Raw genomic sequence first — 112,791 nt, forward strand, 5'->3', positions numbered from 1 at the left:
TGCCGGGTCTCGCCCCGGCGGGCGAGTCACTTTCATTTGGGGCTCAAATGAAAGTAACCAAAGCAAAGAGCCTGAATGCAACACCATACGGTTCGTTCTGTCCCGCTGCGGACAACACGGCCACGTCGCTGCACATCGTCCCTTGATTGGGATTGTTGCTCTCCCTCTCCACTCGACTCGCTCGCTTTGCGTCGCATCGTCTCGCACCGGCCGCCACCACGCTTCATCCAGGCGATGCGCAGCGAGCTGGGTGGAGAAGAACGGCCAACAATCCCAATCAAGGTGGAACTTCAGCCCAAGCGGCCGTGTTGTCCGCAGCGGGCCAGAACGAACCGCATGGTGTTGTATTGAAGCCCTTTGCTTTGGTTACTTTCATTTGGGCTCAAATGAAAGTGACTCGCCCGCCGGGGCGAGACCCGGCAGCAGCCTCACGCAGTGAACCGAAGCCGAACCCTCAAGCAGTGAGCGAAAGCCCATTCGCCCGAATGTCGAACTGCAGCTTCTGATAGACCCTGCGGATCCCGCAAGCAACCGTATGCACACTCGCATGCCACTGCTGCGCGATCTCGTCGATCAGGTAGCCCTGCGCCAGCCACTGCAGGATCTGCCGCTCCATGCCCGTCAGCACCAGCGGGTTCAGCGCTTCGGTCATCGTGTCGGCCAGCAGGTAGCGCGGCGGCGCCTCGAAATGCGACAGCACCTGGCGCGCAATGTTCGGTGTCATCGGCGATTCGCCGCGCGCCACCTCCTGCAAGCCGCTGATCAGCGCCTCGGGCGAATTGGCGTGCACCCAGTAGCCGTCGGCACCAGCCCTTAGCGCCTGCAGCAGCACCGTGTCGTCATGTGACATCAGCGTCACCAGCACCTGCGGGCGCGTCGCCCGGCCGCCCTGCCGCAAGTCGCCCAGCAAGCCGTCGACCGGGCCGTCCTGCACCCGCAGGTCGGTCACCAGGATGTCGGGGTCGGTGCGGGCGATCAGCGGACGCGCCTCGTCGACCGTGTGAACCGTGCCAACCACCCGGAAACCCGGGGTGGCGGCAATCAGCGCAGCCAGGTGAGGGCTGGCCTCGTGATCGCGCTGGAGAAGAACGAGGGACTGCATGGAAAATGGTCGGGCACGAAGATCGTCCATTCTTCGATGCGCCACTTTTCGGTGCATCCCCATGACCCCGGGGCACTACCCCCCTCAACCCAGGGGGTCACTCAGGGTGTCATCGCAAAACTGTGCGCCTGCGCCATCGGCCAGTACAGCCTGAACACGTTGTGCGCCGGCTCGCTGCCGTCGAGCAGCGACCCCGGCTTCAGGAACGGCAGCAGGTTCGCGAGCAGCTTCACTTCATGGTCTGCCGAGCGCCGCACGATGTGCGACGCGGTGATCCCGCCCGGGTGCGTCAGCCCCGCCGCCTGCACCAGCTCCTTCAGCGCGCGCAGCGTGTTCTGGTGGTAGTGGAAGACGCGTTCGGACTTGGTCGGCACCACCAGCGCGCGCTGGCGCTGCGGATCCTGCGTGCTGACCCCCGTCGGGCAGTTGCCGGTGTGGCAGGCCTGCGCCTGGATGCAGCCGAGCGCGAACATGAAGCCGCGCGCCGCGTTGCACCAGTCGGCCCCCAAGGCCATCATCCGCGCGATGTCGAATGCGCTGACCACCTTGCCGGCACAGCCGAGCTTCACCTGGTCGCGCAGGTTCAGCCCGACCAGCGTGTTGTGCACCAGCAGCAGCCCCTCCTGCAACGGCGCGCCGACGTGGTCGGTGAACTCCAGCGGCGCCGCACCGGTGCCGCCCTCGGCCCCGTCGACGACGATGAAGTCCGGCGTGATGCCGGTGATGAGCATCGCCTTCGCGAGCGCGAACCACTCCCACGGGTGGCCGATGCACAGCTTGAAGCCGGTCGGCTTGCCGCCCGACAAGGTGCGCAGGCGCTCGATGAAATGCATCATCTCGACCGGCGTGTCGAAGGCGCTGTGGCGCGCCGGCGAGATGCAGTCGACCCAGGTCGCGACGCCGCGCGCCTCGGCGATCTCGGGCGTCACCTTCGGGCCGGGCAGCACGCCACCATGGCCGGGCTTCGCGCCCTGGCTCAGCTTCAGCTCGATCATCCGCACCTGCGGCTGGGTCGCGTTGTCGGCGAAGCGCTGCTCGTTGAAGCTGCCGTCGTCGTTGCGGCAACCGAAGTAGCCGGAGCCGATCTCCCAGATCAGGTCGCCGCCGTTCTCGCGGTGGTGGCGGCTGATGCTGCCCTCGCCGGTGTCGTGCGCGAAACCGCCTCGCTTCGCGCCGGCGTTCAGCGCCAGGATGGCATTCGCCGACAGCGCGCCGAAGCTCATCGCCGAGATGTTGAAGACGCTGGCCGAATAGGGCTGCGCACGGGTCGCGCCGATCATCACGCGGAAGTCGTGCGTCGGCAGCTCGGTCGGCACCAGCGAATGGTTGATCCATTCGTAGCCCAGCGCGCCGACGTCCATCTGCGTGCCGAAGGGGCGCTTGTCGGAGTCGTTCTTCGCCCGCTGGTAGACCAGCGAGCGCTGCTGGCGCGAGAACGGCGCGGCCTCGTTGTCGCCCTCGATGAAGTACTGCCGCATCTCGGGCCGGATGAATTCCAGCAGGAAACGCAGGTGCCCGATCACCGGGTAGTTGCGCAGCACCGAATGCCGGGTCTGCATCACGTCGCGCGCGCCCACCGCGAGCAGCAGCGTGAAGAGCAGCACGTACACCAGCCCGACATGGAAGGCCACCAGCGTGAAGGCGCTGAGCAGCAGCCCGACCGCGCACGCCAGCCAGACGCTGTAGCGGATCGGGAAATAGCGGTTCAGCCGGAGCAGCCAGTCTTGCATCGGGAAGCCTCCTCGTGGTCGCGCGATGGTAGTCGCTCGCCTTGGGGCGGTGACTGTATGCTTGCCCGATGACCCCATCCCTGTTTCGCCGCGCGCTGTGCGGCACCGTGCTGTGCAGCGTCGTCGCCATCGCAGCGGCCGCCGACGCGCTACCCGACCTGAACGCCACGCTCGCGGGCACCCGCTGGACGCTGCAGACGCTGGGCGGCGAGACGCAGGCCCAGGTGGCGGGCGGCACGCCGGTGCAACTGACGCTCGACGCCGCGTCGCAGCACCTGAGCGGCCACACCGGCTGCAACCGCCTGATGGGCCGCTTCGTGCAACGCGGCACGCTGCTGACGCTGTCGCCGCTGGGCACGACGCGCGCGGCCTGCGCCGAACCGGCGATGAAGCAGGAACAGGCGGTGCTGAAGATGCTGCGCGAGATCGACGGCTACCGCGTCGAGAACCGCACGCTCAGCCTGTTGCAGGGCGAGGTGGTGCGGGCGACGTGGAGTGCGCCGGCACCGAAAGAGGCCTCCAGGGAGGCCCCGAAGAAGACGGGCAAGCCGAAGCCGGCAGCACCCTGAAGCGCCACCGGCCTGCTCACTGGCACATGCGTCGCGGGCTTACTTCTTCGGCTTGCCCGATTCTTCGCTGCGCTCGATCTCGCCGTTCTTCATCGCGCGCTTCGTTTCGGCCTTGACGTCGGCCCGGTCGGCCGGCGGGGGCGACCCGGCAGCCGGCGGCGGCATCTTGTTCAGGTCGCCTTCCGAGGTCTTCATCTCGCCCATGGCCTTCGCGGCCTTGGTGTCCGCCTTGACCTGCTCGCGGGTCGTTTCCGACGTGACGGGCTTGCGCTTGTTGTTGTGCTGCTCGCCGATCGGCACCTTCTTGCCGGTGGCGGCGGCATCCCTCGTTTCGGCCTTGACCTGCTCACGTGTCTTCGGCGCGGACGGGTCCTCGGTGGTGGTCTGGGCCAGCACGGTCTGCGAACCGAAAGCGCCGGCCAGCAGCGCGGAGAGCAAAAGCATCTTGTGGGTCATGGTGATCCCTTTCCGGTGGATGGAGTGATCCCATCAGACCCGGTTGTGCCTCCGCGGCCCATCAGCCAGGGCCGGGAGCTGCGGTAGGAAATGCCCGACCCTGGTGTGGGCCCCGTCGCGTCAGCCGAGCAGCTTCGCGACCGGATGCCCGCGCAGCCGGTGCGCCTGCGGCATGTCGCTGCCGAGCAGCGGGCGCAGGTACTGGCGGAACGCGTCGGTGACGGCATTTCCGCTGTCGGCGATGAACACGTCCTCCATCACCCGCGTCTTGCCGGCCACCGCCTCCAGCGGCAGCAGCTCGTAGCGCACCGCGTAGTCGCCGCAGCGCTGGATCGCCACCGAGCCGTCGCGGTCGCCGCGCAGCGCGAACTGCAGCGCGGTCTCGCCAACCTCGCGCGCCTCGCGCTGGTCGACATCCGACACGCAGCCGAGGAACGAGCGCTGCAGGTAGCCGAAGGTGTCGCCGCGCACGCGCTTGATCTTCAGCTGGTCCTTGATCAGGTCGCACAGCAGGTCGGCCAGCGCGCCGGTGCCCGACAGCTGCAGGTTGCCGTGGGCGTCGCGCTCGACCCCGCCCCCGGCCTGTTGCACCAACTGCGCCGCGATCGGCTCGCCCGACGCGTCGTGGATACCCTCGGAGACGGCGATCACGCAGCGCCCGAGGCGCTGGTGCGTGGCGCGCACGTCGGCCAGGAAGCGCTCGCGCTCGAACACCCGCTCGGGCAGGTAGACGAGGTGCGGGCCGTCGTCCGGGTAGCGGGCGCCGAGCGCCGCGGCGGCCGTCAGGAAACCGGCATGCCGGCCCATCACGACGCCGAGGTAGACGCCCGGCAGCGCGGCGTTGTCGAGGTTCGCCCCGGCGAAGGCCTGCGCGACGAAGCGCGCCGCCGACGCATAGCCCGGCGTGTGGTCGTTGCCCACCAGGTCGTTGTCGATGGTCTTCGGCACGTGGATGCAGCGCAGCGCGTGGCCGGCCTGGCGGGCTTCGTCGCTGACGATGCGCACGGTGTCCGACGAATCGTTGCCGCCGATGTACAGGAAATGGCTGATGCCGTGCGCCTGCAGCACCTTCAGGATCGCGCGGCAGTAGGCCAGGTCGGGCTTGTCGCGGGTGCTGCCGAGGGCCGACGCGGGCGTCGCGGCCACCGCCTCGAGCTGCTGCGGGGTCTCGCGCGCGAGGTCGACGAAATCCTCGTCGACGATGCCGCGCACGCCGTGGCGGGCGCCGTAGACCGCCGTCACCTCGGGGAAGCGCTGCGCCGCGAGCACCGCGCCGACCAGCGACTGGTTGATCACGGCGGTCGGGCCACCGCCCTGGGCGATCAGGATCCTGGCTTCGGGCATCGTCGGCATGGCGGCTCCGGTGTCGTGGCGGGAGGCGCCAAGGGTAGCCGTTCTATTTCGTCGAGAACAGCTTGGCGGCGCGACCCTTCAGTTCGAGCAATTCGCTCGGCGTCACCGAGTAGGCGCCGGACATGATGTCCACCTCGATGCGGAACTCGACGTCCCGCTTGCCGTTGGTCAGCAAGCCGGAGGTGAATTCGTAGGTTTCGTCCTCGACTGGCATGCCCTCGGCCTTCACGTCGTACTCCTCGTACTGCACGTTGCGGATCTCGCCGCTGGCCAGGTCGAGCATGCCGGTGGAGCGGATGACGGACTCGGTGAGTTCGTCGAAGATGACAATCGGCAGTTTCAGGTCCACAGCAGGCTCCAGGGAGAATCGGTGCGCCATCGTCTTCGATGCGCGGGCCGACATTCTAGGGACCTGCCCGAGGTCCCCATCCATCAACCCGTTACACGCCCACCCGGAACCCCATCTTGAACATCCACCTGAGCCTCACCCCCCTGATTTCGCTGCTCGCCGGCATCCTGGTGCTGGTCATGCCCAAGCTGCTGAACTTCATCGTCGCGATCTACCTGATCGCGATCGGGCTGATCGGCCTGTTCGGCATGTCGTCGCTGCGGCTGCACTGAGCCGCCCGCGGGCCTCAGCCGTCGAGCTCCTCGTCGGCGGTGATCTTCAGGCTGACCCGCCGCACGCCCTGTACCTCGGTGCGGGCCGTCAGCCGCAGCGGCTCGCCGACCGGCACCGTCTTGCGCAGCCGCACGTCCAGCGAATCGCTGCCGGCGTGCGTCGCGACCCGGCGCGTCCATTCCTGGGCGCCGTTGACCAGCACGCGCAGCCCGTGGTGCGCCTGGTCGTCGCCGGCCGGGTTGGCGACCTCGAAGCTGCAGAAGATCTCGAAGCGGCGGTCTCGCGTCGCGTGCGGCGGGACGTCCAGCTGGGCGGCGTCGCTGTCGCCCGCGTCCTCGATCCAGTGTTCGGCAACATCTGACACGGAAGGCTTCATCGGCTGTCTCGCATGCGCAAAGGTGGGGATGCTAACGAGCAAGCAAAGTCGAGCCGAATGTCAGAGAATTCGCCGATCCACCGGAGAGCGCCATGGGCACCCGTTTCGCACGCACCGCTTTCGCGCTGATCAGCATCGTCGCCATCGCCGGCGCGGTGTTCCGGGTCGCCACCGCCCCCGACCGCATCCGCGAACGCCACCAGACCGCGCGTGCGGTCTGCCTGCAAAAGGGCGGCGAGTGGGTCACCGTCGACAACAACGAGATCTGCCGCACGGCCGAGCTGGCCAAGCAGATGTGATCGGCCTCAGTGGCTGATCATCCAGGGCCGCTTCCCCGCGAATGACCGCGGCGCCGTCGCCGCCTCCCCGCTGCGCTTCGGCCCCGCGCAGCACCCGCACCCCGCCGGATGCCGGTAGCGCGCCGATTCCTTCGGCTCATGCTGCGCCCGCTCGTTGGTCGCTAGCGCCAGCCGCCGCTCGGCCGGCATGTCGGCCAGCCGGGGTGCCGCCAGCCAGGCGCGCGCCGACGGCCTCTCGCAGCGCGGGCAATCGGCCGGCACATCGCGCTCGGCCATGCGCCGCAACGCATCGAACGGCCCGCACTGCGGGCACTGGTAGTCGTAGGTCGGCATGGTCTGCGCCCCGGCTCAGAGGTCCGGCGACAGCGGCATCTCCGGCCCGCCCTGGATGTACTTCACCGGCCCGCTGGCGTTCGGCCGGATGTCGAAATCGAAGATCTGCGTCGGCAGCCACAGCGTCGCGCAGGAGTTCGGGATGTCGACCACGCCGCTGATGTGCCCCTGCACCGGCGCGGTGCCGAGGATCGAGTAGGCCTGCGCCTTCGAGTAGCCGAACTTCGTCAGGTACTCGATCGCGTTCAGGCAGGCCTGGCGGTACGCGACGTTCACATCGAGGTAGTGCTGCTTGCCCTGCTCGTCGACCGAGATGCCCTCGAAGATCAGGTAGTCGTTGTAGTGCGGCGTGATCGGGCTCGGCCGGAAGATCGGGTTCTTGATGCCGTACATCGCCATCCCGCCCTTGATCACCTCGACCTTCATGTGCACCCAGCCGGCCATCTCGATCGCGCCGCAGAAGGTGATCTCGCCGTCGCCCTGGCTGAAGTGCAGGTCGCCGACCGACAGGCCCGCGCCCTTCACGTAGACCGGGAAGTAGATCTTCGAGCCGCGCGACAGGTCCTTGATGTCGCAGTTGCCGCCGTGCTCGCGCGGCGGCACGGTCCGCGCGCCCTCGGCCGCTGCCTTGGCCTTCGCGTCGCCGCCCAGCTTGCCCAGGTGGGCGGTGGCCGCGAACGGCGGGTTCGCCAGCGGCGGCACGCGGTCGGGCTCGGTCGCGATCAGGCCGAGCTCGCGCTCGTTCCACTTCTCGAGCAGCGACGGGTCCGGCAGGCAGCCGATCAGCCCGGGGTGGATCAGCCCGGCGTAGTTGACGCCCGGCACGTGGCGCGACCTCGTGAACATGCCCTGGATGTCCCAGATCGACTTCTGCGCGAACGGGAAGTGGTCGGTCAGGAAGCCGCCGCCATTCTTCTTCGAGAAGAAGCCGTTGAAGCCCCACAGGCTGTCGGCCTTGGCGCCGATGTCCAGCAGGTCGACCACCAGCAGGTCGCCCGGCTCGGCGCCGTGCACGCCGACCGGGCCCGACAGGAAGTGCACGATCGACAGGTCGATGTCGCGCACGTCGTCGGCGCTGTCGTTGTTCTGGATGAAGCCGCCGGTCCAGTCGTAGGTCTCCAGCACGAAGTCCTCGCCCGGCTTGACCCAGCAGGCCATCGGGATGTCCGGGTGCCAGCGGTTGTGGATCTGCTCGTTCTCGTACGGCGATTGCTTCAGGTCGACCTTGATCAGGGTGTCGGGCATGGTGGGGCTCCTGTGACGAACATTCAGACGGAAAGGAATTGCTTGATGCGCTGCACGTCGGTGCTCGCGCGCGGGCTCTCGTGCACCAGCCGCCCGCCTTCGATGACGAACAGCCGGTCGGCCACGTCCAGCGCGAAGCTCAGCACCTGCTCCGAGACGACGATCGTGATCTCGCGCCGCTTGCGGATCTCGTTCAGCGCGCGGGCGATGTCCTTGATGATCGACGGCTGGATGCCTTCGGTGGGCTCGTCGAGCAGCAGCACCTTCGGGTTGGTGACCAGCGCACGCGCGATCGCCAGCTGCTGCTGCTGGCCGCCCGACAGGTTGCCGCCCTTGCGCGAGCGCATCTCGAACAGCACCGGGAACAGCGCGTAGATCTCGTCGGGGATGCGCCGGCTCGCGGCGTTCTCCAGGCCGGTCTGGATGTTCTCCTCGACCGTCAGCGTCGGGAAGATCATGCGGCCCTGCGGCACGTAGGCCAGGCCCTTGCGCACACGCTGGAAGCTCTCGTCCTTCGTGACCTCACGGCCGTCGACCTCGATGCTGCCGGATTTGACCGGCAGCACGCCCATCAGGCTCTTGAACAGCGTGGTCTTGCCCATGCCGTTGCGGCCCATGATCGCGACGGTCTCGTTCTTGTTCGCGTCGAAGTCGATGCCGTGCAGCGCCTCGCTCTGGCCGTAGGCGACGTGCAGGTTCCTGACGGTGAGCATCGTGGTGTCCTCAGTGGCCAAGGTAGACATCGATCACCTTCGGGTCGGCCTGCACCTGCTCCATCGAGCCTTCGGCAAGGATCTTTCCCTGGTGCATCACTGTCACCTTGTGGGCGATCTGCTTGACGAATTCCATGTCGTGCTCGATCACGATCATCGAGCGGCCCTTGCAGATGCGCTTCAGCAGCTCGGCCGTCAGCTCGCGCTCGCGCACGCTCATGCCGGCGATCGGCTCGTCGAGCATCAGCAGCTCCGGGTCCTGCATCAGCAGCATGCCGATCTCGAGCCACTGCTTCTGCCCGTGCGACAGCAGGCCGGCCTCCAGCGCGAGCTGCTCGGCCAGGCCGATCTCGGCGGCCACCGACTGCACCGCGTCGCGCACCTCGGCATCGCGCTGGAACGCCAGCGCCCCAAACACGCCACGCCCGCGCGGGAACGAGACCTCCAGGTTCTGGAACACGCTGAGGTTCTCGTAGATCGACGGCGTCTGGAACTTGCGGCCGATGCCGGCGCGCACGATCTGGTACTCCGGCAGCCGGCTCATCTCGGTGTTCTTGAACTTGATGCTGCCGCCGCTCGCGCGCGTCTTGCCGCAGATCAGGTCGAGCAGCGTGGTCTTGCCGGCGCCGTTCGGCCCGATGATCACGCGCAGCTCGTTCTTGTCGACGTACAGCGTCAGCGCGTCGATCGCCTTGAAGCCGTCGAACGAAACGGTCAGGTCTTCCACGGCCAGCACGAAGTCGGTGTTGCTCATGACGCCCTCCAGGCCGTTTCGGTTCGCGGCGCACCCTTGCGCAGGCTCATGCGCCGGATCCACCACGGCTTCAGCTTGTCGGCATACAACCCGGCCAGCCCGTCGGGGAACGCGAGCACCACGCCGAGGAACATCGCCGCCATCAGGAACAGCCACAGGTCGGGCAGGCTCTCGGAGAAGTAGGTCTTGCCGAAGTTGACGAGCAGCGCGCCGTACACCGCACCCACCAGCGACATGCGCCCGCCGACCGCCGCGAAGATCACCATCTCGATGCTCGGAACGATCCCCACCAGCGACGGCGACATGAAGCCCACCTGCAGCGTGAACAGCGCCCCGCCGATGGCCGACAGCAGCGCCGCGAGGCAGAACGCGAACACGCGGAACATCGCGACGTCGTAGCCCGAGAAGCGCACGCGGTCTTCCTTGTCGCGCATCGCGAGCAGCAGCGTGCCGAGCTTGCTCTGCTGGATCCAGCGGCACACGACGATGGCCCCGATCAGCAGCGCCACCGTCAGGAAGTACAGGATGTACTTCGCGCTGTTGGTGCGGGTGTCCCAGCCGAGCAGCGTCTTCAGGTCGGTCATGCCGTTGATGCCGCCGGTGTAGCCCTGCTGGCCGATGATCAGCACCGTGAGGATCAGCGCCACTGCCTGCGTGATGATCGCGAAGTACACGCCGCCGACGCGCCGCTTGAACATCGCGAAGCCGATCACGAAGGCCAACAGCGTCGGCACCACCAGGATCGCGAGCAGCGCGAACGGGAAGTGGCGGAACGGCTCCCACCACAGCGGCAGCGCGGTGATCTGGTTCCAGTCCATGAAGTCGGGGATGCCCGGCGTCGACTGGATCTTGGTGGTGATGGGGTCGCTCGCCTCGAGCTTCAGGAACATCGCCATGCCGTAGCCGCCGAGGCCGAAGAACACGCCCTGCCCCAGGCTCAGCACGCCGCCGTAGCCCCACAGCATCACCAGCCCGAGGGCCACGAACGCGTAGCTCAGGTACTTGCCGACCAGGTTGAGCCGGAACAGGTCGAAGGCCAGCGGGAACACCACCGCCAGCACCACGGCCAGCAGCAGCACGCTGCCCATGCCGCTGCGGTCCAGCCACTGCCTGATGCGATTCATCGGATTGCCTCTGGGGGAAGGGAGAACAGCAGTCAACGCCGCACCTTGGCCGCGAACAGCCCCTGCGGCCGCAGCATCAGGATCAGCACGATCATCGACAGCGTCAGCACCTTGGCCATCGAGCCGGTGATGAAGAACTCGGCGATCGACTGCGTCTGCGCGATGCCGAACGCCGACACCACGGTGCCCAGCAGGCTGGCCGCGCCGCCGAAGGTGACGACCAGGAAGGCGTCGACGATGTAGAGCGAGCCGCTGGTCGGGCCGGTGGAGCCGATGGTGGTGAAGGCCGCGCCCGCGACGCCGGCGATGCCGCAGCCGATCGCGAAGGTGAGGCGGTCGGTCTGGCGGGTGTTGATGCCGGTCGCGTTGGCCATCACGCGGTTGGCCACCGTGGCGCGCACCCGCAGGCCCCAGCGCGAGCGGTACAGCGCGAGCAGCACGCCGCCGGTGACGACCGCCGTCAGCGCCATCACGAACAGGCCGTTGATCGGGATGTCGAGGCCGGGCGATGGGGCCCACGAGCCCATCAGCCAGTCGGGCAGCGTGGGGCTCACCTCCTTCGCGCCGAAGGTCGAGCGGAAGATCTGCTGCATGCCCAGCGACAAGCCCCAGGTGGCGAGCAGCGTGTCGAGCGGGCGGCGGTACAGGTGGCGGATGAACAGCCACTCGACCGCCCAGCCGGCGGCGAACGCGAAGCCGAATGCCGCGACGATCGCGACCGGGAAGTACGCGCCGATCAGCTTCGGCGCGTAGCTCTCGGCCAGGTGCGAGAACAGGTAGATCGTGTAGGCGCCGATCGTCATGAACTCGCCGTGCGCCATGTTGATGACGCCCATCTGGCCGAAGATGATCGCGAGGCCCAGGCCCATCAGCAGCAGCACCGAGAACAGGCTCAGGCCGGCGAAGCCTTGCATCAGCGAGATGTTCAGGATTTCGGAGAAGGTCATGGCGTGTCCCGGGTGGCGCTCGTGAGTGGGCCCTTCGACAGGCTCAGGGGATCCTTCGACAGGCTCAGGACGAACGGAATCTCCCCTCACACCGTTCGGGCTGAGCCTGTCGAAGACCTTTGTCTGACTATTGATAGCCCTTCGGGAACGGGTTCGGCTCAATGAGTTCCGGCGACTCCGCGACCACCTTGAACTGCCCGTCCGCCTGCGCCATGCCGATGCGCGTCTTGCTCCACAGGTGGTGGTTCTCGTGCACCTTCACGTAGCCCTCGGGCGCGGTCTTCAGCTCGATGCCGGCCGACGCCGCGGCGATCTTGTCGACGTCGAAGCTGCCGGCCTTCTCGACCGCGGCCTTCCACAGCCACGGGCCCAGGTAGCCGGCCTGCGTCACGTCGCCGATCACCGAGCTCGGGCCGTACTTGGCGCGGAACGCCGACACGAAGGCCTTGTTGTTCGCGTTGTCCAGCGACTGGAAGTACTTCATCGACGCATAGAAGCCGGCCATGTTCTCGCCGCCGATGCCCAGCACCTCGTCCTCGGTCACCGAGATCGTCAGCAGGAACTGCTTGTCGGCGGTGACGCCGGCGGCCTTCAGCTGCTTGTAGAACGCGACGTTCGAGCCGCCGACCACCGCGACGAAGATGCAGTCGGGCTTGGCGACCTTGATCTTGTTGATCAGCGAGTTGAAATTGGTGTGGCCCAGCGGGTAGTACTCCTCGCCGACCACCTTGCTGCCGCTCAGGTGCCCCTCGATGTGCTTGCGGCCGATCTTCATCGAGGTGCGCGGCCAGATGTAGTCGGAGCCGACCAGGAAGTAGGTCTTGGCCTTCTTCTCCTTGGCCGCCCAGTCGAGGCCCCACAGGATCTGCTGCGTCGCCTCCTGACCGGTGTAGATCACGTTCTTGCTCTGCTCCAGGCCTTCGTAGAAGGTCGGGTAATAGAGCATGCCGTTCTCCTTCTCGAAGATCGGCAGCACCGCCTTGCGCGAGGCCGAGGTCCAGCAGCCGAACACGCAGGCCACGCGGTCGTTGACCAGCAGCTTCTTCGACTTCTCGGCGAAGGTCGGCCAGTCGGACGCACCGTCTTCCTTGATCACCTTGATCTTGCGGCCCAGCACGCCGCCCATCGCGTTGATCTGGTCGATCGCGAGCTGCTCGGCCTGGATCGAGCCGGTCTCCGAGATCGCCATCGTGCCGGTGCCCGAATGCAGCTGCCCGACCGTCACCTCGGTGTCGGTGACCGCCAGCTTCGTCGTGTTGACCTTGGCGGTGGGCGCGGCCTGCGCAAGCGCCAGGCCCGAGAGACCGGCCAGCGGCAGCGCGGCGGCGCCTTGCAGCAGCCGGCGGCGCTGCATCGAATCGGGCTGGAGATCGTCATTGCGGTCGTGGGACATGGAAAGGCTCCGGACAGTTGAGGGCATCGTCATGACGCACGGCACCAAGCCTGTGCGGTGCCGCGTTGTTCACGCTGGTGCCGACTGTCCCGGATGGCGCGCGCAACCCGAATACGTCAATCAACGTAGCTGCCTGCGCACGCCGCACGGCGACACTCGCGCGGCAAGCAGCGGGAGCGCTTCTTGCGTGCAGGAGCCGACACTGCCGTCGTTGTCGGAGAAACCGGTGTCCGTGGCCACGCAAAAGATCTTTCGCATCCGCCGGGACTACAACACCTGGGTCGGCAACGAGACGCTCGAGGACTACGCGCTGCGCTACACGCCGCGCAGCTTCCGCAAGTGGAGCGAGTTCCGCGTCGCGAACACCGCGTTCGGCGCCACCTCGTTCCTCGCGCTCGAGGCCATCGGCGGTTCGATCGCGATCGGCTACGGCTTCTCGAACGCGCTGTGGGCGATCCTCGTCGTCGGGCTGATCACCTTCCTGACCGGGCTGCCGATCAGCTACTACGCCGCGAAGTACGGCGTCGACATGGACCTGCTGACGCGCGGCGCCGGCTTCGGCTACCTCGGCTCGACGCTGACCTCGCTGGTCTACGCGAGCTTCACCTTCATCTTCCTCGCGCTCGAGGCGGCGATCCTCGCGCTCGCGCTGCAGATGTACTTCGACTGGCCGCTGTCGCTGTGCTACCTGCTGTCGTCGCTCGGCATCGTGCCGCTGGTGATGCACGGCATCACGCTGATCTCGCGGCTGCAGCTGTGGACGCAGCCGCTGTGGTTGATCCTGCTGGTCTGCCCCTACGCCTTCGTGCTCGCGAAGAACCCGCAGGTGTTCGTCGATTTCACCGGGCTGGTCGGCCGCGCCTCGGGCAGCAACGGCTTCAGCTGGCTGATGTTCGGCACCGCCGCCACGGTCGCGTTCTCGCTGGTGGTGCAGATCGGCGAGCAGGTCGACTACCTGCGCTTCCTGCCCGAGAAGACCAAGGCCAACCGGCGCCGCTGGTGGGCCGCGGTGCTGGTGGCCGGGCCCGGCTGGATCGTGCCGGGCATGGTGAAGATGCTGGGCGGCGCCTTCCTCGCCTTCCTCGCGCTGCAGCACCAGATCCCGACCGAGAAGGCGGTCGAGCCGACGCAGATGTACCTGGCCGGCTTCGGCTACGTGTTCGACAACCCGGCCTGGGTCCTCGGCGCGACCACGCTGTTCGTGCTGGTGTCGCAGCTGAAGATCAACCTGACCAATGCCTACGCCGGCTCGCTCGCGTGGTCGAACTTCTTCGCGCGGCTGACGCACAGCCACCCGGGCCGCGTGGTGTGGCTGGTGTTCAACGTGCTGATCGCGGTGCTGCTGATGACGCTGGGCGTGTTCGAGGCGCTGGAGCGCGTGCTCGGGCTGTACAGCAACGTCGCGATCGCCTGGGTGGGCGCGCTCGTCGCCGACCTGGTGATCAACAAGCCGCTCGGCTGGAGCCCGCGCCACATCGAGTTCAAGCGCGCCCACCTGTACGACATCAACCCGGTCGGGCTGGGCGCGATGCTGAGCGCGGCAGTGCTCGCGATCGTCGCGTACGCCGGCGCGCTCGGGGCCGCGGCGCAGGCCTTCGCGCCGTTCATCGCGCTGGCCACCGCGATGCTGGTGTCGCCGCTGCTCGCCTGGGCGACGCGCGGCCGCTGGTACCTGGCGCGGCAGGACACCACCCGCTGGGCGCCCGGCCAGAGCGTGACCTGCGCGGTGTGCGACACCGCGTTCGAGTCGGAGGACATGGCGCACTGCCCGGCCTACGGCGCGCCGATCTGCTCGCTGTGCTGCACGCTGGAGTCGCGTTGCCACGACCGCTGCAAGACCGATTCGCGCGCGGCCGAGCAGGTCAGCGCGGTGCTGGCCGCGGTGCTGCCGCGGCGGCTCGCGTCGCGGGTGAACTTCCGCGTCGCGCACTACCTGGTGGTGGCGGCGTCGTTGATCGGCCTGCTGGCGGTGATCCTCGGCGTGGTCTACGACCAGGAGGGCGTGCTGCGCGCGACCGCGCAGGCAGCGTTGAAGGCGCCGCTGCTGAAGGTGTTCGCGCTGCTGTCGCTGGCCGCGGCGGTCGGCGCCTGGTGGGTGGTGCTGGGCAGCGAGAGCCGGCACATGGCGCAGGACGAATCGAACCGACAGAACCAGCTGCTGACGAAGGAGATCGACGCGCACCGCCGCACCGACGCCGCGCTGCAGGCCGCGAAGGACCTGGCCGAGGCCGCCAACCAGGCGAAGACGCGCTACGTGGCCGGCATGACGCACGAGCTGCGCACACCGCTGAACAGCATCCTCGGCTATGCGCAGATCCTGCTGAAGGACGAGCAGGTGCAAGGCGTGCGGCGCGCGTCGGTCGACACCATCCACCGCAGCGGCGAGCACCTGCACGGGCTGGTCGACGGGCTGCTCGACCTGGCGCGCATCGAGGCCGGCCGGCTGCGGCTGGACCGGGCGCCGCTCCCGATGCACGAGTTCCTCGACGACCTGGTGCGCATGGTGGCGCCGCAGGCGGAAGCGAAGGGGCTGGTCTTCACGCTGCAGACCAGCGGCCGCGTGCCCGACCATGTGAACGCCGACGCGAAGCGGCTGCGCCAGATCCTGATCAACCTGCTGAGCAACGCGGTGCGCTTCACCGACCGCGGCAGCGTGACGCTGAAGCTGGACTACCGGCTGGAGCTGGCGCGCTTCGAGGTGGTCGACACCGGCATCGGCATCGCGGCGCAGGACCAGGAGCGCATCTTCCTGCCGTTCGAGCGCGGCAGCGCCGGGCGGCGCACCGGCGAGCCGGGCACCGGCCTCGGGCTGACCATCACTCATCTGCTGACCCAGCTGATGGGCGGCGAGCTGTCGCTGAAGAGCGCGCCCGGCCAGGGCAGCACCTTCACCGCGCGGCTGTACCTGCGCGAGATCAGCGCGCCGATGCTGCCGCGGCGCACGCACCGGCCGGTCACCGGCTACCTCGGACCGCGGCGCAGCCTGCTGGTGGTGGACGACCAGCCGACGCAGCGCCAGATGCTGGCCGGGCTGCTGATGCCGCTGGGCTTTCGCATCCGCGAGGCGGCAAGCGGGCGCGAGTGCCTGGAGAGCGTGCTCGACGATTGCCCGGATGCCGTGCTGCTCGACGTCTCGATGGACGACATGGACGGCTGGCAGACCGCGCGCCAGATCCGCGCGGCCGGGCTGCTGCACGTGCCGATCCTGATGGTGTCGGCGAACGCGTTCGAGAACCAGGCCGACAAGCTGGCCGCGGCCGGCTGCCAGGGTTTCGTCGACAAGCCGGTGATCGAATCGGAGCTGCTCGACATGCTGCAGCGGCACCTGCAGATCGAGTGGCTGGCCGAGCTGGCGCTGCCGAACTGGGCCACGGCCGGTGCACCCGGGCCGGTCGGCGCGACGGCGCTGCCGGCGGAGTTGATCGGCGACCTGATCCGGCTGGTGCGGCTCGGGCACCTGCAGGGCGTGCAGGCGGCGCTCGATGCGGCGACCGCGGAGCACCCGGCCGCGCAGGCCGAACTGCGCGCGATGCGGCTGCTGGCGGAGCGCTTCGAGCTCGATGCGCTGCTGGACCGGCTGACGCAGGCCCTGCGCGACGTGTCGACGGAGGCGCTGTGAGCGCGTCGCCGGTGGTGCTGGTGGTCGACGACGCGCCGCAGTCGCTGGGCGCGCTGTGCGCATCGCTCGAGGCCGAGGGCTACACGGTGCTGGTCGCGCGCGACGGCGAGTCGGCGCTGGCGCGGCTGGACCTCGCGACGCCCGACGCGATCCTGCTGGACGCGCTGATGCCGGGGCTGTCGGGCTTCGAGACCTGCCGGCGCATCAAGCAGGACCCGGCGCTGTCGCACATCCCGGTGATCTTCATGACCGGCCTGTCGGAGACGCCGCACATCGTCGAGGGCTTCGAGAGCGGTGGTGTCGACTACGTCGTGAAGCCGGTGCGCGCGCAGGAGGTGCTGGTGCGGCTGGCCACGCACGTGCGCAATGCGCGCGCGGTGCGGCTGGCGCGCGCGGCGGTGGACGTCGGCGGGCACGGCGTGCTGGTGCTCGACGCGCAGGGGCGCGTCGCGTGGCGCTCGCCGCAGGCGGCGGCGTGGCTGCGCGAGTTCCACCCGGAAGGCCTGCCGCCGGCGTGGGCGAGCGACGGCCCGCTGGAACACCACAGCGCCGCGGCCGACGGCCGGGTGCTGACGGTGCGACACGCCGGCGCGGTCGGGCTGGGCGAACGCATGCTGCTGCTGCGGGTGCAGGCCGCGAGCGATGCGGCGCCGACGCGCCTCAGCACCGCGTCGCTGACGCCGCGCGAGACCGAGGTGCTGTCGTGGATCGCGAAGGGCAAGACCAACCGCGACGTCGGCGAGATCCTCGGCATGAGCCCGCGCACCGTGAACAAGCACCTGGAGCATGTGTTCGAGAAACTCGGCGTGGAGACGCGCGCCGCGGCGGCGGCGCTGGCGAGCCGGGAGCTCGGCTGAGACGGGCCGTTCTCGCGCGCTTCACGCGGACTTCGCGTTCGCGTCGCGACCGACCGGCACATTCGCCGGCATGCACGACATCTCGCCCCTCCCCGCCCCCTCGGTGCCGGCCGCGTCAGGCTGGTGGACCTCGCGCCTTCAGGCCCTCGACTTCGCGTGGCGTGCCGAGGGCCTGCGCTGGATGCGCCGCGGTCGCGACCTGGTCGACCGATGGAACGGCACCCGCTTCGCGACCACCCGATCGACATCGCAGGACCCGGTGCGTGCCGAGTGCATCACGCCGTTGTGGACGCAACACGCGCCGCACGAATGGCCGCTGACCGCCGGCAAGGTCCACAACCTGCGCACGGCCGCCTCTCGGCTCGACGGGCTCGTCGTGGCACCCGGTGAGGTCTTCAGCTTCTGGCATGCGATCGGCGCCCCGACCCGTCGCCGCGGCTTCGTCCCCGGCCGGGAGTTGCGCGAGGGGTGCCTGATCGCGAGCATCGGCGGCGGCCTGTGCCAGCTGTCGAATGCGCTGTATGCCGTGGCGGTGGATGCCGGGGCGCGGATCGTCGAGCGCCATCCGCATTCGCGTGCCGTGCCGGGCTCGCAGGCCGAGGCAGGGCGCGACGCGACGGTGTTCTGGAACTACCTCGACCTGCGCTTCGCGCTGCCGCAGCGTGTCGTCGTCGAGGCGCGGCTCGACGGCGAGCGCTTGATCGTCCGGCTGCGCGGTGCATCGCCGCCGGCGCGCTCGGCACGGCCCGTTCCGATCGAGCTCGGCCGCCGGCCGCCGGCGCACGACTGCCTGGACTGCGCGCAAGCGGACTGCCTGCGCCGCGTGGGGTCGCGCCCCGTCGGCGAACGGGTCGCCGTGATGCCGGTGGCCGGCTGGCCGGAGTTCGACACCTGGATCGCCGCTCGCGGCATCCGCCTTCGCGCGACAGGGCCGAACTGGCCGACCGGCCTGACCGAGCGCTGGCATCGGCTCGCGGCGCGCGCCTGCCGCCATCGGCCGGCCCGGCGCCAGCGTCACCTGATCGCCGCCGACGATGCGCGTGCCTCGGCTTGGCTCGCGCGGGTGCCGATCGAGGCCGACGAACTGATCGTTCCGGTCGATGCGCTGGCCGAGCTGCAGCGCCGCGGCGCGCTCGGCGGGCGCCGCGTGACGGTGATGATGACCCGGTCGCCGCTGCGCATGCTGCATCAGCAGCTGGACGGCCAGGCCGGCGAACCGACCGCGGCCGGCCTGCGCGAGTACCGTGCGCCAGACTGGCGCGTCGATGCCGAGTGGAAGGCGCTGCGTGGCGCGGTTCGCGTGCTGACGCCGCACCATGCGGTCGCCCGCTGGTTGCGGACTCGCGGCCTCCATCAGGTGGGCCTTCTCGACTGGGACCGACCCGCGGCAGCGCCTTCGGCGTGCGGCGGAACGCTGCTGTTTCCGGCGTCGTCGCTGGCGCGCAAGGGCGCACCGGAACTGCGCGAGGCCTGCCGGGCGCTCGGGTTGCCGCTGGCGGTGCTCGGCCGCGCCAGCGAGTCGCCCGGCTTCTGGCGTGGCATCGAACAGGTGCCGCTCGATGCGGAGGACCCGTGGCGCGGCGTCGGTGCCGTGGTGCTGCCGGCGCATGTCGAGCATGCGCCGCGCTGGCTGCTTCAGGGCCTCGCGCGCGGCCTGCCGGTCATCGCAACGCCGGCGTGCGGGTTGGATCCCCGCACACCGGGCCTGCGCCTGGTGCCGGCCGGCGACACGCTCGCGCTGACGCTGGCCCTCTACGAGACGGCCGCCTCAGACCACCGGTGACACGAACGCGATCAGCCGCCCGAGGCGCCGGATCACGTCCGCCGTCACGATGAACTGCGGCTTGTCTCGCTTCACGTAGGGCGCGATTTCCGGCGGGTTGTCGGCCGGGTACGGCGAGGTGTCGTAGATGTCGCCCACGTGCTTGCTGCGGTAGGCCGTGCCGGTGTACGGCGTCGCCGGCCCGTCGCCGCGGTACGGGTTCACCACCTCGGGCACCGGCGCCGTCCAGTAGTTCTTCGTGCCGAGGTCGGCGACCAGCGTGTCGACTTCGGTCTGCAGCACAACCGGCGTGGTCATCTTCGCGCCGCTGAACAGGTCGGGGAAGTCGACCTCGCGGATGCCGAAGAACTTCGGCAGCGCCGTCGGCTGCGTCGCCTTCAGCGGCGAGCGCGCCACCAGCTCGGCCACCGCGGCATCGCTCATCCCGCTCAGATCGTCATACCGCTTCTGCAGCCCGGCGAGGTCGATCGAGCGGCCCGCCGAGTAGTGGCTCAGCGTGTTCGTCAGGTCCTTGTCGGCGAAGTAGGCGCCGTTGTGGATGTTCGAGCCGTAGCGGTGCACGTACAGCGACTCGTTGCTGTCGAGCTCGATGAAGGTGGCGTGCGTGCGGCCGTTGAGCAACGCGTTGCGCTGGATGGCGTCGGCCGGCAGCGGCACCGTCTTCAGCCACGCGATGGCTTCGGGGATGCGCGCGAGGAACTTGCGGTCGCCGGTCAGCGTGAAGTAGTGGAACAGCTGCTGGATGTTGGTCTGCGTGGTGTGCGTGGCCAGCGAGCGCGGCTCGTAGGTGCGCGCCCCCGCGGCGGCGCCGGCCGGGCGGCCGTTCGTCTCGCGCGACAGGTGCTGCAGGCTCCAGCCGGCCTGCGGCCCGGGCTGTTGCATCGCGCGCATGCACTCCATCGCGCGGGTGATGTTGTCCAGCAGGTCGGTGCGGCCCAGCGCCAGCACGCACATCGTCAGGAACTTGATGTTCTCGCCCATCACGTCGTCGTTGAAGGTGACGTGCAGCGTGTAGTCGCCGTCCTCCATGCCGGCATGCGCGCCGGCCGGGACCTGCTCGGGGTTCGGCTGCGGCATGCTCGCCTTCGAGCCGGCGTAGTGCGGGAAGCGCTGCGGCCAGCCGCCGTTGGCGATGCCGAGCTCGGCGCCGAATTGGGCCTGCCGTATGAAATCGATTGCACGATTCAACGGCGCTTCGAAGCGCGCGTCCTTCTTCTCGAGCCACATGCGCAGCATCAGCTGCGACGCGACCGCGGTGCCGGCATCGTCGAAGGTGGCGTTGCCGTAATAGTTCTGGAATTCCTCGAGGCGCCAGCCGTTCTTGCCGATGGTCTCGTACCAGTGCTTCAGCGATTCTTCGCCGGCGAAGTCGTGGATGTAGTTCCAGCCGCCCGAGGCGTGCTGGGCCGCGACGACCGCGAGCGCGGTGCGCTCGGCGGCCTGGTAGAAGCGCTCGTCGCCGGTCGCGTGGTAGGCGTCGAGGAAGACGTTGCCGACCGACGGCGTGCCGGGTGGCTGGATCCAGCACATCGTGCGCTTGGCCTCCATCTCGCCGAAGGTCTGCGTCAGGTCCGGCGAGTACGACCACACGTAGCCGCCGCGGTAGGAGACCTCTTCGTCCATGTAGGCCACCGCGCGCTTCATCGCGTCGATCGCGGTGCCTTGCGCGGTGGGCGGGGCCGGCGGCGCCGGGTTGTCGTCATCGCCGCCACCGCAGGCGGCCAGGGCGATGGGGCTCAGTGCGGCCCCGAGAAAGCTGCGTCGTTGCATGTTGTCTGCCTCCTGATGTTGTGAAATGACAAACGATTTCATCGTGTGTCATCAGTCATCGTACAACTCAGAAATCAACGACTTGCTGGGGCAATCCCTGTCAGATTGCACGCAAATTGACACAACCCGGCCGACTCGTCCTCAAGAGATACGACGACGTGGTCCAGTCCATCGCACCCGGGGCGAAACGCCCTGGCGTCCTATACTTGCCGCCAGCGCTGATTTGTTCCGGCTTGCGGGCGCTTTAAAAAACCAGCTAAAGAAAGGACGCACCCACCGGTGTCTCGATTCTTGGCGACGCCGGTTTTCTTTTCGGGGTGTGTGTCCACATGAGTTCCGTGGGTGATGTCAAACCGCAGGTGATGCAGTTCACCGAAGCGCTGCCGCTGCGCAGCGGCGCGAAACTGAGCGACTACACGCTCGTCTACGAGACCTACGGCACGCTGAACGCCGAGCGCAGCAACGCGGTGCTGGTGTGCCATGCGCTGAACGCGTCGCACCATGTGGCCGGCACGCTGGCGGGCGAGCCGCGCAGCGAAGGCTGGTGGGACAACCTGGTCGGGCCCGGCAAGCCGCTCGACACCGACCGCTTCTTCGTGATCGGCATCAACAACCTCGGCTCGTGCTTCGGCTCGACCGGGCCGATGCATGTCGACCCGGCGACCGGGCGCGTCTACGGCGCCGATTTCCCGGTCGTCACGGTGGAAGACTGGGTCGACGCGCAGGCCCGCCTGCTCGATCGCCTGGGCATCGCCCAGCTCGCCGCGGTGCTCGGCGGCAGCCTGGGCGGCATGCAGGCGCTGAGCTGGTCGCTGCGCCACCCGGATCGGCTGCGCCACTGCATCGCGGTGGCGACCGCGCCCAACCTGTCGGCGCAGAACATCGCGTTCAACGAAGTGGCGCGGCGCGCCATCGTCACCGACCCCGAGTTCCACGGCGGCCACTACTACGGCTACCACGTGGTGCCCAAGCGCGGGCTGCGGGTGGCGCGGATGATCGGCCACATCACCTACCTGAGCGACGACGCGATGGAGGCCAAGTTCGGCCGCGGCCTGAAGAGCGGCACGCCCGGCTACAGCACGCAGGACATCGAGTTCGAGATCGAGAGCTACCTGCGCCACCAGGGCGACAAGTTCAGCGAGTACTTCGACGCCAACACCTACCTGCTGATCACGCGCGCGCTCGACTACTTCGACCCGGCGCGCGAGCATGGCGGCGACCTGAGCGCGGCCTTTGCCGGCGCGCGCTGCAAGTTCCAGCTGGTCAGCTTCACGACCGACTGGCGCTTCGCGCCGGAGCGCTCGCGCGAGATCGTGCGGGCACTGCTCGACAACCGCTTCGACGTGAGCTACGCCGAGATCGACGCGCCGCACGGGCACGACGCCTTCCTGCTCGACGACGCGCGTTACCACGGGGTGCTGCGCGCGCGCTTCGACAACATCGCGAAAGAGTTCGCGGCCGTGGGAGCCCCGGCATGAGTGATCGCAAGGACATCGAACTGATCGCCGAGATGGTGCCGAAGGGCTCGCGCGTTCTCGACCTGGGCTGCGGCAACGGCGAGCTGCTCGCCCACCTGCGCGACCACCGCCAGTGCAGCGGCTACGGCATCGAGATCTCGGACGCCAACGTGCTGTCGTGCACGCAGCGCGGCGTCAACGTGATCCAGTTGAACCTCGAGGAAGGCCTCTCGATGTTCGAGGACCGCAGCTTCGACGTCGTGCTGCAGCTCGACACGCTGCAGCACCTGCGCAACACCGAGCGCATGCTGCTCGAGACGGCGCGGGTCGGCCGCGTGGGCATCGTCAGCTTCCCGAACTTCGCGCACTGGGCGAACCGGCTGCGCATCGCGAGCGGGCGCATGCCGGTCACGAAGGCGCTGCCCTACGAGTGGTACGACACGCCGAACATCCGCGTCGGCACGTATGCGGATTTCGAGGTGCTGGCGCGCAAGAGCGGCCTGCAGATCCTCGATTCGTTCGGCATCCAGAATGGTGCGGTGCGCCGGCGCCGGCCGAACCTGACCGCGAGCGTCGCGGTGTTCAAGTTCGAGAAGGTCTGACCTTCAATCGTTCTTCAGGCGCTTCAGCAGCGCGACGCCGGTCAGCAGTTCGAGCTGCGCTTCGAGCCGGATCACGCGGCCGGTCAGGTCTTCGATCTTCTGCTGCTGAGATTTCATCGCCTCGGACTGGCGGTTGACCTTGTCCTCGAGCTTGATGACGGAGGTGAACGCACTCCAGACCTTGTCCGTGATTCCCATCAGGCGGCTTTGCGCGCCGGGGTGCGGGCAGCCTTGGCTTCCATTGCGGCGATGCGCTTGTTGCTGGCGGCGATGAAGTCGAGCGCATCGTCGATCGATGCGGCCGCGCGGTCGGCAGCGTTTTTGGCCGCTTCGGCCAACGCCTGCAGATCGGCCTCGCCTTCGACGGATTCGTAGGCCGCGGCACCACGGCGCATCAGTTCAGAGATCGGCAGGCCGAGCCGCTCGGCCTTCGCGGCGATCGCCTTCTTTTCCTGGGAGGTGGCTTGCACCACGATGCGTTCAACGGCTCCGGACACGGTACGCTCCAGCGGGTTCAGGGGATGGACATGATATGTACATGATCCCGCCGCGGCTGGCAAGCGCGGAGCCGGATGCCCCCTGCGCTCGCCTTGTTCGCTACTCCTTGTCGCGCCCCAGCAGCGCCGCCTTCAGCAGGTGGTCGGCCGGTGCGTCGCCAACCCAGATCTTCAGCACCATCGCGAAGAACTCGGCGTCGCCCACCGGCTCGCCCTGCGGCTGGCCCATGATGTAGAAGGTGGTGCCCTTGCCCGGCATGAACTCCATCGCGAAGGTCTCGCCCGCGGCCATCTTCGAGCGGCCCGAGAAGATCTCGATCAGCCGGGTCGCCGACAACGTGTGCTTCTGCACCATCTCCTTCGGCGAGTTCTCCGACATTCCCTTGATGAAGAGCCGGCCCAGGTCGGTGCCCGGCAGGTCGCGCAGCGCGGTGAACTGCAGCCGCTTCGGGCCGCCCAGCGCCAGCAGTTCTTCCGGCGTGCCGACCTTCTTGCTGGTGTACAGCCCCAGGTCGTAGACCTTGAAGATGGCCTTGAAGCGCGTGCCCGCGCCGTTCAGCAGCAGCGGCGTGCCCTGCACCTGGAGCAGCGGCTCGAACTTGGTCGTCGTCGACGCAGCCTCGGCGGCCCCGGCGATCAAGGCCAGCCCGAGCATCAAGGCGGCGAAGGGGGTGCGAATCGGGGTCATGCGTCTCCTCGGGACCATCTGATTGTTGGATGGCGCCGATTATTCGGGCTTATGCCGGCCGCAACAAGCCGGCGAACCCGGGCTGGTCGATGGATCGCACGATCGTTCGTGAACCCTGGCGCGGTGATCTTTGGGGACTGCGCGCGTTTTCGATCAGCACCGAATCGCCGAACTCGTGCGTGCGGTAGCCGCGGGCGGCCAGCGCGGCGTCAGCACGGCGCAGCACCGACGCATCGACGAAGGCCTGCAACAGCGCATGGTGGCTGCTGCCCGGCTCGTGCGTGCCGCTGACGATCGCGTCGACCACCTGCAGCCGGCTGGACGGCCCGAGCCGCTGGGTCGCGAGGCCCTCGCCGGCGCGCAGCGGCCCGGCCTGCGCCGCATGCTCGAGCGCCCGCGTGACGGTGGTGCCGAGCGCGACGATGCGCCCGCCGCTGCGCCGGGTGTCGGCGATGGCCCGCAGCGTCGACGCCGGCAGGTGGTAGGGCTCGTCGAACGGCAGCCGCGCATCGAGGGCGGCATCGCCGGTCGACGACAGGCCGGCCGCATGCGTCAGCGTCGCGAAGCCGATCGCGCGCTCGCGCAGCGCATGCAGCATCTGCCAGTCGAGCACGAAACCGGCCGACGGTGGCTCGAACGCGACCGGCAGTGCCGCCACGCGCGTCCACACATCCCACAGCGCGAGCGGCTGCGGCACGTGGGCGTACTGGATCGGCCGGCCGTGGCGGGCGATGCCGGCCCAGATCGCGTCGGCATCGCCGTCGAAGCGCAGCTCGATCAGGCGCGGGTGGTCGAGCAGGCGCGCGACCGTGGCCTGCAGCGGGCCGAGCTGCAGCCGATCGCCCGCGCACAACGGCGGCGGCGCGGGGCGGTCTTCGGTGCGGGTGTGGAAATCGCCGGCACCGAAGACGATCGCGGTGAATGCGTGCACCGCATCGACCCGCAGCGAGGCCCGTCCGGCCAGCCGCACCTCGATCGGCTCGCCGGTGCGCAAGTGCGTGCCGTGCAGGCTGGCCGGCAGCGTCGCCGCGTCGTTGGCCACCAGCAGGTCGCCAGGGCGCAGCCAGTGGGCGAGGTGCGAGCGCTCGGCATGGTGCAGCTCGCCATGCCGGTCGATCACCAGCAGGCGGGCGTCGCGCGGGCGCTGGGTCGGCAGCGCGGCGGCCTTCATGCGGCCTCCGCGTGGGCGACGGTGTTGGCGATCAGCGCGACGATGGTGCGCGCCGCATCGGCCGGGCGCTTCAGCGTCGCCGGATCGGCATCGGGCACGGCCAGCGCATGCAGCGGCGTGTCCATGTCGCCCGGGTCGACCGAGAACACGCGCACGCCGTGCTCGCGCAGCTCGGCATCCCAGATGCGGCTCAGGTGGTGCAGCGCCGCCTTGCTGGCCCCGTAGGCGCCCCAGCCGGGGTAGGGCGTGACGGCGGCATCGCTGCTGATGTTGAGCACCAGTGCCTGCGCCCCGCCGCGCGCCGACGCGGCCAGCGCGCCGAGCAGCGCCTTGCCGAGGCGGAACGGCCCGAGCACATTCGTCGCGAGCGCGGCCTCCAGGTCCTCGCACTCGGTGTCCGCCAGCAGCGCGAGCGGCACCGGGCCCAGGCTCGACGCGTTGTTGACCAGCACGTCCAGCCCGCCGAGCGCGCTGTTGACCTGCAGCGCGATCAGGTGGATGTCGTCGCGGCGCGCGATGTCGCCGGCGATGCCGTGCGTGCCGGGCAGGTCCTGCGCGACCCGCCGCACGCGCGCCGCATCGCGGGCGATGAACGCGACGCGCGCGCCGCGGGCCGACAGCGCCTGCACCAGCGCGAGGCCGAGGCCCGAGGTGCCGCCGGTGATGGCCACGCGCAGTCCGGCCAGTGGATCGTCTCGAAGGGTGTTCATGAGGAGACTCCGTAAAGTGATGGCCTCACGATAGGCAGCCTCACGCACACCGCCCAGCGCGCGGACCGATCCGTTGGCGAAGCGTCCGTTCCGTCGTCAAGGCCGCGCCATGTGGTCACAATGCGGCCCTCATGAGCGAGCCTGAAGCCCCGTCCAGCGCCACCGCCAGCCACCTGGCCCGCAACCTCGTCAGCCTGCGCCACGCGCGCGGGTTGACGCAGGACGGCCTCGCGAAATCGGCCGCGCTGCCGCGCTCGACGATCGCAACGCTGGAATCCGGCGACGGCAACCCGTCGCTGTCGGTGCTGGTGAAGGTGGCCGGCGCGCTCGGCGTGCCGATCGACGAGCTGCTGGCGTCGCCGCGTGCGATGGTGCGCCACTGGGCAGCTGACGAGGTCGCGCTGCGCAGCCGCCCGGCCGGCAAGGGCCGCGGCGTCATGCTGCGCGTGCTGGTGCCCGAATCGGTGCCGGACGAGATGATGGAGGTGATGGACTTCGAGCCCGGCGCGGTGATGGGCGGCACGCCGCACCTGCCGGGCACGCGCGAGTTCTTCACCTGCCTGGACGGCCGCGTGAACCTGATGGTGGCCGGCGAGCGCTACACGCTGGCCGAGGGCGAGGTGCTGGCCTTCCCGGGCAACCTGCCGCACTCGTACCAGAACGCCGATGCGTTGCAGCCGGCGCGCGGCATTTCTCTGGTCGTGCTCGCGAAGGCCGGCGTGTGAATGACGGCCCCTCGGTCGACGGGTACGTCGACCGATCCCCCGAGGGGATGCGGGCCGGCTTGGGGCGGCCCGGCGCTCGGCCCGCTGCCCCTGCCAAGCACAGGGAATCGATGCGCCCCTATGCTGGCGCCCGCACTTCCGCACCCGAGGAGAAATTCGAATGACATTCACGCCCTGGATTCGCAACGGCATCGCCGCGCTGGTCGGCTCGCTGGTCCTCGCCACCGCCGCGCAGGCCGGCGCGCCGCAGCTCAAGACGCAGGCGCCCGGCTTCTACCGGATGATGCTCGGCGACATCGAGGTGACCGCGCTGTTCGACGGCACGCTCGACCTGCAGCCCAAGCAGCTGCTGACCAACACGACACAGAAGGACGTCGGCAAGCTGCTCGACAAGGGTTTCCAGAAGGACACCGTGCAGACCTCGGTCAACGGCTACCTGATCAACACCGGCAGCAAGCTGGTGCTGGTCGACACTGGCGCCGCCGGCCTGTTCGGCCCGACGGCCGGCAACCTGCTGGCCAACCTGAAGGCCTCCGGCTACCAGCCCGAGCAGGTCGATGAGGTCTACATCACCCACATGCACCCCGACCACGTCGGCGGGCTGCTGGCCGATGGCAAGCCGGCGTTCCCGAACGCCATCGTGCGGGCCGACCAGCATGACGCCGACTTCTGGCTGAGCCAGGCCACGATGGAGAAAGCCCCGAAGGAGGTGCAAGGCTTTTTCCAGGGCGCGATGGCCTCGCTGAACCCGTATGTCGCCGCCGGCAAGTTCAAGCCCTTCGACGGCGAGGCCGAGCTGGTGCCGGGCGTGCGCTCGTTCGCCGCGCGCGGCCACACGCCGGGCCACTCGATCTACGCGGTCGAGTCCAAAGGCCAGAAGCTGGTGCTGTGGGGCGACCTGATGCACGTCGCCGCGGTGCAGTTCGCGCAGCCGCAGGTCACGATCTCGTTCGACAGCGATTCGAAGTCGGCCGCGATCCAGCGCAAGAAGGCCTATGCCGATGCAGCCAAGGGCGGCTTCCTGGTGGCGGGCGCCCACCTGCCGTTCCCGGGCATCGGGCACATCCGCGCCGAAGGGCGCGGCTACATCTGGGTGCCGGTGGATTACCAGCAGATCCGTTGAAGGTCCGCTGAAGGGTCCTTGACTCAGTCGGGTGCGACCAGCACCCGGACCCCGAGCGCCTGGACTTCGGGCCAGGCGCGGTCGCTGACCAGCGTGTGCACCTCGGCCCACTGCCCGACGGCGAACGGCGACACGTTGTTCTGCTTCGAATGATCGGCCAGCACCATCGTGCGGGCCGCGGCGCCGATCATCGCGCGCTTGGTGGCCGCGTCGGCCTCGTCGGTGACGGTGATGCCCATGCGCAGGTCGACCGAGCACGCGCCCGGCACCGCCCAGTCGGCCCGGCACTGCTGCAGCATCTCGCGCGCCGCCGGCCCCCACAGCGCACGCGCCTGCGTGTGCCAGGTGCCGCCAGTCAGCACCAGCTGCACGCCGGGGTCGCGGTCGAACAGCGCCGCGACGTCGAGCGAGTTCGTGATCACCGTGACCGGCCGCGCCGTCAGCGCGCGCGCCAGGCTCAGCGAGGTCGAGCCGGCATCGATGATCACCGTCTGCCCCGGCTCGATCAGCGCCGCGCCGGCGCGGCCGATCGCCTGCTTCGCATCCGCCATCACGTCCGCGCGCCCCGCGAAATCGAGCCGCGCCGTATCGAGCGACACCGCGCCGCCATGCGTCTTGTGCAGCGCGCCCTGGGCCTGCAGGTCGAGCAGGTCGCGGCGGATCGTGTGCTCGGAGACGCCCATCATCCGAGCAAGATCGAGCACCTCGACACGCCCCTTCTCCTGCAGCAGCTTCAGCGTGCGCGCCCGGCGTTCTTCGCCGAACCAGGGAGGGGCAGGTGTCTTGCGGACCATCGTGGCGCGAATTCTAGCTTGCCCGGCTCGGTTGACTGCTCTAATATGCTCGAACTTGATCGATTTCGCTCAAGCACGTTCATGCTTTCGGAGCCGCCATGTCTTCCTCCCCCACCGCCTCGCGTGCAGAGCACCTCGCGATGGCCGCCGTGTTCTTCGCCAACGGCGCCGGCTTCGCGAGCTGGGTTTCGCGCATCCCCGCGGTGCGCGATGCGCTGAGCCTGAGCGAAGGCCAGCTCGGCATGGCGCTGCTGGCAATGGGCGCCGGCGCGCTGGTCTCGTTCCAGCTGGCCGGGCGCGGCATCGGCCAGCTCGGCGCGCGCGGGCTGACGCTCGCGACCGGCTTCGTCTACTGCTTCCTGCTGCCGCACCCGGTGCTGGTCGGCTCGCTGCTGCCGCTGGCGTTCACGCTGTTCCTGCTCGGCGCGGCCAACGGCGCGATGGACGTCGCGATGAACGCACTGGCGGTCGAGGTCGAGTCGCGCCGCGGCAAGCCGATCATGTCGGGCCTGCACGGGCTGTGGAGCGCCGGCGGCCTGTGTGGCGCGGCGCTCGGCGGCACGATGGCGCACCACGGCATCGCGCCGGGCCTGCACATCGGCGCGGTCGCGGCGGTGCTCGCGGTGGTGCTGCTGGTCGCGATGCGCTGGCTGCAGGCCACCCCGCCGAAGCCGGCCGAGCCGGCGCCGCATTTCGCGCTGCCCGAGCCGGGCATGGGCGGCCTCGGCGCGATCGTGTTCTGCGCGTTCCTGATCGAAGGCGGCATGGCCGACTGGAGCGCGGTCTACGTGAAGGACGGCCTGGGACTGAGCGCCGCGCTCGGCGCCTTCGGCTACGCCGCGTTCGCCTGCGCGATGATGGTCCTGCGCCTGGCCGGCGACCGGCTGATGGCGGTGTGGCGCGCCGCCACGCTGCTGCGGGCCGGCAATGCGGTGGCAGCGCTGCTGTTCGCCGCCGCGCTGCTGACGCAGAACGCGGGGCTGACGCTCGCGGCCTTCGTCGCCGTCGGGCTCGGCGTCGCCACCGTCGCACCGCTGGTCTTCGGCACCGCCGCACGGCGGGCCCGGCGCGGCCCGGGCCAGGGCATCGCGGCGATGGCGACGCTCGGCTACGGCGGCTTCCTGCTCGGGCCGCCGCTGATCGGCTGGCTCGCCCAACTGACGAGCCTGCGCTTCGCGCTGCTGGTGCTGGCCGGGCTGGCCGCTACGATCGCGCTGCTCGCCCACCACCTCGACGAACCCCGGCCGGCGCCGGCGACGAACCCGGCACGGGCGTGACCATCGGCACCGCGGGCGCCGGCGCCATGCCCACCAGGTAGCCCTCCAGCACCTGCCGGCCGACCCGCACCAGGTCGAACGACTCCGGCTCCAGCAGCCAGGTGCGGATCAGCCCGTCGATCAGCGCATGCAGGCCGATCGCCACCGTGCGCGCCGGCGTGCGCAGCACGATCTGGTGGCGCTGCACCGCCCGCTTCAGCGCGCTCTCGACGCGCGCCAGCATCTCGTTGTGCACCTGGCGATGCCGCTCCCACACCTTGTCGAGTTCGTCGACGTACTCGACCTTGTGGGAGGCGATGTCGAACACCCGGCGTACCTGCGGGTCGTGCACCGTCTTGCGCAGGGCATCGACAAAGCTTTCCAGAATGTGATCCACTGGCGCGTCCAACTGCGGGTCGTCGCTCGCGTGAACCATCTGCTCCATCGGCAAGGTCACGCGCAGCATCATCGCGTTGAAGAGGTCGCCCTTGTCCTTGAAGTGCCAGTAGATGGCACCCCGGGTCAGGCCGGCCGCCAGCGCGATGTCGTTGAGCGACGTTCGCGACACGCCACGCTCCTGGAACACCAGCTCGGCGGTGTCCAGGATGTGGCTGCGGGTGGCCAGGGCCTCTTCTTTCGTTCGTCGCGCCATCGCGTGGCGACTCCTCGGTGATCGGTGCCGGTAAGCACTCGGTAAGAGCGCTGCCACTACCGTGTAGGTAAGGTAAATGGGACGTTTACATTCAATCGTGTATGTATACTAACCCGCATCGTCGACAAGTCCAGCCGGGTCTTCCACCCGGCCTTTGGGCTTGTCGGCTTTCCCCCAGCTCATCAGGCGCCCGCGGCGGGCGCAGCATCCGGAAGGGATTTGCATGTCTGCGTTGAAGAACGTCGCGGCGGAAAGTGCTGCTGTTGGTTCCACGGCCCGAGGCGCGCAGCGCGCCCTCCAGGTGCTGCCGCTGGCGGTCGTCGTCGCGATGCTGGTGGCCTGCGGCGCCAAGGATGGCGCGGCCGGCGGTGCCGGTGCTGCCCCGGGTGGCGCCGGTGCCCCGCCACCGCCCGAGGTGGGGGTCGTGACGGTCGCGCCGCGCGAGGTCGGTCTGGTGACCGAGCTGCCGGGCCGGCTCGAGGCCTCGCGCGTCGCCCAGGTGCGGGCCCGCGCGGCCGGCATCCTGCAGAAGCGGCTGTTCCGCGAAGGCAGCGACGTGAAGGCCGGCCAGGCCTTGTTCCAGATCGATTCAGCGCCCTACGTCGCGAACCAGCAGAGCGCCCAGGCGGCGCTCGCGCGCGCCCAGGCCAACCTGACGCAGGCCACCGCGCAGGCCGAGCGCTACAAGCCGCTGATCGAGGCCAACGCGATCAGCAAGCAGGACTTCGTCAACGCGGTCGCGGCGCAGAAATCCGCCGAGGCCGATGTCGCGTCGGCCCGCGCCGCGCTGCAGACCTCGCAGATCAACCTCGGCTACGCGTCGGTCACGTCGCCGATCGCCGGCCGCATCGGCCGCGCGCTGGTCACCGAAGGCGCGCTGGTCGGCCAGGGCGAGGCGACCCAGCTGGCCGTGGTGCAGCAGATCAACCCGATGTACGTGAACTTCACGCAATCGACCACCGAGACGCTGAAGCTGCGCAAGGCCCTCGAGGCCGGCAAGCTGAAGCGCGCCGGCGCCGACGATGCCGCGATCGTGCGCATCGTGCTGGAAGACGGCACCGAGTACGCGAAGCCGGGCCGGCTGCTGTTCTCCGACCTGACGGTCGACGCCACCTCGGGCCAGATCACGCTGCGCGCCGAGGTGCCGAACGCCGACGGCCTGCTGCTGCCCGGCATGTACGTGCGCGTGCGGCTCGAGCAGGCGCAGGTCGACGGCGCGATCGCGCTGCCGCAGCAGGCGGTCACCCGCACCAACCAGGGCGACACCGTGATGGTGGTCGGTGCCGACGGCAAGGTTTCGCCGCGCCCGATCAAGATCGGCTCGGCCGCGCAGGACGGCCAGTGGCTCGTCACCGACGGCCTGAAACCCGGCGAGCAGGTGATGGTCGACGGCTTCCAGAAGCTGCGCGGCCCTGGCCCGGTGAAGCCGGTGCCGTGGCAGCCGCGTGCGGCGTCGGCCGCGGCGGCATCCGCTCCCGCTTCCGCTGCCTCGGGCAACTGAGCCCGACTACCCAAAAGACAGAACCAGCGAGCCTTCCTCCATGGCCAAGTTCTTCATCGATCGCCCCATCTTCGCGTGGGTGATCGCGCTGTTCATCATCGTGCTCGGCGGCGTGGCGATCACGCAGCTGCCGATCTCGCAATATCCGCCGGTCGCACCGCCCTCCATCGTCGTGTCGGCCACCTACCCCGGCGCCTCGGCGCAGACGCTCGAAGACAGCGTGATCAGCGTCATCGAGCAGGAAATGAACGGCTCGCCCGGCCTGCTCTACATGGAGTCGGTCAGCCAGGCCAACGGCACCGGCTCGATCACGATCAGCTTCGAGCCCGGCACCAACCCGGACCTGGCGCAGGTCGACGTGCAGAACCGGCTGAGCCGCGCTGCGCCGCGCCTGCCCTCGGCCGTCACGCAGCAGGGCGTGCGGGTCGACAAGGCGCGCTCGAACTTCCTGCTGTTCACGATCCTCTCGTCCGACAACCCGGCCTACGACCCGATCGCACTCGGCGACTACGCGTCGCGCACCGTGCTGCCCGAGATCCAGCGCATCCCCGGCGTCGGCCAGGCCCAGCTGTTCGGCACCGAGCGCGCGATGCGCGTCTGGATCGACCCGGCCAAGCTGGTCGGCTTCAACCTGTCGGCCACCGACGTCGCCACCGCGATCCGCACGCAGAACGCGCAGGTCTCGTCCGGCACCATCGGCGACCTGCCGAACCTGCCGGGGCAATCGATCTTCGCGACCGTGGTCGTCAACGGCCAGCTGAGCAATGTCGAGCAGTTCGGCAACATCGTGCTGCGCGCGAACGCCGACGGCTCCACCGTGCGCCTGAAGGATGTCGCCCGCATCGAACTGGGCGCGCAGACCTACGCCACCTCGGCGCGCCTGAACGGCAAGCCGTCGACCGGCATCGGCGTGCAGCTCTCGCCGAGCGGCAACGCGCTCGCCACCGCGACCGCCATCCGCAAGCGCATGGACGAGCTCGCGCGCTACTTCCCGCAGGGCGTCAAGTACAGCGTGCCGTACGACAGCTCGCGCTTCGTCAAGATCTCGATCTCGCAGGTGGTGGAGACGCTGCTCGAGGCGGTCGCGCTGGTGTTCGTCGTGATGTACCTGTTCCTGCAGAACTGGCGCTACACGGTGATCCCGACACTGGTCGTGCCGATCGCGCTGCTCGGCACCTTCGGCGCGCTGCTCGGGCTCGGCTTCTCGATCAACGTGCTGACGATGTTCGGCATGGTGCTGGTGATCGGCATCGTGGTCGACGATGCAATCGTCGTGGTCGAGAACGTCGAACGCATCATGAGCGAGGAGGGGCTGTCGCCACGCGAGGCCACCCGCAAGGCGATGGACCAGATCTCCGGCGCGATCGTCGGCGTGACGGTGGTGCTGATCTCGGTGTTCGTGCCGCTCGCGTTCTTCGCCGGCTCGATCGGCAACATCTACCGCCAGTTCTCGGCGGTGATGGTGGCGTCGATCGCGCTGTCGGCCTTCATGGCGCTGTCGCTGACGCCGGCGCTGTGCGCCACGCTGCTGAAGCCGGTCGAGGCCGGCCACCACCACGAGAAGACCGGCTTCTTCGGCTGGTTCAACCGCGGCTTCGCGCGCACCGCGAAGGGCTACGAGGGCTGGGTCGCGAAGATCCTGAAACGCGCCGGCCGCTTCCTGATCATCTATGCGGCGATCATCGCCGCGGTGGGCTGGACCTTCTCGCGCCTGCCGGCGTCGTTCCTGCCGGCCGAGGACCAGGGCTACATCATCGTCAACGTGCAGTTGCCGCCGGGCGCCACCGTGAACCGCACGGTCGAGGTGATGCAGCAGGTCGAGGGCTACATCCTGAAGCAGCCGGAAGTGCAGAGCATGGTCGGCGTGCTGGGCTTCAGCTTCTCGGGCCAGGGCCAGAATGCCGGCCTCGCGTTCGTGACGCTGAAAGACTGGGACGAGCGCAAGGGCGCCGAGCACAAGGCGCAAGCGGTGGCCGGCCGCGCGTTCGGCGCGCTGATGGGCGTGCGCGATGCGTTCATCTTCCCGCTCAGCCCGCCGCCGATCCCCGAGCTGGGCACTTCGTCGGGCTTCGCGTTCCGGCTGCAGGACCGCGGCGGCAACGGCCACGCGGCGTTGCTCGCGGCGCGCAACCAGCTGCTGGGTCTCACGGGCCAGAGCAAGATCGTCGCGGGCGTGCGCCCCGACGGCCTCGAAGACGCGTCGCAGCTGCAGATCGACATCGACCGCGACAAGGCGAACGCGCTGGGCGTCGGCTTCGATTCGATCAACGCGACCATCTCGACCGCGCTCGGCTCGGCCTACGTCAACGACTTCCCGAACGCCGGCCGCCTGCAGCGCGTGGTGGTGCAGGCCGATGCGCCGGCGCGGATGCAGCCGGAAGACCTGCTGCGCCTGAACGCGCTGAACACGAAGGGCCAGCCGGTGCCGCTGGCGGCCTTCGCGACGACGCGCTGGATCAGCGGCCCGGTGCAGACCATCCGCTACAACGGCTACCCGACGATGCGGCTGGCGGGCGATGCCGCGCCCGGCCGCAGCACCGGCGAGGCGATGGCCGAGATGGAGCGGCTCGCGGGCCAGCTGCCGCCGGGCTTCGCGTTCGAATGGACCGGCCAGTCGCGCGAGGAGAAGCTGTCGGGCTCGACCGCGTTCATCCTGCTCGGCTTCTCGCTGCTGGCGGTGTTCCTGTGCCTCGCGGCGCTGTACGAGAGCTGGTCGATCCCGCTGTCGGTGATCCTGGTGGTGCCGCTCGGCGTGCTGGGCGTCGTGCTGGCGGCCACCTTCCGCGGCCTCGAGAACGACATCTACTTCAAGGTCGGCCTGATCACGGTGATCGGGCTGAGCGCGAAGAACGCGGTGCTGATCATCGAGTTCGCGAAAGACCTGCACGCGCAGGGCAAGGGCGTCGTCGAATCGGTGCTGGAGGCGGCGCACCTGCGCTTCCGCCCGATCCTGATGACCTCGATGGCCTTCATCCTCGGCGTGCTGCCGTTGGTGGTGGCCTCGGGCGCGGGCTCGGCGAGCCAGCGCGCGATCGGCACCGGCGTGATGGGCGGCATGTTCACCGCGACGCTGCTGGCGGTGTTCTTCGTGCCGGTGTTCTTCGTCGTCGTGCGCCGCATCTTCAAGGGCAGCGAGCGGCAGCGCCGCATGTACGCCCACGAATTGAATGGCAGCCCGGCCCCTGCAGCGCCGGCGGCCGCCCCGGCGAAGGATGGTTCCCATGAGTGATTTCCGAAGCACCCGGCTGCTGCGCGGCCCGGCCCCTGCCCTGGCCCTGCTCGCGAGCGCACTGCTCGCGGCCGGCTGCACGATGATCCCGACCTATGAGCGCCCGCCGGCGCCGGTGCCCGGCTCGTTCGCCGGCGAGGCGACCACCGCGCGCCCCGGTCCGAAGGCGAGCGACATCGAATGGCAGAGCTACTTCGCCGACGAGCGCCTGAAGCGGCTGATCGACCTCTCGCTGAAGAACAACCGCGACCTGCGCGTCGCGGTGCTCAACATCGAGCAGGTGCGCGCGGCCTACCAGATCAAGCGCGCCGACGAATGGCCGACGATCAATGCGGCCGCGAGCGGCCTGCGCCAGACCGCCGGGCCCGACACGATCACCAGCACCTACAGCGTGGGCCTCGCGGTCTCGTCGTACGAACTCGACCTGTTCGGCCGGGTGCGCAGCCTGAGCCAGGCGGCACTCGCGCAGTACCTGGCGACCGAAGAGACGCGCAAGGCGGTGCAGATCAGCCTGATCGCGTCGGTCGCGAATGCGTACTTCAACCTGCTGGCCGACGACGAACTGCTCGACGTGACGAAGCAGACGCTGAAGACGCGCGAGGATTCGCAGAAGCTCACGCGGCTGAAGTTCGACAACGGCGCGAGTTCCGAACTCGACCTGCGGCAGGCCGAATCGCTGCTGGAGGCGGCCCGCGTGTCGCTCGCGCAGCTGACGCGCCAGCGCATGCTGGACGAGAACGCGCTGGTGCTGCTGCTCGGGCAGGCGGTGCCGGAAGACCTGCCGGCCGGCGTGTCGCTGGTGGCCGACCAGGTGCTGCCGGAGGTGCCGGCCGGGCTGCCGTCGGACCTGCTGAACCGCCGGCCCGACGTGCGCGCGGCCGAGCAGCAGTTGATCGCGGCCAACGCCAACATCGGCGCGGCGCGTGCGGCGTTCTTCCCGCGCATCACGCTGACCGGGCTGGTCGGCTCGGTGAGCAGCGACCTGTCGGGCCTGTTCAAGAGCGGCTCGTTCGGCTGGAGCTTCCAGCCGCAGGCCACGCTGCCGATCTTCGACGCCGGCCGCAACAAGGCCAACCTGGACAGCGTGAAGGTCGGTCGCGAGATCGCGCTGGCGCAGTACGAGAAGGCGATCCAGACCGCGTTCCGCGAGGTCTCGGATTCGCTGGCCGGTCGCGCGACGCTCGGCGAGCAGGCGCGTGCGCAACGCGCGCAGGCCGATGCCGAGCAGGCACGCTACCGGCTGGCCGACCTGCGCTACCGCAACGGCGCGGCCAGCTACCTCGACGTGCTGGATGCGCAGCGCTCGCTGTTCACCGCGCAGCAGGCGGTGGTGCAGGTGCAGGCGCAGCAGGCGCAGAACCTGGTGACGCTGTACAAGGCGCTGGGGGGTGGGTGGAAGGACGCGGCGGCGAATTGAGCAAAGGCGCGGGCGGGGAGGCTGTGGCTCGCCGCCCGCGCCTTTGTTCACCGCCCTGCCTTTGGGAAGGTGACAAGCGAACAAGTGAAGGTTGATCCATGGAGCTCTCAGCGCCATCGAGCAATGCCCTCACTGCCGTGCAGCCAGGGCATCCCGGTCGTGATCGCCATCCTTGATCGCCGTCGCCTGCGACCACACCACCTGCCAGCGACCGTCGATGCGTTCGTACGTATCGATGTGCCAGCACCGGAACGGCGCGTCTGCATCGAACGCCAGCGTGGCCTGGTAGCGCAGCACCGCGCTGTCGGCGTGCAGGCGGACATCGATCGCACCCGGCTCCCAGCGCAGGTAGCGAAGGTCGCCACGCTCGATCTTGCCGAGGTACTCGTCGCGGGTGAACGCGCGGCCGGCCGGCGTGACGAGCTGGAACTGCGGTGCATGCAGGCGCCGGGCGAGTGGCATGTCGCCGTCGACCAGCGCGCGCAGCCGCGAACGCTCGATCTCGCGGAGGTCTTCAGCGCGGCGCTCGTCGGCCAAGCAGACACCCTCGCTTCCGACCGGCGGATAGGCATGCAGACCATCGAAATCCGCCTTGCCGATCGGCACGCCCCGGCTGCGCAGGATCGCGTACGCGGTCGTCAGGTGGAAGAAGAAGTTCGGCAACGCGTAATGCTGCAGGAACTCGGTGGCCGGCAGGCGCACCAGCGCATCGCCGGCCCGGCTCTCGAGCGTGCGTTGCTCTGCATCCTCGAAAGCCGCAGGCGGCAGCTCGCGCAGCATCGCTGACACGCGGTCGATCACGGTACGCAGCCCGTCGAAGCCAGGCTCGGGCGCACCCGCCGACGGCACCGGCAACCCGGCAAGCGGATGGCAGGTCCGCAACGCGAAGTTCGCCGCGATGACGACCTGCGTCGCGAACGGGTTCATGTCGTCGGCGAGCCGCGCACCGAGCAGGGCTTCGGCGTCCGCCGCCGGCAGGCGGCTCTGCGTCAGATCGAGCCAGCCGCGCAGCCGCTCCAGGTAGCGCAGGAAGACAGGCACCGAGGCCTGCCACAGCATGGGTGGGTTCATCGCGCAAGCCTAGCAGCCGCAATGCACCCGCAGCCCTTGCATCGCGCCGCCCTCCCCGGCATGCTGCCGGCCATGACCCCCGCCTCCCACCGCGCCCAGCTCGTGGGCATGCTCGCCGAAGCCGCCGAGATCGAGCATTGCCTGATGTGCACCTACCTCTATGCGGCGTTCTCGCTGAAGCAGAACGCCGACGAGGGACTCGAACCCGACGAACTCGCCGCCGTGCAGCGCTGGCGGCGCGAGATCATCGCGATCGCCACCGACGAGATGCTGCACCTGGTGCTGGCCAACAACATCGCGGTGGCGATCGGCGCCCGGCCGCACTACCGGCGCTTCAACTTCCCGATCGCGCCGGGGCTGTTCCCGGCCGACATCGCGGTCGAACTCGCGCCCTTCGACGAGGCCACGCTCGACCACTTCGTCTACCTCGAGCGGCCGGCCGATGTCGCCGAGCGCGACGGCCGCCACTACGAGAAGACCAGCTACCACCGCCGGGCCGTCGCCGGCCGGCTGTCGATGTTGCCGGACGACTACACCACCGTCGGCGAGCTGTACGAATCGATCGCCGAGAGCTGCGAGCTGCTGGTGCAGCACAGCGGCGAGGCGAAGCTGTTCATCGGGCCCCGCGCGGCACAGCTGGCCCTGCAGGATTTCCGGCTGCCCGGGCTGATGACCGTCGGCACGCTGGCCGAGGCGCGCCAGGCCGTCGAGTTCATCGTGCAGCAGGGCGAGGGCTCGCGCGAGAACAAGAGCGGCTCGCACTACGCGCGCTTCTGCGCGATCCGCAGCGAATGGCAGGGCCTGAAGGCGCGCCGCCCGGCGTTCGAGCCGGCCCGGCCCGCGGCGCGCAACCCGGTGATGCGCAACCCGGTGGTCGCCGGGCTGCGGGTGCACGTCACCGCCGAGCCGGCCGCCGCGCTGCTGGACGTCGCCAACGTCTGCTACGAGCTGATGCTGCGCCTGCTGTCGGCGCTCGCCGACGTGACGCCGCGCTCCGAGACCGCCACCGCACGCCGCCGCGAGATGGCCGACCAGACCCTCGCGCTGATGCACATGCTGGGCGACATGGGCAGCGCGCTGTCGGCGATGCCGGCGAGCGACAAGCACCCGGGCGTCAACGCCGGGATGACCTTCACCGCGTCGCGCACCGTGCTGACCTACCTGTCGGTCGAGACCGCGACGCTGGTGCTCGCCGAGCGCTGCGGCTGCGTCGCCGACCGGCTGGAGACCCTGGCCGCCCAACCCGGCGCGCTGCCGTCGCTCGCGCGGCACGCGCAGGCGATGCGGCGCTTCTCGAACTACTGGTCGGCCGACCATGACCGGCATTGGCCGGTGATCACCGGCCAGGCCGCAGCGCCGGTCGCACCGGTACCGGTCGCGGCAGCACCGGTCGCGCCGGCCGCTGCCCGCCCCACCCCGAAGCCGCCCGACGAAGCCCGCGGCCGCGACGTGCTGCTGCGCTTCGACACGCAGCGCTGCATCCATTCGCGCCACTGCGTGCTCGGCGAGCCGGCGGTGTTCCTCGCCAACACGCCGGGCGACTGGCTGTACCCCGACCAGGCGACGCCCGAGCGCATCGCGATCGTCGCGCACAGCTGCCCGTCGGGCGCGATCACCTACCAGCGCCTCGATGGCGGCCCCGACGAGGCGCCGCCGCTGGTCAACGTCGCCCGCCTGCGCGAGAACGGGCCGTTGGCCTTCCATGCCGACCTGCAACTGTCGGCCGTGCAGCCCAATGGCGGTTCGCGCCTGCGCGCCACGCTGTGCCGCTGCGGGCAATCGGCCAACAAGCCCTACTGCGACGGTTCGCACAACGCGGCCGGCTTCAAGGCGTCCGGCGAGCCCGCGACGCGCGAATCGCAACCGCTCGCGCTGCGCGGCGGTGCGCTGCGCGTCGACCCGCTGCGCAACGGGCCGCTCGAAGTCAGCGGCAACCTGGAGCTGTGCGCCGGCACCGGCCGCACCGTCGACCGGCTGACCAGCACGCGGCTGTGCCGCTGCGGCCAGTCGCAGAACAAGCCGTTCTGCGACAACTCGCACGCGGTGGTCGGCTTCGTGGCCGACGGCGTCTGACGACCGCGGACGACCGCACAGTGGCGTTCCAGAACAACTACGCGGGCTTCGAACCGAAGAGCCTGGCCGACGTGCTGCGCTGGCGCTGGGCTGCCCACCGCAACGGCGTGCCGCGGCCACCGCGCGGGCCGATCCCGTGCCTGGCGCCGGACCTCGCGTTCCTGCAGGGCAATGCGCGCGCCGGTGCGGCGATGCAGCCCGCCGTCACCTGGATCGGCCATGCGACGGTGCTGGCCCAGCTGGGCGGGCTCAACGTCCTCACCGACCCGGTGTTCTCCGAGCGCGCGTCGCCGGTGTCGTTCGCCGGCCCGAAGCGGCACCTGCCGCCCGGCGTCGCGCTGAACGACCTGCCGCACATCGACCTCGTGCTGGCCTCGCACAACCACTACGACCACCTCGACGGCGCATCGGTCGACGCGCTGCAGCGCCAGCCGGGCGGCCCGCCGCTGTTCATCGTGCCGCTGGGCGTGAAGGCCTGGCTGGCCGAGCGCGGCATCGCGAACGCGGTCGAGCTCGACTGGTGGACCTCGCACACCGTGCCGTCGCCGTCCGGCCCGGTCGAGGTGATGCTGGTGCCGGCCCAGCACTGGTCGGGCCGCGGCCTCGCCGACCGCATGAAGACGCTGTGGGGCGGCTTCGCGGTGTTCGCGCCCGACTGCCACCTGTTCTACGCCGGCGACACCGCCTACTCGCGCGACTTCATCGACATCCAGGCGCGCTTCGCCGGGCGGCAGTCGGCGGCGAACGGCGGCGGCTTCGACATCGCGCTGCTGCCGATCGGCGCCTACGAGCCGCGCTGGTTCATGGCGCCGCAGCATGTCGACGTCGAGGAAGCGATCCGCATCCACCGCGACCTGCGCGCCAAGCGCTCGCTCGGCGTGCACTGGGGCACCTTCCAGCTGTCGGACGAAGCGCTCGACGACCCGCCGCACGCGCTCGTGGAGCAGCGCCGGCTGCAGGCGCTGCCCGACGGTGAATTCTTCGTGCTCGCGATCGGCGAGACGCGACAATTCCCGGCTCGCCGGCCCACGCCGGGTGGATCCGGCTGAACCTGCGGAGGACACGCCATGTGGATGACCATCGCCCTCGTCGTCGTGCTGTTGATCGCTGCAGTGCTGCTGTTCGCGACGACGCGGCCCGGCACCTTCCGCGTCGAGCGATCGCTCGCGATCAAGGCCCCGCCGGACCGGATCTTCCCGCTGCTCGATGATTTCCACCGCTGGCCCGAGTGGTCGCCGTGGGAGAAGCTCGACCCCGCGATGCTGCGCACGCACAGCGGCGCGGCACGTGGTGTCGGCGCGGTCTACGAATGGCGCGGCAACGCAAAGGTGGGCCAGGGCCGCATGGAGATCATGCAGAGCACGCCGGCCTCGGCGCTCGCGATCAAGCTCGATTTCATCAAGCCGTTCGAAGGCCACAACGTCGCCGAGTTCACGCTGAAGCCGCAGGACGACGCGACGCTGGTGCACTGGGCGATGCACGGCCCGACCCCATACGTGTCGAAGCTGATGGGGCTGTTCCTGAGCATGGACACGCTGATCGGGCGCGATTTCGAGGCCGGGCTCGCGAACCTGAAGGCGGCGGTGGAGAAGGCGTAACCATTGAATCAATTGGCGCCGGTGGATGACACGGCGTCGATACACGGGCCCCGCATCCTGACGCCTCCGATCCGCTGGAGAAGTCATGAAAGCGCCCCTCCCCCACCCCGGTCGCCTGGCCGCCCATTCACAGGGCGACGGCCCGGTCGTGCTGTGCCTGCATTCGTCGACCGGCACGCATGCGCAATGGAACGGCCTGGCCGACGCGCTGAGCGAGCGCTGGCAGGTCGTCGCGCCCGACCTGCACGGCCATGGCCGCAGCCCGGCCTGGCCGTCGGCGGCGCTGGACACGCTGCACGTCGATGCGAACGCGGTCACCCAGCTCATGCAGCCGGCCTGGGGGCTGGTGCGCCGCGGCATCCACCTGGTCGGCCATTCGTACGGCGCGGCGGTCGCGATGCAGATCGCGCTGCGCCACCCGCAGTGGGTGCGCTCGCTGACGCTGTACGAGCCGGTCGCGGTCGGCATCATCCATCGCATGGCGCCGCAGGACCCGTCGCTCGCCGAGGTGCGCGAGATCGCGTCGCGAGTCGCCCGGCTGCTCGAGCAGGGTGATGCACTGGCCGCGGCGTGCGCCTTCACGACCTACTGGGGCGGCGACGCGGCCTGGGACGGCCTGAGCCCGGCGCGCCGCGAGGCCATCGCGGCGCGCATGCCGGTGGTGCCCCATCACTTCGACGCGCTGTTCTCGGCCACCTGGGGCCCGCAGGTGCTGTCGCGCCTGGCGATGCCGCTGCTGCTGATCCACGGCGAGCGCACGCGCGCGCCGGCGCGGCGCATCGTCGAGCTGCTCGCGCAGGCCCTGCCGCGGGCGCAGCACTGCGAGCTGGCCGGTGCCGGCCACCTGGGGCCGATCACGCACGCGGCAACGGTCGTGCGCTGGATGGCGACCCACCTCGATCCGGTGGCTGCGTCGCGACTGGAGTTGCAGCCCGAAGCAGCCTGAACGGGCCATGCCACACTGGTGCGATGGACACCTCGCTGCACACCACCGACGGCCTGAAGCTGCACCTCTCGCACCACCCGGCCGGCACCGCCGCACACGGCGTCGTCGTGCTGGTGCATGGGCTGGGCGAGCACCTCGGCCGCTACACCCACGTGATCGCGCACCTGAACGGCTGGGGCTGGCATGTGCTGGCGTATGACCAGCGCGGCCACGGCCGCAGCGAGGGCGGGCGTGGGCAGCTCGCCACCGACCACGACCTGCTGGACGACCTGTCGCACGTGATCGATGCGGCCCGCACCGCGCACCGTGGCCCGCTGGTGCTGCTCGGCCACAGCATGGGCGGGCTGGTCGTCTCGCGCTTCGCCGCCGACACCAAGGCACCCTGGTGGCGCCCGGTCGACGGCCTGGTGATGTCGTCGCCCGCGCTCGACCCCGGCATGAACGGCGCGCAGAAGCTGCTGCTCGCGCTGCTCGGCCCGATCGCGCCGTCGCTCGCGGTCGGCAACGGGCTGAAGCCGGCCTGGATCTCGCGCAACCCGGCGGTCGTCGCGGCCTATGTCGCCGACCCGCTGGTGCACGACCGCGTGACGCCGCGGCTGGTGCGCTTCATCGTCGATGGCGGCGAGTGGGTGCGCGCCCGCGCGGCCGCCTGGGCCGTGCCGACGCTGCTGCTCTACGCCGGCAGCGACCGCTGCGTCGCGCCGGCCGGCAGCCGCGCATTCGCCGCGGCGGCGCCGCAGGCGGTGGTCACGGTGCAGGAATTCCCGCCGCTGTTCCATGAGATCTTCAACGAACCCGAGCAGGCCGAGGTGTTCGCCGCGCTGCAGACCGGGCTGCGCCGCCTCACCGTGACTTGAACACCATGCGTCCTGTGTGACGCATTCGCGCATCTCCGTTTCATCGTGTGCCCTTGTGGGTCGGATCTGCATCGCCTGGTGCGGTCGGTTTTACACTCTGCGATTCCCCACAAGGGACCTCGCACCAGGAGAACCGGCATGAACGCTCGCGACCCCAACCTTCCGCTGCAACCCGACGAAGCCACCGCCATCGCCGAGTTTGCGAACCGCACCTGGGATGAAGAGATCGTTCCGGCGCTGACCGATTACATCGCGATCCCCGCGAAAAGCCCGATGTTCGATGCCGACTGGCAGAAGAACGGCCACATCGAGCGGGTGATCCGCGACGCCGCGAGCTGGGTCGAGGGCCGCAAGGTGGCAGGGCTGAAGCTGGAAGTGGTGCGGCTCGAAGGCCGCACGCCGGTGATCTTCTTCGAGGTGCCGGCCACGAAGGCTGGCAGCACCGACACCATCTGCCTGTACGGCCACCTCGACAAGCAACCCGAATTCAACGGCTGGCGCAACGACCTGGGGCCCTGGACGCCGAAGTACGAGAACGGCCTGCTGTACGGCCGCGGCGGTGCCGACGACGGCTACGCGGTCTACGCATCGCTGACCGCGATCATGGCGCTCGACCGGCAGGGCATTCCGCGCCCGCGCTGCGTCGGCATCATCGAGGCCTGCGAGGAAAGCGGCTCGTTCGACCTGCCGGCCTACCTCGACGTGCTGCGCGAGCGGCTGGGCAACGTGAGCCTGGTCGTCTGCCTCGACAGCGGCGCCGGCAACTACGACCAGCTGTGGCTCACGACCAGCCTGCGCGGCATGGTCAGCGGCGTGCTGAAGGTCGAGATCCTGACCGAGGGCATCCACTCCGGCGATTCGAGCGGCCTGGTGCCGTCGAGCTTCCGCATCCTGCGCCAGGTGCTGGACCGGCTCGAGGACAGCAAGACCGGCCGGTTGCTGCCGGAGAGCTTTCACTGCGAGGTGCCCGGCGACCGCCTCGCGCAGGCCCGCACCACGGCGCAGATCCTCGGCGACGAGGTCTGGAAACGCTTCCCGTGGGCCTGCGGCGCCGACGGCGGCCCGACGCTGCCGACCACCACCGACCCGACCGAGGCGCTGTTGAACCGCACCTGGCGCCCGACGCTGAGCGTCACCGGCGCCGACGGTTTCCCCGAGCTGAAGAACGCCGGCAACGTGCTGCGGCCGTACACCGCGTTCAAGCTGAGCCTGCGCCTGCCGCCGCTGATCGACGGCAACGAGGCGGCGGAGCGCCTGAAGACGCTGCTCGAGGACAACGCGCCGTACAACGCCCGCGTGACCTTCGCGGCCGACGGCCGCGCCGGCGCGCATGGCGCGAGCGGCTGGAACGCGCCGAGCCTCGCGCCGTGGCTGGAAGATGCGCTCAACGGCGCATCGCAGGCGCAGTTCGGCGCACCGTGCGGCTACGTCGGCCAGGGCGGCACGATCCCGCTGATGAGCCTGCTGCAGAAGGGCTTCCCGAAGGCCCAGATGATGGTCTGCGGCGTGCTCGGCCCGAAGAGCAACGCGCACGGGCCGAACGAGTTCCTGCATGTGCCGTATGGGAAGAAGCTGACGGCGGCGGTGGCGCAGGTGATGGCTGCTTGTCCTTGACCCGGTGAGCGCCAACGCCCGCATGGCGGCCTGGTTGTTTGCCGCGTGCTGGGCGGTGTGCTGCGCCGGCGCCGCCGCGCAGCCTCAAGGCACCGACCTCGCAGCGCTCGACGCGCGCCTTGCACCGATCGCCCCGCGGGTCATCGCGTGGCGGCGCGACCTGCACGCCCACCCCGAGTTGTCGGGCCAGGAGCTGCGCACGGCCGCGCTGGTGGCCGAGCACCTGCGCCGGCTCGGCCTGGAGGTGAAGACCGGCGTCGGCGGCCTCGGCGTGGTCGGCCTGCTGCGCGGCGGGCTGCCGGGCTCCAAGGTGGTGGCGCTGCGCGCCGACATGGACGCGCTGCCGGTGACCGAGGCGACCAACCTGCCGTTCGCGTCGCAACAGACCGGCCGCTACCAGGGCGTGCAGACGCCGGTGATGCACGCCTGCGGGCACGACGGCCACACCGCGATGCTGATGGGCGTGGCCGAGCTGCTGGCCGGGCTGCGCGCGCAGGTCCCGGGCACGGTGAAGTTCATCTTCCAGCCGGCCGAAGAGGGCCTCGCCGATCTGCCGTCGACTGCCGCCGAAAGCTGGGGCGCGCGCGCGATGGTCGAGGAAGGCGTGCTCGAGCATCCGAAGGTCGATGCGGTGTTCGGCCTGCACCTCTCGCCGAACCTGGCCTCGGGCATGCTCGGCGTGCGCGGCGGTCCGATGCTGGCCGGCGCCGATTCGCTGCGCATCACGGTGCGGGGCCGCGGCACGCACGGCGGCGCGCCGTGGGCGGGGGTCGATCCCATCGTCGTCGCGGCGCAGATCGTCACCGGGCTGCAGACCATCGTGAGCCGCCAGCTCAACATCAGCCACGAGCCGGCGGTGCTGAGCATCTCGTCGATCCACGGCGGCAACCGCGAGAACGTGCTGCCCGACAGCGTCGAGATGCGCGGCACGCTGCGCAGCTTCGACGAGGACATGCGCGAAGACGCGAAGCGCCGCATCGTGACGACCGCCGAATCGATCGCCGCGGCCAGCGGGGCGCAGGCGAGCGTCAGTTTCGGGCCGGCCACCTATGCCGTCACCGACAACCCGCGCGAGCTGCTGGCGCGGATGATGCCGTCGCTGCAGCGCGCGAGCGGCGACAAGGTCGTCGAGCTGCCGAAGATCAGCGCGTCGGAAGATTTCTCGGAGTACCAGAAGCAGGTGCCGGGGCTGTTCTTCATCCTGGGCGCGACGCCGCCCGGCAAGACGCCGCAGAGCGCGCCGCCGAACCACGCGCCGGATTTCGATTTCGACGAAGGGGCGATGCGGCTGGGCGTGAAGGCGCTCGCGACGCTGGCGCTGGACTACCTGGTCAGCCCGTAGACAGGAGCGACGCGCCGAGCGCCTCGGCGACCTCGATCCCGTCGACGCCGGCCGACATGATCCCGCCGGCATAGCCCGCGCCCTCGCCGGCCGGGTACAGGCCCTTCACGTTCAGGCTCTGGAAATCCTTGCCGCGCGTGATGCGCAGCGGCGACGAGGTGCGCGTCTCGACGCCCGTCAGCACCGCATCCGGCATCGAGAAGCCCTTGATCTGCCGCTCGAACGCCGGCAGCGCCTCGCGGATCGCCTCGATCGCGTAGTCGGGCAGGCTGGGGTGCAGGTCGCCGAGCAGCACGCCCGGCTTGTACGACGGCTGCACGTTGCCGAGCTCTCGCGAACGCTGGCCCTTCACGAAATCGCCGACCAGTTGGCCGGGCGCTTCATAGTTGCCACCACCGAGTTCGAAGGCCCGCGACTCGATGCGCCGCTGGAACTCGATGCCATCCAGCGGCGAGACCGGCCCCGGGGCGTTCGGGTCCTGCGCGTAGTCCTGCGGCGTGATGCCGACCACGATGCCGGCGTTCGCGTTGCGCTCGTTGCGCGAGTACTGGCTCATGCCGTTGGTGACGACGCGGCCGAGCTCGGAGGTCGCGGCGACCACCGTGCCGCCGGGGCACATGCAGAAGCTGTAGACCGAGCGACCGTTCGCCGCGTGGTGCACCAGCTTGTAGTCGGCGGCGCCGAGGATCGTGTTGCCGGCGTTCGGGCCGAAGCGCGCCCTGTCGATGATCGACTGCGGGTGCTCGATGCGGAAGCCCACCGAGAACGGTTTGGCTTCCATGTGAACGCCGCGCTCGTGCAGCATCGCGAAGGTGTCGCGCGCGCTGTGGCCGAGCGCGAGCACGACGTGGTCGGCACGCAGTTGCTCGCCGGACGCGAGTGTCACGCCGCGAATGTGGTTGCCTTCGATCAGCACGTCGGTCACGCGCTGTTCGAAGCGGATCTCGCCGCCCAGCGCCTCGATGTCGGCCCGCATCTTCTCGATCATGCTGACGAGCCGGAAGGTGCCGATGTGCGGCTTGCTGACGAACAGGATCTCTTCCGGCGCGCCGGCCTTGACGAACTCGGCCAGCACCTTGCGCGTCAGGTGGCGCGGGTCGCTGATCTGGCTCCACAGCTTGCCGTCGGAGAAGGTGCCGGCGCCGCCCTCGCCGAACTGCACGTTCGACTCCGGGTTCAGGATCTTCTTGCGCCACAGGCCCCAGGTGTCCTGGGTGCGCTGGCGCACCTCCTTGCCGCGCTCCAGCACGATCGGCCGCAGGCCCATCTGCGCGAGGATCAGCGCGGCGAACAGCCCGCAGGGCCCGAAGCCGACGACCAGCGGGCGCGGCCGGCCCGACGATTGGAAATCGGCCGGCGCGTGGCCGACGAAGCGGTAGCGGGTGTCGGGCGACGGCTTGACGTGCGGGTCGGCCGAGAAGCGCTGCAGCAGCGCGGTTTCATCGGCCGGGTCCGCGAGCTCGCAGTCGATCGTGTAGATCAGCACGATGGCCGCCTTCTTGCGCGCGTCGTAGCTGCGCTTGAAGACGGTGAAGGCTTTCAGCGCGGCGTCGGCCAGGCCCAGGCGCTGCAGCACGGCCGGGCGCAGCGCGCCTTCGGCGTGGTCGAGCGGCAGGCGCAGTTCGGTGATTCGGAGCATGGGCGCTATTGTCCCGCGGGCTCGGGCTGCTGGGCCGAACGCAGCTCGTCGACGGGTGCGTCGTCGATCACGGCCTCGTCGTCCGCGCCCGGGTCGGCCGGCAGGGGTTGGTCGTACGGCAGGAAGCCGCCCGACTGGTGCTTCCACAGCATCGCGTAGTGGCCGTCGAGCTGCAGCAGTTCGTCGTGCGTGCCCTGCTCGACGATGCGGCCCTGCTCGAGCACGATCAGCCGGTCCATGCGGGCGATCGTCGACAGCCGGTGCGCGATCGCGATCACCGTCTTGCCTTCCATCAGGTTCAGCAACTGGTCCTGGATCGCGAGTTCGACCTCGCTGTCGAGCGCCGACGTGGCCTCGTCCAGCACCAGGATCGGCGCGTCCTTCAGCACCACGCGCGCGATCGCGATGCGCTGGCGCTGGCCGCCGGAGAGCTTCACGCCGCGCTCGCCGACGTGCGCCTCGTAGCCGGTGCGGCCCTTCCAGTCCTGCAGCTCCTGGATGAAGGCATGCGCCTGCGCCTTGCGGGCCGCCGCCTCGACCTCGGCCGCCGTGGCACCCGGGCGGCCATAGCCGATGTTGGCCGCGATCGAGCGGTGCAGCAGCGAGGTGTCCTGCGTCACCAGGCCGATCGCGCCGCGCAGGCTCTCCTGCGTGACACCGGCGATGTCCTGTCCGTCGATGCGGATGCTGCCCTGCTCCACCTCGTGGAAGCGCAGCAGCAGGTTCACCAGCGTCGACTTGCCGGCGCCCGAGCGGCCGACCAGCCCGACCCGCTCGCCCGGCTTCACGACCAGGTTCAGGTCGTCGAGCACGCGCTTGCCGTCGCTGCGCCCGTAGGTGAAGGTCAGGTGCTCGAAGCGGATCTCGCCGCGCGGCACCGCCAGCTCGCGCGCATCGGGCCGGTCGACCAGCGTGTGCGGCACCGCGATCGTCTCCATGCCCTCCTGCACCACGCCGACGTTCTCGAAGATGCCGGTCACCTCCCAGCTGACCCAGCCGGCGACGCTCGCGATCTGCCAGGCCAGCGGCAGCGCGGTCGCCACCAGGCCGGCGGGGATCTGGCCGTGCGCCCACAGCAGCACGCCGATCGTCGCGGTGCTGACCAGGAACAGCGCGTTCATCGTCGACAGCGTCGCCATGAACTGCGTGGTCAGCCGCATGTGCGCGGCGATCGCGAGGGTGTGCTCGTCGAGCGTCTCGCGCACGTAGGCGTCTTCGTCGCGCGCGCGGGCGAACAGCTTGACGGTCAGGATGTTGGTGTAGCTGTCGACCACGCGGCCCATCACGGCCGAGCGCAGTTCGGAGCTGGCACGCGCCAGGTCGCGCATGCGCGGCACGAAATGGCGCAGGAAGATCACATAGCCGGCGAACCAGAACACGGTGGGCAGCGCGAGGCGCCAGTCGGCGCTGGCCATCAGCGCGAGCGACGTGAGGCCGTAGATGATGATGTACCAGATGGCCCGGATCGAGCTGACGACGCTCTCGCGCAGCGCATTGCTGGTCTGCATCACGCGGTTGGCGATGCGGCCGGCGAAATCGTTCTGGAAGAACGGCCAGCTCTGGCGCACCACGTGCCAGTGGCTCTGCCAGCGGATCAGGCTGGTGACGCCGGGGATCACCGCGATGTTGCGCACCGTGGCGTCGAGGATCATCGCGAGCGGCCGGCCGATCAGCACCAGCGCGGCCATGCCGAGCAGCATCGGTGTCGCGGCGCTGAACGCGGCGGCGCGGTCGGGCGCCTCCATCAGCGTGACCAGCCGGCCGATGAAGACCGGCACCAGCGTGTCGATCAGCGCGACCGCCAGGCCGGTGACGAACATCGCGGCGTACAGCGGGCGCGTCTGCCGGATGAAGTGCCAGTAGAAGGCCAGCAGGCCGGCCGGCGGCTCGCCCTGGGGCAGGGCGGTCGGGCGGATGCGTTTCAGGAAGAAGGCTGACATGGCGGCGCCAATGGCAAGGCGGCGCAGGCTTGTGGCGTGCGCCGCATCGGAGGTTGGGGGATGCGCCATTCTCGCGCGGAACTCACGCCACAACGACAGAAGCCGCCCGGAGGCAGCTTCTGCGGTGTCCCTCAACCGAAGCGCCCGGCCGGCGCGTCAGCGATCAGTAGCCGGTCGACAGGGCGCCGTAGCTGGCGTCGCTCTTGTGCGTCTTGGCCGCTTCGATGGCTTCGGCGCGGACTTCGGCACGGGTGCGGCTGGCGGCACCGGCGACCACCGGGGTGGCGTAGCCGTAGCTTTCCGAGTTCGGGACCAGCGTGCCGTCGACACGGGCACGGGCCAGTTCGGCGCGCACTTGCTCGCGGCTCTTGCCGCTGTCGGCGGTCGCGGCCACCGCGGCCTTCGGCAGCGTGATCGATGCGTTGTTGTAGCCGTAGCTTTCCGAGTTCGGCAGCAGCTCGCCGCTGGCACGGGCACGGGCCAGTTCGGCACGCACTTGCTCGCGGGTCAGGCCGGTGTCGGCAGCGAACGCGGTGACGGAGGCGCCAGCCAGGGCCAGGGCGACGGTGGCAAGGGCGGCGAAGTTCTTGGTGGTCATGATGAATTCCTTCAGAAGGTTGACGTTTCCAGGCAGGGCGGCTTCAGGGGTTAGAGCCGTCTTGTCCAGCCTCGGTGAGTCACTTGTTGCGTTGGCCTCATCGATGGGGTGAACTGTAGACATTGCGCTTGAATCAATAAACAGCACGTGCTTCAATGCCGCATTGTCAAAAAAGAAACAATGAGGGTGAAAGAATGGATCGGCTGCATTCGATGCGGGTGTTTTCCCGGGTGATTGAAGAGGGCAGCTTCGCGTCGGCGGCACGCCGGCTGAACCTGTCTCCCGCGGTCGTGACGCGGCTCGTCGCCGACCTCGAAGAGCACCTGGGCGCCAGGCTGATCAACCGCACGACGCGCCGCCTCGCGCTCACCGACACCGGCGAGCTCTACCTCGAACGCGTGCAGCAGATCCTGACCGAGGTCGAAGAAGCCGAGGCGCTCGCGAGCGCCGCCACCTCCGAGCCGCGCGGCCATCTGCGCGTATTGGCGCCGCCGGCCTTCGCGGTGCACCAGATCGCCAAGCACCTGCCCAAGTTCCGCGCGCTGTTCCCGAAGGTCACGATCGAGCTGTCGTGCCCCGGCCCGGTGGAGGCGGTCGACGAGAACTTCGACGTGAGCATCCTGTCGGTCGGCGACCGCCCGCTCGATGGCGATTTCGTCGCGCGGCGCCTCGCTCGTTCCGAGGTCATCACCTGCGCGTCGCCCGACTACCTGAACCGCCGTGGCCGACCGGTGCACCCGTCGGAGCTGGCCGGGCACGAGGCGATGGTGCCGACCTTCCTGCGCGAGCTGACCTTCCACGAAGGCGTCTGGGGCGATGACGAGCCGTCCGGCGAGACCTACACGCTGACACCGGGGCGCCCCGCGCTCGGCACGACGCACATCGACACGATGTACGCCGCGGCGCTGGCCGGCATGGGAATCGCCGGGCTGCCGTCGTTCGTCGTCGAGGACGCGCTGATGGAGCACGCGCTCGAACGCGTGCTGCCGCGCTGGCACCTGCTGACCACGACGCTGTATGCCGCGATGCCCACGCGCAAGCACGTGCCGGCACGCACGCGGGCGTTCATCGATTTCCTGCTCGAGACCTTCGGCGGCGGCGAGACCGACCCGTGGCTGGCGGCGGCGGGCTGCGAAACGCGCTGACTACCTGAACACGTCCTCGCGCGTCTCGCCGACCAGGCGCTCCAGCAGCCGCGCCAGCGCGCCCAGCCCGTTGTAGCGGCTGGCGGTGCGGTGCGCATAGCGCCACACCAGCGGCAGGTTCTGCAGGTAGCCGTCCTTGCCGTCGCGGTGGTACAGCCGCGCGAAGATGCCCAGCACCTTCAGGTGGCGCTGCAGGCCCATCCATTCGAAATCGCGCCAGAACTCGCCGAAGTCGTCGTGCACCGGCAGGCCGGCCTTGCGCGCCCGCTCCCAGTAGCGCACCGCGAGGTCGATCTGCACGTCTTCCTGGAGCTCGACGTAGGCGTCGCGCAGCAGGCTGGCCAGGTCGTAGGTGATCGGGCCCCAGACGGCGTCCTGGAAATCGAGGATGCCCGGGTTGGTGGCCGCGCCCGCGGCGGGGCAGACCATCAGGTTGCGCGAGTGGTAGTCGCGGTGCACCAGCACCATCGGCTGGGCCAGGTTGTTCTGCACGATGCGCTCGACGCAAGCGGCCCACTGGGTCTGCTCGTCCGCCGACAGCACCTGGCCGGCATGCTTCACGTACCAGTCGGGGAACAGCTGCATCTCGCGCATCAGCAACGTGCGGTCGTAGGCCGGCAGCTGCGACGCCGCCTCGATGCCCTGCAGGCGCACCAGCGCCTGGCTCGCATCGGCATACAGCGCCGGCGCGCTGCGGTCGTCGAGCTGCGACAGATAGGTCCGGTCGCCCAGGTCGGACAGCAGCATGAAGCCGTCGTCGGCATGCCAGTCGAGCACCTCCGGCGCGTTCAGGCCGGCGGCACGCAGCAGCGCGGCGACCTTCACGAACGGGCGGCAGTCCTCCTTCTCGGGCGGCGCATCCATCACGATGCGCGTGCCGGCCTCGGTGTCGACCCGCAGGTAGCGGCGGAAGCTGGCGTCGTTGCTGGCCGGGCGCGCGCCGCTCGCGTGGATGCCCCGGCCCGCCAATTGCCGCAGCCAGCTTTCGAAGGCGACGCGGCGGCTGTCGTCAGGCCAGGCCAGCGGGGGCACGGTCGACTCGGAGGTCGTCGGATCAGGGGTCAGGGGCATGTGGGGATACTGCTCGTGGATAATCGATTCTACAAATCGCCCTGGGCGCGCCGCCTGGCATCGTGCCGGTGCCGCGGCACCGAGCCGTCCCTCCGCCCTTGATGCCCTCGCTCCCTTGCTGCCGCCGTTCCCTCTTCGACTCTCCGTCTGCGCGATCCGCCTGAGCCTCGTGGCTTCGGCCGCGGGCTGGCTGTCGACCGGCTGGGCGCAGGCGGTCGTGCCGCCTGATGCTCCCGCATCGGCGGCTTCTGCGGCATCCGCGGTCGCGCCGGCTGCGGCCGCGTCCGCCGCGTCGGCCTCTGCCAACGCGATGGTGCTCGAGGCCGACGAGGTCCGCGCCCGCCCCGACCAGGACGTCATCGCCGAAGGCAACGCCCGCTTCCAGCGCGGCCCGATGCAGATCAGCGCCGACCGCATGACCTACGAGCAGGTCAGCGACCTGGCCCATGCCACCGGCAAGGTGCGCGTCAGCCGTGACGGCAACGTCTACACCGGCCCCGAGCTGCAGCTGAAGGTCGAGCGCTTCGAAGGCTTCTTCCTGCGGCCGACCTATTTCTTCTCGCGCACCCAGGCCGGCGGCAGCGCCGAGCGGCTCGACTTCTTCGGCGAGCAGCTGATCGTCGCCACCGGTGCCACGTACACCAGCTGCCGCGTCGATGACGCCGAGGGCAGCACGCCGGCGTGGGTCCTGTCGACCGACCGCGTGAAGCTCGACTTCGCGAACAACGAAGGCATCGCGCAGGGCGCGGTACTGCGCTTCTACGGCGTGCCGATCCTTGCGGCGCCGGTGCTGAGCTTTCCGCTGAGCGACGACCGCAAGTCGGGCTGGCTGCCGCCGAGCATCGACATCGACAACAAGAGCGGCCTGCAGGTGGCCGTTCCGTACTACTGGAACATCGCGCCGAACCGCGACGCGACGCTGACGCCGGCCATCATCTCCAAGCGCGGCGCGGCGCTCGACACCGAGTTCCGCTACCTCGAGCCGGGCCACACAGGCCGCGTCGACCTGAACCTGCTGCCCAACGACCGCCAGGCCGGCATCACCCGCAGCGCGTTCAACCTCGAGCAGGAAGGCGTGCTGCTCGGCAACACGCGCTACAGCACCAACGTCATGCGCGTGAGCGACGACGACTACTGGAAAGACCTGCCGCGCGGCATCAACAGCCTGACGCCTCGCCTGCTGCTCGGCGATGCCCGGGTGGCCAGCGATTTCGGGCTCTGGACGACCTATGCGCGCGTCCAGCGCTGGCAGGTGCTGCAGGATGTCGACAGCCCGCTGGCGACGCCCTACGACCGGCTGCCGCAGGTCGGGGTGCGCACCTGGCAGCCGCTGGTCGGCGGGCTCGAGTTCGGCATGGAGGCCGAGGCGAACCGCTTCGTCAACCCGGAAGGCCACCTGGTCGGCATCTCGCCCGGCGATACGGCGTCAAACCCACGGCCGCTCGGCTCGCGGTTGCATCTGCTGGGCTCGCTCGCCTGGCCGTTCGGCACGCCCGGCTGGACGCTGACGCCGAAGGTGCTGGTGAATGCCGCCAGCTACCGGCTCGATGCGCCGATGGCCGATGGCCGCGACCGCTTCCACCGCGTGGTCCCGACCTTCAGCCTTGACAGCGCCTGGGTGCTCGAGCGCGACACGCAGCTGTTCGGCCGCCCGGCGCGCCAGACCATGGAGCCGCGCCTCTTCTATACGAAGACGCCGTACCGCGAGCAGAACGGCCTGCCGAACTTCGATTCGGCCGAGAAGGACTTCAACTTCGATTCGATCTACACCGAGAACAGCTTCTCGGGTGTCGACCGGGTGTCTGACGCGCACCAGCTGACCGCCGGCGTCACCACCCGCATGATCGACTCGGGCGACGGCTCCGAGCTGCTGCGCCTGGGGCTGGCGCAGCGCTACCTGTTCGAGGACCAGCGCATCACACCCACCGGGGATCCGATCTCGCAGAGCGTGTCCGACCTGCTGCTGACCGGGTCGTCGGGCCTGCTGAAGCACTGGCGCTTCGACACCGCGATGCAGTACAGCCCCGAGCAGCGCAAGACCGTGCGTTCGATCGTCGGCGTGCGCTATTCACCCGGCCCGTACCGCACCATCAACACCAACTACCGCTTCAATCGCATCGACAGCGCTCCCCCAGGCAAGCCGAGCGTGAGCGAGCAGTTCGAGGTGGGCTGGCAGTGGCCGCTGTACGGTCGGCCCGGCCAGAGCAGCGATCGCGGTGGCCGCTGCATCGGAGCTTGGTACTCGGTGGGACGCATGAGCTACAACGTGACCGAACGGCGGCTCATCGATTCGGTGGTCGGCTTCGAGTACGACGCCGGCTGCTGGATCGGCCGCGTGATCGCGAAGCGCTCGTCGACCAGCGACCAGGAAGCGACCACCCAGCTCGGCTTCGAGCTGGAGCTGATCGGCCTGTCGCGCCTCGGCACCAACCCGCTGAAGGTCTTGAAGGACAATATCCCCGGTTACCGCCTGCTGCGCGACGATTCTGCCGCGCCCGCTGCGAGCCCCACGACACCATGATTGCATTCCAACGCCTTGCTTCCCGCGCGCTGATGTCGCTGCTGTCCGCGACCGTCGCGACGTCGGCCGTGCAGGCCCAGACCACAGCGCCCACCGCGCCCGCTGCTACCGCCTCGCGCTCGCGCACGCAGACCGCCGACTACATCGTCGCGATCGTCAACCAGGAGCTGGTCACCGCCGGCGAGGTGCAGCAACGCATCGACCGGCTGCGCGAAGAGGCGCAACGCAGCAAGTCCAAGTTGCCGCCCGACGATGAACTGCGCCACCAGGTGGTCGACGCACTGATCGACGAACGCGTGCAGATCACCAATGCCCGCGACGTCGGCCAGCGCGTCGACGACGTCGAGCTCGAACGCGCGGTGGCCAACGTCGCCGCGCAGAACCAGCTGACGCCGGCCCAGCTGCGCGAGCGGCTGAAGAAAGAAGGCATCGACTACGTGCGCTTCCGCAACAACGTGCGCGACCAGCTGCAGGTCGAGCGGGTGCGCGAGCGCGAGGTGCAGGCACGCATCACGATCACCGACGCCGAGGTCGACGCGGTGCTCGACAAGCAGCGCGCCGCGGCCGGCAGCGCGACCGAATACAACATCGCGCAGATCCTGGTCACGGTGCCCGAGAACGCGAGCGAGACCCTGATCGCCGAGCGCCGCACCAAGGCCGAGGCGGCACTGAACCGCGTGCGCAGCAGCAGCCCGTTCGAGGTGGTCGCCCGCGAGGTGTCCGAAGATGGCAACAAGGCGCGCGGCGGCGAGATCGGCATGCGCCCGGCCGACCGGTTGCCCGACATCTTCGTCGAGGCCGTGCGTGGCCTGAAGCCGGGCGAGGTGGCGCCGACGCTGTTGCGCTCCGGTGCCGGCTTCCACGTGATGAAGCTGATCGACAAGCGCGAGGGCGGCGCCTTCTCGGTGACGCAGACGCGCGCCCGCCACATCCTGCTGCGCCCGTCACCGCAGCTCTCGCAAGAAGCGGCAGTGCGGCGGCTGCAGGAGATGAAGCGGCAGATCCAGAGCGGTTCGCGCAACTTCGACCAGCTGGCACGCGACAACTCCGAGGACGGCAGCGCGGCGCAAGGCGGCGACCTCGGCTGGGTGTCGCCGGGCGGCTTCGTGCCGGAGTTCGAGGAGGCGATGAACGCCTTGCCGATCAACGGGCTGTCGGAGCCGGTGGTCTCGCGCTTCGGCGTGCACCTGATCCAGGTGATCGAGCGGCGCAAGATGTCGCTCGACCTGCGCCAGCAGCGCGAGCAGGCCCGCAACATCCTGCGCGAGCAGAAGTTCGAAGAGGCCTACACCGCCTGGGCGCGCGACCTGCGCGCGCGGGCTTACATCGAGATGCGCGAGGCGCCGCAGTGAGCCTGGCCGCGCCGGCCCGATGAAGCACATCCCCCGCAAGCGCTTCGGGCAGCATTTCCTGTCCGATGGCGCGGTGATCGGCGCCATCGTCGATGCGATCGACCCGCGGCCCGGCCAGGCGCTGGTCGAGATCGGGCCGGGGCTCGGCGCGATGACCAACCCGCTGGTCGCGCGCAGTGAACATCTCACGGTGATCGAGCTCGACCGCGACCTGGCAGCGCGGCTGCGCAAGCGCAGCGAGCTGACGGTGGTCGAGTCCGACGTGCTGAAGGTCGATTTCCCCGCGCTGGCCGCGCAGGCCGGCCAGAAGCTGCGGGTCGTCGGCAACCTGCCCTACAACATCTCGACGCCCATCCTGTTCCACCTGCTCGACGCCGTCGACCAGGTGCAGGACCAGCACTTCATGCTGCAGAAGGAGGTGGTCGACCGCATGGCCGCGTCTCCCGGCAACAAGGACTACGGCCGGCTGACCGTGATGCTGCAGTGGCGCTACGACATCGAATCGGTGCTCGACGTGCCGCCCGAAGCCTTCGATCCGCCGCCGCGGGTCGATTCGGCGGTGGTGCGCATGCAGCCGCTGCCCGCTGCCGCCGGCGTGCCGCAGGCCTTGCTGGGCGAACTGGTGACGGTGGCGTTCTCGCAGCGGCGCAAGCTGCTGCGCCACACGCTGGGCCGCTGGCTCGACGAGCGCGGCTTCGCGGGGACCTTCGATGTGCAGCGCCGCGCCGAGGAAGTCCCGGTCGCGGACTACCTGGCGCTGGTGCGGGCGGTGCAGCAGCCCTAGTTCAGAACCGATAGCGCAGCGACAGCGTGGTCATGTCGGCACCGCGCGTGTCGTCGAAGATGTACTTCAGTTGCGACTCGTAGGACTCGACCTCCAGCAACGCCGACAACCGGGGCTGCAGGTACCACTCGACGCCGATTCCCAGCGTCGGCTCGGTGCCTTTTTCGTCCCGATCGTGGGTGTCGAATCCGAGGAACGCTTCGCTGCGGGCCGTGCGCCGGTAATAGGCGCCGACACGCCCGAGCAGCGCCACGTGGTCGCCGAGGTGGATCGCGCCGACCAGCGCGATGGCCGGACCGGTTCGCCAGTCGGAGCCGAGCGACACGGCGCCGGCCTCCAGCCGCAGCGAGCGGCGAAACTGGTAGCCCAGCATCAGCTTGCCACCGTGTCCGGTCAGGGTCTCATGACCGCCCTGCCCGTTCGACACGCGGTATCGGCTGAGGCCGACGCCGCCCGACACGTACCACCCGGAGGCCGACACGTCGACGGGAAGCGATTCACCCGCCGTGTTGCGCTCCTGCGCGCCCGCCGCGGCGACCGCGCCCAGCGTCAAAACCGCCGCCAGCCACGCTCGCGCGCCAAGTCCGAATGCCATGGTTCTTCCTCCCTGTCGTTGTGTGCGGCGCATTGTGCCTGCGCATCGCACCCAAGAAAAAGCCCGCCGAAGCGGGCTTGACAGAGGCTCGATCGATCAGGCTGCGTTCAGCCACATCGAGGTGTCGAACGCGCTGCTCATCATCGGCATGTTCATTCCGAAGTTCGCGTTGGCTGCGCTCTTGGCCGCCGGCTTGGCGGGCTTGTTCTCTGCAATCTGGGCCGTTTCCGTCGCCCGCTCCCATGACCCTTGTTCCTGGGAGCGGGCTACTGAAAAGAATAGAAGCACCTGAACGGTATTTTTCGTTCCGCCCAGAAATCAGCCGCATCGCGGAAGACGTCGAGCAGTTGCTCGCGGGCCTCGCGGTCGAAGCGCGGGTTGTCGGGCAGCTGCTCGAGTACCACGACGAAGCCGGGTTGCGTGCCCGACTTGTGCACCAGGTCGGTCATGCAGTCGTACAGCGCATCCAGGTTCTTGCCGAAATGCGACGGGAACAGGAAGGACTCGGCAATGCTGTCCAGCACGTCCTGCTTGGACTGGGCGTTGGTCAGGTTCGCATAGAGGAAGTGCTGGCCCACGCCTTGCGCGGCTTCCTGCAAATCCTCGACGCGGTAGGCGCGTATCGACTGGACGATGTTTGGACGGACGGTCTGCAAGAGCATGGTCTCGTTCCTCCTTGGTTCAAAAGAATCCATCAACTGACCCTCACTTCACGATGCGGCGAAAACTCGCGTAGTGGTCGTCGGTGTAGTAACACGCCTGCGGTGTCGTGACCTGGTAGCCACCGCAGACGATGCGCTTGGCAGCGCGGTTCCTTGCCCCCGGGGTCGTCACGGTGTACTCGCGGTAGTAGCCGCGGCGCTGTGCCGGTAGCTGGCGTTCGCGGTTGCCGAACACACTGCCATCCTTGGGATACGGAAACGGGCCTCCGGTTCTGATCAGCCGTTCTGTCGCCTGGGCCTCGGCCGGCAGCGTCGCGAGGGCCACCGTGACCATCTCGTCGGCTGTGCGCGGTGCTTCTTTTGCAGGCACCGACACCACGCTGGCCGCCATGACAGCCACCATGATTGCCGTGCGGCCCCAGTGCTGGCACCGGCGGCCTCGGCCATCGAACTGACTTGCAAAACCGGCCAGCAAACCGGAGAGAGACACGGGTTATCCCTGAATTCGGAAACCAGGATGGTACCGAATCAACTCGCAAAGCTCAAGCTGCTGCCTCAATTTGGGGCAGAGCGCACTGAAAATCAGTGAATGCTCGCATTCGTCTGGGGCCATATGGGTCGGCACATCCAGACGATGCATGGCGCCAAAACCAGCATGATCGGGTCGATGACAGGGGTGTCACATGCCCGTGCGCGACCCCTGGACATTTCTGGCGCACGCACCAAGCTGTGCTTGGTGCGCGGCCATCGGCTGTTTTTGTCGGATCGCCGCTGCGATCAGCGTGCCGCGTTCGCGTCGGCCACCGTCAGCGCGGTCATGTTGACGATGCGCCGCACCGTGGCCGACGGCGTCAGGATGTGCACCGGCTTGGCCGCGCCCAGCAGCACCGGGCCGATCGCGATGCCGCCGCCGGCAGCCGTCTTCAGCAGGTTGTAGCTGATGTTGGCAGCGTCGATGTTCGGCAGCACCAGCAGGTTGGCCTCGCCGGACAGCGTGCTCGTCGGCATCAGCTCGGCGCGGTAGGCGGCATCGAGCGCGGCGTCGCCGTGCATCTCGCCGTCGACCTCGAGCCACGGCGCCTGCTCGTGCAGCAGCGCCAGCGCATCGCGCATTTTCACCGCCGACGGCTGGTTGCTCGAACCGAAGTTGCTGTGCGACAGCAGCGCCGCCTTCGGGCGCAGGCCGAAGCGCTTGAGTTCCTCGGCCGCCATCACGGTGATCTCGGCCAGTTGCTCGGCGGTCGGGTCGTAGTTGACGTGGGTGTCGACCAGCATCACCTGCCGGTTCGGCAGGATCAGCCCGTTCATGCAGGCGTAGGTCTTGCTGCCCTTGCGCAGGCCGATCACCTGGTCGATGTACTGCAGGTGCATCGCGGTGTTGCCCCAGGTGCCGCACAGCATTCCGTCGACCTCGCCCTTGTGCAGCAGCATCGCGCCGATCAGCGTCAGGCGTCGGCGCATCTCGATCTTGGCGAGCTGCGCGGTGACGCCCTTGCGCGCCATCATGCGGTGGTAGGTCTGCCAGTAGTCGCGGTAGCGCTCGTCGTGCTCGGTGTTGACCAGGTCATAGTCGGTGCCGGCCTTCAGGCGCAGGCCGAACTTCTCGATGCGCTGGGCGATGACCTCGGGCCGGCCGATCAGCGTCGGGCGCGCGAGGTTCTCGTCGACCACCACCTGCACCGCGCGCAGCACGCGCTCTTCTTCGCCTTCGGCGAAGGCCACGCGCTTGTGCTTGGCGCACTTGGCGAGCGTGAAGATCGGCTTCATCGTCGTGCCCGAGGCATAGACGAAGCTCTGCAGCTTCTCGCGGTAGGCGTCCATGTCCTTGACCGGACGCGTCGCGACGCCGGAATCGACCGCGGCCTGCGCCACCGCCGGCGCGATCTTCATCATCAGCCGCGGATCGAACGGCTTCGGGATCAGGTACTCGGGGCCGAAACTCAGCGTCGCGCCGGCATAGGCCGCGGCCACCACCTCGCTCTGCTCGGCCTGGGCCAGCTCGGCGATCGCATGCACCGCGGCGATCTCCATCTCGATCGTGATGGTGGTCGCGCCGCTGTCGAGCGCGCCGCGGAAGATGTACGGGAAGCACAGGACGTTGTTGACCTGGTTCGGGTAGTCGGTGCGGCCCGTCGCGATGATCGCGTCGGCGCGCACTTCCTTCACCTCTTCGGGCAGGATCTCCGGCGTCGGGTTGGCCAGCGCCAGGATGATCGGCTTGGCCGCCATCGTCGCGACCATCTCCTTCTTCAGCACGCCGCCGGCCGACAGGCCGAGGAAGATGTCGGCGCCGTCCATCACCTGCGCCAGCTTGCGGTGCGAGGTCTTCTGGGCGAACTGGATCTTGTCCTCGTCCATCAGCTCGGTGCGGCCTTCGTAGACGACGCCGGCCAGGTCGGTGACCCAGATGTTCTCGCGCGGCATGCCCAGCTTCAGCAGCAGGCCGAGGCAGGCGAGCGCCGCGGCGCCGGCACCGGACGTCACCAGCTTGACCTTGTCGATGTCCTTGCCGACCACCTTCAGCGCGTTCAGCACGGCCGCGCCGACGGTGATCGCGGTGCCGTGCTGGTCGTCGTGGAACACCGGGATGTGCATCCGCTCGCGCAGCTTGCGCTCGACGTAGAAGCAGTCGGGGGCCTTGATGTCTTCGAGGTTGATGCCGCCGAAGGTCGGCTCGAGCGCGGCGATGATGTCGACCAGCTTGTCGAGGTCGCGTTCGGCGAGTTCGATGTCGAACACGTCGATGCCGGCGAACTTCTTGAACAGCACGGCCTTGCCTTCCATCACCGGCTTCGACGCCAGCGGCCCGATGTCGCCCAGGCCCAGTACCGCGGTGCCGTTGGTGACGACGGCCACCAGGTTGCCGCGCGCGGTGTAGCGGAACGCGTTGGCCGGGTCGGCGACGATCTCTTCGCAGGCCGCGGCCACGCCGGGCGAGTACGCGAGGGCCAGGTCACGCTGGTTGATCAGTTGCTTGGTCGCGGCGATGGCGATCTTGCCGGGCACCGGGAACTCGTGGTACTCCAGCGCCGCTCGGCGCAGTTCCGCATGCTTGTTGTCTGATTGGGCCATGGCGTGATCTCGTGGGTCCTCGAAGGGGAAAGCATTGTAGGAGGGGGCGCGGCTTGCAGTGTTGCGCAGCGCGGCGCCGGCCCCCATGCGCGAAACTGCGTACCCGCGCGGCCCGGCCGTTCGCAATACTGAGGGGTCTTCCCTGCGCCCGAGTGATGCTTCCCCCGCTGCCCCCGCCCCCTTCCGTCCCCGAGTCCCTGCCGCCGCGACGCTGGCGGCGCGCGCTGCCGTGGGCGACGCTGGTAGCGCTGCTGCTGATCGCGCAGTCGCTGCTGGTGTGGCTGACGCTCGGCTACGAGAGCAGCCGGGCGCAGGAGCAGGTCGACGCCACCGCCACCGCGGCGGCCGGCGACATCAAGCAGGCGCTCGGCCGCGACCTGCAGAGCCTGCAGGCGCTGCTGTGGAACAACCCGTCGATCCCGCTCTGGCAACAGGATGCGGCCACGCTGCTGCGCACGCACCGCGAGCTGCTGCGCATCGAGCGGCGCGACGCGCAGCTGGAGATCACCGAATCGGTCGACTCGCCGCTGCACGGCTCGGCCTTCACGCAGATCCGCCGTGACGACATCGATCTCGAGACCGAGCTCGCGTGCACCACCGCACGCCGCCAGGGCAGCCCGTCGTACTCGCGCAGCTACTTCGTGCCGCTGCCCGGCGGGCTGGGCCTGGAGGTGATGGACGTCTGCATCCCGATCGCCGGCAGCGGGCAGAACCTCGGCTTCATGGCCGGCACCTTCGCGCTCGGCCGGCTGCTGGACGAAACGGTGGGCAGCGAGGTGAAGCGGGTGCACGAGCTGTCGTTCATCGAGGGCGACGGCACGCGGCTCGCGCGCGTGGGCCTGCCGCGCGGCGCGGGGGCCTTCATCGCCGAGCGGCTGGTCGACCTGCCGGGCCTGAGCTTGCAGCTGCGGGTGGACAGCAGCGCCGGCCGGCCGCAGCTGATCCCGAACCTCAGCACCGCGCTGGTGCTCGGGCTGTCGCTCGCGCTCGGCGGCGTGGTGGCGCTGCTGGCGCGCGACGTGCGCAAGCGTGCCGGTGCCGAGTCGGCGCTCGCCGAGGCGCTGAGCTTCCGCAAGGCGATGGAGGATTCGCTAGTCACCGGGCTGCGCGCGCGCGACCCGCACGGCCGCATCACCTACGTGAACCCGGCGTTCTGCGAGATGGTGGGCTTCAGCGCGGCCGAACTGGTCGGGCAGACCACGCCACCCTATTGGCCGCCGGAGCTGACCTCGGAGTACACCAAGCGCCAGCAGGTGCGCCTGGCCGGCACGGTGCCGCCGCGCGAGGGCTACGAGACGGTGTTCATGCGGCGCACCGGCGAGCGTTTCGCGGTGATGATCTTCGAGGCGCCGCTGGTCGACGGCGCCGGCCGCCACACCGGCTGGATGAGCGCGGCGCTCGACGTCAGCGCGCAGCGCAAGATCGAGGAGGTCTCGCGCCAGCAGCAGGAGCGGCTGCAGGCGACGGCAAGGCTGGCCACCGTCGGCGAGATGGCCTCGCTGCTGAGCCACGAGCTGAACCAGCCGCTGGCGGCGATCGCGAGTTATGCCGCCGGTTCGCTGAACCTGATCAACGATGCCGACGGCGACTGCGCCGACACGCTGCCGCTGCTGCGCCAGGCCTCGCAGCGCATCGCCGAGCAGGCCGAGCGCGCCGGCCGCGTGATCAAGAGCGTGCACGACTTCGTGCGCCGGCGCGAACAGGCGCGCGAGCCGGTGCGCGCCGACCTGCTGATCGACGCGGTGCTGCCGCTGGTGCGGCTGCAGGCGCGCAAGAGCGGCACGCGCATCGAGCTCGACCTGCCGAAGCCGATGCCGCGCGTGGTCTGCGACCGCACGATGCTCGAGCAGGTGCTGCTAAACCTGACGCGCAACGCGATCCAGGCGATGGAGTCCCACACGCCCGCCGCCGAGCGCGAGCTGACCATCCGCGTGCGCCCGGTCGACGCCCGCTGGGTCGCGTTCGGCATCGTCGACCGCGGCACCGGCGTGGCCGACGAGGTTGCACCGCGGCTGTTCACGCCCTTCTTCACGACCCGGCCCGAGGGCATGGGGCTCGGGCTGAGCCTGTGCCGCACGGTGATCGAGCAGCACGGCGGCCTGCTGGTGTTCGAGAACCGCCTCGATGCGGCGCAACGCGTGATCGGCGCAGAATTCAGGTTCACGCTGCCCGCCGACAGCAAGAACGCGAGCCCATGACCAGCAGTACCCCCCACAGCCACCCCAGCCCCTCCCACGGCGGCAGCGCGACCACGCCGGCCCACCTCGGCCTGCCGATGGTCTACCTGGTCGACGACGAAGACATCGTGCGCGAGGCGCTGGCCTGGCTGCTGCGCTCGCGCCGGCTGCTGTCCGAAGGCTTCGCGAGCGCCGAGGCCTTCGAGACCATGCTTGCGCCGCGCCTGGCCGCAGCCACCTCCGCCGGCTGGCCGACGTCGCCGAGCTGCCTGGTGCTGGACGTGCGCATGCCCGGCACCAGCGGGCTGGCGCTGTTCGAGCGGCTGGCCGAGCGCGGCCTGCTGCAGGCGCTGCCGGTGATCTTTCTCACCGGCCATGGCGACGTGCCGACCGCGGTGGCCGCCGTCAAGCGCGGCGCGTTCGATTTCGTCGAGAAGCCGTTCTCGGACAACGCGCTGGTCGACCGCGTGGAGCAGGCACTCGCGCAGAGCACGCAGGCGATCCTGCGCCGGCGCGACCGCGTCACGCTCGAGCAGCACCTGGCCGAGCTGACCGAGCGCGAGCGCGAGGTGATGGAGCGCGTGATCGACGGCCGGCCCAACAAGCTGATCGCCGACGAGCTGAACATCAGCGTGCGCACGGTCGAGGTGCACCGGGCGCGGGTGTTCGAGAAGATGGACGTGAAGTCCGCGGTCGAGCTGGCCAACCGGATGCGCGAAACATAATGCCGGCAGGAGGGAGACGACGATGAGCATCCAGGGGTTGATCCGCGCGGTCGTGGCGGTGGTGGTCGTGCTGGTGGTGGTGGCGGGCTTCAGCAGCTGCGGCACGGTGGAGTCGGGCAACGTCGGCATCCGCACGACGCTCGGCAAGGTCAGCCCCGAAGAGGTCGAGCCGGGCATCTACCTGGGCCTGCCCGGCATCAGCCGGGTGCAGGAGTTCTCGGCCAAGGAGATCGGCCTCGACCTGAACGACCTGACGCCGAAGGCGCGCGACAACCTGTCGCTGCGCGACCTGGACGTGACGGTGTACTACCGCGTCATGCCCGGCTCGATCGCCGACCTGTACGTGAAGTACGCCGGCCAGCACACCCGCGACGAAGGCAGCCGCGTCTACCTGCCGGCCTATGCGCTGCTGCAGCGCCTGGCGCGCAACGCGATCTACCAGCAGGCCTCGCACATCGACAGCCTGGTGATGCACACGCAGCGCGAGGAGCTGGCGCTGGCGGTGCGCAAATCGCTGCAGGGCGAGCTCGACGCGAACGACAAGGGCGTGTTCCTGGTCACGCGCGTCGTGATCCGCTCGCTGACCACCGACCCGGCGATCGAGAAAGCGATCCAGGATTCGGTCGCAGCGCAGAAGCAGCTCGAGACGACCAAGCAGCGCATCGCGATCGCCGAGGCCGAGGCGCAGGTCGAGGTCAAGAAGGCCGAGGGCATCGCGCGCGCCAACCAGATCATCAACCAGAGCCTGACGCGCGAGTACCTGCAGCACGAGTCGAACCTGGCGCTGCAGAAGTTCGCCGAGAAGGGCGGCACGACCACCGTCGTGATCCCGGCGAACATGCAGACGGCGCCGCTCATCAGCATCGGCAAGTGAGCGCGGCGATGTCGGTGATCGGCGAATTCGACCTCATCGCGCGCTGGTTCACGCGGCCGGCGCGGCGCGCGGCGCTCGGCGTCGGCGACGACTGCGCGCTGCTGAACCTGACGCCCGGCATGCAGCTCGCCACCTCCAGCGACATGCTGGTCGAGGGCCGGCACTTCCTGTCGACGGTCGCGCCGGAGCGGCTCGGCCACAAGGCGTTGGCGGTCAACCTGAGCGACCTGGCGGCCTGCGGCGCGCAGCCGCTCGCGTTCACGCTGGCGCTGGCGCTGCCGCGCATCGACGAGGCCTTTCTCGACGGCTTCTCGCGCGGCCTGCTGGCACTGGCCGATGCGCACGGCTGCGAGCTGGTCGGCGGCGACACGACGCAGGGCCCGCTGAACCTGTGCATCACGGTGTTCGGCGAGCTGCCGCCCGGGCAGGCGCTGCTGCGCTCGGGCGCGCGCGACGGCGACGAGATCTGGGTCAGCGGCACGCTGGGCGATGCGCGGCTCGCGCTCGAGGTGTTCCGCGGCAGCATCGCGTTGGCCGGCGACGGCTTCGAGCGGGTGCGCGCCGCGATGGAGCTGCCGACGCCGCGCGTCGCGCTCGGCATCGCGCTGCGCGGCATCGCGACCAGCGCGATCGATGTCTCCGATGGGCTGCTCGGCGACCTCGGCCATATCCTGAAGCGCTCGAACGCGGGCGCCACGCTGCAGGCCGATGCCCTGCCGCGCAGCGCGGTGCTGGCCGCGCAGCCGCTCGCGCTGCAGCGCAACTGCACGCTGGCCGGCGGCGACGACTACGAGCTGGTGTTCACCGCGCCGCCCGCGCAGGCCGCGGCCGTGCTGGCAGCGGCACAGGCCGCCGGCGTCGCGGTGACGCGCATCGGCCGCATCGAGCCGGCCTCGCACGGCCTGCGACTGGTGGACGGCGATGGCGCGGCGGTCGGCCAGCGCTTCGCGGCCTTCGACCACTTCAAATCATGACGACGCCCACCGAGCCGCCCCTGCTTCAGCCGCTGCGCCCCGCCCCGCAGCGCGCCACGCTCGGCTTCATGTTCCGCCACCCGGCGCACGTCATCGCGCTCGGCTTCGGCAGCGGGCTGTCGCCGGTCGCGCCGGGCACGGTCGGCACGCTGTGGGCCTGGCTCGCGTTCGTCATCATGCAACCCCACCTGGGCGACCTGCAGTGGCTGCTGGTGCTGGCTGTCGGCACGCTGGTCGGCTGGTGGGCCTGCACGGTGACGGCGCGCAACCTGGGCATCGCCGACCCGGGCAGCATCGTCTGGGACGAGGTGCTCGCGTTCTGGGCCGTGCTGTGGCTGGTGACACCGGCCGGGTTGCTCGCGCAGGCGGTGGCCTTCGGCCTGTTCCGCTTCTTCGACGCGGTGAAGCCCGGCCCGGTCGCCTGGGCCGACGGCCTCTTCAAGCTGCGCCGCGGCCAGCCGATCGGCTGGGCGCAGGGTTTCGGCATCCTGTTCGACGACTTCGTGGCGGCGCTGTGCGCGCTGCTGGTGATCGCGCTGTGGAGGTTCCTGTGAACGAGTTCGAACCGGCCGTGCTGGCGCTGGCCCGCGTGCTGCGGCAGCGCGGCGGCTCGATCGCGACGGCCGAGTCCTGCACCGGCGGGCTGATCGCCGCGGCCTGCACCTCGGTCGCCGGCTCGAGCGACTGGTTCGAACGCGGCTTCGTGACCTACAGCAACGAGGCCAAGACGCAGATGCTGGGCGTGCCTGCCGCCTTGATTGCGCAGCACGGCGCCGTCAGCGAAGAGGTGGCACGCGCGATGGCCGAGGGCGCGCTGCGGCACTCGCCGGCGCGCTTCGCGGTCGCGGTGACCGGCATCGCCGGCCCGGGCGGCGCGGTGCCGGGCAAGCCGGTCGGCACGGTGTGGCTGGCCTGGGCGCTGCGTGACGGGCCGACCCAGGCCGAGCGGCTGCTGTTCGCCGGCGACCGCACGGCGGTGCGCGGGCAGACGGTGTCGCAGGCGCTGATGCGGCTGCTGCAGGCGGCGTCGTGAGCATCCTGCTGGCCGCCGATTTCGACGCGGCGGAGTGGGCTGCGTGGCTGCCGGCCTTGCAGCAGGCGCTGCCCGGCGAGACGCTGTGCCGCGGAGCCGATCGGCCCGATGGAGATGGTGTCGACATCGCGATCGTGGCCAACCCGCCGGTCGGTGCACTGCAGGGGCTGCCGCAGCTGAAGCTGGTGCAATCGCTGTGGGCCGGCGTCGACAAGCTGCTGCGCGACCCGACGTTGCCGACTGGCGTGCCGCTCGCCCGCATGGTCGATCCGGCGATGAATGCCGCAATGGCCGAAACCGCGCTGTGGGCGGCACTCGCGCTGCAGCGCGGCTTCTTCGACTACGCGCGGCAGCAGCGGGCCGGCGTGTGGCGCCAGCACGGCCAGCGGCGTGCTGGCGAGACCCAGGTCGCGGTGCTGGGACTCGGGCAGATGGGGCAGGCGGTGGCCGCGCGCCTGGCGCAGCAGGGCTTCGTCGTCAGCGGCTGGAGCAGCCGCAGCGGGCCGGTCGACGCGGTGCTGGGCGACGCCGACATCGTGATCAGCCTGCTGCCGTTGACGCCCACGACGACCGGCTTCTTCGACCGCGAACGGTTCGCGCAGATGCGCCGCGGCGCGAGCTTCGTGAACCTGGCGCGCGGCGCGCAGGTGGTCGAGGCGGACCTGCTGTCGGCGCTCGATGATGGCCAGTTGGCGCATGCCGTGCTCGACGTGTTCGCGACCGAACCGCTTCCGGCGGAACATCCGTTCTGGCAGCACCCGAAGGTGACCGTGCTGCCGCATGTGGCGGCCCAGACCGATCCGCGCAGCGCGGCGCAGGTGGTGGCGGCGAACATCCGGGCCCTGCGCAGCGGGAAGCCGCTGCAACACCTGGTTGACCGAACCCGCGGCTACTAGGCGCGCAGAACCAGCGACACCTTCGTGGCCGGCCCGCCGCGCACCGTGCCCGGTGCCGGCGCCGCCTGCTGCGTGACCTGCTGGATCACCATCAGCACCAGCCGGCGCAGCCCCTGCCAGGGCTCGAACGGCCAGTCGGGGTGCTTGAGCCCCTTGACCAGGCCGTCGCAGACCTGCGCCGCCTCGACCAGCTGCGACAGCCCGTCGTCGCTCAGCAGCGGCGCCGCGCGTTCGAACAGCCGCTCCTTCGTCCCCCAGACGCGCGCATCGCGCAGCGCAAGCGCGAGCGGCTTGCCGGCATTCATCGCATCTTTCACGCGGCGCAGCGCGAGGATGTCGTTGGCCAGCGTCCAGTGCACCAGCACCGCCGCCTCGCCCTCGGCCTCCAGCCCGTCGAGCATGCGCAGCGCCCGCCCGACCTGGCCCGCCAGCACCGCCTCGCCGAGCTTGAACACGTCGTAGCGCGCGACGTTCAGCACCGCCGACTCGATCTGCTCGAAGCCCAGCTCGCCCTGCGGGTACAGCAGCCCGAGCTTCTGCACCTCCTGGTGCGCAGCCAGCAGGTTGCCCTCGACGCGGTCGGCGAAGAACGCCAGCGTGTGCTGCCCGGCCTCGCCGTCCTGCACGCGCTGGCCCTGGGCCGCGAGCCGCTGCGCGATCCAGGCCGGCAGCGCGCGGCGCTCGATCGGATCGACCCGCAGCGTGACGCCGGCCGCGTCGAGCGCGACGAACCAGGCGCTGGTCTGCTGCGTGCGGTCGAGCTTGGGGCATTGCACCAGCGTGACCACGTCATCCGACAGCGTTTCGCAGTAGCGCTGCAGCGCCTGCGAGCCGTCCTTGCCGGGCTTGCCGGACGGGATGCGGATGTCGATCAGCTGCTTGTCGGCGAACAGGCTCAGCGCCTGCGAAGCCCCGAGCAGGCTGCTCCAGTCGAAGTGCGCGCCGGCGACGGTGTGCACCTGGCGCTCGGAGTGGCCGGCCGCCCGCGCGGCGGCGCGGATCAGGTCGGCGGCCTCCTGCGCGAGCAGGGGCTCATCGCCATGGATCGTGTAGATCCGCTTCAGGCCCTGGCGCAGGTGGGTGGAGAGTTGCTCAGCTCGCAGCTGCATCGTCGGGACAGTGTTCAGTAGGACGGATCAAAGCGACTGGACCGACGCCAGCCGGCGCAGCACCTGCGAGGCGATGTCGGTTTCCATCGCGCGGTAGAGCAGCGTCTCTTCGTGCTCCTTCGCGAGCGCGATGCTCTCGTTGTAGGTCATGTCGCGTGCCAGCAGGATCTCGCTGGCCGGGATCAGCTCCTTGCCCATCGGCGTGCGCAGCCGGAAGCTGAAGCGCGAGCGCAGCTGCACTTCGAGCACCTGGCCGGCGGTGCCGGACGACACGACGCCCTTCTCGCGCACGTCGTCCAGCGACTCGAGCACCACCTCGGCCTGCGACGCGGCCTCGACGACGCGCGTCGCATTGACCGACTGCAGCGCGCGGCGCAGGTCGCCGGCCAGCGGCGACTGCGGCCTGAAGCCGACCAGCTGGATGGCCTTGAAGTGCAGCTCCGGCGCGCGGCGCAGCTCGAAGCCGCAGCCGGCCAGCGCAGCGGCGAAGGACAGCACGAACGTGCGGCGCTGCATCGCCACGCTCAGACCACCACGTTGACCAGGCGGCCCGGCACCACGATCACCTTCTTCGGCGGCTTGCCCTCCGAGAACTTGACGAAGTCCGGGCTCGCGACGGCGGCGGCCTCGATCGCAGCCTTGTCGGCACCGGCCGCCACGGTGATCGCACCGCGCGTCTTGCCGTTGACCTGCAGCACCAGCTCGATCTCGTCCTGCACCAGCGCGGCCTCGTCGACCTGCGGCCACGGCGCATCGAGCAGGTCGCCCAGGCCCTTGGCGTAGCCCAGGTCGGTCCACAGCGTCCAGGTGATGTGCGGGCAGGCCGGGTACAGCGCGCGCAGCAGGATGCCGAAGCCCTCTCTCACGACGGCCGGCGCATTGCCGGTGAAGCCTTCGAGCGCCTTCAGCAGCTTCATCGCACCAGAGGCCACGGTGTTGTATTGCATGCGCTCGTAGTCGTAGCTGATCTGGCGCAGCTGCGTGTGCACCTCGCGGCGCAGCGCCTGCGCGTCCTTCGGCACGGCGCCCGAGATCTCGCCGCCGCCGATGATCGCGTCGGCGTACTTCGCGGCGAAGGCCCACACACGGCGCAGGAAGCGGTTGGCGCCCTCGACGCCCTGGTCGTTCCATTCGAGCGTCTGCTCCGGCGGCGACGCGAACATCACGAACAGCCGCGCGGTGTCGGCGCCGAACTTCTCGATCAGGTCCTGCGGGTCGACGCCGTTGTTCTTGGACTTGGACATCGTCGTCCAGCCCTCGTAGACGACCGGCTTGCCGGTCGCCTTGTCGACGGCCGACAGCACGTGCGCATGGTCGTCGCGCTCGATCTCGAGGTCGTGCGCCCAGAAGTAGTCCTTGCCGGCGCCTTCGTGCGTGACCGAGAAGGCCTCGTTCAGCACCATGCCCTGCGTCAGCAGCCTGGTGAACGGCTCGTCGACCTTCACCAGGTGCAGGTCGCGCATCACCTTGGTCCAGAAGCGCGCGTACAGCAGGTGCAGGATCGCGTGCTCGATGCCGCCGATGTACTGATCCATCGGCATCCAGTACTGCGTGCCGGCGCCGACCATCGCCTTGTCGTTCGATGCGTCGCAGTAGCGCATGAAGTACCACGAGCTGTCGACGAAGGTGTCCATCGTGTCGGTCTCGCGGCGCGCCGGCTTGCCGCAGGTCGGGCAGGCGACGTTCAGGAAATCGGCGCGCTTGTTCAGCGGGTTGCCGCTGCCGTCGGGCACGACGTCTTCGGGCAGCACGACCGGCAGGTCCTTCTCGGGCACCGGCACCGCGCCGTGTTCATCGCAATGGATGATCGGGATCGGCGTGCCCCAGTAGCGCTGGCGGCTGACGCCCCAGTCGCGCAGGCGCCAGGTCGTCTTCTTCTCGCCGAGGCCCTTGTGGGCCAGCGCCGCGGCCACCGCATCGACCGCCTTCGCGTGGTCGAGCCCGCTGAAGTTGTCGGAGTTGATCGTGATGCCGCGCTGCTTGTCGCCGTACCACTCCTGCCAGTGGTCGTAGCTGAAATGCTCGCCGTCGATCGTGACGACCTGCAGGATGCCCAGGCCGTACTTCTTCGCGAACGCGAAATCGCGCTCGTCGTGCGCCGGCACGCCCATCACCGCGCCGTCGCCGTAACTCATCAGCACGTAGTTGCCGACCCACACCGGCACGTCCTCGCCGGTGATCGGGTGCTGCACGACCAAGCCGGTCGGCACGCCCTTCTTCTCTTGCGTGGCCAGCTCGGCCTCGGTGGTGCCGCCGGCCTTGGTCTCTTCGATGAACGCGGCCACGGCCGGGTTCGATGCCGCGGCGTGGGTTGCCAGCGGGTGCTCGGGCGCGACCGCGCAGAAGGTCACGCCCATGATGGTGTCGGCGCGCGTCGTGAAGACGTACAGCCGGCCGGCGCCGATCGGCTGGCCGTCTGCGCCGGCGATGCGGTGCGGGAACGCGAAGCGCACGCCCTCGCTGCGGCCGATCCAGTTCTCCTGCATCAGCTTGACGCGCTCGGGCCAGCCCGGCAGCTGCTCCTGCACGTAGTCGAGCAGCTCGCCGGCGTACTTCGTGATGTTCAGGTAGTAGCCGGGGATCTCGCGCTTCTCGACCGGGGCGCCGGAGCGCCAGCCCTTGCCGTCGATCACCTGTTCGTTGGCGAGCACGGTGTGGTCGACCGGATCCCAGTTGACGACCTGGGTGCGGCGCTCGGCGATGCCGGCCTTCAGCATCTTCAGGAACAGCCACTGGTTCCAGCGGTAGTAGGCCGGCGAGCAGGTCGCGATCTCGCGGCTCCAGTCGATGGCCAGGCCCATGGCCTGCATCTGCCGCTTCATGTAGGCGATGTTGTCGTAGGTCCACTTGGCCGGCGGCACCTTGTTCTTGATCGCCGCGTTCTCGGCCGGCAGGCCGAAGGCATCCCAGCCCATCGGCATCAGGACGTTCATCCCCTTCATGCGCAGCTGGCGCGTCAACATGTCGTTGATCGTGTAGTTGCGCACATGGCCCATGTGCAGCTTGCCGCTCGGGTACGGCAGCATCGAGCAGGCGTAGAACTTGGGCTTGCTGGCGTCTTCCGTGACACGGTAGGCGTCGGCAGCGGTCCACGCGGCCTGGGCGGCGCGTTCGATCTCGGTGGGCTTGAAGTCGGGAGTCATCGTTACGGCGCCGTGGGTGGCTCGGGGGGCGAGGGGCGATTATAGGAAGCGCCCCCGGAACAGGCCGGTATGTTCGTCTTGGAATCATTCGAGGCGAGAAGCCACTCAGCCCGGGACGACCCCTGATTCCCCAACTCCGTCAACCTCGCGAAGCAGTCACCCCATGAATACGATGAGCCCGATCACCCCCCGCCCCGTGTCCGGCTCGACCCTCGACGCCGAGGCCAGTACGTTGAAGCGACGCCCCGACAACGCCGAGCTGGCGCAGAAACTGCTGGCGGCCCGCCGCGAGGCCCGGCTGGCGAGCCCGGTCGCCTCTGAACAGCTCAAAGCCTTTTGCGCCGAGCTGGACCTCCTCAAGGACAAGCTTGCGACAGCGATCCGCGAACCCGGCCACCCACAGGAATGGGGAGCCCTGCTCGACGCCGTGCGCAGCAGCATCCCGGTCGAGCATGGTAGTCTCGGTTTGGCCTTCGCGAAGGCGATGGCGCTTGCGGAGGAATCTACCGCGAAGGGCGATCGGCCGACCTACCTGCTCGGCCTGCGCCGCCTGTGGACCGCCTTCTCGATGCTGCAGCTGACGCTGTCTCTCTGACGTTGCCTACGCCCGGTCCGCCTCGGCCTGCTTCAGCCAGTCGAGGAACCAGCGCGCCGCCGGCCCCGGCGGTGCATCCTTGCGGTGCACCGAGCGCATCGCGAACGACGGCGGGTTGAACGGCAGGCCCTCCACCTCCAGCGTCACCAGGCTGCCCTGGGCCAGGTCAGCCTCGACCTGCGGGCGCGGCATGTGCCCCCAGCCGAAGCCGGCGCGCAGGAACGCGTGCTTGGTGCTCAGGTCGGCCAGCCGCCAGGTGATCGGCGAGACCACGCCGTAATCGCGCCCGGCCGTCATGCGCGAGCGGTCGGTCAGCACCAGCTGCACATGCTGCTCGATCACCGCGCGCGGGATCGGCCCGTCGTGCGACGCGAGCGGGTGCGTCGGCGCCACCACCGTGACGGCGGCCACGTCGAGCAGCGGATGCGATTCGAGCGTGTCGGGCACCTCGGGCAGGCTGCCGATCACCGCGATGCGGCATTGCCCGTCGAGCACCGGCTGCAGGATCGCGCCCATCGCATCCACATGCAGCCGCAGCGGCGTGCCGGGGAACTCGTGGCGGAACGCACCGACCGCCTGGGTCAGCCAGTCCATCGGAAACAGCGCATCCATCGCGACCGACAGCTCCGGCTCGAGCCCGTCGGACAGGCTCTTGGCACGTGCCTTGAAGCCGTCGACGCCACGCGCGACGATGCGCGCGTCGGCCAGCAGCGCACGGCCTTCGTCGGTCAGCGTCGGCAGGCGGCCGCTGCGGTCGAACAGCGTCACGCCGATCTGGCGCTCCAGCTGCGCGATCGCCTGGCTCACCACCGACTGGGTGCGGTGCAGCTTGCGCGCCGCACCGGAGAAGCTACCTCGTTCGACGCAGGCGATGAAGATCTTCAGCTGGTCGAAGGTGACGGGGTCACGCATTTTTGTTCGGTGGCAACGAGATGTAGTACTGACCCAGTTCGGTCAGCTGGCCGTCGGCACCGAGCAGGCTGGTGTAGTGGGTGTCTTTCGCCCAGCGGCCGGTGAACCATGCATAGCGATAGACGTCGGCGCGGGCCTCGAGCATCGCGACCATTTTCTCCATCTGCTGCTTCTGCTCCTTCACGGTGTCGATCTGAACGGTGTCGCCGTCTCCGTCGTGCCAGTTCGCGAACTCGGTGACCCAGAACGGCTTGCCGTACTTCTTCATTTCGTCGAGCTTGGCCTCCAGCCCGTAGTCGTACCAGTGGTAGCCGATGTAGTCGATGACCGGATCGCGACCGCCGTTGGCGGCGCGGTAGGCCGCGTGGAACGCATCCATCCAACCCACGGGCGTCGTGTAGCCCTCCAGGGTGCCGTAGGTGATCTGCGGGCCGACCAGCTTCACGCCGGTGTCCGCGGCGACCTTCTCGTAGCGCGGCCACAGTGCAGCGGCCGCCTGCGGCGTCATCGTCGCCTGCCCCTTCAGGTTCGGCTCGTTCAGCAGCAGCAGGTGCGTGACTGCCGGGTGCGCCTTCAGCCAGGTCGTGACGGTGGTCGCATCGAAGTCGCCACTCCACAGCATCGGGACGTAGTCCATGCCGTAGGCGGCGACCGGATCGGCCGGCGTGTTGGCATCGGGCTGCGAGTTCCAGCCATACCACCAGCTGACGCCGGGAGCGAGCGCCGCCATGTCGGCCCGGCTCTTCAGGTCATAGGCGATGCCGCGCTTGAAGCTCTTGTTGCTCGCCGGGGCGGGTGCCGGGGATGGCGAAGGCGCGGGACTCGGGGCAGGTGACGGTGCCGGCGAAGGTGCGGGGGAAGGCGACGGCGCGGGAGAAGGAGCCGGTGAAGGCGAGGGAGAGGGCGCGGGAGCCGGTGGCGTGCCGCCCACCGGTGCCGGGGACGGCGAGGAATCGCTGCTGCCGCCGCAGGCGGCCAGCGCCGCGGTGGCCGCGGACGCGAGCGTCGCGCCAATCAGGCGCCGGCGCAGCCGGCTGTCGAGGTCATGGTGATCGGTCATCGAAAACTTTCGCTTTTTCAACGGTGCAGGCAGGCGGTCGCCCATGGGGACTGCGGGTTGCAGTTCGCATGCCACTGCCGCCCGACCCCAAAGTGGAACCGTTTATCACTTGCATCTGACGCAAACCGTCGATGCACAGACCAAACTTTGTCGGGCACCTCGTTCCACGCCGACGCAATGCGCATCCCTCTTCGGAGGGTGGTGTATTTCAGGGAACTTTCGCGACCGAGTCGCGCCACACGAAAGTCGGCTCGAAGATGTGGGTCACCGGCAGCGTGCTGCCGTAGCACGCGTTCAACAGATAGCGCGACGCGTTCGACACCACGTCCTGGATCGGGATGCGCACGCAGGTGAGGCGCGGGTTGCTGTACGACGCCGGCTCGGAATCGTCGTAGCCGACCACCGACACCTGCTCGGGCACGCGCAGGCCGGCGTGCTGCAGCCGCGAGATCGCCGCGATCGCCATCACGTCGTTCGCACCGAACAGTCCGGTGAACGGCACGCCGCGCTCCAGCAGCTGCGTGGCCGCGCGCCAGCCGCTTTCGGAGCTGAAGTCGCCCTCGACCTGCGGCACCGTCTCGCGCGCGATGCCATGCGCCGCCAGCTCGGCATAGAAGCCTGCCAGGCGCGCCTCGTTGTCGGGTGCGGAGTTGGGCCCCGAGATCACCGCGATCTGCCGGTGCCCGCGGCTCAGCAGCGCCTGCGCCGCGAGCTGCCCGCCGACATGGTGGTCGGCCGAGAAGCACTGCGCCTCGAGCGTCGGCACCAGGCGGTTCAGCACCGCCAGGCGCGGCTGCAGCCGGTGCAGCGCGAGCAGGTCCTCGTCGAGCAGCTCATTGCTCTGCAGCATCAGGCCGTCGCATTCGCGCTGGATCAGGAACGCGGTGCCGTCCAGCGCCTGCTGGCGGCGGTCGCCGTGGCCGCAGCCGTTGGCGGCCACCATGTGGCGGTCGAACTCGCGCAGCTCGGCGTCCATGGTCTGCAGGATGCGGCCGAAGAACGGGCCGCTGAAATCGGGCACGAAGACACCGATCATGCCGAGCGTGCGCGACGACAGTGCCCGCGCGAGGCTCGACGGCCGGAAGCCGAGCTGGCGCACCGCGCCCTGCACCCGCTCCACCGCCGCCGGCGACGCCGAGCCGCGGCCGGAGATCACGCGCGAGGCGGTGCCGACCCCCACACCCGCCAGCCGCGCCACGTCCTTGATGGTTGCCATTCGTCGCCCGTGAAAGAACCTTCACCCGAACCGGGAATCATAGGGACCGCCCGCAATCATGCTGTGCGCCCTGTTCCTTTACCCATCCGACCGGGTTTTCCCCAATGTTGAATGACCGCAGAGGTGCTGAAATGCGTTCCGCTCTTTGGAACCGGTTCCAATTGGGCTGGCATTGTAGTGCCTGGACGATCCGTCAAGTCAAGCAGCAGTAGCGAAAGGTGTGGAGTGAGCAAGAATTCGGCGAAGTACAGTGCAGAGCAGTTGGAGATTCCCAAGGATTCCAGGCTCTGGTCGCCTGATTTTCTTTTTGGTACCGCCACGGCGTCTTATCAGATCGAAGGCGCCATCCATGAAGACGGACGGATTCCGTCGATCTGGGATACCTATTCGAACACCCCCGGCATGGTATTGAACGGGGACACCGGCGAGTTTGCCTGCGACCATTACCACCGCTGGCCGGAAGACCTGGAAATCATCGAGGAACTGGGCGTGCAGGCGTATCGCCTGTCGATCGCCTGGCCGCGCGTGATGGACGCGAACAACCAGCCCAACCCGAAGGGCCTTGCGTTCTACAAGCGGCTGCTGGAAGCGCTGAAGGCCAAGGGCATCCAGACCTACGTGACGCTCTACCACTGGGACCTGCCGCAGTGGATCGAGGACCGCGGCGGCTGGACCAACCGCGAGGTGGTCTACCACTTTGCCGAGTACGCCGAACTGGTGAGCCGCGAGTTCAAGGGGCTGGTGACGGCCTGGGCCACGCTGAACGAGCCGTGGTGCTCGGCCTTCCTCGGCTACGCCGCCGGCCGCCATGCGCCGGGCCGCCAGAACCTGCGCTACGCGACGCAGGCAATGCACCACCTGCTGCTGGCGCACGGCACCGCGGTGGCGATCCTGCGCCGCAACGACCCGGGTTCGCAGGTCGGCATCGTCGCCAACGTCGGTGCCGCGGTGTCCGAAACGCCGTCGCCGCAGGACCAGGACGCCGCCTATCTGTTCGAGGTGCAGCACAACAACTGGGTGCTCGATCCGCTGCTGAAGGGCAGCTACCCGGCCGACCTGTGGCGGCTGTGGCCCGGCGCCGAGCCGCTGGTGCTCGAGGGCGACCTGCAGACGATTGCCGCGCCACTCGATTTCCTCGGCATCAACTATTACTTCCGAACCCAGGTCAAGAGCGACGGCCGGCACGGTTTCATCGAGACCGAAATGCCCGGCGTGGAGCGCACGCAAATGGGCTGGGAGGTGTATCCACAGGGTTTGGCCCGCTTGCTGAAGGGTTTCCACGCGAATTACAAGAACCTGCCGCCGATCTACATCACCGAGAATGGCATGGCGTCGGACGACAAGGTCGTCGACGGCCGTGTCACCGACCCGTCGCGCATCAGTTTCATCAGCCGCCACCTGCTGGCGGTGGACGACGCGATGCGCCACGGCGTGGATATTCGCGGGTATTTCATCTGGTCGCTGCTCGACAATTTCGAATGGGCGTATGGGTATGAGCGCCGCTTCGGCATCGTCCACGTCGACTACGACACCCAGGCGCGCACCTGGAAGGACAGCGGCCGCGTCGTCCAGGCGTTCATGAAGGCGAGACAGTCCCAGGTTTGATCGAGGCGTCTCAGCGTTCACCGATTCACCCGGGAAGCCGGGTTGTTCACCCCCAATGAGCCGGAGTGCTCGAGTTTCACCACAGGAGACAGACATGGCGTTTCAATTGAAGGCAGTTCTCGCCGGCATGGTCGTGGGCTTCGGCGCACTCGGCGCCGCCCAGGCCCAGGTCAAGGCCGAGGTGATCCACTGGTGGACCTCGGGCGGCGAATCGGCCGCCATCAAGGAGTTCGCGAACGCCTACAAGGCGGCCGGCGGCACCTGGGTCGACAGCGCCGTGGCCGGTGCCGACAACGCGCGCGCCGCGGCCATCAACCGCATCGTCGGCGGCAACCCGCCGACCGCCGCGCAGTTCAACACCTCGAAGCAGTTCCACGACATCGTCGCCGAAGGCAAGCTGGCCGACCTGGACGACGTCGCGGCGAAGGAGAACTGGGACAAGATCCTGCCGCAGCCGGTGCTGAACACCGTCAAGGTGAAGGGCCACTACTACGCCGTGCCGGTCAACGTGCACATGCCCGCCTGGTTCTGGTACTCCAAGTCCGCCTTCGCGAAGGCCGGCATCAAGGACGAGCCGAAGACCATCGACGAGTTCTTCGCCGCGCTCGACAAGCTGAAGGCCGCCGGCCTGGTGCCGCTGGCGCTGGGTGGCCAGTCGTGGCAGGAGCGCATCACCTTCAACGCGGTGCTGGCACACGTCGGCGGCCCGGAGATGTTCCTGAAGTTCTACCGCGACAAGGACAGCGCGCTGGTCACCGGCGAGCCGTTCAAGAAGGTGCTCGCCACCTTCAAGCGCCTGCACAACTACGTCGACGCCGGCTCGCCGGGCCGCAACTGGAACGACGCGACCGCGATGGTGATCTCCGGCAAGGCCGGCGTGCAGATCATGGGCGACTGGGCCAAGGGCGAGTTCCAGGCGGCCAACCAGACGGCCGGCAAGGAATTCGGCTGCTTCCCGGGCTTCGGTCCGAAGTCGCCGTACATCGTCGCCGGCGACGTGTTCGTGTTCCCGAAGACGACCAATCCCGAGGCCATCAAGGCGCAGAAGCTGCTAGCGACGACGATGACCTCGCCGGCCGCGCAGGTCGCCTTCAACAACAAGAAGGGCTCGATCCCGATCCGCACCGACGTCGACACCTCGAAGATGGACATCTGCGCGCAAGCCGGCGTGGCCATCATGAAGGACGCCTCGCGCCAGCTGCCGGATTCGGAAATGCTCGCGACGCCCGACACCATCGGCGCCGTGCAGGACGTGCTGACCAAGCTGTGGAACACCAACCAGTCGGTCGACGACGCCGCGAAGGCCTTGGCCGTTGCGCTGAAGACCTGACCCTCCGGGTCGGGCGGCCTGGATGTAATTCCCACGGTGGGCTGCGGCCCACCCTTTTTTTGTCTACCCTTGCCGCCTTGGCAGGGCTTTGAGGAATCCACGATGGACGTCGGGCGCAGCCGACTGCGGCAACACTGGTCGGTCTACGCGGCATTGCTGCCGATGGCCGCCACGGTGCTGTTCGCCTACATCGGCACGGTGCTGTGGTCGGTGCGCATCTCGTTGAGCAACTCGCGCACCTTCCCGAGCGACAGCTTCGTGGGCCTCGCGCAGTACGAGCGGCTTTTCACCAGCGAGCGCTGGATGGTCTCGGTGCACAACGTGCTGATCTTCGGCGTGCTGTTCATCGTCGCGTGCCTGGTGATCGGCTTCCTGCTGGCGGTCTTCATCGACCAGAAGGTGGCCGGCGAGAGCGTGCTGCGCACCGTCTTCCTCTACCCGTATGCGATGAGCTTCGTCGCGACCGGGCTCGTGTGGCAGTGGATCCTGAACCCCGAGCTCGGCCTGCAGACGACGGTGCGCGGCTGGGGCTTCGAGAATTTCAGCTTCGACTGGATCGTCAGCCAGGACAAGGTGATCTACACGGTGGTGATCGCCGCGGTGTGGCAGGCCTCGGGGCTGGTGATGGCGCTGATGCTGGCCGGGTTGCGCGGCGTCGACGAGGAGATGTGGAAGGCCGCGCGCATCGACGGCATTCCGCGCTGGCGCGTCTACGCGAGCATCGTGCTGCCTCAGCTCGGGCCGTCGTTCGCGACCGCGCTGGTGCTGCTGTCGGTCGGCGTCGTGAAGGTCTACGACGCGGTGATCGCGATGACCCAGGGCGGCCCCGGCATCGCGAGCGAGGTGCCGGCGAAGTTCATCATGGACTACCTGTTCGGCCGCGCCAACATCGGCCTCGCGTCGGCCGCGAGCACGGTGATGCTGCTGACGGTGCTGGCCGTGATCACACCGTGGATGTACGCGCGCAGCCGCTCCAACCGCAACGCCCGGGAAGCTTGATGTCCACGCCTTCTTCCGCCCTCCCGATCACCGCCGCGCCCGTGCGCTCGAAGCGCCCGTCGCGCGTCACGCCGGCGCGCATCGGCGTCTACGCCTTCCTGCTGACCGCTGCCGCGTTCTTCCTGCTGCCGCTGTACGTGATGCTGATCACCTCGGTGAAGCCGATGGCCGAGATCCGGCTCGGCAACCTGTTCGCGCTGCCCGGCGACTGGACCATCGAGCCGTGGATTGCGGCCTGGTCGCAGGCCTGCACCGGCCTCGACTGCAGCGGCATCCAGGTCGGCTTCTGGAACTCGGTGAAGATCGTGCTGCCGAGCACGGTGATCTCGATCTTCTTCGGTGCGCTGAACGGCTATGCGCTGTCGTTCTGGCGCGCGCGCGGCGCGAACCTGCTGTTCGGCGTGCTGATGATCGGCGCCTTCGTGCCCTACCAGGTGGTGATGTTCCCGCTGGTGCGCGCGTTCGCGGCGGCCGGCATCTTCAGCAGCCTGCCGGGCATCGTGCTGATCCACACGATCTTCGGCATGCCGGTGATGACGCTGCTGTTCCGCAACTACTACGCGTCGGTGCCGGGCGAGCTGTTCAAGGCGGCGCGCATCGATGGCGGCGGCTTCTTCCGGATCTTCTTCCAGCTGATGCTGCCGATGGCGACGCCGATCATCATCGTCGCGGTGATCATGCAGGTGACGGCGATCTGGAACGACTTCATCCTCGGGCTGGTGTTCGCCGGGCGCGACAACCTGCCGATGACGGTGCAGCTCAACAACGTGATCAACACGACCACCGGCGAGCGCCTGTACAACGTGAACATGGCGGCCACCGTGCTCACCTCGCTGGTTCCGCTGGCCATCTATCTCATTTCAGGCCGCTGGTTCGTGCGCGGCATTGCGGCTGGTGCCGTGAAGGGTTGATCCGTGTCTGCCATTCCTGTGAATTCATCCGTCGACCTGCCGTCTTCATCGTCCACCGCGACCCCGGTGCCGCATGTGGCGTCGGCGAACGTCGACATCCGCCAGCTCGAGATCCGCCTCGGGGGCGTGCCGATCATTGCCGCGATGGACCTGCATGTGCAGGCCGGCGAGTTCCTGGTGCTGCTCGGGCCGTCGGGCTGCGGCAAGTCGACGCTGCTGCATTCGATCGCCGGGCTGCTGGACGTGCATGCCGGCAGCATCGAGATCGGTGGGCGCGACGTGACCTGGGCCGACCCGAAGGACCGCTCGATCGGCATGGTGTTCCAGTCGTACGCGCTGTACCCGACGATGAGCGTCGAGCGGAACATGTCGTTCGGGCTGCGCGTGAACGGCACCCCGAAGGCCGAGATCGAGAAGCGCGTGGCACGCGCCGCCGAGATCCTGCACCTGCAGGAACTGCTGAAGCGCAAGCCCTCGCAGCTGTCGGGCGGGCAGCGCCAGCGGGTCGCGATCGGGCGCGCGCTGGTGCGCGACGTCGGCGTGTTCCTGTTCGACGAGCCGCTGTCGAACCTCGACGCGAAGCTGCGCGCCGAGCTGCGCCGCGAGCTGAAGCAGCTGCACAAGAACATCGGCACGACGATGGTCTACGTGACGCACGACCAGGTCGAGGCGATGACGCTCGCGACGCGCATCGCGGTGATGAACAAGGGCCGCATCCAGCAGATCGGCGCGCCGGGCGAGATCTACAACCGGCCGGCCAACGTGTTCGTGGCCGGCTTCCTCGGCTCGCCGAGCATGAACTTCGCCGAAGGCACGCTGCAGGTGGCGGGCGGCGCGGTGACGTTCAAGCGCACGGGGCTCTCGGTCGACGTGACGCGCTATGCGTTCGCGCAGGCGCCGCGCGACGGGCAGGCGGTGCTGCTGGGCATCCGCCCGGAAGACATCGCGCTGCACCTGGACGGCGCGGCCGCCGGCGACGGCAGCGGCACGGTCGCGCTGGTGGAACCGATGGGTGCGCAGACCATCGTCTGGATGGACGTGCAAGGCCAGCAGGTCAGCGCGATGCTGAGCGGGCACGCGGAGCCGGCGGTGGGCGCGCAGGCGCCGTTCCGGATCGCGGCGGAGAAGGTGTCGCTGTTCGATCCGGGGTCGCAGGAGCGGCTCTGAGGACTTCGCGGTCGCTAGAAATCTGGCGAGGGGCCTGCGGCCGAGTAGCGCGCAATTCTGCAGAGAGTAAGGAGCCGGCGCCAGCGACGCATCACTAGCATCGCGCGACGCGCCCGGGCTGTTGGCGCCTTTTCAACCGACCCCAGGAGCCCCTCATGGCATGTCTCTTTGCCGCGCGCAACGGGCGACCCTCCACAAGCGTCGCAAGCCGATCAGGCCGCCAACGCCTACGGCAGAGCCTGGGGATCGGGCACCCAGACTTCTTGTGAAATGGCGTGCAGCCAGTATCGGCCTGTCGGCCTGCCACTCGCCTACTAGGAGGCCCCTCGTGAAACGAAAGCCTGTCGTCTGGAGTGTGGTTCTGGTAGTTGCATTGATTGCAGGAAGCCATTGGCTATGGCGCACGCTGCAGATCGATTCATGCCTGGACAGCGGCGGGCGTTGGAATTACCAGCAATCTGCCTGCGAGTCGACTTGAACGACTGCGGACCAGTCTGCGCGCTCAGCGCTCCACCACCCCACCATTCACGAACACCTTCAACTCCCCCGGCTCAAACGCCCGCCACGCTTCATCGGCGGTCAACGGCTCGGTGACGACCACTGCGACGCGATCGGCCGTCGTCGTCAGCTCGGCGAAGTCGACGCTCATGTCCTCGTCCTGCAGCCTTGCCTTGCGGAACGGGTGCTCCCGCACCAGCCAGCTCAGCTTCGTCGAGCAGTGCGCCCACAGCGCCTGGCCGTTGCTCAGCATGAAGTTGAAGCTGCCGTGCGCCGCGATGCGCGGCACCAGTTCGGCCAGCGTGGCCGTCAGCTCGCCGACCGGCGGCAGGTCGGCATGCGCCTTCGCGAGTTCCTGCATCAACCAGCAGAACGCGCGCTCGCTGTCGGTGCTGCCCACCGGGCGGAACGCCGCATGCAGCCGCGGCTGGTAGTTCTTCAGGTCGCCGTTGTGCGCGAACACCCAGTAGCGGCCCCACAGCTCGCGCACGAATGGGTGCGTGTTCTCCAGCGCCACCACGCCCTGCGTGGCCTTGCGGATGTGGGCGATGACGTTGTGGCTGCGGATCGGGTAGTGCCGGACCATCTCGGCCACCGGCGACAGCCTCGCGCTCTGCGCATCGACAAACAGCCGTGTGCCCGCGCCTTCGAAGAACGCGATGCCGAAGCCGTCCTTGTGCTCCTCGGCACGGGTCGAGAACCCCGTGAAGCTGAACATCAGGTCGGTCGGGGTGTTGGCGTTCATGCCCAGCAACTGGCACATTGCGTCGCTACTCCAGGAACAGGCGCTTGACGCCCCTCAGGCTCAGCAGGGTACCTGGATTGCTGGTTTCGTTCAGCACACCGCTCATGCGCTCGCGCAGCCGCGCACTGCGCTGCGCGCGCCAGATCACCAGGTCGGCCAGCCACGGGTGGGCGTTGATGCCGTTCGCCCGCTCGTACAACGCGAAGCGCGGCTGCAGCGCGCGCAACGCCGACTCGTAGCGGGCGCGCACGGCATCGTCGTCGGTGCGCCGGCCGGCCAGCACGGCCTCGGCCGCCAGCAGGCCGGTCTCCATCGCCTTGCCGATGCCTTCGCCGGTGAACGAGTAGGTGCTGCCGGCCGCCTCGCCGGTCACCAGCAGGCCGGGACGCGAGAACACCGCGCCCTTCAGCGTGCAGCGCAGCGGCGCGCCCTTCAGCGGGCCCTGCAGCTCGCCGCCGGCCAGCAGCTCGCGGGCCGGCTCGTAGAACTCGCAGAAGCTCGCGAACATCTGCCGCAGGTTCACGTCGAGCTTGTTGTGGCGGCCGTCGGCCGCGCTGCGGTGGCTGTTCGCGACGCCGACGCCGACATTGAACACGCCGTCGCGGCACGGAAAGATCCAGCCGTAGCCGGGGCGCAGCCGGCGGTCCCACACGACGTCGAGCGCACGCAGCCGATCGGCCATCGCCGGATTGCGGATGTAGGTGCGCATCGCGATGCCACTGGGCGCCTGGCGCTCGCACACACCCGCGGCGATCAGCGCCTGCGGCACCGCACCGGTGGCCAGCAACACCCAGCGGGCACGGATCTCGCGCTTGACGCTGCCATGGCCCACGGTCGCGCCATCGACGCGGCCCGCCGCATCGTGCAGCAGGCCCTCGAAGTGGACCGGGGCGAACATCTTCGCGCCGGCGAGTGCGGCCGAGCGGCACAGGATCTGGTCGAGTTCGCGGCGCGGCAGCACCGCCAGCGTGCCGGGCACGTCGACGCGCCCGCCGCGCGGCCCGATGCAGCCGACGTGCTGCGCCGGCTGGGCCAGCGCCATCACCTCGTCGAGCACGCCGAGCCGCGCCAGGGCCGCGTGCGCATCGGGGATCAAGCCGTCGCCGCACACCTTGTCGCGCGGGAAGCGGTGCTGGTCGACCAGCACCACGTCGACGCCGGCCCGCGCCAGCCATAGCGCCGCCGCGCTGCCGGCCGGGCCCGCCCCGACGACGAGCACCTCGCAACGTTCGGGCAGGTCGGTCAGCGGGAGGTTCTGGATCGGAGACATCGGGCGGATTGCAGGCTCGGAAGAGCCCGCAAGGATACCCGTGCCCCGCCCTCGTTCACGCTGCTCAGGCGCTCTGGATGTTCTCCGGCGTGAACGGCATCCTGCGCAGCCGCTTGCCGGTCGCCGCGAACACCGCGTTGCCCACCGCCGGGCCGATCAGCGCCGTCGCCGGCTCGCCGATGCCCCCCGGCTTCTCGGTGCTCGGCACCAGCGTGATGGATATCGCCGGCGATTCGTTCAGCCGCAGCAGCCGGTACTGGTGGAAGTTGGTCTGCTGCACCCGGCCCTTCTCGAGCGTGATCTCGCCGAACAGCGCCGCGGTCAGGCCGAACACGATGCTCGACTGGATCTGCGCCTCGACCGTGTCGGGGTTGACCATGCGCCCGAGGTCGGCCGCCACCGTCACCTTGTGCACCTGCACCTCGCCGTTGGCGACCGAGATCTCGGCCACCTGGGCCATGTAGGTGTCGTAGCCCTCCATCAGCGCGATGCCGCGGAAGCGCCCGGCCGGCGCCGCAGTGCCCCAGCCGGCCTTGTCGGTCGCGATCTTCAGCACGTTGGCGAAGCGCGGCTGGCCGGCCAGCAGCGACATCCGGTAGGCGAGCGGATCCTGCCCCGCCGCGACCGCGAGCTCGTCGATGAAGGTCTCGTTCGCGAACGCGTTCAGCGCATGGCTGACCGAGCGCCAGTAGCCGACGCGCAAGCCGGCATCGTGCTTGACGATGTCGTGCCGCGAGGCCGACACCGCGTAGCCGGCGACCGCCGCCTCGGTCATCAGCGGGTCCTGCACCTCGGCCGGCAGGCCGAACACGCGGCCGGTGATCGACTGCGAACTCATCCGGAAGGTCATCGCGGTCGGCTTGCCGTCCGGGCCGATCGCTGCGGCGAGCTGGTGCACCGACTGCGGCCGGTAGAAGTCGTGCGTCATGTCGTCTTCACGCGTCCACAGCAGCTTCACCGGCTTGTTGACCGCCTTCGAGATCTGCGCGGCCTGGATGATGAAGTCGATGTCGATGCGCCGGCCGAAGCCGCCGCCGAGGAAGGTGGTGCGCAGGCTCACGTTCTCCGGCGGCACGCCGACCACCTTGGCCACCGTGGCGGCCGCGGCGTCCTGCCACTGCGTCGGGCCGATCAGCTCGACGCGGTTGTCATGCACGTGCGCGGTGAAGTTCATCGGCTCCAGCGGCGAGTGCGACAGCAGCGGCATCATGTACTCGGCGCGGATCACCTTGCCGGATGCCTTCTCCGCTTTCGCGATCTCGGCATCCGCGTCCCCCACCGCCTTCAGCGGCAGCACCTTGCCGGTCTTCAGCGCGCCGCGCGTGCTTTCGGTCATCGAGGTGTGCGTCAGCGCCGCGCCGGCGCCTTCGTCCCAGACGACCGTCAGGCCCTCGCGCGCCGTCTTCGCGTGCCACCAGGTGTCGGCCACGATCGCGACGCCGTCGGGGATCTGCACCACATCGATCACGCCGGGCATCGTCTTCGCCTTGCTCGCGTCGAAGCTCTTCACGGTGCCGCCGATCACCGGGCACTGCTCGAGCGACGCGTAGACCATGCCGGGCAGCTTCACGTCGATGCCGAACTCGGCGGTTCCGTTCACCTTCGAAGGCGTGTCGAGCCGGCGGGTCGGCTTGCCGACGATCTTGAAATCCTTCGGGTCCTTCAGCACCACCTTGTCGGGCACCGGCAGCTTCGAGGCCGCGGCGGCCAGCTGGCCGTAGGTCGCCTTCTTGCCCTTCGGGCCGATCACGCGGCCGTTCTCGGCGCGCAGCTGCGACTCCGGGATGTTCCATTTTTGAGCAGCCGCGCTGATCAGCATCATGCGCACCTGGGCACCGGCGATGCGCAGCTTCTCCCAGCCGTCGCGCACCGAGCTCGAGCCGCCGGTGAGTTGCGGGCCGCCGAGCAGTGCGTTGCCGTAGAGCTTCTGGTTCGGCGGCGCGATCGACACCTTGATCGCGCGGATGTCGACGTTCAACTCCTCGGCGATCAGCATCGGCATCGAGGTGTAGACGCCCTGGCCCATCTCGGAGCGCGCCGACAACAGCGTGATGGTGTTGTCGTCGGCGATGTGCACCCAGGCATTCGGCGTGTAGAGCATGCCGGCCGCGTTGGCATCGGAGACGGCACCGGGCAACGCGACGCCCAGCATCAGGCCGCCGCTGGTGAGCGCCGAGGTCTGCAGGAAGCCGCGCCGGGTGAGGTCAGTCGCGAGACGGGTGGTCTTGGTCATGGCGTTCTCCTCAGGCCTTGTGGTGCTGCATGTCCGCGGCCGCACTCTTGATCGCGGCGCGGATGCGCGGGTAGGTGCCGCAGCGGCAGATGTTGCCGCTCATCGCGGCGTCGATCTCGGCATCGCTCGGGTTCTTGTTGTCCTTCAGCAGCGCGGCCGCGCTCATCAGCTGGCCGGACTGGCAGTAGCCGCACTGCGGCACGTCGTGCTTGATCCACGCAACCTGCAGCGGGTGGGTGTTGTTGCGCGACAGGCTCTCCACCGTCGCGACCGACTTGCCGGCGACGGCCGACACCGGCGTCTGGCACGAGCGCACCGGCTGGCCGTTCAGGTGCACGGTGCAGGCGCCGCACAGCGCCATGCCGCAGCCGTACTTGGTGCCGGTCAGGCCGATCTCGTCGCGGATCACCCACAGCAGCGGGGTGTCCGGTTCGGCCTTCACGTCGACCGACTTGCCGTTGATCTTGAAACGTGTGCTCACGGGGCGTCTCCTGGGGTCTTGTGCATGAGCACCCAGGATCCCCCTGCGTCGCCAACCCGTCTGCCCGCGGGAAACCCTAGGGCACGGCGGGATCACTCCCCGATCGTGACCTGGCGGATCGGTGCGTCGGTCGCGTTGATGCGGGCCAGGCAGTTGAGCAGCCCGCCGAACACCGCATAGGAGCAGTGGTACGACTCGAAGTACCAGCTGATGCCGAGTTCGTCGTCGACCATCGGCGGCGACGCGACGGTCAGCGTGCTGGACTCGGGCGGGAAGAGTTCGTCCGCATAGCCGCCCCAATTGGCGGCCTTGAACCAGTGGCCGAGGACGGTGTTGATGCGCTCGCGGTCGCGCTCGGACTGCGGCGATTCGAACTCGATGTCGACTGCGATCGTCTGGCCGACGAGTTCGTAGTCGGTCAGGGCGAAGCCGAGCTGGCCCCAGGTGCCGGGGAACACCAGGCCGGCCTCGGGTGCGGGCGCCAGGTCCGGGAGGTCGGCCCTGGCCAGCGACAGGCTGTGCAACGGTGCGAACTGCGCGTGGGCCCAGTGGCACAGGTTCAGCAGCACGGTGCAGGCGGCCGGGTCGAGGGCGGTGTTGGACAGCTCCAGCACCGCCACATCGCCCTGCACGTGTGCGTGGACGACGGCGCAGCCCGCTTGCGCCGGCGCGATGTTCGACCCGCAGAGCGCGCCGCACTGCGCCACGTCGACGAAGGTTTTCAGCAGGTCGAGCCAGCCGAGGCGCTCGTCGGGCGACAGCGGGTTGGTGAAGCGGAGGTGCAGGTTCAATGCACCCGGCGGAGCGTGGCGGTCCAGCGTGATGTGGAAGGGGCGGAGCATGGGGTTGCGGTCCTCAGTCGAGTCGGGTGGGCCAGGTGCGGCGGAAGGCTTGGCTGCCGAAGCCGATCTGCAGCGATGCGCGCACGGGGCGGGTCAGTGCGGCGACTTCCTTCAGCAGCTGCAGGTCTTGTGCGCCGCGGGTCACGTCGCCAATCGGAGGCACGTCGCCCGCGATGATTACGAGGCCTGATGCGAGACCGCGCAGGCGGATTTCCGGAGACAACTGCGCGCGGATGCATGCCTCGCCGCCAAGCTCCTTGATCAGCGGGTGGCCCAGCAGGGTGATCCAGGAGACGTTCACCACGCGGCGACGAGCAGCCCTTGAGAACTGGTCATTGCTGATGTCAACGCCGAGAAAGCGAGGTGCACGCTGAGAAATCCACGGCATGGCCTGATCTCGCCACGCTCGCGCCAAATGCTTGAACGCATAGCCGGCGTATCCCGACTCGAACGCCTCGACCTCGGTCGCTGCTGCAACGAAATCTTCAAACCGCTCACGCCGCTCTGTACTCAACTCGGCCAGAGGAAACTCAAGGACGCAACAACAGGCTTCGCGGGGGGAGATATCGAAGTGAGACAGATCCGTCCCGAAGAAGTGGAAGCCGTGATCGCCGACGTTGCGTGGCTCGCCGGAGCTGAGATGAATCGAGTCATAGTCCATGTCCTCCGCAGCCAACTTGCGCATCCGAATGCTCAGGTTCTGCTTGACGAACTCGCGCCACACGCCGGAAGCGCTCTGCATCGACCGGATCGCACCCGGGGGAATGGCTGAGAAGTAGAGCTCAACCAGCTTCGCCACCACCGGTGCAAGTTCGCCCATTGATTTGCCGTAATACAGCACCAAGGCCACGCCAGTACGTGCGGCGCAGTATTCGCCACTGCGCATCTTCAGTTGAAGACGCTCGGAATCCAATGCGAGCAGGTCTTCCGCCACCATGAGACTCGGACTCATCTCAGTCAAGCCGGCTCAGCCAGTTGCGACGGAAAGACTCACTGCCAAAACCAATCTCCATCGAGATGCGGACCGGCCGGGTCAGCGCCGCAACCTCCTTCAGCAACTGCAGGTCCTGCGCACCGCGGTTCACATCGCCAATCGGCGGCACGTCGCCCGCGATGATGGCGATACCCGATGCGAGGCTCTGCAGGCGGATCTCCGGCGACAACTGCGAGCGAATCTGCTCATCGCCTCCCAATTCCTTGATCAGCGGGTGGCCCAGCAATGTGATCCAGGAGACGTTCACGACGCGGCGGCGCGCGGCTTCGTTGAAGCTGTCGTAGCTGATGTCGACACCGATGAAGCGTTGCGCCTTTTGCGCGATCCACTCATGCGCCTCATCGCGCCACGTCATGAACAAGTGCTTGAACGCATAGCCGGCGTACCCTGACTCGAACGGCTCGACATCTGCAGCCGTCGCGATGAACTGTTCGAATCGACCACGTTGATCGGCGTTCAACATGGCAAGCGGGAACTCGAACACGCACGAACAAGCCTCGCGCGGCCAGACTTCGAAGTTCGACAGATCAGTTCCGAAGAAATGAAAGCCGTATTCGCCCACGTTCCCCGGTTCACCTGAACTCAGGTCGATGGATACGAAATCGACATCTTCGGCGGCCAGTTTTCGCAAGCGACTCGCCAGACCCGCTTTCGTGAAATCTCGCCACACACCAGTCGTGCTGAGAATCGATCGAATGCTGTCCTCCGGAATAGCTGCGAGATACAGCGCCACCAGCTTCGAGACAGAAGGGGCAAGGTCGCGCGTCGACTTTCCGAAATACAGCACCAGTGTCACGCCGGTGCGTGCGACACAGTACTCGCCGTTGCGAGCCTTCAAGTGAAACTGAAGGGCATCCAACGCTGAATGATCCGACGTTGCAACAGTCATGCTGGGCATCTCTCATTCGTGACAAGTTTCGGTTCAACGGTGATCGGCGGCCGCTGCAGAGATCCCAGAGTGCGAGTCCTTGAGAGCTGTCCTCGGCTCCAGAACTGTGGCGCCACTCCCTTCGACGGCGGGCCACCCCGACGAGTAGGCACCGGCGTTGGACACTGGAACTTGAACTCCACAAACCGAGCTGGCAGCCCGTCGTCATCATGGATCGTCGCATCCGGATAGATATTCCCGCGGATGCGCCGGAAGAACTGATGGATCGGCTCGCCGATCAGCCGCATGCGCGTGTTCGGCCGCGCCGCAGGCTGGCCCGTCTTCCGGTTGTACGCCGTCTCCCCGACCATCTTCACCGGCGACCGGTCCTGGCTGATCTTGCTGTTCATGCACTCGTGCTTCTTCGCGCCGAGCAACGGGCAAGTGTCGTCCGGCTCGGGCTGCACCTGCTGGTCGCATTCGCACAGCATGTCCTGCAGCGTCTGCACCGCGATCGCCATCTGCAGCTCGCCCGCCATGTCGGCGGTGTTCCCATGGTTCTGCAGCTTCTTGTCAGTGAGCCGGCAGGCGTTCCGGCCTTCCATCTTCACGTCGAAGGAGTAGAGGATCCAGGTCGACTCCTTCATGAAGGTCGACGATTTCACGCCGCCCAGCGTGCCGGCGTTGTCGCCGTTCGATGCCGAGAACTCCGAGCCCTTGATCGCGATCATCATGCCGCCGTCGGCCTTCACGGTCGTCGTGCCGTTGGCCAGCGTCGACGACTGCGAGATGTTCGGATACGGGATCGGCACCGGCCCACCCGGCGAGGGGGTCTTGCACACGTCCGGCACCGTCGCCGTCGACACGCCGCTGCTGCCCTTGTGCACCAGCGTGTGCGAGGTGCCGTTGACCTTGATCGTGACCGCCATGTCAGCCCTCCCCCGTGGCCACCAGCGCGGCCGCCCGTTCGCCACCCTCGCTGCTCGCACACAGCAGTGAAAGCGGTCCCTTTGCGTAACCCTTGCGGCCGGCCACCGTGGCCAGCACCGCATGCAGCACGCCGCCAGCCGCGCCTACGTCGCCCCAGCAGTCCGCCGGCGCCACGAAGTCGGACGCCGACACGAAGGTCTGCGCCGAACGCGTGCAAGTGAAGCCGTACTCGTCGGCGCGGTACGGCTCGCCGTTCATGTCGCAATAGATGTCGCTCACGCGGGCGCCTGCCGGCAGCGCCGCCAGCGTGTCCTGCACGGCCTGCGTCAACCCTTGGCCGATGCACACCGTGCGTGTCTTGATCCGGTTCTCCTCGACCGCCTGGCCTGTGCCCAGCACGACCGACAGGATCGGCAGCCCCAGCGCCTGCGCCTTGTGCCACCCCGTCAGCAGCAGCGCCCCCGCCGCCTCACCGGGCACGAAGCCCCAGGCGTTGTTCTGCACGCCTGCGCCATGCAGCTGTTCACAGGACTCCAGCCACTCCAGCGTCAGCGGGTGCAGGTAGCTGTCGACGCCGGCGAGCACGCAGGCATCCAACTCTCCTCGCGCCAGCTTGGAGACGGCAGCCCGCAACCCCAGCAGGCCCGCGGCATGCCCTGCCTCGAAGCATGCGGCGGCTTGAAACATGTCTTCGCAGTGACCGCAGATGCTTTCCAGCAGGCGCTGTGCCAGCCCTGCTTCCAGGCCTGGCCGTGCCGCCGGCAGGGCCAGGGCCAGCGCGCAACGCGCCAACTCGGTGGGCAGGCGCCGCTGCATCGGCATCGCAACGGCTTCGAGCACCTCGTCGACGGCAGGAAGCAGCAGTGCCTGGAGTCGCTGCTCGAAGGGCTGCTGCAGGTCGATCCAGTCGGCACAGGCCACCGTCATCGGCTCGCCCGCCGTGTCGATCATCGCGGGGTGCGCCTGGGAGACCGAGATGCCGGCGCGCACCGCGGCCGCACTCGATGCGGCACAGCGGCCGACCGGCGTGCTCGCCCCCAGCGCGACGATGGCCACCGGCTCGCTCATGCAGCCCCCGCCCCCGCGTCGCGACCGGTCTTCAGCGTGATGACGGTGCGCAGCAACTGATGCACCTTGAAATGACAGGGCAGCGCGCTGTGCCACACCATCTGCAGTCGGGGACCATCGGGCTCGATGATCACCGTGTGCAGGCGGCGGTTGCGATGGATCTCCCGCGTGCCGTCGGTGAAATGGGTTTCGAAGCCGAGGTAGACCTTCGGCAGCCTGAAGTCCAGGCTGCCGCCCTGCGTCAGGCCACGCAGCACCGCCGGCTCGCCGCCCCGCAGGAAGCCCGGCACCTGCTGGTCGGCCGGCGCGCTCTGGAAGTAGCGATCGTCGAGGTCTTCGGCCCACAAGGGCTGGCGCGTCTTCATCCAGCGTTCGCCGTAGGTGCCTGCAAAGCCCACGCGCGGGTGCCAGTGGCACGCGATCGGGCCGAAGCCGGCGGGCTCCGGCCGGTCGCGCCAGCCACGGATTGGCGCCTCCGGCCGTTCGATGTTCGGCAGGCGCAGGCCCTTCGCATGGCGGCCCGACACGGCGAATCCGGTGCCCACCGGATTGCGCCACTCCCAATCGCGCTCAGGGTGTGCCGAGGCCGCATCCACGCCGCCGTAGGCCCGCTCGTAGACCAGCGGCATCGATGCGAACGGCTCGGGCGCCGACGCGCCCAGCGTGCCCCAGCGCCGATCGCCGAACACCCTCAGCACCTTCCGGATCGGGCCGACGCTGAAGCCCACGTCCAGTTGCGTCACCGGGGACCCACCCGGTGCGTGGGCATGGCCCAGCACCAGCACATCGGTGGCCTGCTTGGTCAGGACGAGGTCGGCATCTTGACGCAGGCTGCTGCGGCCGGCTTCGCCGAGGTGCTCCGGCAGCCGCAGCACGGGTGCCTGTTCGTCGGCGACACGGGGAGCACCATCGACGATGTCGAACGTGGCCTTGACCGCGACGATCCAGACCTCGGAGCCATCGCGGTCGCGCAGCCAGACGCGCTCGGCCGCGAACGGCGTTCGATTGGCAAGTTGCCACATGGGCGCCCGATCAGTGAGGGGCGTCCGTGGCGTCCTGGGTCAAGCCGTACCACCTCAATCGGCCTGACCTCCAGCGGCATGGGAACGTGGAGGTGGAGAGCATCTGGCTGTGTGTCGCGGAGAAGAACGTCGCGGTGAGCGGCACCGCGGTCGTCGCACTGTAGAGACCGACCCACCAAACGCAACCGGTACGAATGTCAGGTTCGCGCCGACGAACTCCCGTTTGGTGGCGCCATCCGCCACGCCGCGATCACCGCCAGCGCGCTGATCACGCCGAGCAACCCGAAGGTCTCGTGGAACGCCTTCAGCGGCGCATCCGCATGCACGCCCAGCCGCCACTGCAGCACGATCCCGACGATGCTGATGCCCACCGCCCCGCCCAGCTGGCGCAGGAAGTTGATCGTGCTCGACCCGTGCGAGATCAGCTCGGTCGGCAGCCCGCGCATCGCGCCGAGGTTCAGCGATGGCAGCACCAGCCCGAGCCCGATGCGACCGACCACCGCCCACAGCGTGATCAGCCACAGCGCCGTCGCGAACCCGACCGTCAGCATCAGCCAGAACGAGGCCGCCAGCAGCAGCACGCCGGCCGCGACGACGCGGCTCACCGGCAGCTTGTCGGCCAGCCGGCCGGCCAGCGGGATGGTGATCGCGAGCACGATGCCCGCCGGCAGCAGCACCGCACCGGCCTGCGACGGCGGCAGCTTCAGCGCGAGCTGCATGAACACCGGCACCAGGTAGGTCGAGCCGAACAGCGCCATGCCGTAGATGAACGCGACCCAGCCGCCCATCGAGAACGAGCGGAAGCTGAACAGCCCGAGCCGCATGATCGGGTTGTCGCTGCGGCGCTGGCGCGCGACGAACACGACGCCGGCACCGATCGCGACCGCCAGCAGCACGATCGCCGACAGCTTGGCCGCGTCGTGCAGGTGCACCAGCCCGTTCAGCAGCGCCAGCACCGCCACCGTCAGCAGCGCCAGGCCGCCGACGTCGAGCTTGCGGCCATGCTGGTTGACGTGGGCGCCGCCCGGCGAGCTGTGCGGCAGGTAGCGCGCCGCCATCGCGAGCGCGGCCAGGCAGAACGGCACCACCACGAAGAAGATCGAGCGCCAGCCGAAGGCCTCGACCAGCACGCCGCCGATGCTCGGCCCGATGGCCGGCGCGAGCACGACGCCGAAGCCGAAGATGCCCATCGCCTTGCCTTGCTCGTGGCGCTGGAACGCATGCAGCACGATGATCGCGGGGATCGGTTGCAGCACGCCGGCCGACAGGCCTTCGAGCACCCGCATCGCGAGCACCCCTTCGAAGCTCGTCCCGAGCCCGCCGCCGATGCCGCCCAGCATCAGCAGCAGCACCGCGCCGAAGTAGCTGCTGCGGTAGCCGAAGCGGTCGAGCACCCACGGCGTCACCAGCATCGAGACCGTCATCGCGGCCATGAAGCCGGCCGACAGCCACTGCGCACGCTCCTGGCCGAGGCCGAAGCGCTGGCTGATGTCGGGCACCGCGACGTTGATGATGGTCGAGGCCATGATCGACGCCATCGTGCCGATCATCACCGTCAGCAGCACCATCCAGCGGTAGCGCTCGCCGAACCTCTCGCGCAACTGGACGAGGGAGGCCGGCGACTCGGGGGGCGTGCTCATGCCCCCCAGTTTCGCACCGGTCGCGAGATCACCAGATCCGCATCACCAGATCGAAACGCGCTTCTCCGGCGGCAGGTACATCTTGTCGCCCGCCTTCACGCCGAAGGTCGAGTAGTAGCCCGGGTGGTTGCGCACCGTGCCGTTGGCGCGGATCTCTTCCGGCGAATGCGGGTCGGACTTCAGCTGCTGGATCATGGCTTGGTCGCGCGCCTTGCCGCGCCACACCTGGGCGAAGCCGAGGAAGAAGCGCTCGTCGCCGCTCAGCCCGTCGATCGCGAGCGGCGGCTGGCCGTTCAGCGACAGGTGGTAGGCCTTGTACGCGATCTCCAGCCCCGAGTTGTCGGCGATGTTCTCGCCCAGCGTCAGCTCGCCGTTGACCTTGTAGCCCGGCACCGGCTCGAACGCGCCGTACTGCTCGACCAGGATGCTGGTCTTGGCCTCGAAGCGCTTGCGGTCTTCGGCGGTCCACCATTCGCGCAGGTTGCCCAGCCCGTCGAAGCGGCTGCCTTCGTCGTCGAAGCCGTGGCTGATCTCGTGGCCGATCACCGCGCCGATGCCGCCGTAGTTGGCCGCGTCGTCGGCGCTCGCGTCGAAGAACGGCGGCTGCAGGATCGAAGCCGGGAACACGATCTCGTTCATCGCCGGGTTGTAGTAGGCATTGACGGTCTGCGGCGTCATGAACCATTCGTCGCGGTCGACCGGCTTGCCGAGCTTGGCCACCTCGCGCGCGTCGGCGAGCAGGCGCGCCCGCATCACGTTGCCGACCAGGTCGTCACGGCGGATCTGCAGACGGCTGTAGTCCTTCCACTTCTTCGGGTAGCCGATCTTCGGCGCGAAGGTCGCGAGCTTGGCCTGTGCCTGCTTCTTGGTGTCGGGGCCCATCCAGTCGAGCGTGTCGATGCTCTGCTTGTAGGCGGCCAGCAGGTTGCCGACCAGCTTCTCCATCTTGTCCTTCGACTCGGGCGGGAAGTACTTGGCCACGTAGACCTTGCCGAGGCTTTCGCCGATGGAGCGCTCGACGATGCCGACGCCGCGCTTCCAGCGCGGGCGGTTCTCGGTCGTGCCCATCAACACGGTGCCGTTGAATGCGAAGGCGGTGTCGACGAATTCCTTGCTCATGTACGGCGCGAACGAGATCAGCAGCCGCGTCTTCGCATAGGCCTTCCAGGTCGACAGCGGCTGCGACTGCAGCAGCGCGCTCATGCCCTTGAAGTAGCTCGGCTGGCGCACGATCACGTCGGGCGTCTTGCCGGCGATGCCGGAATCGGCCAGCCAGGCCTTCCAGTCGACGGCCGGCGCGAGCTTCGGCAGGTCTTTCTGCCGCACTGGGTTGTAGCTCTTGACGGCGTCACGGTTCTCGACGCGCGTCCATTGCACGCGGGCCATCTCGGTCTCGAGCGCGAGCACCGCGCGGGCGCTGGCTTCGGTGTGCGATTCGCCGGCCAGGCTCAGCAGCTTCGAGACCAGCTCGACGTACTTGGCGCGCGCTTCCTTGAAGCGGGCGTCGTCTTCCTTCAGGTAGTAGTCGCGGTCGGGCAGGCCCAGGCCGCCCTGGCTCAGGTAGGTGACATAGCGGGTGGAATCCTTCGCGTCCTGGTCGATCTCGCCGTTCACCGCGGACGGGATGCCGAGCCGGCCGTGGCGCGCCATCAGCACGCTGAACTGCTTGCGGGTGCGCACCGCATCGATCGCGGCCAGTTCGCCGGCCAGCGGCTTGGCGCCCAGCTTCTCGAGCGCGGCTTCGTCCATGAAGCTGGCGTACAGGTCGCCGATCTTCTTCGCGTCGTCGTCGCCGCCGTTTTTCGCGGCGTCCTCGATCAGGCCGCGCAGCTTCTCGAGCGTGCCTTCCTGGATCTTCTCGAAGGCGCCGACGTAGGCCTTGTCGGCCGGCATCGGTGCGTCGCGCAGCCAGGTGCCGTTCATGTGGCGGAACAGGTCGTCCTGCGGGCGCACGGCGTTGTCCATGCCGCTGCGGTCGATGCCGGAGCGGGGCGCTTCGGTCTGCGCGAGGACGGGGCCGGCGAACAGCGTGGCGGCGACGGCGGCAAGGGCCGCAAACAAGGCAGCCCGTCGGGGGCGATGAGGCAGAAGATGCAAGTGAAGCTCCTGGGCGGCCGGATGGACCGCGGTGGTCGAGGGGGCGCCCGATCGGCGCAGCCGTACTCTACAGGCGCCCCACCTTTCGCGGGTTCACGGTGCGACGGAGCGCAGGATCGCGTGGGCGCGCTGCAGTTCCGGGCCACTGAAACGCCGGGCCAGCTCATCCTGCTGCGCCTGCTCGCGCTGCGGCGCCGACAGCTCCGGGCGCTGCGCGATCGCCTGCAGCGCGGTGCGCGCGTCGGCGATCTGCTGCTCCCAGCGCGCCCAGGCGGCATCCTCGGCGCGCAGCCGCTCGGCGCCTTCCGCGCCGAACTGCGCGGTGCGGGCGGCCTGCAGCTCGGGCGTCTGGCGGGCCGTGTCCGGGGTCAGCAGCGACGGCGACGCGGCCGCGGCCTCGGTGGACGGTGCGCTGCGGCGGGCCGCCAGTGCCGCGAAGTCGCGCTCCTCGTCGGCATAGAAGGCCTGCGCCCACGGTGCACCGAGCAGGTCGCGGCGCACCTTCGAGCGTTCGGCCATCACGCCGGCCCAGCTGCTCGGATCCTCAGGTTTCCACGCGGTCTCGAAGCGGCGTTGCTGCAGCGAGAGGTAGCGGTCCCAGACGTCGAGCACCTGGCGCGCGGCGTCGATGCCGCGTTCCAGCGTCAGCTGCTGTTCGATCCAGTGGCGCAGCTCGGTCGGCTCGACCTCGCCGGTGCCGGTCAGCAGGTAGTCGAAGCGGCGGCGCAGCGACAGGCCGGGCTGCAGCCGGTCGCCGACCCAGCTGCCCCAGTCGCCATCGAGGTCGGTGCCACGCAGCGAGCCGTCGACCCACAGGCGGGCGACGCGCGCGGCGGCGGCCTCCGCCTCCCGGCCGGATGCTTCGTTGTAGGCCGCGGCGTCGGTGGGCACGCCGGCGGCGAACGGGTTGTCTCGCCATTCGGTGAAGCGCGGCTCGGCCGGCCGCGCCGCATGCGTCGACGACGGCGTGAGCCGCCAGGCGACCACGCCGATCACCAGGCAGACGCCTGCGACCGACAGTGCGAACAGCGAGGCCGGTCGATCACTCACAGCCCTGCCCCCTTCAGCCGGTTCGCCTGGCTGCGGTAGAACGCCACCGGGTCCTGCGCGAACAGCCCGCGGATGCCGAAAGCCTGGTTCACCTCGTCGAGGTGGTTCCAGGCGTAGTTGTCCTTCAGCACCACGCCCCAATGGCTGGAGCACTGGCCGACCAGCCCGTCGTTCTGTTCGAAGCCGAAGAACACGCTGGTGGCGGCGAGCAAGCCGTCGCTGACGTCGAACACGTTGGTCAGCACGCTGGTGCCGCCGACCGACCAGTAGCGCACGCCGTTGACGACCGCGGCGCCCTGGCCGCAGGGCGTGGTGGGCGCGGCCTGCGGGAAGCGGCGGTTGAAGTCGGCGGCGCCGGCGGTGTTCAGCGACTGCAGCGCGCCGAGCGAGTTCTGCGGCAGGCTCGGCGAGCCCGACAGGAACGAGATCGTCGCCGCCAGCGCGTTCGCGATCGCCGCGACGGCACCGGTGGTGCCGGTCCACGAGGTGACGCCCTGGATCGCGTCGGCGGTCTTGCTGCCGGTGTGCGGCGCGCCGACCGTCGTGACGGAGGCGATCAGCTCCGGCGCGACGGCCGCCACGTAGCGGATCGTCGGGCCGCCGTGGCTGTGGCCGATCAGGTTGAACTTCGCGTAGCCGTAGGCGGCCTTCAGCGCGCGCAGTTCACGCAGCAGCTGCTCGCCGCGCGCCTCGCTGGAGTTGGCGGCCGACACGCTGGGCGTGTAGACGGTGGCACCGCCCGCGCGCAGCGCCGACGGGATGCCGTAGAAGTAGTCGACCGGCCCGATCGCATCGAAGCCGAGCAGGCCGTGGACCATCACGATCGGGTACTGCGTCTTCGTGTAGGTGTCGGCGGCGCGTGCCTCGGGCGCGGCACCGAGCGCGAGGCCGGCGGCCAGCGCAATGGCGCCCAGGGTGCGCGGGATCAAGGAACGCAAAGACGGGGACGGCCGCGGCACGCGGCAGATCGGCAAGTTCATCGAGGTGTCTCCTGAAGGTTCTAGGTATGTCGTGCGCCCGCTGGCATCGAAGCCAGTCGTGTGCGCACGCGGGACCGAACATCCTGCGAACTGCCTGCAAAACATGCGGCCGACGCGGAGTCTCGAACGAACGTTCGTCTTTTAAAAGAGGGTTGGCACGGAAAGGAGGGAGGGACTTTCCCGGAGGCGCGCCGCCCCTCCGGGGGAGGGAGATCAGATTTCTTCGTACAGGGGAAGCGTCAGAAACTCCGCGAACTCATCCTGCGTGCTCATCTGCGTGAAGATCTCCGCCGCGCGGTCGAACTTGCCGTCGAACCCACCAGCCTTGATCTTCGCGAGCTCTTCCGGCACCAGCGCCCGCACCAGCTCGGCCGTGACCTTGCGGCCGTCGTCGAGCGTGCCCTTCGGCGAGCGGATCCACTGCCACACCTGCGAGCGGCTGATCTCGGCGGTGGCCGCGTCCTCCATCAGGTTGTGGATCGGCACGCAGCCGTTGCCGGCCAGCCAGGCACCCAGGTAGTGGATGCCGACGTTGATGTTCATCCGCAGCCCGTGCTCGGTGATCGGCGCCTCGGGCTGGAAGTCGAGCAGGTCGGCCGCGCTGACCTTCACATCCGGGCGCTGCTTGTCGAACTGGTTCGGCCGGTCGCCCAGCACCGCCATGAACTCCTTCATCGCCGGCTCGACCAGGCCCGGGTGCGCGACCCAGCCGCCGTCGTAGCCATCGACCGCGTCGCGCTTCTTGTCGGCGATGATCCCGCCCATCGCGATCGCGTTCTTCTCCGGGTCGTTCTTGATCGGGATCAGCGCGCTCATGCCGCCCATCGCCGGCGCGCCGCGCTTGTGGCAGGTCTGCAGCAGCAGCAGCGCGTAGGCGCGCATGAACGGCGCCGTCATCGTGACCTTCGCGCGGTCGGCCAGGCAGAAGTTGCGGTCGACCTTGAACTTCTTGATGCAGCTGAAGATGTAGTCCCAGCGGCCGGCGTTCAGCCCGGCGCTGTGCTCGCGCAGCTCGTACAGGATCTCGTCCATCTCGAAGGCCGCGAGGATGGTCTCGATCAGCACCGTCGCCTTGATCGTGCCCTGCGGCAACCCGAGCTCGGCCTGCGTCATCACGAACACGTCGTTCCACAGCCGGGCCTCGAGGTGGCTCTCCATCTTCGGCAGGTAGAAGTACGGACCGGCGCCGCGGGCGAGTTGCTCCTTGGCGTTGTGGAACATGAACAGCGCGAAGTCGAAGATGCCGCCGTGCACCCGCTGGCCGTCGACCATCACGTGCTTCTCATCGAGGTGCCAGCCGCGCGGTCGCACCTGCAGCGTCGCGATCTGGTCGTTCAGTTGGTAGGTCTTGCCCTTCGATTCGAGCGTCAGCGTGCGGCGGATCGCCTGCGACAGGTTGATCTGCCCCTGGATCTGGTTGGACCACGACGGCGAGTTGCTGTCCTCGAAGTCGGTCATGTAGCTGTCGGCACCGGAGTTGAACGCGTTGATCACCATCTTGGCGTCGACCGGGCCGGTGATCTCGACGCGCCGGCAATGCAACGCCTTCGGAATCGGCGCGACCTTCCAGTCGCCGGCGCGGATGTGCGCCGTCTCGGGCAGGAAATCGGGGCGCTCGCCGGCATCCAGCCGCTGCGTGCGCTCGACGCGCGCGGCCAGCAGCTGCTGCCGGCGCGGCTCGAAGGCCCGGTGCAGCTTGGCGACCAGCTCCAGCGCCGGCAGCGTCAGCACCGTCTCGAAGCCCGGCAGGACGGGCGCGTTGATCTGCATGCCGTGCGGCAGGGAAAGGCTGCTCATGGGGGAATCTCCTCGGAAACGAATCCCCGCACTCTATTGGAGACTTGCGTGAAGATTAAGAGCCTGCGAATCCGGTGATTCGTGACTTCAACGCAAGCAATCAGTCCGGGAATCGCCCGCCGAGCTGCTTCGTCAGCGCGATCGCCGCCTCGCGGACCGGCGCCGCATGCGCCTCGGTGTAGCGCTGGGTCGGCATCGTCAACGTCAGCGCGCCGGCCAGCGCGCCCGCGGCGTCGAACACCGGCGACGAGATGCCGGCCACGCCCTCGCTGCGGTCGTCGGCCAGGCCGATCACGCCGTCGCGGCGCAGGCGCTTGCTGATCGCATCGCCCGGCAACGCGCCCGACGCCAACGGCGCATAGGCGCTGATGACGCGCCCGCCCGCGCCGCGCTTCAGCGGCAGCACGTCGCCGGCCCGGATGTGGTCGCGGATCGGCTGCGGCGAATCGATGCGGTACAGGCACAGCCGCGCGTCGTTCTGCCGCACATGGAAGGCCGCGCTCTCACGGGTACGCCCCGCCAGTTGCCGCAGCACCGGCATCACGACGGCTTCGAGCGAGAACGCCGCCGCATGGGCCGCCTGCAGCCGGATCGCCGATGCACCCGCGGCGTAGCGCCCGTCGGCCAGCCGCTGCACCAGCCCGGCGTGCTCCAGCGAGGCCAGCAGCCGCAATGCGGTGCTCTTGTGCAGTCGCGTGCGCTGCGAGAGGTCAGCGAGCGACAGCATCGGCTGCGCGCTGTCGAACGCCATCAGCAGGCTGAGCGCGCGGTCGACCGCGGCCGCGCCGCCGGGTGCGGCATGCTCGTCGGCGACCGAGGCCTGGGCAGCTTTGCGGGGCATGGGCTCCTCGTTGTCGCCATTGACTTGCGCCCGGGCGACATCGATACTTGAATTCAAAGGAAAGAATGTTGTTCTATCTTATGAAATCACATTCATGAACGCAAGCCCCCTGCCCCTGCCCGAGGTGCTGATCAGCGAAGTCGGCCCCCGCGACGGCCTGCAGAGCATCGCGCGCGTGATGCCGACCGCCGACAAGCTGCGCTGGATCGATGCGCTGCATGCCGCCGGCCTGCGCGAGATCGAGGTCGGCTCGTTCGTGCCGGCCCGGCTGCTGCCGCAGATGGCCGACGTGGCCGAGGTCGTCGCGCACGCGCTGACGCTGCCGGGCCTCACCGTGATGGCGCTGGTGCCGAACCTGCGCGGCGCCGAAGCGGCCCTCGCGGCCGGCGTGCACAAGCTGACGCTGCCGGTGTCGGCCAGCACGGCGCATTCGCTGGCCAACGTGCGCAAGACGCCGCTGGAGATGATCGAAGCGCTGCGCTCGATCGCCGAACTGCGCGACGAGAGGGCGCCCGGCGTGCGCATCGAGGCCGGCATCTCGACTGCGTTCGGCTGCACGATCGAAGGCCGGGTGTCCGAAGACGCGGTGATCCGCCTCGCCGCGCAGGCCATCGCCGCCGGCGCCGACGAATCGGGCCTGTCGGACACCACCGGCATGGGCAACCCGGCCCAGGTGAAGCGGCTGTTCACGCGGCTGCGCGCCGAGATCGGCGAGCACGCCGGTGCCGCACACCTGCACAACACGCGCGGCCTCGGGCTCGCCAACTGCCTGGCCGCGTTCGAGGCCGGCGTGCGCGTCTTCGACAGCTCGCTCGCCGGGCTGGGCGGCTGCCCGTACGCGCCCGGCGCGTCGGGCAACGTCGTCACCGAGGACCTGGTCTTCATGTTCGAGGCGATGGGCGTGCGCACTGGCGTCGACCTGCCCCGGCTGATGCGCTCGCGCGAGGTGCTGCAGCAGTCGCTCGCCGGCGAGCCGCTGTACGGCCATACGCCGCAGGCGGGGCTGCCGCTCGGGTTCGTGTCGGCATGAGCGACAGCATGAATGACGGCAACGAGCTGCCGCTGGCCGGCATCCGCGTCGTCGAGTTCACCCACATGGTGATGGGACCGAGCTGCGGCATGGTGCTCGCCGACCTGGGTGCCGAGGTCATCAAGGTGGAGCCGCTGGCGGGCGACGCGACCCGGCGGCTGCAGGGCTCGGGCGCCGGCTTCTTCCCGATGTTCAACCGCAACAAGAAGAGCCTCGCGATCGACGTGCGGCAGCCGCGCGGGCTCGAGCTGGTGCTGAAGCTGGTCGCGACGGCCGACGTGTTCTGCGAGAACTTCAAGCCCGGCGGCATGGCCGCGCTCGGCCTCGGCTACGCGCGCCTCGCGGCGCTGAATCCGCAGCTGGTCTACGTCTCGCACAAGGGCTTCCTGCCCGGCCCGTACGAGCACCGCACCGCGCTCGACGAGGTGGTGCAGATGATGGGCGGGCTGGCCTACATGACCGGGCCGGTCGGGCAGCCGCTGCGGGCCGGCAGCAGCGTCAACGACATCATGGGCGGCATGTTCGGCGCGATCGGCGCGCTGGCGGCGCTGGCGCAGCGTGCGACGACCGGTCGCGGGCAGGAGGTGCAGAGTGCGCTGTTCGAGAACAACGTGCTGCTGGTCGCGCAGCACATGATGCAGTTCGCGGTCACCGGCCGGCCGGCGGCGCCGATGCCCAGCCGCATCCCTGCCTGGGGCGTCTACGACATCTTCGAGGTGGCCGGCGGCGAGCAGATCTTCCTCGCGGTGGTGTCCGACGGCCAGTGGGCGAGCCTGTGCAACGCGTTCGGTTTCGCCGACCTGAAGGACGACCCGCGGCTCGCGACCAACAACCTGCGCGTCGCCGCGCGCGACTGGATGATGCCGCTGTTGCGCGAGCGCATGGCGGTGCACCGCGCGGCCGAGATCGGTGCGCGCTTCGAGGCCAACGGCCTGCCGTGGGCTCCGATCACGCGGCCCCACGACCTGTTCGACGACCCGCACCTGCTGGCCACCGGCGGCCTCGCGCCGGTCACGCTGCCCGATGGCCGCGACACGCGCACGCCGCTGCTGCCGATCACGCTCGATGGGCGGCGACCACCGCTGCGCTCCAACCCGCCGGCGATCGGCGAGCACACCGAGGCGCTGCTGCAGTCGCTCGGCCTGGATGCCACGCAGATCCTCGCGCTGCGCAGCGATGGCGTGATCGCCCCCGCTCAAACCGAACAACCACCCGGAGACACCTCTTGATGAACCCGCTGCGCCGCACCCTTCTCGCCGGCCTGCCGGCGCTGGCCGCCTGGCCTGCGCTGGCCGAATCCACCTTCCCGAACCAGCCGATCCGGCTGGTCGTGCCGTTCCCGCCGGCCGGTGCGACCGACGTGGTCTCGCGGCTGATCACCGGCAAGATCAGCGCCGACACCGGCTGGAACTTCGTCGTCGACAACCGGGCCGGCGCCGGCGGCAACATCGGCCTCGATGCGGTCGCGAAGGCGCAGGCCGACGGCTACACGCTCGGCATGGGCCAGACCGCCAACCTCGCGGTGAACCCGGCGCTGCTGGCGAAGATGCCCTTCGATCCGCTGAAGGATTTCACGCCGGTCGCGCTGGTGGCTTCGCTGCCGGTCGTTCTGGTCGTGCGCACCGAATCACCGTTCACGTCGCTGGCGGCGATCGTGTCGGCCGCCAAGGCCAAGCCCGGCGTGCTGCTGCAGGCGCTGGCCTCGAACGGCACCGTCGGCCATCTCGCGGGCGAGATGTTCGGCCGGCTCGCCGGCGTGCGGTTCACCAACGTGCCGTACAAGGGTGCCGGCCCCGCGCTGACCGACCTGATCGGCGGCCAGACCGATTTCATGTTCGGCACGCCGCAGGCCGTCACGGCGCTGGTGCGCGGCGGCAAGCTGCGAGCGCTGGCCGTCACGTCGGCGCGCCGCTTGCCGGTGATGCCCGAGGTGCCGACGGTCGCCGAATCGGGCTACGCCGGCTTCGAGGCGACCGACTGGAAGGGCCTGGTCGCGCCGGCCGCGACGCCGCGCGACGTGGTGCGCAAGCTGAATGCAGCGGTCAACCGCGCGCTCGGCCGGGCCGACACGCTGGCGGCGCTGCTGGCCGATGGCAGCGCGCCGATGGGCGGCACGCCGGAGCAGTTCGCGCAGTTCCTGAAGTCCGAACACACACGCTGGGGCAAGGTCGTCCGCGACGCCGGCATCAAGCCGGACTGAGCTCGCCGCCCCGAGGATTGCTGACTTCGGCGCGCATAATCGCGACCCATGGACCGGCTAAAGCAGATCGAATCGTTCGTATCGGTCGCTGCCAAGGGCAGTTTGACGGCCGCCGCCCATGCCGAGGGCGTCGCGCCGGCGGTCATCGGCCGGCGCATCGATGCGCTCGAAGAACGGCTGGGCGTCAAGCTGCTGGTGCGCACCACCCGCCGCATCACGCTGACGCACGAAGGCAGCGCCTTCCTCGAGGACTGCCAACGGCTGCTGGCCGACCTGGCGAACGCCGAATCGAGTGTCAGCGCCGGCGGGGTCAAGGCGGCAGGCTACCTGCGGCTGACCGCACCGGCCGGCTTCGGCCGCCGCCACGTCGCGCCGCTGGTGCCGCGCTTCCTCGCGCTGCATCCCGAGGTCAGCGTCTCGCTGAACCTGAGCGACCGGCTGGTCGACATCGTCAACGAAGGCGTCGATTGCGCGGTGCGCGTCGGCGAGCTGCCCGACAGCAGCCTGGTCAGCGTCCGGCTGGCCGACAACCGCCGGCTGTGCGTCGCGACGCCGGACTACCTGAAGCGCGCCGGCACGCCGCGCACGCCACAGGAGCTGTCCCACCACGAATGCCTGACGCTGAGCAGCGATGCGAGCCAGACGCGCGGCTGGGCCTTCACGATCGACGACCAGGTGCAGCACCTGCGGCTGAACGGCCGGCTCGATTGCAGCGACGGCCAGGTGCTGCACGACTGGTGCCTGGCGGGGCTCGGCATTGCATGGCGCTCGACCTGGGAGGTCGAGGGCGAGGTCGCGAGCGGTGCGCTGGTCAGCATGCTCGACGACTTCGCCGCGCCGCCGAACGGCATCTACGCCGTGTTCCCGCAGCGCAAGCACCTGCCGCTGCGGGTGCGGCTGTGGATCGATTTCCTGAAGCAGACCTACGGCGACGCCACGTATTGGCAACGCACCGCGGGCCCCGCCTGACTTACTTGGCGGCTGACGCTGCGGCGGCCGGGGCCGACGCGTCCTTCGTGCACTTCTTCACGAAGCTGTTCTTCGCCGCGCCCTTCAGCTTCTTGTCGGCGGCTTGCATCTCGCAGGCCGAGCCGGCGCCACTGGCTTTGGCCTCGCGCTCGCACTTCTTCATGAAGCTGTTCTTGGCCGCGCCGGCCAGCTTCTTGTCGGTCGCCTTCGATTCGCAGGTCGCCGCATCGGCCGCAAACGCCACGTTCGACAGCGCGATCAGGCCCAGGGCCACCAGGGTGCTCAGTTTCTTCATGGGATTCCTCCGGGGTGCGGCGAACAGTGCGTCGCCGGCCGGATTGAAGCACCTCGATCGAATGTGATCAAGCGTGAGTCTGGGTCAACATGCGTCCGTTCATGTCACAACATGTCGACGACTGCGAGGGTAACTACGCAGGTCAGAGAATGCGGCGCGGGTGGGCCAGGGCCTCGTGCGCGGCGTGCAGGCGGCGCACCAGCACGCGGATGAAGGCCTCGTCGAACAGGTGGCGGCAGCCGGGGCTGACCTGGGCCAGCGTGTCCGGCGTGAAGGTGATCGTGGTCGCAGATTCGGTGACGATCACGTCGGTGCTGTGGCGGCGCAGTTCGGCGCTCGGTGCGAGGTAGACCATCTCGCCCACCGAGGTGCCGGCGCCGAGCTGCGCGACCTTCGTGCCTTCGCGGAACACCTCGACCTCGCCCTGCGCAATGATGTGGAAGTTGCGCGTTTCCTCGCCCCGCCGGTACAGCGCGTGACCGAAGGTGTAGCGCTGCCATTTCGCGCGGTGCACCACCTCCCACAGCTCGACATCGCCGAAGTTGGAGAAGAAGTCGAGCGTGCGCAGCAGGTTGAAGCGCTCCGAATCGAGCACGCCCTGCAACTGGCCGCGCGGCACCTGGTGGTTGACGATCAGCCCGGACAGCGCCTGCGCGAACTCGTCCCAGGTCGCGAAGCGGTCATCGGGGCGCTTGGCCAGCGCCCGCAGGATGACCGCATCGACGCCTTCGCCGACACCCGAGCGCAACTGGCTCGGCGGCATCGGCAACGCGTTGTAGACCTGGTTCATCATCGCCGACTGCGACGGCGCGTCGAACGGCGGGCGCCCGGCGATCAGGTGGTACAGCACGGCGCCGAGCGAATACATGTCGGCCCGGCTGTCGAGCGAGGCGCCGTCGAGCTGCTCGGGCGCCATGTAGGCCAGCGAGCCGACCCGGTAGACCTGGGTCGTCTCGGCCGTCATGTTCAGCACGCTGCCGAAGTCGGTGACCTTCACGTCGGTGATGCTGCCGTTGGTGATCACCGCGAGGATGTTGGCCGGCTTCACGTCGCGGTGCACCAGCCCCTGGCGGAACACGTAGCCCAGCGCCATCGCGCACTTGAAGCCGATTTCAACGATCAGCTCCAGCGGCAGCAGCTGGTCGGCCCGGCAGTACTGGCGCAGCGTGTGGCCCGACACGTACTCCATCACGAGGTAAGGCTCGTTCGGGTCGGCGACCGCATCGAAGATCTGCACCACGTTCGGGTGCTGCAGCCGGCCGACCAGGGCCGCCTCGGCCGCAAAGAAGCGCTCGAAGAAGCGGCCGTCGGTCGGGTCGTTGACCGCGCCGCAGCGCACCCGCTTGATCGCGACGTCGCGCTGGTGGAATTCGTCGCGCGCGAGGAACACCTCGCTGGTGGCCCCTTCGCCGAGCCGGCGCAGCACCGGGTACTTGCCGACCTGGGCCGGCAGCGGCAGGCCCGAGACGGCGTTGGGTTCGGTGGTGGCGAGCGGAAGACTCATGGGTGATGCATTGTCGGCACGGGGATGCCGAGGGGCCCGAAGGCCGAGAGTCGCATCTTGGCACCGTCACCGCACCCCAGTGTGCCAAATTGAACACCAAAGTGAGTGCAAATCCGAACCCGTGTGCTGTGTCCACCCCGCCGGGTTTCCCCGGAGCCACCCACGGGCCCCACTTAGAATCGCCGCCATGATCCAAGCCAAACAGGAACTGCTGCAGGCGCTGGCCGCGGCGGTTGCCGATGTCCACCCCGGCAGCAACGTGCCGATCGCCTTCGAATCGCCCAAGCAGGCGTCGCACGGCGACTTCGCGGTGACGCTCGCGATGCAGCTGGCCAAGCCGCTGAAGAAGAACCCGCGCGAACTGGCCCAGGCGCTGATCGACGCGCTGAACCGGCAACCCGCGGTGCAGCGCCACGTCGAGGCGCTCGAGATCGCCGGCCCCGGCTTCATCAACCTGCGGCTCAAGGCTGCTGCCAAGCAGTCGGTGATCGGCGAGATCCTGGCGGCCGGTGCGGCCTTCGGCAACCAGCCGCCGGCCGACCGGCGCGTGATGGTGGAGTTCGTCTCGGCCAACCCGACCGGCCCGCTGCACGTCGGGCACGGCCGCCAGGCCGCGCTGGGCGACGCGATCTGCAGCCTGCTCGACACGCAGGGCTGGCAGGTCACGCGCGAGTTCTATTACAACGACGCCGGCGTGCAGATCGCGACGCTGGCCGCCACCACGCAGGCCCGCATCAAGGGCCTGAAGCCCGGGGACGCGGCCTGGCCCGAATCGGCCTACAACGGCGAGTACATCGCCGACATCGCGGCCGACTTCCTCGCGAAGAAGACCGTCAAGTCGGACGACCGCGAGTTCACCGCATCGGGCGACCCCGACGACCTCGACAGCATCCGCCAGTTCGCGGTGGCCTACCTGCGGCACGAACAAGACCTGGACCTGCAGGCCTTCGGCGTGCGCTTCGACAACTACTTCCTCGAATCCAGCCTGTACAGCAGCGGGCGCGTGGAACAGACGGTGTCCAAGCTCAAGGCCGCCGGCAAGACCTTCGAGGAAGGCGGCGCGCTGTGGCTGCGCAGCACCGACTACGGTGACGACAAGGACCGCGTGATGCGCAAGTCCGACGGCACCTACACCTACTTCGTGCCCGACGTGGCGTACCACATCAACAAGTGGGAGCGCGGCTTCACGAAGGTGGTCAACATCCAGGGCACCGACCACCACGGCACCATCGCGCGCGTGCGCGCCGGGCTGCAGGGCGTCGGCGAGAACATCCCCGCCGGCTACCCCGACTACGTGCTGAACAAGATGGTCACGGTGATGCGCGGTGGCGAGGAGGTGAAGATCTCCAAGCGCGCCGGCGGCTACGTGACGCTGCGCGACCTGATCGACTGGACCAGCCGCGACGCGGTGCGCTTCTTCATGATCAGCCGCAAGGCCGACACCGAGTTCACCTTCGACGTCGACCTGGCGCTGAAGCAGAACGACGAGAACCCGGTGTTCTACGTGCAGTACGCCCATGCGCGCATCAGCAAGGTGCTGCGCGACTGGGTGGCCGAGCACGGCGGCGACCTCGACGCGCTGAAGGGTGCCGACCTGTCGCTGCTGACCGCACCGACCGAGGCGGCCCTGCTGCTGAAGCTGGCCGAGTACCCCGACATGCTGACCCACGCGGCGGCCGACCTGGCGCCGCACGACGTCACCTTCTACCTGCGCGACGTCGCCAGCGCCTTCCACAGCTACTACGCGGCCGAGCGCTTCCTGCTCGCCGACAACGCCACGCTGACGCGCGCCCGCCTCGCGCTGCTGGCCGCCACCGCCCAGGTGCTGCGCAATGCGCTGCAGGTGCTGGGCGTGGCCGCTCCCGACCGGATGTAATGGAGACAACATGAAGAGCCAACGTGGCGGTTTCGTCCTGGGCCTGATCATCGGCCTGCTGATCGGCCTGGCGCTCGCGCTGGGCGTCGCGCTGTACATCGCGAAGGTGCCGGTGCCCTTCATCAACAAGGTGCCGCAGCGCACCGCCGAGCAGGACGCGGCCGAGGCCGAGAAGAACAAGAACTGGGACCCGAACGGCTCGCTGTCGGGCAAGACCCCGGTGCGCACCGGCAGCCAGGCCGCCAGCGGCGTGGTCGCGGCACCGGTGCCGGCCTTCCCGCCGTCCGTCCCGACGGGGGCACCGCCGGTCGTGCCGACGCCGGCCGCGGGCACCTCGCGCCGCGACCCGGCGGCCATCCTCGAGGGCCGGGCTGCCAGCACGACGGCCCCGGCCGCCACCACCCCGCCGGCCCCGGTGATCACGTCCACCAAACCCGGCTCCGATGCGTTGAGCTACTTCGTCCAGGCTGGCGCTTTCGGCCGCGTCGAGGATGCCGAGCAGCAGCGCGCCAAATTGGCGATGATGGGTCTGCAGGCCAGGATCACCGAGCGTGAGCAGGCCGGGCGCACGATGTTCCGGGTGCGCCTCGGCCCCTACGACAAGAAGGAAGACGCCGACCTGGCGAAGGAAAAACTGGATGGCGTGGGTGTGGAATCGGCGTTGGTCCGGGTGCAAAAGTAAAGACAACCGCCCTGAACTTTCGCATCCGACACCGACTCCACCGCTCGTCGTTGACCCCTACCCCACTTTGGAACTGAACATGAACCGTCGCGATTTCTCGGCACAGCTGGTCGGAGCAAGCCTGGGCGGTGCCGGCCTGGGCACTCTCGCTCTTTCGGCCAGCACCGGCGCCCTGGCGCAAGGCGCCGCCCCGGTCGAAGGCACCAACTACATCAAGTTCGGCCAGCCGGTGTCGCCCGCCACGCCGGGCAAGATCGAGGTGGTGGAATTCTTCTGGTATGGCTGCCCGCACTGCAACGCCTTCGAGCCGGCGCTCGACGCCTGGCAGAAGAAGCTGCCGGCCGACGTGGTGTTCCGCCGCGTGCCGGTCGCCTTCCGTGACGAGCCCTTCGTCGCGCACCAGAAGATCTTCTATGCGCTCGAGTCGCTGGGCAAGGTCGAAGCCATGCACCGCAAGGTCTTCTACGCGATCCACAGCGAGCACGCCCGCCTGGACAAGCCCGACGAGATCGCCGCGTTCATGGCCAAGAACGGCATCGACAGCGCCAAGTTCCTGGAAGCCTACAACTCGTTCTCGACCCAGACCAAGACCAAGCAGGCTGCCAAGCTGGCCGAGGCCTACAAGCTCGACGGCGTGCCGGCCCTGGGCATCAACGGCCGCTACTTCACGTCGGGCTCGCTGGCCGGCACCAACGAGCGCATGCTGCAGGTCACCGACTTTCTCATTCAGAAGTCCCGCACCGGCGCTTGAGACCCCAAGTCGGTGCAACGCCGACTTCATCTCGTAACCCCGATGGCATGAAACTGTGGCTAGAATGGCCTGCAAGTTTCATGCCGCAATGACCTCACTTACCTACACCTCCTCTTTCTCCTGGCGTCGCCTGGCGCTTGTTGCCGTCGGCTGCCTGCTCGCGGCGGTGCTGCCGGCCCAGGCCGAACGGGCCGACCGGCTGAAGAAGATGGAGGTCGAATCCGACCAGCCGGGCAAGGTCGACCTGATCAACCAGCTGGTCGTCTTCAACGGCAACGTCGTCGTCAGCAAGGGGACCATGCTGATCAAGGCGGCCCGCATCGAGGTGCGCGAAACCGCGGACGGCTACCAGTCCGCCGTCGCGGTCGGCACGCCCACCCAGCCGGCCAGCTTCCGGCAGAAGCGCGAAGGCGTGAACGAATTCGTCGAGGGCGAGGCCGAGCGCCTCGAGTACGACAGCAAGCTCGACACCATCCGCTTCGTCAACAAGGCCTCGGTGCGCCGCCTGCGCGGCACCGCGGTGGCCGACGAGGTGACCGGCGCGCTGATCACCTACGACGGCACGGCCGAGCTGTTCACCGTCGCCGGCGGCAGCGCCGCGGTGACCCCGAGCAACCCGACCGGCCGCGTGCGCTACGTGTTCACGCCGAAGGAAGGCACGCCGGCCGCCGCCGAAGCGGCATCGCAACCTGCCTCGGGAGCACGCCGTTGAGCGCAGTCCCGGTCTCCTCCACGGCGTCCGCGATGCCGTCCGATGCCAGCCGGCTCGAAGCCATCGGCCTGCAGAAGACCTACGGCGCCCGCAAGGTGGTCAAGGACGTGCGCCTGTCGGTACGCAGCGGCGAGGTCGTCGGGCTGCTCGGCCCGAACGGCGCCGGCAAGACCACCAGCTTCTACATGATCGTCGGCCTGGTGCGCGCCGATGACGGCCAGATCCTGATCGACGGCCAGCGCGTCGAGCGCCTGCCGATCCACCAGCGCTCGCGCCTCGGCTTGAGCTACCTGCCGCAGGAAGCCTCGATCTTCCGCAAGCTGACCGTCGAGGAGAACATCCGCGCGGTGCTCGAGCTGCAGCGCGGCCCCGACGGCAAGGAGCTGCCGAAGGCCACCGTCGACAAGCTGCTCGGCAACCTGCTGAACGACCTGAGCATCGAGAAGCTGCGCGACAGCCCGGCGCCGTCGCTGTCGGGCGGCGAACGCCGGCGCGTCGAGATCGCCCGGGCGCTGGCCACGCAGCCGCGCTTCATCCTGCTGGACGAGCCGTTCGCCGGCGTCGACCCGATCGCGGTGATCGAGATCCAGCGCATCATCGGGTTCCTGAAAAGCCGTGGCATCGGTGTGCTGATCACCGACCACAACGTGCGCGAAACGCTGGGCATTTGCGATCGCGCGTACATCATCAGCGAGGGGCGCGTTCTCACCGAGGGCACGCCGGCCGAGATCGTCGACAACGCCGATGTGCGAAAGGTCTACCTCGGCGAACACTTCCGCATGTAGGGGCTGACGAATGAAGCCCTCCCTTCAGGTACGCCTGTCGCAGCATCTGGCCTTGACGCCGCAGTTGCAGCAGTCGATCCGGCTGCTGCAGCTCTCCACGCTCGAACTCCACCAGGAAGTCGAGCAGATGCTGGAGCAGAACCCCTTCCTCGAAGCCG

102 protein-coding genes and 1 riboswitch (1 of these 103 only partly in view) are annotated in these 112,791 nt (G+C 69.0%); of the genes, 48 read left to right on the forward strand and 54 right to left on the reverse strand.

Features of this window, described 5'->3' with window-relative positions; translation table 11 throughout:
- Positions 1–454: 454 nt before the first annotated feature.
- Positions 455–1,132 (reverse strand): LuxR C-terminal-related transcriptional regulator, encoded by a 678-nt coding sequence (locus BUE42_RS10355; protein WP_235002238.1) that lies wholly within the window; start codon positions 1,130–1,132, stop codon positions 455–457.
- Positions 1,133–1,203: 71 nt separating this feature from the next.
- Positions 1,204–2,832, reverse strand: coding sequence for an FMN-binding glutamate synthase family protein (locus tag BUE42_RS10360; protein WP_073465024.1), 1,629 nt, complete (start codon positions 2,830–2,832; stop codon positions 1,204–1,206).
- Between the two features lie 68 nt (positions 2,833–2,900).
- Between BUE42_RS10360 and BUE42_RS10365 the strand changes: the two genes are divergently transcribed.
- Entirely contained in the window at positions 2,901–3,401 is a 501-nt protein-coding gene (locus BUE42_RS10365; protein WP_073465026.1) for an META domain-containing protein, read from the forward strand.
- Between the two features lie 39 nt (positions 3,402–3,440).
- Here the strand turns inward: BUE42_RS10365 and BUE42_RS10370 are convergent, their stop codons facing one another.
- The 3 genes from BUE42_RS10370 to BUE42_RS10380 form a co-directional block, all read right to left on the reverse strand.
- Complete coding sequence (locus tag BUE42_RS10370) at positions 3,441–3,857, reverse strand: DUF4148 domain-containing protein (RefSeq protein ID WP_073465028.1); 417 nt, start codon at positions 3,855–3,857, stop codon at positions 3,441–3,443.
- Positions 3,858–3,977: 120 nt separating this feature from the next.
- Positions 3,978–5,201 (reverse strand): 6-phosphofructokinase, encoded by a 1,224-nt coding sequence (locus BUE42_RS10375; protein ID WP_073465205.1) that lies wholly within the window; start codon positions 5,199–5,201, stop codon positions 3,978–3,980.
- A 52-nt stretch (positions 5,202–5,253) separates the two neighbouring features.
- Entirely contained in the window at positions 5,254–5,559 is a 306-nt protein-coding gene (locus BUE42_RS10380) for a hypothetical protein (protein ID WP_073465206.1), read from the reverse strand.
- Positions 5,560–5,675: 116 nt separating this feature from the next.
- Between BUE42_RS10380 and BUE42_RS10385 the strand changes: the two genes are divergently transcribed.
- On the forward strand, positions 5,676–5,831 hold the full coding sequence (locus BUE42_RS10385) for a DUF3096 domain-containing protein (RefSeq protein WP_073465030.1): 156 nt from the start codon (positions 5,676–5,678) through the stop codon (positions 5,829–5,831).
- A 14-nt stretch (positions 5,832–5,845) separates the two neighbouring features.
- Here the strand turns inward: BUE42_RS10385 and BUE42_RS10390 are convergent, their stop codons facing one another.
- Positions 5,846–6,196 (reverse strand): hypothetical protein, encoded by a 351-nt coding sequence (locus tag BUE42_RS10390; RefSeq protein WP_235002240.1) that lies wholly within the window; start codon positions 6,194–6,196, stop codon positions 5,846–5,848.
- Between the two features lie 104 nt (positions 6,197–6,300).
- Here BUE42_RS10390 and BUE42_RS10395 point away from each other — a divergent pair, with 104 nt between their 5' ends.
- Positions 6,301–6,507, forward strand: a complete 207-nt coding sequence (locus BUE42_RS10395; RefSeq protein ID WP_073465034.1) for a hypothetical protein — start codon at positions 6,301–6,303, stop codon at positions 6,505–6,507.
- 6 nt (positions 6,508–6,513) lie between these two features.
- Here BUE42_RS10395 and BUE42_RS10400 read toward each other — a convergent pair whose 3' ends face one another.
- From BUE42_RS10400 to urtA, 7 genes are all read right to left on the reverse strand, one after another.
- On the reverse strand, positions 6,514–6,840 hold the full coding sequence (locus BUE42_RS10400) for an FmdB family zinc ribbon protein (protein ID WP_073465036.1): 327 nt from the start codon (positions 6,838–6,840) through the stop codon (positions 6,514–6,516).
- Between the two features lie 15 nt (positions 6,841–6,855).
- Entirely contained in the window at positions 6,856–8,085 is a 1,230-nt protein-coding gene (fmdA, locus tag BUE42_RS10405; RefSeq protein WP_073465038.1) for a formamidase, read from the reverse strand.
- A 23-nt stretch (positions 8,086–8,108) separates the two neighbouring features.
- Positions 8,109–8,798, reverse strand: coding sequence for an urea ABC transporter ATP-binding subunit UrtE (gene urtE, locus BUE42_RS10410; protein WP_073465041.1), 690 nt, complete (start codon positions 8,796–8,798; stop codon positions 8,109–8,111).
- Positions 8,799–8,808: 10 nt separating this feature from the next.
- A complete protein-coding gene (gene urtD / locus BUE42_RS10415) occupies positions 8,809–9,552 on the reverse strand; it encodes an urea ABC transporter ATP-binding protein UrtD (protein ID WP_073465043.1) in 744 nt (247 codons plus the stop codon).
- Positions 9,549–10,676, reverse strand: a complete 1,128-nt coding sequence (gene urtC, locus BUE42_RS10420) for an urea ABC transporter permease subunit UrtC (RefSeq protein ID WP_073465045.1) — start codon at positions 10,674–10,676, stop codon at positions 9,549–9,551. The genes urtD and urtC overlap by 4 nt, the downstream gene beginning before the upstream one ends.
- Before the next feature lie 32 nt (positions 10,677–10,708).
- Positions 10,709–11,623 carry an urea ABC transporter permease subunit UrtB gene (gene urtB / locus BUE42_RS10425; protein ID WP_073465046.1) on the reverse strand — a complete coding sequence of 305 codons (915 nt, stop codon included), beginning with the start codon at positions 11,621–11,623 and terminating at the stop codon, positions 10,709–10,711.
- A 127-nt stretch (positions 11,624–11,750) separates the two neighbouring features.
- The gene (urtA, locus tag BUE42_RS10430; RefSeq protein ID WP_073465047.1) at positions 11,751–13,016 is read right to left on the reverse strand and encodes an urea ABC transporter substrate-binding protein; all 1,266 of its coding nucleotides are present in this window, start codon (positions 13,014–13,016) and stop codon (positions 11,751–11,753) included.
- Positions 13,017–13,242: 226 nt separating this feature from the next.
- Between urtA and BUE42_RS10435 the strand changes: the two genes are divergently transcribed.
- The 3 genes from BUE42_RS10435 to BUE42_RS10445 all read left to right on the forward strand — a co-directional run bounded on the left by BUE42_RS10435 (position 13,243) and on the right by BUE42_RS10445 (position 19,275).
- Positions 13,243–16,635, forward strand: a complete 3,393-nt coding sequence (locus BUE42_RS10435) for a hybrid sensor histidine kinase/response regulator (protein ID WP_073465207.1) — start codon at positions 13,243–13,245, stop codon at positions 16,633–16,635.
- Positions 16,632–17,492, forward strand: a complete 861-nt coding sequence (locus BUE42_RS10440; RefSeq protein ID WP_073465048.1) for a response regulator — start codon at positions 16,632–16,634, stop codon at positions 17,490–17,492. Before BUE42_RS10435 ends, BUE42_RS10440 begins: the two co-directional genes overlap by 4 nt.
- Positions 17,493–17,562: 70 nt before the next feature.
- On the forward strand, positions 17,563–19,275 hold the full coding sequence (locus BUE42_RS10445) for a VanW family protein (protein WP_073465049.1): 1,713 nt from the start codon (positions 17,563–17,565) through the stop codon (positions 19,273–19,275).
- Here BUE42_RS10445 and BUE42_RS10450 read toward each other — a convergent pair.
- Positions 19,261–21,045 carry a pectate lyase gene (locus BUE42_RS10450; protein WP_073465050.1) on the reverse strand — a complete coding sequence of 595 codons (1,785 nt, stop codon included), beginning with the start codon at positions 21,043–21,045 and terminating at the stop codon, positions 19,261–19,263. The genes BUE42_RS10445 and BUE42_RS10450 overlap by 15 nt on opposite strands.
- 205 nt (positions 21,046–21,250) lie before the next feature.
- Positions 21,251–21,328, forward strand: a riboswitch (SAM riboswitch).
- A gap of 46 nt (positions 21,329–21,374) precedes the next feature.
- Between BUE42_RS10450 and BUE42_RS10455 the strand changes: the two genes are divergently transcribed.
- Both BUE42_RS10455 and metW read left to right on the forward strand, forming a co-directional pair.
- Complete coding sequence (locus BUE42_RS10455) at positions 21,375–22,523, forward strand: homoserine O-succinyltransferase MetX (protein ID WP_073465051.1); 1,149 nt, start codon at positions 21,375–21,377, stop codon at positions 22,521–22,523.
- A complete protein-coding gene (metW, locus tag BUE42_RS10460; RefSeq protein ID WP_073465052.1) occupies positions 22,520–23,104 on the forward strand; it encodes a methionine biosynthesis protein MetW in 585 nt (194 codons plus the stop codon). The genes BUE42_RS10455 and metW overlap by 4 nt, the downstream gene beginning before the upstream one ends.
- 3 nt (positions 23,105–23,107) lie before the next feature.
- On the opposite strand, the gene BUE42_RS10465 is transcribed toward metW, so the two are convergent.
- The 5 genes from BUE42_RS10465 to BUE42_RS10485 all read right to left on the reverse strand — a co-directional run bounded on the left by BUE42_RS10465 (position 23,108) and on the right by BUE42_RS10485 (position 26,170).
- Positions 23,108–23,302 (reverse strand): hypothetical protein, encoded by a 195-nt coding sequence (locus BUE42_RS10465; RefSeq protein WP_073465053.1) that lies wholly within the window; start codon positions 23,300–23,302, stop codon positions 23,108–23,110.
- Entirely contained in the window at positions 23,302–23,601 is a 300-nt protein-coding gene (locus BUE42_RS10470) for a DUF6290 family protein (protein WP_073465054.1), read from the reverse strand. The genes BUE42_RS10465 and BUE42_RS10470 overlap by 1 nt, the downstream gene beginning before the upstream one ends.
- A gap of 100 nt (positions 23,602–23,701) precedes the next feature.
- Positions 23,702–24,289 (reverse strand): chalcone isomerase family protein, encoded by a 588-nt coding sequence (locus BUE42_RS10475; protein ID WP_073465055.1) that lies wholly within the window; start codon positions 24,287–24,289, stop codon positions 23,702–23,704.
- Positions 24,290–24,338: 49 nt separating this feature from the next.
- Positions 24,339–25,460 carry an S-adenosylmethionine:tRNA ribosyltransferase-isomerase gene (locus BUE42_RS10480; protein WP_073465056.1) on the reverse strand — a complete coding sequence of 374 codons (1,122 nt, stop codon included), beginning with the start codon at positions 25,458–25,460 and terminating at the stop codon, positions 24,339–24,341.
- A complete protein-coding gene (locus tag BUE42_RS10485) occupies positions 25,457–26,170 on the reverse strand; it encodes an SDR family NAD(P)-dependent oxidoreductase (RefSeq protein ID WP_073465057.1) in 714 nt (237 codons plus the stop codon). Before BUE42_RS10485 ends, BUE42_RS10480 begins: the two co-directional genes overlap by 4 nt.
- Before the next feature lie 131 nt (positions 26,171–26,301).
- Between BUE42_RS10485 and BUE42_RS10490 the strand changes: the two genes are divergently transcribed.
- Together BUE42_RS10490 and BUE42_RS10495 are read left to right on the forward strand one after the other, a co-directional pair.
- Positions 26,302–26,895 (forward strand): helix-turn-helix domain-containing protein, encoded by a 594-nt coding sequence (locus BUE42_RS10490; protein ID WP_073465058.1) that lies wholly within the window; start codon positions 26,302–26,304, stop codon positions 26,893–26,895.
- 160 nt (positions 26,896–27,055) lie between these two features.
- Entirely contained in the window at positions 27,056–28,018 is a 963-nt protein-coding gene (locus tag BUE42_RS10495) for an MBL fold metallo-hydrolase (RefSeq protein ID WP_073465059.1), read from the forward strand.
- Positions 28,019–28,041: 23 nt separating this feature from the next.
- Here BUE42_RS10495 and BUE42_RS10500 read toward each other — a convergent pair whose 3' ends face one another.
- Positions 28,042–28,812, reverse strand: coding sequence for a DeoR/GlpR family DNA-binding transcription regulator (locus BUE42_RS10500; RefSeq protein WP_073465060.1), 771 nt, complete (start codon positions 28,810–28,812; stop codon positions 28,042–28,044).
- A 98-nt stretch (positions 28,813–28,910) separates the two neighbouring features.
- Between BUE42_RS10500 and BUE42_RS10505 the strand changes: the two genes are divergently transcribed.
- Positions 28,911–30,089 carry an MFS transporter gene (locus BUE42_RS10505; RefSeq protein WP_083614049.1) on the forward strand — a complete coding sequence of 393 codons (1,179 nt, stop codon included), beginning with the start codon at positions 28,911–28,913 and terminating at the stop codon, positions 30,087–30,089.
- Here BUE42_RS10505 and BUE42_RS10510 read toward each other — a convergent pair.
- Positions 30,016–30,720: a TetR family transcriptional regulator gene (locus BUE42_RS10510; protein ID WP_073465062.1), complete on the reverse strand. Its 705-nt coding sequence runs from the start codon at positions 30,718–30,720 to the stop codon at positions 30,016–30,018. The two genes, BUE42_RS10505 and BUE42_RS10510, sit on opposite strands and share 74 nt — an antisense overlap.
- A 223-nt stretch (positions 30,721–30,943) precedes the next feature.
- On the opposite strand from BUE42_RS10510, the gene BUE42_RS10515 reads away from it, so the two are divergent.
- Genes BUE42_RS10515 through BUE42_RS10525 form a run of 3 tightly spaced genes read left to right on the forward strand, consistent with a single transcriptional unit; the run spans position 30,944 to position 36,867 of the window.
- Entirely contained in the window at positions 30,944–32,221 is a 1,278-nt protein-coding gene (locus tag BUE42_RS10515; RefSeq protein WP_083614050.1) for an efflux RND transporter periplasmic adaptor subunit, read from the forward strand.
- Between the two features lie 40 nt (positions 32,222–32,261).
- Positions 32,262–35,450 carry an efflux RND transporter permease subunit gene (locus BUE42_RS10520; RefSeq protein WP_073465064.1) on the forward strand — a complete coding sequence of 1,063 codons (3,189 nt, stop codon included), beginning with the start codon at positions 32,262–32,264 and terminating at the stop codon, positions 35,448–35,450.
- Complete coding sequence (locus tag BUE42_RS10525) at positions 35,443–36,867, forward strand: efflux transporter outer membrane subunit (protein WP_073465065.1); 1,425 nt, start codon at positions 35,443–35,445, stop codon at positions 36,865–36,867. The genes BUE42_RS10520 and BUE42_RS10525 overlap by 8 nt, the downstream gene beginning before the upstream one ends.
- 129 nt (positions 36,868–36,996) lie before the next feature.
- Here BUE42_RS10525 and BUE42_RS31545 read toward each other — a convergent pair whose 3' ends face one another.
- On the reverse strand, positions 36,997–37,938 hold the full coding sequence (locus BUE42_RS31545; protein WP_083614051.1) for a DUF1993 family protein: 942 nt from the start codon (positions 37,936–37,938) through the stop codon (positions 36,997–36,999).
- Between the two features lie 72 nt (positions 37,939–38,010).
- Between BUE42_RS31545 and BUE42_RS31550 the strand changes: the two genes are divergently transcribed.
- From BUE42_RS31550 to BUE42_RS10575, 7 genes are all read left to right on the forward strand, one after another.
- Positions 38,011–40,011: a ferritin-like domain-containing protein gene (locus tag BUE42_RS31550; protein ID WP_159445399.1), complete on the forward strand. Its 2,001-nt coding sequence runs from the start codon at positions 38,011–38,013 to the stop codon at positions 40,009–40,011.
- Between the two features lie 20 nt (positions 40,012–40,031).
- Entirely contained in the window at positions 40,032–41,060 is a 1,029-nt protein-coding gene (locus BUE42_RS10550) for an MBL fold metallo-hydrolase (RefSeq protein ID WP_235002243.1), read from the forward strand.
- Between the two features lie 18 nt (positions 41,061–41,078).
- Positions 41,079–41,609 (forward strand): SRPBCC family protein, encoded by a 531-nt coding sequence (locus BUE42_RS10555; protein ID WP_073465066.1) that lies wholly within the window; start codon positions 41,079–41,081, stop codon positions 41,607–41,609.
- Between the two features lie 85 nt (positions 41,610–41,694).
- Positions 41,695–42,555: an alpha/beta fold hydrolase gene (locus BUE42_RS10560; RefSeq protein WP_083614053.1), complete on the forward strand. Its 861-nt coding sequence runs from the start codon at positions 41,695–41,697 to the stop codon at positions 42,553–42,555.
- 23 nt (positions 42,556–42,578) lie between these two features.
- On the forward strand, positions 42,579–43,412 hold the full coding sequence (locus BUE42_RS10565; RefSeq protein WP_073465068.1) for an alpha/beta hydrolase: 834 nt from the start codon (positions 42,579–42,581) through the stop codon (positions 43,410–43,412).
- Between the two features lie 138 nt (positions 43,413–43,550).
- Complete coding sequence (locus tag BUE42_RS10570) at positions 43,551–45,026, forward strand: M20 family metallopeptidase (RefSeq protein WP_073465069.1); 1,476 nt, start codon at positions 43,551–43,553, stop codon at positions 45,024–45,026.
- 22 nt (positions 45,027–45,048) lie between these two features.
- Entirely contained in the window at positions 45,049–46,368 is a 1,320-nt protein-coding gene (locus BUE42_RS10575; protein WP_073465070.1) for an amidohydrolase, read from the forward strand.
- On the opposite strand, the gene BUE42_RS10580 is transcribed toward BUE42_RS10575, so the two are convergent.
- The 3 genes from BUE42_RS10580 to BUE42_RS10590 all read right to left on the reverse strand — a co-directional run bounded on the left by BUE42_RS10580 (position 46,358) and on the right by BUE42_RS10590 (position 50,545).
- On the reverse strand, positions 46,358–48,007 hold the full coding sequence (locus tag BUE42_RS10580) for an NAD(P)/FAD-dependent oxidoreductase (protein ID WP_073465071.1): 1,650 nt from the start codon (positions 48,005–48,007) through the stop codon (positions 46,358–46,360). The genes BUE42_RS10575 and BUE42_RS10580 overlap by 11 nt on opposite strands.
- Before the next feature lie 5 nt (positions 48,008–48,012).
- The gene (locus tag BUE42_RS10585; RefSeq protein ID WP_083614054.1) at positions 48,013–49,947 is read right to left on the reverse strand and encodes an ABC transporter ATP-binding protein; all 1,935 of its coding nucleotides are present in this window, start codon (positions 49,945–49,947) and stop codon (positions 48,013–48,015) included.
- 163 nt (positions 49,948–50,110) lie between these two features.
- Positions 50,111–50,545: a DUF4148 domain-containing protein gene (locus BUE42_RS10590; RefSeq protein WP_073465072.1), complete on the reverse strand. Its 435-nt coding sequence runs from the start codon at positions 50,543–50,545 to the stop codon at positions 50,111–50,113.
- Positions 50,546–50,739: 194 nt separating this feature from the next.
- On the opposite strand from BUE42_RS10590, the gene BUE42_RS10595 reads away from it, so the two are divergent.
- Positions 50,740–51,690 (forward strand): LysR family transcriptional regulator, encoded by a 951-nt coding sequence (locus tag BUE42_RS10595; protein WP_073465073.1) that lies wholly within the window; start codon positions 50,740–50,742, stop codon positions 51,688–51,690.
- On the opposite strand, the gene BUE42_RS10600 is transcribed toward BUE42_RS10595, so the two are convergent.
- A complete protein-coding gene (locus tag BUE42_RS10600) occupies positions 51,691–52,761 on the reverse strand; it encodes an aminoglycoside phosphotransferase family protein (protein WP_083614055.1) in 1,071 nt (356 codons plus the stop codon). It lies immediately after the preceding gene.
- 169 nt (positions 52,762–52,930) lie between these two features.
- Between BUE42_RS10600 and BUE42_RS10605 the strand changes: the two genes are divergently transcribed.
- The 3 genes from BUE42_RS10605 to rsmA are packed head-to-tail and all read left to right on the forward strand — an operon-like array spanning position 52,931 to position 57,418.
- Positions 52,931–55,282 carry an LPS-assembly protein LptD gene (locus BUE42_RS10605; protein WP_235002246.1) on the forward strand — a complete coding sequence of 784 codons (2,352 nt, stop codon included), beginning with the start codon at positions 52,931–52,933 and terminating at the stop codon, positions 55,280–55,282.
- Positions 55,279–56,634 carry a peptidylprolyl isomerase gene (locus BUE42_RS10610; protein ID WP_073465075.1) on the forward strand — a complete coding sequence of 452 codons (1,356 nt, stop codon included), beginning with the start codon at positions 55,279–55,281 and terminating at the stop codon, positions 56,632–56,634. Before BUE42_RS10605 ends, BUE42_RS10610 begins: the two co-directional genes overlap by 4 nt.
- 19 nt (positions 56,635–56,653) lie before the next feature.
- Positions 56,654–57,418 (forward strand): 16S rRNA (adenine(1518)-N(6)/adenine(1519)-N(6))-dimethyltransferase RsmA, encoded by a 765-nt coding sequence (gene rsmA / locus BUE42_RS10615; RefSeq protein ID WP_073465076.1) that lies wholly within the window; start codon positions 56,654–56,656, stop codon positions 57,416–57,418.
- A 1-nt stretch (position 57,419) separates the two neighbouring features.
- Here the strand turns inward: rsmA and BUE42_RS10620 are convergent, their stop codons facing one another.
- The 4 genes from BUE42_RS10620 to BUE42_RS10635 all read right to left on the reverse strand — a co-directional run bounded on the left by BUE42_RS10620 (position 57,420) and on the right by BUE42_RS10635 (position 61,747).
- Entirely contained in the window at positions 57,420–58,013 is a 594-nt protein-coding gene (locus BUE42_RS10620) for an outer membrane beta-barrel protein (RefSeq protein ID WP_159445400.1), read from the reverse strand.
- Positions 58,014–58,279: 266 nt separating this feature from the next.
- Positions 58,280–58,675, reverse strand: coding sequence for a barstar family protein (locus tag BUE42_RS10625; RefSeq protein WP_056813467.1), 396 nt, complete (start codon positions 58,673–58,675; stop codon positions 58,280–58,282).
- A 43-nt stretch (positions 58,676–58,718) separates the two neighbouring features.
- Positions 58,719–59,078 carry a guanyl-specific ribonuclease gene (locus BUE42_RS10630; protein WP_073465079.1) on the reverse strand — a complete coding sequence of 120 codons (360 nt, stop codon included), beginning with the start codon at positions 59,076–59,078 and terminating at the stop codon, positions 58,719–58,721.
- 374 nt (positions 59,079–59,452) lie between these two features.
- On the reverse strand, positions 59,453–61,747 hold the full coding sequence (locus tag BUE42_RS10635; protein WP_073465080.1) for an NADP-dependent malic enzyme: 2,295 nt from the start codon (positions 61,745–61,747) through the stop codon (positions 59,453–59,455).
- Positions 61,748–61,902: 155 nt separating this feature from the next.
- Between BUE42_RS10635 and BUE42_RS10640 the strand changes: the two genes are divergently transcribed.
- The 7 genes from BUE42_RS10640 (at position 61,903) to BUE42_RS10670 (ending at position 68,426) form a co-directional block, all read left to right on the forward strand.
- The gene (locus BUE42_RS10640) at positions 61,903–63,945 is read left to right on the forward strand and encodes a PAS domain S-box protein (protein WP_073465081.1); all 2,043 of its coding nucleotides are present in this window, start codon (positions 61,903–61,905) and stop codon (positions 63,943–63,945) included.
- Between the two features lie 77 nt (positions 63,946–64,022).
- Positions 64,023–64,649, forward strand: coding sequence for a response regulator transcription factor (locus tag BUE42_RS10645; RefSeq protein ID WP_073465212.1), 627 nt, complete (start codon positions 64,023–64,025; stop codon positions 64,647–64,649).
- Between the two features lie 22 nt (positions 64,650–64,671).
- A complete protein-coding gene (locus BUE42_RS10650; RefSeq protein ID WP_073465082.1) occupies positions 64,672–65,523 on the forward strand; it encodes an SPFH domain-containing protein in 852 nt (283 codons plus the stop codon).
- A 17-nt stretch (positions 65,524–65,540) separates the two neighbouring features.
- Positions 65,541–66,497, forward strand: a complete 957-nt coding sequence (gene thiL, locus BUE42_RS10655; protein WP_073465213.1) for a thiamine-phosphate kinase — start codon at positions 65,541–65,543, stop codon at positions 66,495–66,497.
- On the forward strand, positions 66,494–67,051 hold the full coding sequence (locus tag BUE42_RS33715; RefSeq protein ID WP_235002247.1) for a phosphatidylglycerophosphatase A family protein: 558 nt from the start codon (positions 66,494–66,496) through the stop codon (positions 67,049–67,051). Before thiL ends, BUE42_RS33715 begins: the two co-directional genes overlap by 4 nt.
- Complete coding sequence (locus BUE42_RS33720) at positions 67,048–67,530, forward strand: CinA family protein (protein ID WP_073465083.1); 483 nt, start codon at positions 67,048–67,050, stop codon at positions 67,528–67,530. The genes BUE42_RS33715 and BUE42_RS33720 overlap by 4 nt, the downstream gene beginning before the upstream one ends.
- Entirely contained in the window at positions 67,527–68,426 is a 900-nt protein-coding gene (locus BUE42_RS10670; RefSeq protein WP_073465084.1) for a 2-hydroxyacid dehydrogenase, read from the forward strand. The genes BUE42_RS33720 and BUE42_RS10670 overlap by 4 nt, the downstream gene beginning before the upstream one ends.
- Here BUE42_RS10670 and holA read toward each other — a convergent pair.
- Genes holA through leuS form a run of 3 tightly spaced genes read right to left on the reverse strand, consistent with a single transcriptional unit; the run spans position 68,423 to position 72,678 of the window.
- Positions 68,423–69,535: a DNA polymerase III subunit delta gene (gene holA, locus BUE42_RS10675; protein ID WP_073465085.1), complete on the reverse strand. Its 1,113-nt coding sequence runs from the start codon at positions 69,533–69,535 to the stop codon at positions 68,423–68,425. The genes BUE42_RS10670 and holA overlap by 4 nt on opposite strands.
- Before the next feature lie 27 nt (positions 69,536–69,562).
- Positions 69,563–70,051 carry an LPS-assembly lipoprotein LptE gene (gene lptE, locus BUE42_RS10680; RefSeq protein WP_073465215.1) on the reverse strand — a complete coding sequence of 163 codons (489 nt, stop codon included), beginning with the start codon at positions 70,049–70,051 and terminating at the stop codon, positions 69,563–69,565.
- 8 nt (positions 70,052–70,059) lie between these two features.
- On the reverse strand, positions 70,060–72,678 hold the full coding sequence (gene leuS, locus BUE42_RS10685; RefSeq protein WP_073465086.1) for a leucine--tRNA ligase: 2,619 nt from the start codon (positions 72,676–72,678) through the stop codon (positions 70,060–70,062).
- Positions 72,679–72,841: 163 nt separating this feature from the next.
- Between leuS and BUE42_RS10690 the strand changes: the two genes are divergently transcribed.
- Positions 72,842–73,273, forward strand: coding sequence for a hypothetical protein (locus BUE42_RS10690; protein WP_073465087.1), 432 nt, complete (start codon positions 72,842–72,844; stop codon positions 73,271–73,273).
- Positions 73,274–73,279: 6 nt separating this feature from the next.
- Here BUE42_RS10690 and BUE42_RS10695 read toward each other — a convergent pair whose 3' ends face one another.
- From BUE42_RS10695 to BUE42_RS10705, 3 genes are all read right to left on the reverse strand, one after another.
- Entirely contained in the window at positions 73,280–74,185 is a 906-nt protein-coding gene (locus BUE42_RS10695; protein ID WP_073465088.1) for a LysR family transcriptional regulator, read from the reverse strand.
- On the reverse strand, positions 74,178–75,245 hold the full coding sequence (locus BUE42_RS10700; protein ID WP_083614058.1) for a glycosyl hydrolase: 1,068 nt from the start codon (positions 75,243–75,245) through the stop codon (positions 74,178–74,180). Before BUE42_RS10700 ends, BUE42_RS10695 begins: the two co-directional genes overlap by 8 nt.
- Before the next feature lie 208 nt (positions 75,246–75,453).
- Positions 75,454–76,461, reverse strand: coding sequence for a LacI family DNA-binding transcriptional regulator (locus BUE42_RS10705; protein WP_073465089.1), 1,008 nt, complete (start codon positions 76,459–76,461; stop codon positions 75,454–75,456).
- A gap of 225 nt (positions 76,462–76,686) precedes the next feature.
- Here BUE42_RS10705 and BUE42_RS10710 point away from each other — a divergent pair, with 225 nt between their 5' ends.
- From BUE42_RS10710 to BUE42_RS10730, 5 genes are all read left to right on the forward strand, one after another.
- On the forward strand, positions 76,687–78,066 hold the full coding sequence (locus tag BUE42_RS10710; RefSeq protein ID WP_235002249.1) for a GH1 family beta-glucosidase: 1,380 nt from the start codon (positions 76,687–76,689) through the stop codon (positions 78,064–78,066).
- A gap of 94 nt (positions 78,067–78,160) precedes the next feature.
- Positions 78,161–79,396 carry an ABC transporter substrate-binding protein gene (locus BUE42_RS10715; protein WP_073465091.1) on the forward strand — a complete coding sequence of 412 codons (1,236 nt, stop codon included), beginning with the start codon at positions 78,161–78,163 and terminating at the stop codon, positions 79,394–79,396.
- A gap of 102 nt (positions 79,397–79,498) precedes the next feature.
- On the forward strand, positions 79,499–80,395 hold the full coding sequence (locus tag BUE42_RS10720) for a carbohydrate ABC transporter permease (RefSeq protein WP_073465092.1): 897 nt from the start codon (positions 79,499–79,501) through the stop codon (positions 80,393–80,395).
- Complete coding sequence (locus BUE42_RS10725) at positions 80,395–81,306, forward strand: carbohydrate ABC transporter permease (protein ID WP_073465093.1); 912 nt, start codon at positions 80,395–80,397, stop codon at positions 81,304–81,306. The genes BUE42_RS10720 and BUE42_RS10725 overlap by 1 nt, the downstream gene beginning before the upstream one ends.
- A gap of 3 nt (positions 81,307–81,309) precedes the next feature.
- Complete coding sequence (locus tag BUE42_RS10730; protein ID WP_143171426.1) at positions 81,310–82,473, forward strand: ABC transporter ATP-binding protein; 1,164 nt, start codon at positions 81,310–81,312, stop codon at positions 82,471–82,473.
- A 502-nt stretch (positions 82,474–82,975) separates the two neighbouring features.
- Here BUE42_RS10730 and BUE42_RS10735 read toward each other — a convergent pair.
- The 16 genes from BUE42_RS10735 to BUE42_RS10810 form a co-directional block, all read right to left on the reverse strand.
- Positions 82,976–83,734: a class II glutamine amidotransferase gene (locus tag BUE42_RS10735; RefSeq protein ID WP_073465094.1), complete on the reverse strand. Its 759-nt coding sequence runs from the start codon at positions 83,732–83,734 to the stop codon at positions 82,976–82,978.
- A 7-nt stretch (positions 83,735–83,741) separates the two neighbouring features.
- Positions 83,742–84,986, reverse strand: a complete 1,245-nt coding sequence (locus BUE42_RS10740) for an NAD(P)/FAD-dependent oxidoreductase (RefSeq protein ID WP_073465095.1) — start codon at positions 84,984–84,986, stop codon at positions 83,742–83,744.
- Positions 84,987–85,050: 64 nt separating this feature from the next.
- Positions 85,051–87,219: a xanthine dehydrogenase family protein molybdopterin-binding subunit gene (locus tag BUE42_RS10745; RefSeq protein ID WP_073465096.1), complete on the reverse strand. Its 2,169-nt coding sequence runs from the start codon at positions 87,217–87,219 to the stop codon at positions 85,051–85,053.
- A 10-nt stretch (positions 87,220–87,229) separates the two neighbouring features.
- Positions 87,230–87,700 carry a (2Fe-2S)-binding protein gene (locus BUE42_RS10750; RefSeq protein WP_073465097.1) on the reverse strand — a complete coding sequence of 157 codons (471 nt, stop codon included), beginning with the start codon at positions 87,698–87,700 and terminating at the stop codon, positions 87,230–87,232.
- A 92-nt stretch (positions 87,701–87,792) separates the two neighbouring features.
- A complete protein-coding gene (locus BUE42_RS10755; RefSeq protein WP_143171427.1) occupies positions 87,793–88,542 on the reverse strand; it encodes a hypothetical protein in 750 nt (249 codons plus the stop codon).
- A gap of 13 nt (positions 88,543–88,555) precedes the next feature.
- Entirely contained in the window at positions 88,556–89,479 is a 924-nt protein-coding gene (locus tag BUE42_RS10760) for a type VI immunity family protein (RefSeq protein WP_159445401.1), read from the reverse strand.
- Between the two features lie 16 nt (positions 89,480–89,495).
- Positions 89,496–90,434 (reverse strand): type VI immunity family protein, encoded by a 939-nt coding sequence (locus tag BUE42_RS31560; protein ID WP_083614060.1) that lies wholly within the window; start codon positions 90,432–90,434, stop codon positions 89,496–89,498.
- Positions 90,422–91,270, reverse strand: coding sequence for a DUF4150 domain-containing protein (locus tag BUE42_RS10770; RefSeq protein WP_235002251.1), 849 nt, complete (start codon positions 91,268–91,270; stop codon positions 90,422–90,424). The genes BUE42_RS31560 and BUE42_RS10770 overlap by 13 nt, the downstream gene beginning before the upstream one ends.
- A gap of 64 nt (positions 91,271–91,334) precedes the next feature.
- Positions 91,335–92,402 carry a beta-ketoacyl synthase N-terminal-like domain-containing protein gene (locus BUE42_RS10775; protein WP_073465102.1) on the reverse strand — a complete coding sequence of 356 codons (1,068 nt, stop codon included), beginning with the start codon at positions 92,400–92,402 and terminating at the stop codon, positions 91,335–91,337.
- Entirely contained in the window at positions 92,399–93,424 is a 1,026-nt protein-coding gene (locus BUE42_RS10780) for a DUF2169 family type VI secretion system accessory protein (RefSeq protein ID WP_073465103.1), read from the reverse strand. Before BUE42_RS10780 ends, BUE42_RS10775 begins: the two co-directional genes overlap by 4 nt.
- 197 nt (positions 93,425–93,621) lie before the next feature.
- Positions 93,622–95,064 carry a DHA2 family efflux MFS transporter permease subunit gene (locus BUE42_RS10785; RefSeq protein ID WP_073465104.1) on the reverse strand — a complete coding sequence of 481 codons (1,443 nt, stop codon included), beginning with the start codon at positions 95,062–95,064 and terminating at the stop codon, positions 93,622–93,624.
- Positions 95,065–95,106: 42 nt separating this feature from the next.
- Positions 95,107–97,125, reverse strand: coding sequence for a M13 family metallopeptidase (locus BUE42_RS10790; protein ID WP_235002252.1), 2,019 nt, complete (start codon positions 97,123–97,125; stop codon positions 95,107–95,109).
- Positions 97,126–97,254: 129 nt separating this feature from the next.
- A complete protein-coding gene (locus BUE42_RS10795; RefSeq protein WP_073465105.1) occupies positions 97,255–98,211 on the reverse strand; it encodes a lipase secretion chaperone in 957 nt (318 codons plus the stop codon).
- Positions 98,208–99,191 (reverse strand): esterase/lipase family protein, encoded by a 984-nt coding sequence (locus BUE42_RS10800; RefSeq protein WP_073465106.1) that lies wholly within the window; start codon positions 99,189–99,191, stop codon positions 98,208–98,210. The genes BUE42_RS10795 and BUE42_RS10800 overlap by 4 nt, the downstream gene beginning before the upstream one ends.
- 213 nt (positions 99,192–99,404) lie before the next feature.
- Positions 99,405–100,988: a malate synthase A gene (gene aceB, locus BUE42_RS10805; RefSeq protein WP_073465107.1), complete on the reverse strand. Its 1,584-nt coding sequence runs from the start codon at positions 100,986–100,988 to the stop codon at positions 99,405–99,407.
- A gap of 100 nt (positions 100,989–101,088) precedes the next feature.
- Entirely contained in the window at positions 101,089–101,829 is a 741-nt protein-coding gene (locus tag BUE42_RS10810) for an IclR family transcriptional regulator (protein WP_073465108.1), read from the reverse strand.
- Between the two features lie 94 nt (positions 101,830–101,923).
- Here BUE42_RS10810 and BUE42_RS10815 point away from each other — a divergent pair, with 94 nt between their 5' ends.
- Genes BUE42_RS10815 through BUE42_RS10830 form a run of 4 tightly spaced genes read left to right on the forward strand, consistent with a single transcriptional unit; the run spans position 101,924 to position 106,028 of the window.
- Positions 101,924–102,859 carry a hydroxymethylglutaryl-CoA lyase gene (locus BUE42_RS10815; RefSeq protein ID WP_073465109.1) on the forward strand — a complete coding sequence of 312 codons (936 nt, stop codon included), beginning with the start codon at positions 101,924–101,926 and terminating at the stop codon, positions 102,857–102,859.
- A gap of 8 nt (positions 102,860–102,867) precedes the next feature.
- A complete protein-coding gene (locus BUE42_RS10820; protein WP_073465219.1) occupies positions 102,868–104,088 on the forward strand; it encodes a CaiB/BaiF CoA transferase family protein in 1,221 nt (406 codons plus the stop codon).
- A complete protein-coding gene (locus tag BUE42_RS10825) occupies positions 104,088–105,059 on the forward strand; it encodes a Bug family tripartite tricarboxylate transporter substrate binding protein (protein ID WP_073465110.1) in 972 nt (323 codons plus the stop codon). The genes BUE42_RS10820 and BUE42_RS10825 overlap by 1 nt, the downstream gene beginning before the upstream one ends.
- Before the next feature lie 48 nt (positions 105,060–105,107).
- A complete protein-coding gene (locus BUE42_RS10830) occupies positions 105,108–106,028 on the forward strand; it encodes a LysR family transcriptional regulator (RefSeq protein WP_073465111.1) in 921 nt (306 codons plus the stop codon).
- Between the two features lies 1 nt (position 106,029).
- Here the strand turns inward: BUE42_RS10830 and BUE42_RS10835 are convergent, their stop codons facing one another.
- Together BUE42_RS10835 and BUE42_RS10840 are read right to left on the reverse strand one after the other, a co-directional pair.
- Positions 106,030–106,323: a hypothetical protein gene (locus tag BUE42_RS10835; protein ID WP_073465112.1), complete on the reverse strand. Its 294-nt coding sequence runs from the start codon at positions 106,321–106,323 to the stop codon at positions 106,030–106,032.
- A gap of 142 nt (positions 106,324–106,465) precedes the next feature.
- On the reverse strand, positions 106,466–107,827 hold the full coding sequence (locus BUE42_RS10840) for a serine/threonine-protein kinase (protein ID WP_083614061.1): 1,362 nt from the start codon (positions 107,825–107,827) through the stop codon (positions 106,466–106,468).
- Positions 107,828–108,014: 187 nt separating this feature from the next.
- On the opposite strand from BUE42_RS10840, the gene argS reads away from it, so the two are divergent.
- The 6 genes from argS to BUE42_RS10870 form a co-directional block, all read left to right on the forward strand.
- Positions 108,015–109,703, forward strand: a complete 1,689-nt coding sequence (argS, locus tag BUE42_RS10845; RefSeq protein WP_073465113.1) for an arginine--tRNA ligase — start codon at positions 108,015–108,017, stop codon at positions 109,701–109,703.
- A gap of 10 nt (positions 109,704–109,713) precedes the next feature.
- Entirely contained in the window at positions 109,714–110,385 is a 672-nt protein-coding gene (locus tag BUE42_RS10850; protein ID WP_073465114.1) for an SPOR domain-containing protein, read from the forward strand.
- A gap of 79 nt (positions 110,386–110,464) precedes the next feature.
- Positions 110,465–111,136 carry a thiol:disulfide interchange protein DsbA/DsbL gene (locus tag BUE42_RS10855; protein ID WP_073465221.1) on the forward strand — a complete coding sequence of 224 codons (672 nt, stop codon included), beginning with the start codon at positions 110,465–110,467 and terminating at the stop codon, positions 111,134–111,136.
- A gap of 88 nt (positions 111,137–111,224) precedes the next feature.
- A complete protein-coding gene (gene lptA, locus BUE42_RS10860; RefSeq protein ID WP_073465115.1) occupies positions 111,225–111,848 on the forward strand; it encodes a lipopolysaccharide transport periplasmic protein LptA in 624 nt (207 codons plus the stop codon).
- A 32-nt stretch (positions 111,849–111,880) separates the two neighbouring features.
- A complete protein-coding gene (gene lptB / locus BUE42_RS10865) occupies positions 111,881–112,633 on the forward strand; it encodes an LPS export ABC transporter ATP-binding protein (protein WP_073465116.1) in 753 nt (250 codons plus the stop codon).
- Between the two features lie 10 nt (positions 112,634–112,643).
- A protein-coding gene (locus BUE42_RS10870; RefSeq protein WP_073465117.1) for an RNA polymerase factor sigma-54 crosses the window boundary here: on the forward strand, positions 112,644–112,791 show its 5' end (the start). Its footprint extends 1,382 nt past the window's final position; 148 of the gene's 1,530 nt are visible here — the first part of the coding sequence; the start codon lies at positions 112,644–112,646; its stop codon lies off the right edge, out of view.

This window comes from Rhizobacter sp. OV335 (genome assembly GCF_900142965.1).
Classification (GTDB): domain Bacteria; phylum Pseudomonadota; class Gammaproteobacteria; order Burkholderiales; family Burkholderiaceae_C; genus Rhizobacter.

What these genes read in the sequence shown, in the direction of transcription:
- BUE42_RS10355 (WP_235002238.1), bottom strand. Translation starts at nt 1,132, where the DNA reads ATGGACGATCTTCGTGCCCGACCATTTTCCATGCAGTCCCTCGTTCTT.
- BUE42_RS10360 (WP_073465024.1), bottom strand. Translation starts at nt 2,832, where the DNA reads ATGCAAGACTGGCTGCTCCGGCTGAACCGCTATTTCCCGATCCGCTAC.
- BUE42_RS10365 (WP_073465026.1), top strand. Translation starts at nt 2,901, where the DNA reads ATGACCCCATCCCTGTTTCGCCGCGCGCTGTGCGGCACCGTGCTGTGC.
- BUE42_RS10370 (WP_073465028.1), bottom strand. Translation starts at nt 3,857, where the DNA reads ATGACCCACAAGATGCTTTTGCTCTCCGCGCTGCTGGCCGGCGCTTTC.
- BUE42_RS10375 (WP_073465205.1), bottom strand. Translation starts at nt 5,201, where the DNA reads ATGCCCGAAGCCAGGATCCTGATCGCCCAGGGCGGTGGCCCGACCGCC.
- BUE42_RS10395 (WP_073465034.1), top strand. Translation starts at nt 6,301, where the DNA reads ATGGGCACCCGTTTCGCACGCACCGCTTTCGCGCTGATCAGCATCGTC.
- BUE42_RS10400 (WP_073465036.1), bottom strand. Translation starts at nt 6,840, where the DNA reads ATGCCGACCTACGACTACCAGTGCCCGCAGTGCGGGCCGTTCGATGCG.
- fmdA (WP_073465038.1), bottom strand. Translation starts at nt 8,085, where the DNA reads ATGCCCGACACCCTGATCAAGGTCGACCTGAAGCAATCGCCGTACGAG.
- urtE (WP_073465041.1), bottom strand. Translation starts at nt 8,798, where the DNA reads ATGCTCACCGTCAGGAACCTGCACGTCGCCTACGGCCAGAGCGAGGCG.
- urtD (WP_073465043.1), bottom strand. Translation starts at nt 9,552, where the DNA reads ATGAGCAACACCGACTTCGTGCTGGCCGTGGAAGACCTGACCGTTTCG.
- urtC (WP_073465045.1), bottom strand. Translation starts at nt 10,676, where the DNA reads ATGAATCGCATCAGGCAGTGGCTGGACCGCAGCGGCATGGGCAGCGTG.
- urtB (WP_073465046.1), bottom strand. Translation starts at nt 11,623, where the DNA reads ATGACCTTCTCCGAAATCCTGAACATCTCGCTGATGCAAGGCTTCGCC.
- urtA (WP_073465047.1), bottom strand. Translation starts at nt 13,016, where the DNA reads ATGTCCCACGACCGCAATGACGATCTCCAGCCCGATTCGATGCAGCGC.
- BUE42_RS10445 (WP_073465049.1), top strand. Translation starts at nt 17,563, where the DNA reads ATGCACGACATCTCGCCCCTCCCCGCCCCCTCGGTGCCGGCCGCGTCA.
- BUE42_RS10450 (WP_073465050.1), bottom strand. Translation starts at nt 21,045, where the DNA reads ATGCAACGACGCAGCTTTCTCGGGGCCGCACTGAGCCCCATCGCCCTG.
- BUE42_RS10455 (WP_073465051.1), top strand. Translation starts at nt 21,375, where the DNA reads ATGAGTTCCGTGGGTGATGTCAAACCGCAGGTGATGCAGTTCACCGAA.
- metW (WP_073465052.1), top strand. Translation starts at nt 22,520, where the DNA reads ATGAGTGATCGCAAGGACATCGAACTGATCGCCGAGATGGTGCCGAAG.
- BUE42_RS10465 (WP_073465053.1), bottom strand. Translation starts at nt 23,302, where the DNA reads ATGGGAATCACGGACAAGGTCTGGAGTGCGTTCACCTCCGTCATCAAG.
- BUE42_RS10475 (WP_073465055.1), bottom strand. Translation starts at nt 24,289, where the DNA reads ATGACCCCGATTCGCACCCCCTTCGCCGCCTTGATGCTCGGGCTGGCC.
- BUE42_RS10480 (WP_073465056.1), bottom strand. Translation starts at nt 25,460, where the DNA reads ATGAAGGCCGCCGCGCTGCCGACCCAGCGCCCGCGCGACGCCCGCCTG.
- BUE42_RS10485 (WP_073465057.1), bottom strand. Translation starts at nt 26,170, where the DNA reads ATGAACACCCTTCGAGACGATCCACTGGCCGGACTGCGCGTGGCCATC.
- BUE42_RS10490 (WP_073465058.1), top strand. Translation starts at nt 26,302, where the DNA reads ATGAGCGAGCCTGAAGCCCCGTCCAGCGCCACCGCCAGCCACCTGGCC.
- BUE42_RS10495 (WP_073465059.1), top strand. Translation starts at nt 27,056, where the DNA reads ATGACATTCACGCCCTGGATTCGCAACGGCATCGCCGCGCTGGTCGGC.
- BUE42_RS10500 (WP_073465060.1), bottom strand. Translation starts at nt 28,812, where the DNA reads ATGGTCCGCAAGACACCTGCCCCTCCCTGGTTCGGCGAAGAACGCCGG.
- BUE42_RS10505 (WP_083614049.1), top strand. Translation starts at nt 28,911, where the DNA reads ATGTCTTCCTCCCCCACCGCCTCGCGTGCAGAGCACCTCGCGATGGCC.
- BUE42_RS10510 (WP_073465062.1), bottom strand. Translation starts at nt 30,720, where the DNA reads ATGGCGCGACGAACGAAAGAAGAGGCCCTGGCCACCCGCAGCCACATC.
- BUE42_RS10515 (WP_083614050.1), top strand. Translation starts at nt 30,944, where the DNA reads ATGTCTGCGTTGAAGAACGTCGCGGCGGAAAGTGCTGCTGTTGGTTCC.
- BUE42_RS10520 (WP_073465064.1), top strand. Translation starts at nt 32,262, where the DNA reads ATGGCCAAGTTCTTCATCGATCGCCCCATCTTCGCGTGGGTGATCGCG.
- BUE42_RS10525 (WP_073465065.1), top strand. Translation starts at nt 35,443, where the DNA reads ATGAGTGATTTCCGAAGCACCCGGCTGCTGCGCGGCCCGGCCCCTGCC.
- BUE42_RS31545 (WP_083614051.1), bottom strand. Translation starts at nt 37,938, where the DNA reads ATGAACCCACCCATGCTGTGGCAGGCCTCGGTGCCTGTCTTCCTGCGC.
- BUE42_RS31550 (WP_159445399.1), top strand. Translation starts at nt 38,011, where the DNA reads ATGACCCCCGCCTCCCACCGCGCCCAGCTCGTGGGCATGCTCGCCGAA.
- BUE42_RS10555 (WP_073465066.1), top strand. Translation starts at nt 41,079, where the DNA reads ATGTGGATGACCATCGCCCTCGTCGTCGTGCTGTTGATCGCTGCAGTG.
- BUE42_RS10560 (WP_083614053.1), top strand. Translation starts at nt 41,695, where the DNA reads ATGAAAGCGCCCCTCCCCCACCCCGGTCGCCTGGCCGCCCATTCACAG.
- BUE42_RS10565 (WP_073465068.1), top strand. Translation starts at nt 42,579, where the DNA reads ATGGACACCTCGCTGCACACCACCGACGGCCTGAAGCTGCACCTCTCG.
- BUE42_RS10570 (WP_073465069.1), top strand. Translation starts at nt 43,551, where the DNA reads ATGAACGCTCGCGACCCCAACCTTCCGCTGCAACCCGACGAAGCCACC.
- BUE42_RS10575 (WP_073465070.1), top strand. Translation starts at nt 45,049, where the DNA reads ATGGCGGCCTGGTTGTTTGCCGCGTGCTGGGCGGTGTGCTGCGCCGGC.
- BUE42_RS10580 (WP_073465071.1), bottom strand. Translation starts at nt 48,007, where the DNA reads ATGCTCCGAATCACCGAACTGCGCCTGCCGCTCGACCACGCCGAAGGC.
- BUE42_RS10585 (WP_083614054.1), bottom strand. Translation starts at nt 49,947, where the DNA reads ATGTCAGCCTTCTTCCTGAAACGCATCCGCCCGACCGCCCTGCCCCAG.
- BUE42_RS10590 (WP_073465072.1), bottom strand. Translation starts at nt 50,545, where the DNA reads ATGACCACCAAGAACTTCGCCGCCCTTGCCACCGTCGCCCTGGCCCTG.
- BUE42_RS10595 (WP_073465073.1), top strand. Translation starts at nt 50,740, where the DNA reads ATGGATCGGCTGCATTCGATGCGGGTGTTTTCCCGGGTGATTGAAGAG.
- BUE42_RS10600 (WP_083614055.1), bottom strand. Translation starts at nt 52,761, where the DNA reads ATGCCCCTGACCCCTGATCCGACGACCTCCGAGTCGACCGTGCCCCCG.
- BUE42_RS10610 (WP_073465075.1), top strand. Translation starts at nt 55,279, where the DNA reads ATGATTGCATTCCAACGCCTTGCTTCCCGCGCGCTGATGTCGCTGCTG.
- rsmA (WP_073465076.1), top strand. Translation starts at nt 56,654, where the DNA reads ATGAAGCACATCCCCCGCAAGCGCTTCGGGCAGCATTTCCTGTCCGAT.
- BUE42_RS10620 (WP_159445400.1), bottom strand. Translation starts at nt 58,013, where the DNA reads ATGGCATTCGGACTTGGCGCGCGAGCGTGGCTGGCGGCGGTTTTGACG.
- BUE42_RS10625 (WP_056813467.1), bottom strand. Translation starts at nt 58,675, where the DNA reads ATGCTCTTGCAGACCGTCCGTCCAAACATCGTCCAGTCGATACGCGCC.
- BUE42_RS10630 (WP_073465079.1), bottom strand. Translation starts at nt 59,078, where the DNA reads ATGGTGGCTGTCATGGCGGCCAGCGTGGTGTCGGTGCCTGCAAAAGAA.
- BUE42_RS10635 (WP_073465080.1), bottom strand. Translation starts at nt 61,747, where the DNA reads ATGGCCCAATCAGACAACAAGCATGCGGAACTGCGCCGAGCGGCGCTG.
- BUE42_RS10640 (WP_073465081.1), top strand. Translation starts at nt 61,903, where the DNA reads ATGCTTCCCCCGCTGCCCCCGCCCCCTTCCGTCCCCGAGTCCCTGCCG.
- BUE42_RS10645 (WP_073465212.1), top strand. Translation starts at nt 64,023, where the DNA reads ATGGTCTACCTGGTCGACGACGAAGACATCGTGCGCGAGGCGCTGGCC.
- BUE42_RS10650 (WP_073465082.1), top strand. Translation starts at nt 64,672, where the DNA reads ATGAGCATCCAGGGGTTGATCCGCGCGGTCGTGGCGGTGGTGGTCGTG.
- BUE42_RS33715 (WP_235002247.1), top strand. Translation starts at nt 66,494, where the DNA reads ATGACGACGCCCACCGAGCCGCCCCTGCTTCAGCCGCTGCGCCCCGCC.
- holA (WP_073465085.1), bottom strand. Translation starts at nt 69,535, where the DNA reads ATGCAGCTGCGAGCTGAGCAACTCTCCACCCACCTGCGCCAGGGCCTG.
- lptE (WP_073465215.1), bottom strand. Translation starts at nt 70,051, where the DNA reads ATGCAGCGCCGCACGTTCGTGCTGTCCTTCGCCGCTGCGCTGGCCGGC.
- leuS (WP_073465086.1), bottom strand. Translation starts at nt 72,678, where the DNA reads ATGACTCCCGACTTCAAGCCCACCGAGATCGAACGCGCCGCCCAGGCC.
- BUE42_RS10690 (WP_073465087.1), top strand. Translation starts at nt 72,842, where the DNA reads ATGAATACGATGAGCCCGATCACCCCCCGCCCCGTGTCCGGCTCGACC.
- BUE42_RS10695 (WP_073465088.1), bottom strand. Translation starts at nt 74,185, where the DNA reads ATGCGTGACCCCGTCACCTTCGACCAGCTGAAGATCTTCATCGCCTGC.
- BUE42_RS10700 (WP_083614058.1), bottom strand. Translation starts at nt 75,245, where the DNA reads ATGACCGATCACCATGACCTCGACAGCCGGCTGCGCCGGCGCCTGATT.
- BUE42_RS10705 (WP_073465089.1), bottom strand. Translation starts at nt 76,461, where the DNA reads ATGGCAACCATCAAGGACGTGGCGCGGCTGGCGGGTGTGGGGGTCGGC.
- BUE42_RS10715 (WP_073465091.1), top strand. Translation starts at nt 78,161, where the DNA reads ATGGCGTTTCAATTGAAGGCAGTTCTCGCCGGCATGGTCGTGGGCTTC.
- BUE42_RS10720 (WP_073465092.1), top strand. Translation starts at nt 79,499, where the DNA reads ATGGACGTCGGGCGCAGCCGACTGCGGCAACACTGGTCGGTCTACGCG.
- BUE42_RS10725 (WP_073465093.1), top strand. Translation starts at nt 80,395, where the DNA reads ATGTCCACGCCTTCTTCCGCCCTCCCGATCACCGCCGCGCCCGTGCGC.
- BUE42_RS10735 (WP_073465094.1), bottom strand. Translation starts at nt 83,734, where the DNA reads ATGTGCCAGTTGCTGGGCATGAACGCCAACACCCCGACCGACCTGATG.
- BUE42_RS10740 (WP_073465095.1), bottom strand. Translation starts at nt 84,986, where the DNA reads ATGTCTCCGATCCAGAACCTCCCGCTGACCGACCTGCCCGAACGTTGC.
- BUE42_RS10745 (WP_073465096.1), bottom strand. Translation starts at nt 87,219, where the DNA reads ATGACCAAGACCACCCGTCTCGCGACTGACCTCACCCGGCGCGGCTTC.
- BUE42_RS10755 (WP_143171427.1), bottom strand. Translation starts at nt 88,542, where the DNA reads ATGCTCCGCCCCTTCCACATCACGCTGGACCGCCACGCTCCGCCGGGT.
- BUE42_RS10760 (WP_159445401.1), bottom strand. Translation starts at nt 89,479, where the DNA reads ATGGTGGCGGAAGACCTGCTCGCATTGGATTCCGAGCGTCTTCAACTG.
- BUE42_RS31560 (WP_083614060.1), bottom strand. Translation starts at nt 90,434, where the DNA reads ATGCCCAGCATGACTGTTGCAACGTCGGATCATTCAGCGTTGGATGCC.
- BUE42_RS10775 (WP_073465102.1), bottom strand. Translation starts at nt 92,402, where the DNA reads ATGAGCGAGCCGGTGGCCATCGTCGCGCTGGGGGCGAGCACGCCGGTC.
- BUE42_RS10780 (WP_073465103.1), bottom strand. Translation starts at nt 93,424, where the DNA reads ATGTGGCAACTTGCCAATCGAACGCCGTTCGCGGCCGAGCGCGTCTGG.
- BUE42_RS10785 (WP_073465104.1), bottom strand. Translation starts at nt 95,064, where the DNA reads ATGAGCACGCCCCCCGAGTCGCCGGCCTCCCTCGTCCAGTTGCGCGAG.
- BUE42_RS10800 (WP_073465106.1), bottom strand. Translation starts at nt 99,191, where the DNA reads ATGAACTTGCCGATCTGCCGCGTGCCGCGGCCGTCCCCGTCTTTGCGT.
- aceB (WP_073465107.1), bottom strand. Translation starts at nt 100,988, where the DNA reads ATGAGCAGCCTTTCCCTGCCGCACGGCATGCAGATCAACGCGCCCGTC.
- BUE42_RS10810 (WP_073465108.1), bottom strand. Translation starts at nt 101,829, where the DNA reads ATGCCCCGCAAAGCTGCCCAGGCCTCGGTCGCCGACGAGCATGCCGCA.
- BUE42_RS10815 (WP_073465109.1), top strand. Translation starts at nt 101,924, where the DNA reads ATGAACGCAAGCCCCCTGCCCCTGCCCGAGGTGCTGATCAGCGAAGTC.
- BUE42_RS10820 (WP_073465219.1), top strand. Translation starts at nt 102,868, where the DNA reads ATGAATGACGGCAACGAGCTGCCGCTGGCCGGCATCCGCGTCGTCGAG.
- BUE42_RS10825 (WP_073465110.1), top strand. Translation starts at nt 104,088, where the DNA reads ATGAACCCGCTGCGCCGCACCCTTCTCGCCGGCCTGCCGGCGCTGGCC.
- BUE42_RS10830 (WP_073465111.1), top strand. Translation starts at nt 105,108, where the DNA reads ATGGACCGGCTAAAGCAGATCGAATCGTTCGTATCGGTCGCTGCCAAG.
- BUE42_RS10835 (WP_073465112.1), bottom strand. Translation starts at nt 106,323, where the DNA reads ATGAAGAAACTGAGCACCCTGGTGGCCCTGGGCCTGATCGCGCTGTCG.
- BUE42_RS10840 (WP_083614061.1), bottom strand. Translation starts at nt 107,827, where the DNA reads ATGAGTCTTCCGCTCGCCACCACCGAACCCAACGCCGTCTCGGGCCTG.
- argS (WP_073465113.1), top strand. Translation starts at nt 108,015, where the DNA reads ATGATCCAAGCCAAACAGGAACTGCTGCAGGCGCTGGCCGCGGCGGTT.
- BUE42_RS10850 (WP_073465114.1), top strand. Translation starts at nt 109,714, where the DNA reads ATGAAGAGCCAACGTGGCGGTTTCGTCCTGGGCCTGATCATCGGCCTG.
- BUE42_RS10855 (WP_073465221.1), top strand. Translation starts at nt 110,465, where the DNA reads ATGAACCGTCGCGATTTCTCGGCACAGCTGGTCGGAGCAAGCCTGGGC.
- lptA (WP_073465115.1), top strand. Translation starts at nt 111,225, where the DNA reads ATGACCTCACTTACCTACACCTCCTCTTTCTCCTGGCGTCGCCTGGCG.
- lptB (WP_073465116.1), top strand. Translation starts at nt 111,881, where the DNA reads ATGCCGTCCGATGCCAGCCGGCTCGAAGCCATCGGCCTGCAGAAGACC.